This window comes from Micromonospora sp. NPDC093244 (genome assembly GCF_040683695.1).
Taxonomy (GTDB): Bacteria; Actinomycetota; Actinomycetes; order Mycobacteriales; family Micromonosporaceae; genus Micromonospora.
Genome location: NZ_JBFBEO010000006.1, coordinates 1 through 115343, shown reverse-complemented (window position 1 = coordinate 115343; position 115343 = coordinate 1). Strand labels below are relative to the sequence as shown.

Sequence of the window (115343 nt, the reverse complement as noted above, 5' to 3'; positions counted from 1 at the left end):
CGGGGATGAGCCATGTGGCGAGAGGGCCGGGATGGAGGGCGTCGGCGATGAGTGCGGCGACGTGGTCTTTGTCTGCCCAGCGAGCGGCGCGGATGCGCGGGACAGTGTCCATGGCATTTCCCTTGCGTTTGTTGTGGCGGGGTCAGGAGTTGTCGCCGCTCGTGGTGTGGGTGTGGACGAGGAACAGGTGGTAGTCGTCGACGAAGGCGCGGTTTCGGTCGCTGTCGGCTGGCGGTGTGAGTGCGGCTCTTTCGTAGGCGAGTAGTTCGCCGGTGGTGGGGTTGAGGATCAGTAGGAAGCGGATGTGGTCGGCGGTGGCGCTGATGCCGATGCCGGTTCGGCCTGCCCGGTCGGTCACCGATGGGTGGTAGGTGATGCCTGGGGTGTCGCGTAGGACGGTGAGGATCGCGGTGCGGGCGGCTTGGTTGGGGGTGCGCCAGCCGAGCAGGCTCGCGAGGCCGCGGATGACCGCGGTGGGTCCGAGGAATCGAGGTTGCGTGGTGTCGATCTGCGCGGTGAGTGCCGTCGGGTCGGCGGCGATCGGTCCGATGGGTCCGTCCAGCTGGCCGGGGTAGTAGGTGCTGTCGTCGGTGGGCTGGTTGCCGCCGGGGTAGCGGCTGCGGATGACGCGGCCGGAGGCGTCGTCGGCACGCCAGCGTTGCTCTTCGAACAGCACGATCCGCGTGGTCGCGCTGGTATCTCCGATCGTGGTGTCCGTGGCCCACTGGAGTAGATGGACGTAGGCGAACCGGCCCGGGATGGCATCACAGCCGGACGGCCCTGCCCCTACCGTCTTGAGGCCCTGCCGCGTCGGGGACGACGCTGACAGACGCGTCGGCACCTGGTCGAGTTTCTGTTGGGCGCGACTCTTGAGCTGGGCCGCAGTCAGGGCGGCGGGCGGTGGACACGGTGCCACCGTCGGCCGGGACGTGACGGTGCTTGGCGGCGAGGGTGGGGATTGCACGGGCCCGGCGGTGCCGGTCCAGGTCGGGATAGCGGTGGCGGCTGCGAGCAGACCGAGCACACAGGCGGCGGCCATAACCTTCATGGGTCCCCGGCCCACCGGGCGGGGTTTGCCTGTTGGAGGTCGCACGGGGGATTGGTTGGTCACGGTGGGCTTCCTCGAGGTGAGCGGACGGGGCTAGCGGTAGGCGGCGGTGGCCAAGTCGCCGACGGCGGCGTCAACGGCGGCGATGATGTCGCGCACCGGCTGATAGTGCTGCGCGGCGATGGCCTTCAGGCGAGCGGTTATGGCTGGGGTGTCGTCGTCGAGGTAGAGGTGGTGGGTGAGGCCGAGGTCGGCGACGAGGCCGGCGAGGGCGGCGGTGTGGTCGTTGGGTTGCTCGTGGCCGGCGGCGAGGTAGCGCAGGCGGGAGCGGGCGATGACCGCCCATTTGCTGTCGGAGGGCAGGTAGGTGTCGGCGCGCATGAGGCCGCCGAGGCGCCGTCGGGTGTACTGGCGCAGGATCCCGCCGGCGAACAGGCCGGCGCGGGTGCGGTCGTAGAGGTCGTCGGAGAACCCTCGCAGCCACCGTCGCAGCAGCGGGTGGGCGTCACGGATGGTGGCGGCCGCGGCATCGGCGATCAGGTCCCCGGTCGCGCGGTCGACGTGCGGGTGTATCCGTTGGTGCCCTGCCGCGCGGGTGTCGTCGTTCAGGTCGAGGGTCACCCGCCCGGCCAGGTACAGGTCGATCAGGACCGCGCCCGCGAGCCCGAGGGCGAGGGTCTGCCGGTGCACGTGGGGGTGTCCGGTGTCGTCGTCGTGGCCGAGGAGGAACAGTTCATCGCGCAGCGACGGGCGCGGGATCGGCGCGGTCATCGCCGGCTCCTACCGCAGCCCGGCGGTGAGTCGCCGCAGCCGCTCGTGTGCCCCGCCATACGCGGTACCCGCATCGGGGACCAGTGCCTTATCGACGGCGGCGAGGACGGTGTAGTTGGGGTCGCATACATTGCCGATCGGCGCCCGCCCCGCCTGCGACACGAGTTGGTAGGCGTCCAGGGTTTCCAGGCCTGTCAGGGCGCTGATCCAGCCGACGAGGTCGTGCTGGGCGATGCGGTAGGCGTCCTCCAACGGACGAGCACAGCCGATCGTCAGGACGTCCCGGTCGGTCTCCAACCGCGGCCAAGGCGTGCTGACGCCTTTGATGACGTCGATCGCGAGGGTGGTGGTCGTGGCGATCTCCACGCCGACGCCGCAGGCCTCGCCCTCGCCTTGGCGGGCGTGCCCGTCGCCGAGGGCCAGCATCGCCCCGTGAACATTCACCCCTAGGAAGAGGGTGGTGCCGGCGCGCAGCTGCGGGGTGTCCAGGTTTCCGCCGTGGGTGTCGGGCACGAGTGTGGAGCGGGCTTGGAACCCGTCGGGGGCGACACCGATCGTGCCGATCATCGGGTCCAGCGGCAGGTCCACGCTGTGATCGCTGCGGGTGGCCTCGAACCGGACGGTCCCGGCCTGCCGGTCGATGCCGTACACCCACACCCGCTCCTCCAACGGCGCTTGCAGGGTGGCCGTGTGGGAGGTGGAGGTCAGTGCCCCGAAGTGCGGGAACGTCGAGGACACACCCCAGTCCCGGGCCGGGGTGATGGCGGCGAGGTGCACGGCGAGGGTGTCGCCAGGCTCGGCGTCCTCGACGAAGAACGGCCCGCACACCGGGTTCAGGTACGGCATGCGGCACACCTGCGACGGCAGGTCCGCCGGCCCCCTCACGAGACCACCGAAGCAGTCCTCCGTCACGACGGTGAACACGTCACCCCCGCGCACGTGCGCCACCGGCATCCGACCGCCGAAGGTGTACGCCAGCTCGTCGCGGGCGGGCCGGTAGGTGAACGTGTCCATGCCGGTCACACCCGCTCCACGTGACGCGCCTGCGGCTGCGCGGGCGCCAACCCCGACAGTGCCGGCCGGCGGCCGGACAGGTACAAGCCGGCCAGGACGACCATCCCGAGGGCGAGCCAGGCCAGGCCGAGGCGCTGGGCGGCGATGTTGGCGTTGAGCACCACCCACACCAAGATGCCGAAGCCGACGGCGGGCATGACCAGGTGCGCCCACCAGTTACCGCTGCGCTCCCGGATGAGGTGATGCACCACGACTGAGACGTGAAGGACCAGGAACGCGACCATCGCCCCGAAGTTGATCAGCGACGACAGAAGGGTGATCCCATCCGAACGGGTCGCCATGTACAGGCCCAGCGCGAGGGACACGGCACCGGTGAGCAGCGTGGCGTTGATCGGCACGTTGCGCCGGATCGACACCTTTGCCAGAAATGCCGGCAATTGTCGGTCGCGGGCCATCGCGTACAGCAGCCGAGAGGTGGCGACCTGCGCGACCATCGAGTTCGGCAACCCCCACGCGATTGCCGTGGCCACAGCGCACGTCGTCGCCAGCCAACCCCCGCCGGCCACGGCGGCAGCGTCGTAGAAGGCAGTGCCGTTTGGATCGCCCTCCGCAAGAAGGCCGCCGGGGTCGGGGACGAGCATCGCGGCCAGCCACGTCTGCGCGATGAACAGCACCCCGGCCAGGATCAGGACGGCGGCCATGGCGCGGCCGATCTGCCGGGAGCCGCCCTTGGTCTCCTCCGCCAGCATGGATATCCCGTCGAAGCCGAGGAAGGACAGGACCGCGATGGACACCGCCCCCGCCACCAGTGACCAGGTGAAGGTGTCGGAGTTGTAGAAGGCGTCCCAGCTGAACCGGCCCCTACCCGAGGCGAGTGCCCATCCGGCGACGGCCAGGAAGACCGCCAGGACGATCAGCTCGCCGACGAGCATCACCCGGGTGACGGCCGCCGTCATGCGGATCCCCACCGAGTTGACGATCGTGTTGACCGCGACGAAACCGAGGAGCCACAGCCACACCGGCATCGCCGGGACCGTGGCGTGCATCGCCACCGACGCCACCAGGTACAACAGACCCGGAACGAGCACGTAGTCGAGAAGGATCACCCAGCCTGCGAGGAACCCGACCGGCGGGCTGATGCCGCGGCCCGCGTAGTTGTAGACGCTGCCCGACATCGGGAACGCCCGCACCATTTGCGCATACGAAAACGCCGTGAACACCAACGCCAGCACACCGATCGCGTACCCCAGGGCCACCAGCCCGCCCGAGCCGGCGTAGACACTGCCGAAGATCGCCATCGGCGCGATCGGCACCATGTACACCAGCCCATAAGCCAGGAGATCCCGGAACCGGAGCTGGCGCTCCAACTCCTGCCGGTAGCCGTAGCGACTTAGGTCGTCCATCCCTGATCCTTTCTCAAAGTTAAGCAACGATCCGTCGCTATGAAGTTCCCGCTGTTGCGGCTTAACCGCGACGTATCCAGGTCGGGGCCCCGCACTTGTTGGCGGCGGCGACGATGACTAAAAGCGAAATGACTCGATGTCGGTAAGGTTCGTTCGTCACGTCCGACAATCCGCCGACAAAGTCCTCTTCAGGCGACGACTCCAAATGTGCTGGAGTATGGCGGACACCGCCTTACTAGAATTCGCACTGCGGGTCGCGGCCACAGAGGGCTGCTCAATGGTGCGGGCCGGTGAAGGTGGGAGCTTGCCAGTACCGACGCAGCCAGTTATCGACACCCGGGCACTCAGCTGTCGGTATGTCTCAGTGTGAGCGCTGACGATACGAGAATGGCGTGGCATGGCGGGCGACTTGGCCCGCCGGCCGGTTACGCTTTCCTGCGCCCAGGTTCCCGTAGCAGGTGCGCTGCGACTCCACAAAGCATGCCCGGCTCCGAGACAACGCAGGGCGATGTTGGAACTTTGTCGGAGATTCTGGGAAGAGGCCGTTGGATAGCCAACAGCATCACAGACCTGCACTACAGTCCTCTCACGCCACAGCGTCTCGCATCGCGCGAGCGTTCACCGTCGGGAGGTGCTGATGTCAGGCGTTCCACCGCAAGACGTAGCCACAGCGTGGATCGGCCTTGGCCACATGCTTGCCCGCAGCCGAAAAGCTGCTGGTTACACACAAGAGACCTTTGCGCTTCGTGTCAACTATGGACGGAGCACGATCGCCAACGTGGAGACCGGCCGGCAACGAGTGCGGCGTGACTTCTGGACGCGAAGCGACGAGCTACTGGAGACTGGCGGCAGACTGACCCGAGAGTACGATCAGATCCAGCTTGCCCGCACCCGGCACGCGTCAAGCGGCATGACCGCTACTCAGCCTATGATCGCTGCGCGGCCGCCGTCCGTCCTAACGGTGGAGGCGCTAGCGTTCACACCTGAGACCGACTACCTGACGGGTGAGTGGAACAGCTTCTCCACCCTCACCAGCATGCTGGCCCAGCAGCGTCAGGCCGTATCACCCAGCGCGCTACTCGGGCTTATCGAGGCGCACCGCGATTGCTTGTCGACGCTCTACCGTAAGGCCGGCCGTGCACCCATCCGTGCGGATATCGGAGCCATGCTTGCAGAGGCCTCGATCGTCGCCAGCCGGCTCTGGAGTGCACAGGGCAAGCGCGCCCTCGCACTCGCTCACTGCGCCTCCGCCCGCCAGCTGGGCGACCGGCTCGGCAACCGCAGGATCAGCGCGACGGCACGGATCTTTGAGAGCAACCTCCACTCGGAAGCCGCCACACTGATCGAAGCAGACGGTGACATCATGATCGGCCTGCGACTACTCGACGAGGCCGCCCACGCTTCCGCACATCTCAACCCCGCAGCACGAGCTCGAATAGCCGCCGAACAAGCCCAAGCCTACGCCGCCCTGCGGCTTCCGCGCGAGGCTGCTGCGGCCCTGGAGCGCGCAGAAAATGCGGTCAACGATTTGTCGCCAGCTGACTGTGTCGGCCTCTATAGCGACTGGAGCAACGCCCGGCTCCATGTCTACGTGGGCACATGCCACCTACTTCTCGGCCAGCTCCACCAGGCTATAGAGGTGCTCGAAAACGCAGTACAAATGCTGGAACCCGACCAGAGCAACATTAACGTCGCCCTCGCCGCAGCAGTAGACTTGGCCAGCGCCTACGCCGAGGCCGGCGAACTTGAACAAGGCTGCGCCCTGCTCGGCAACACCTACAATCAGCTTAAAGCCGGTGGAAACCATCGAGGCATCGCTCGAGCTCAAAGAGCCCGAGAACGACTGGCCCGATGGCGTGCCGAGCCGGCTGTCCTCGAACTGGAGGAGCAGATGGCCGCCTAACAGGTGGCCGGCGAGCTGCCCGAGTTCAACAGGGAACTGACGGCGGCAACCACCATCGTTGGGTCGAGACTGTCGAGTACCAGGTCGGGTTCGTGCGAGGCCAACTCCTGACGTCCAATTCGGTGAGCGACGACGGCGACACGAAAGTTAGCGTGACGTGCGCAAGCGATGTCGTTGGGCGCATCCCCTATGACGACGACTCGAGCAGGGTCGAGCTGGTGACGGTAGATCCCGGAGTAGCGCTGGGCAACGATTGCCGGAAGCTGGAAACGGTCTCGAGCGTCCGACCCGAATCCGCCGATGCGAAGGTCGAGAAACTCATTCAAGCCCGCCACGTGCAGCTTCACCTCGGCGGCCGAACGTAGATTGCCAGTCAGCACGGTCTGGGTGAAACCACGGTCGTGTAACTCCGCGATGCTCGCCACCGCACCTGGATACGGCGCTTGGATCTCGGCCAACTCCCGCTGACCCTCTTGCATGACTGTGACGATGGCCCGACGGAAGGCAGGTATGCCCGCCTCCGCAGCTGACGGGTCGACGCCCGAGGCGATCGCCGTGTCGACGGCAATCGACTCGTCCGTATACCCGTGCACTCTCTTCTCAGGAAACACAACCTCGGACTCCGCGATGCCGTAGGCACGACCGATCGCTCGCGTCAGCCAGCGCAAGTCCGCAGGGATGAGCGTCCCGTCAACGTCCCAGATAACCAAGCCTGCGCCGCCGTGGTTCATAGCAGCATCGTCGCACGCGTACGGGCAGGTGACTCTGTCGAGCGTCGCGGGGGTTCGCGGCCGGGCTGGGATGGCCAGACAGCGGACGGGTCCCCTCTGACACGCCACCTCAGCCACGCTTCGGAAGAAGGAGTTCACGGCTGTCCCTGGTACAGACCATCGCAGGTCCGCGCTTGCTGATGGTGCGGGAATCGTCCACGCCGTGTCGGTGGATTGTCAAAGTTCGAGGACGTGTCTGTCCGACAACGTCCGACGGCGGGGATCGTAGTGGCGCCTGCCCCGAACTGCCGAGGAATTCCGTACCGATCCGATAGATCACACCCAAGGGCGCCCCCTTTTGTTGCCGACGTGGCGGCGGTCATCGCGCTGGCGATCGCTGTCGGCGGCGTGCTGTGCCGACGTCACCGGGCGGCGCCAGCAGACACCCCCGCCCCCGGCCGCCGGCTCATCCTGGACCCGATAGCACTGCTGGCCGCACCGTCGATGCTGGCTCGCCCGTTGCGAGCGAGGACAGTGTCCCGACCCGACCCGGTCCCACTTGAGGAAGAGGAAGTAGCGAGTGAGCCAGACAACGGGCATAGAACCCGCTTCCGATCGCGCCGTCGAGCTGCGTGCCGCTCTCGTCAGCGACTTGCGCGCCCAGCAGAAGATTACCTCGGAGGTAGTGGAGGCGGCGGTGCGTCGGGTGCCTCGCGAGCGGTTCATGCCCGCAGGCACCGACCTGGACGTCGCCTACGGCTTTGACAACTCGGTGGTGACCAAGCGCGACGAGCACGGTGTGCCGATCTCGTCGGTGTCTGCGGCCTATATCCAGGCGCGGATGTTGGAACAGGCCGAACTCGCGCCGGGCATGACGGTGTTGGAGATCGGTTCGGGTGGGCTGAACGCCGCGTACCTTGCGGAGATCGTCGGCCCGGAGGGTCGGGTTGTCAGCGTGGACATCGACCCGGAGGTTATCGACCGGGCCGCAACGCTGCTCGAAGAGAACGGCTACGGCAGCCGTGTCCGCGTTCTCGTCGCCGACGCAGAGCACGGCGTACCCGACGAAGGGCCATTCGACGCGATCATCGTCACCGTTGGCGCGTGGGATATCGCCCCCGCCCTGCTTGATCAATTGCGCGAGGGCGGGGTGATCGTCCTGCCGCTGATCATGAACGCGGTCACGAGGACGATCGGCTTCCGTCGCGACGGCGATCACCTGGTCAGCAGGTCGGTCGAGATCGCTGGGTTCGTACCGATGCAAGGCGACGGCGCGCACCCCGATCGGGTGTTTCTGCTGCCTGACGCGAATGGCCGGCACGTGCGGCTCCTGTTCGACTCCGGCGTGCCCGATCACCTAGACCGTCTCGACGGTGTCCTTACCACCAAGCGGACCGAGCTGTGGTCTGGCGTGACCATCGGCAGTGGGGTGTCGTTCGCCGACCTGCAGCTGTGGTTCGCGTGGTTCCTGCCCGGCTTCTGCCGCGTCGCAGCCGACGAGGGCACCGACCTGGCTGCCGAGCGCCTCTGGTTCCCCTTCGGTGTCATCGACGGCGCAGGCTTCGCCTACCTGGCATTGCGAACCGCGTCCGAGGGGGAGGGGTTCGAGTTCGGGGCCCGAGCCTTCGGCCCCGACGGGCAGCGGGCGGCCACCGCGATGGTCGAGCAGATCCGGGCCTGGGATCGCGACGGGCGCGACGTCGAGCCGCGCTTCGGCTACTGGCCCACCGACAGCGACCACACACACATCCCCGCTGACGCCGCTGTCATGGACAAGACCCACGGCATCATCTCGATCTCCTGGTCCTGACGACCAGGTGGCACCACCACATAACCCCTCCAGGTAAGGAGAGTGATGTCGATGGCTCCGCCGACCGCGGTCCTCGACGCCCCGCCGACCGACGCGGAGGTCGTCACCGACGACGACTTCGTGCTCGACATGCGGGTGGTCGAGGCGACCACGCCGCTGGTGACCATGGCGTGCAGCACGAGCGACGGCTGCGGAAGCAGCTGCGGCACCAGCGCCTGCGCCACCTCGTCCTACGACCCGGCCTGACCCTCAGGCTCCGCAAGGCAGTAGCAGCGCCGTCGGAGCCCGCGCTGTGCGGGCTCCGACGGGCCCCCACCCCTCCTACGCGGCAGGAGGCGTCAGATGCCGCCCCAGCGCAATTTTCAGCCCATCGGCCCGATGCTAGTCCGGGCCAACACCGACCCGGGCGACCTCGCCCCCGAGCCCGGAGCGAACCTGATCGGCCCCGCGGCCAGCGCCGAGGATGGCCTCGCATGGCTGGCCACGCAGTGGGGTCGGCCAGAAATCCGGGACGCCATCTCCCTGGCGAGCGCGGACCTGGCTCGTAGAGTCGACCAGCTCACCTCCTGCGACGCGACACACGTAACGGCCGGCGCTGTCCGCCGCGCCGTGCTCGCAACATGCGGCTACCTGCTGCGGTGGAAGCGGCGGACCACTCCCTTCGGGGTCTTCGCCGGCATCACTACCGCTGCTGTCGGTCCGGCCGCCGCAACAATCGGAGAGCGGCATCGCGCGATGGCCCGCGTAGACGGCGAATGGCTCACCCAGGTCACCGACCGCCTGGAGGCGCATCATGCTCTGCGGCGACGGCTGCTCGTCGTGGCCAACAGCGTGGCTGTCGTGCGTGACGGCCGCGTCATCGTCGCCGCCCAGTCTTTGGTGGGGCAGCGGGCGCCGGGATCGCTGAGGGAGACGTCTACCAGAAACACGGCAGCTGTCGGGCTGGTTCTACGGCTCGCGGCGTGGCCGATTCGTGTCGACCACCTCCTCGCACGGGTCGCGCACGACGTGCCTCAGGTGCCGGTCTCCACCGTCGAGGCGATGCTGCACGGCCTGATCGACGGTGGTTTCCTCATCACCAACCTTCACCCGCCGATGACCGCCGTGGACGGCCTGACCCACGTCATCGACGTCCTCAGCAGCGCCGGCGCGGCGGAAATGCCCGAGGTGGCGAGCAGCTTCGAGCAGCTCCGCGCTATCCGCCAACTCCTGACGCACCACAACGTGCAGGTAGATGGTCCGAAGGCGATCCTCGTCCGGTCCGAGGTGACGGACCGGATGACTGTTCTGGCGCCCGACGCAGAGCATCAACTCGCGGTCGACATGCGCCTTGACGCCCAGATCAGTATCCCGCCGCCGGTGCTGGACCAAGCGGCGCGCGCCGTCGACTTACTGATGCGCTTGAGCACGCAGCCGTTCGGGACGGTGGCGTGGCTGGACTACCACGCCCGCTTCCGCGACCGCTACGGACCCGGCGCACTGGTGCCCGTCCGGGAATTGCTCGCTGACTCCGGCCTCGGCTACCCGACCGGGTTCCTCGGCGCGCCCCGCGCCCGTCCCGCCTGGCGGGTCATCACCGAACGTGACACGCACCTGCAGGCCCTCATCCAGCAAGCGATCCTGAACGGCGCCGACGAGATCCACCTCACCGATGCTGACGTCAAGGCGCTCACCGTCGGCGATCACCGCACCACCGTCCCGCCACCCCGGGTCGAGGTCGCCTTCGCCGTTCACGCCACCACCGCCGACGCCATTGACCGAGGCGAGTTCACGCTCCAGATCACCGGTGCGCCCCGTACTCCGTCGAGCATGGCCGGCAGATTCGCCTACCTCCTCCACCCATCTGAGCAGAAGCAGTTGGCCGCGTCTTTCACCACCGAATCTGACAAGGCGTTAACGGTGCAGGTGTCGTTCCCGCCCCGCCTGCCGCGTAACCAGAACGTCACCCGCGTCGGCCGCATCCTGCCCTTCGTGCTCCCGCTGTCCGAGCAGCCAGGCTGGCCGGACATCGGCGTGGACGAGGTAGCCGTGACGGTTGACGGCGAACAGATGTACCTCGTCCACCGACCCACCGGCCGGCGGATCGTTCCGTACATCCCGCACGCCCTGGACACCATCGTGCAGAGCCCACCGCTAGCCAGGTTCCTCGCCGAGGTCGCCGACGCCCGCAGCACCGCCTTCGGCCCGTTCAATCACGGCGCAGCCGCCCGCAACCTGCCCTACATTCCCCGCATCCGCCACGGTCGCATCATCCTCGCCCCAGCGCGCTGGCTACTGACCTCTCTCGACCTGCCGCCCTCTACGGCAGGGGACACCGAGGACCCGTGGGATGTGGCCCTGGCCGAGTGGCGTCGGCGCTGGCGCGTACCCGCCCGCGTGGTGGCCTGCCGCAGCGAGCTCCGGCTCCCCCTCAACCTCGATCACGCGCTCGACCGCACCCTCCTACGAACCCGGCTGAACGGTGCCGAAGGACTCGAACTCCGCGAAGACGCCCCTGCCGAGGGCCACGGTTGGACCGACGGTCGACGAGTCGAATTCCTCACCGCAATGACACCAACCGCGCCGCCGACCCGTCGCCTCCCCGTCACCGCACCGCCAGGTGAGACGCTGCGGCCCGGTACCTCCACCGTCCTACACGCCCAGCTCATCGGGGCGCCGGCGCGATTCGACGACCTCATCACCACCCACCTACCACGACTTGCTGACCAGCTCGCCGGCCTCGGCCTCCAGCGTTGGTGGATCAGACGACACCGCGACACCATCCGCGTCGAAGCCGACCAGTACCTGTCCCTGTACCTCCGACTCGCCGAACCCACCGGACACGCCGCCGTCTACGCGGCCCTGGCCGAGTTCGCCGCCGACCTCGCCGCCCGCGCCCTGCCCGCCCAGCTCATCCTCGCCCCGTACCACCAGCACCCCGCCCGCTACGGTCACGGCCCCACCCTGGACGCCGCCGAGCAGGTCTTCGCTGCCGACACCACCGCCGCCATCGCCCAACTCCAAACCGCCGCCAAGGCCGGCATACCCGCTCAGGCGCTCGCCGCAGCATCCATGGCACGACTCGCCGCCGCGTTCGCCCCCGACCCCCACACTGGCTACCGCAACCTGCTGGCCAGTCTCCAGCAGGCCACAGCACCAGCCGAGCGCGCCATCACCGACCTGGCCCGCCGGCTAGCCGACCCCACCAGCAACTACCACGGCCTACGGGCCCTGCCCGGCGGGGACACCACCGCCGCCGCCTGGCAGGCGAACGACCGCGCCCTGTCCGCCTACCATGCGTGCCTGCTGCCGCAACGCGACCCCACCACCGTGCTGCGGACTCTCCTACATGAGCACCACATCCGCGCGGTCGGCGTGGACCCCGACTTCGAACGCGCCACCAACCACGCCGCGCGAGCCGCAGCGATGCGCTGCCTAGCGACGGCAGGCACCCGATGACCACCGCCATCGAGCAGCCCAATGCCGCGACGGACGAAGCCGACGGGCAGTCGCTCGCTACCGGCGGCGTCGGGCCTGCCCTCTTGGCGATCGAGCAGGCTCTTAACGGGGCCGGGACTTGGGCGACGGCACACCGCCTCGTCACGCAGGCCACGAGCAGCCCCGTCGATGCCGGACGTCACGCGGGCCTGTACTACGGCGCACCCGCCATCCTGTTCACGCTCAACGCCGCCGCCAGCGACGGCCACGAGCGGTACGCCGCCGCCCGGCGGCACCTCACCCTGCACGTCCGGCGGCTCATCCGGGAACGCCTCACCGACGCGGACATCCGCATGCGACACGGCCAGGCCGCCGCGTTCGCCGAGTACGACCTGTTCCACGGCCTCACCGGGCTCGGCGCGCTCTTGCTCCGGGACCTGCCCGACAGCGACGAACTCACCGACCTGCTGACCTACGTCACGCGGCTCACCGAACCCCAAACCGACGACGAGCACCGACTGCCCGGCTGGTGGGTCAACCACGACCCCGACCCCACGCTGCCTACTCCTGGCGGCCACGCCAACCTCGGAATGGCCCACGGCGCCGCTGGCCTTCTCGCTCTGCTCGCCCTCGCCCTACGCAAGGGCCGGCACGTCGACCGGCAGGCAGAGGCGACCGAGCGCCTGTGCTCCTGGTTCGAACGGTGGCAGCAGGACAGCAGGCACGGACCCTGGTGGCCACAGTGGCTCACCCGCGATGACCTCCGAACCGGCCGCCCGGCACAGGCAGGCCCCGGCAGGCCCTCGTGGTGCTACGGCACGCCCGGCATCGCGCGAGCCCTCCAACTTGCCGCCATCGCCACCAACCAACCCACCCGCCAGGCCGCAGCCGAGACGGCGCTCGCGGCCAGCCTGAGCTGCACTCAACTCGACCAGCTCACCGATCCCGGCATCTGCCACGGCCTCGCCGGGCTCCACGCGACCGCCTACCGGGCGGCCCAAGACGCCCTCACATCGGACATCGCCGCGCAACTTCCCGCGCTGGCTGAACGCCTCCAGCGCGTTCCCAGCCCCGACCACGCCGGATTCCTCACGGGCCACCCCGGCTGCTCACTCGCGTCGGAAACCGCGCGCAAAAACACACCTCCTCGCACCAGGTGGGACACATGTCTACTGATCACTTGACCATCAGCCCCTATCGGATGGCCGCTCTCGTGGAGGCGGTCCTCGCGGGCACTCCGATGGTCACCGCGGCTGCCGAGATCGGGATCGACGTAGACGTCGTCGACGCGGCCGTGCACACCTACCGCACCGCCGGACTCACCGCTCTGCACCACCGCCACCACAACACCTGGCTCCATGCCCACATCAAGCCGGTCGACTGGAACACCGCCGAGGCCGTGCTCCGGACGGAGGTTGCCCCGCGCCTCGACCAACTCGACGGGCAGACCGGCTGGTGGTTCCTACGCAAACACCCGTACTGGCGGATCCGCATCCGCGGCGCCCATCCCAAGGCCATACGCGCATCGCTCGCTGACCTCACCACCAGCGGAGTCCTCGCCGGCTGGAAGCCAGGGATCTACGAACCCGAGACGGGAGCGTTCGGCGGAGACACCGCGATGGCCATCGTGCACGAGCTGTTCTGCGCCGACAGCCGAGGCGTCCTCGACTACAGCGGGCAGCATGCGCCCCCGATCGGGCGCCGGGAGCTGTCACTGCTGCTCATCCGAACCCTGCAGCACCACGCGGGACTCGACTGGTTCGAGGCAGCGGACGTGTTCGACCAGGTAGCCCAGATGCGCCCGGCCCCCGCAGCCGCCGACACCAGCCGCGTCGCGTAGCTTGCTGCCCAGATGCGACCCCTCCTCGCGGTCTCCGCTGACGCGGTGTTCGCCCCCGGTGAACCCTGCAGCGAGGCCGACGCCTGGCACGCAGCCTTTGCCACCGCCGGCCGCCAGCTCGCCGACGCCCAGCTCGCCGGACGACTTCGCCGAGGCATCCGCGCCGTTCTCGCCCAGATCGTGATCTTCCACTGGAACCGGCTCGACCTACCGGCCCACGCACAAGGAATCCTCGCCCACGCCGCGACCAACGCCATCCTGCCCAGGAGCTGACCATGCACCACGCAAGCGTCGCCGCCGCCCTACGCTACTTCCCGCTCCTCGGCCGCCCCCGCCCCGACTGCCCAGCCTTACCACTGCGCCTCAAAGAGATCACCAACTCCGCCGAAACCGCGATCCAAAAGCGTGAGCACGGGATGCCCGACGCGGCACACACCCTGAACAAGGCTGCCCTCATCGCCAGTGACGCCGGCATGCCTGACCTGGCCCGGAAGCTGTGCTGGCAGCACATCAACGCCTACCGCCACAGGGGCCGGCCGCTATCGATCCTCGAAGCCCGCTACATGCTCGAACCCGTCCTCAACCTGGCCCGTCTCCAGATCCGCGCCGATCACGGCGCACCAGCACTGCCCCTCCTGGAGGCCATGCACGACGCCGTCACCCACCGCACCGACCTGATCATGGATGACCAGTCCCTGCCCACCGCTACCCTCGACGGCGAAGCCGGCGAACGCCGCAAGCTACGCGAGTGGGTTTGGCTGCAACTGCTCGGCGAAGGCATCCGCATTCTCGCCCTCAGTAACCGCTGGGCCGACGCCGCCGCCTTGGCCCAGAAACACAACGGCATCGGCAGCCATCTCATGGAAGGACGCCAAGCGGCCATCATCGCCGCCTGCATCCAGGACAAGCCCGCACAGGGACGCAAACTCCTCGCCGACAGCACGCTGACCGAGCCATGGGAGCAGCAGGTCGCCGCCTGTCTCAACGTCATTTGCACAGGACCGACGAGCCCGGCCGTCAGCCACCACCTCGCGACCGCCACCGAACAACTCGCAGGGCCGATTTCCGCGCCCAACTACGCGTCTTACCGGGCGCGACTCGGACTTACTACCGCGATCCTCGCCAGCCCCACTCGGCCCGAACGCGCGAAACGCCTCCTGCACCAAACTGCTCAACAGGCCATCGACACTACCGATGGCTACGCTGCTCGGGACATCCTCAACTTTCGCGAGCCCTTGAGCGGCATCACGGCAGACCAGTACGCCGATCTGCGCCGTGCCACCGCCGAAGCGGGCCTCACGCCGGCTGGGCTGCCGGGACCGGCCTTAGAGGCAATTTGTCAAGTGTCAGAGCTGGCGGAAAAAGCCTTAAGAGTCGCTCTCTCAATGAGTATCTACCCTAGCTAAAGGGTCATCTAAGGCTTGGCGCGGCGCCCTCTTCGGTCGACCGATCTTCCCCAGGAAATCTGCGTTCGCTAAACATGAACTTGTGCTTAGAAATCACGTTGTCGCGGTTAATTTGGTGCTGATCATCGGGCCTTTCGGTCAGCCAGTTTGACGTCTGCCGCTACTACGCACCCCCCACATGCGTGGCCGGACTTCAGCGAGCCAACCGGCGAGCAGCGTCATGACGGAGCACCCCACGTGCGTGGGGCAGGGCCGTACGGCGTCCCACGGGCCGGGAGCCGCCCAGCGGAGCACCCTCACGTGCGTGGGGAGGACGACAGCGGCGTGGACGCCGTCCGGCCCCGGTACGGAGCGCCCCCATGTACGTGGAGAGGACGTGCGGTAGAACCGCAGCCTCGGCGTCGACGGCGGAGCACCTCCACGTGCGTGGAGAGGACACCGCCGTCATCCGGCGTATCAAGGGCGGCGTCGTAGCACCCCCACTTGCGGCGGGGAGGACTGGTTCAAGATCCGGCCGAGCGCTCTACCGGGGTCGGACCTTCAGAGCATCAGCTGTCTGGGCTAGTGCGGCAGAGTTGACCTGCGCGATGACTGTAAGCGAGGCCGTCCAGTCACCTGCGGAGACCGCTCGGGCGGCAAGCCTGCGCGCCCGTTCCGAGTCGGCGTGGCTCAGCGCGGCCCTAGCCAGGTCAGCATATGCGCTAGACCGCCGCGCTGATCCGATGATGTGGTCAGCTGATGTCTCTGCCGTTGCCCATTCTGCGTACGCAGCGGCCGCTTGTGCAATCTCATGGTATGCCTCGTCTCGCAGCGATGGGTCTTGGAGTGCGTTGGCGACGCGTTCAGCCTCAAACCGAAGAGACTCGGCTTCGTCGCGGTCCCCAGCGCGATGTGCGGCCTGCATCAGCCCGCCCAACGCCGTGATTCGCAGCGTGGACTCTGCCAGGGACGTGGCAAGAAGACGAGCGTAAGCCCGCTCGCCGACGGCTGCGAAGGCTTGGACCGTGGCGATCAGAGCCCGCTCGAAGAGAACGGGATGTTTCATCAACTGGCGGGCTTCGCGCTCGGCCGCGCCGCACAGCGCTTTCGCACGCTCGGTGTCGCCGAGCTCGGCAGTGAGGCAGGCGATGGCGCTGCGGGCAAGCGATTGGCTATACGACTCGGAATGGGGGACGGCAGCGGCAAGGTTGCCGGTGCTTATTGCCCCGGCGATGTCGCCAGCAGCGATCTGTGCGGAGGCGAGTTCGACAAGAGAGGACACCCGGGTCTTCGTGTCAGGCACGGCCATTGCCAGTCGCTGCGCCTGCTCAGCGTCGCCTGCCGAAGCAAAGGTGGAGACAAGGTACGAGAGAGCCTGTGAGCGACCGTTCTTGTCTGAGATCTCTGCCACCAGTGCCTCGGCTTCCGCAAGTCGACTCGCGCGAGCTAGCGCTTCGACGATGGCGCCGAGGGCGGCGTCCTCCCGACCGCGCGTCGCGATCGTGCGCGCGCACCGTTCCGCCGCACGATAGTCGCCCGCCTCAGCGAAGCCTGTAGCGATGGACTCGAGAACCCAGTCGAGGTCGTCAGGGTCCTTCGTTGCCTCTGCTTGAACTAGTGCGAGCTGACACAGCGCACGAGCACGTTCTTTGTCCTGCCCATACCTGCCGATGGCGATAGCCACCTGAGCGAGGCTATGGGCGCGCCGCGGTAGGTATGCGCTGCTGCGGGCATAGCGTTCCGCGGTGTCCGCCAATTGAGCTGCATCGAGGCGATCGCCGCGGCGGGCCGCCGTTCGGGCCAGCGTTGTGCAGGTCCGAGCCTGCCAGAAGGGCTCCGTCAAGGTAGCCGCGAGATGTTTGGCCCTGTCCGGGTTCTCGATTGCCGAGGCATCGACGACAGCGGTGACGGCTTCGTCTCGACTGAAGGCCCGGATGACGTCCTGGATAAGAGCTTCAGCGCGGGAGATGTCGCCAAGGGACACCACCGCGGGGACTAGGGTGCCGAGGGCGGCAGCGCTCATGGCGGGGTGCAGGCTGCGGTCGGTTTGTTCGGCGACAGCGAGAAGTCTCGTAGCCTCATCCCGCTGACCGAGGCGGGATCGGGCAGCGGCGATGGCGGCAAGAGCACTCACCTTTCGAAATGTGTCGTCGGCGATCATGGCCGCGGATTCGGCCTCCAGCAGTAGCGCAGGGGCATGCGCGGGATGAGCCTCAGCTACCTCTATCAGCGCCGCTGCCCTCTTCTCAGGCTTGTGTTGTCCTCGCGCAGCTTGGGTTGCATCACTGACCATCCGCGCCGCGTCCTGTGGCTTGTCTGCCGTCTCCAACTGTCGCGCCACTGTCGCGAGTGCGCCCGGGTACCCGTCGAGGCCGGCGGCTGCGCGTGCAGCTTGCTCTGCCTCGTCGAGCAGCCCCGCCGCTCGGCTATGGTCGCCTGACTGCAACTCGTACGCAGCGAGGGCGGCAAGGGCCTTCGCTTTGGATGCCTCATTGGGGATGGCGCGTGCCAGGGAACGTGCACGGATGAAGGAACCGAGGCTCGCCCAAACCGCCGGGAGGTCCGAGGGGAGGTTGGCGTTCCGACTGTCCAGCTCGTCGCGGTGCATGGCGAGCCGAAGTAGCGATGCAAGATCCGGTCGTGATTGCTCTTGTCCTACGGCCTGTGCAACCCGAATCTCGGAGAGCGCAGCCGCATCGCCACCGGTCATATGGAGCATTCGCTCGTGCCGCTCAACGTCCAGAGCGCAGGCCGAGAGGCGCTCCCAATCGCCGCTCGCACGTAGCATGGCGAAGTAGTCGCGCAGCAAATAGACAGGGGTGATGGCGGGCCAGCCTGCTTGGCGATACTCCTCGGCCCAGGCGTGCAAGCGATGGCGGGCCTGCTCGATCATGCTGCCTGCAAGTTCCGACTCTGCCATCAGGCGCAGGGTTTCGTGAGCGAACAGCAGCACCCGATGGGGCTGCTGATCCACGCTCCAGTGGTGGCTGCGGCTGGTGACCGAGCGGCCGAACACCCCCCTAATGAGCTCGTTGAGCTGGTAGCGCGGGACGTTCGTAAGCTCTTCCAGATCTTGCACGGTGAGACCACCGCCGCTAGCAGTGATCATGGCCAGGACTGCCGCCTGATTCGGCTTGGACAGCAGCTGACGGAGCTCCAGCGTTGCGCGTCGCCGCAGGTCACGCGCGTACGGCGATGGCTCAAGCGCTCGTACCGAGCAATGGCGCAGGGGGTGGTCCTCAGCCACGTCGTCCGGCAGTTGCCCGAGCGGTCGACTGGCGACGATAACCCGCAGGCCGGCGGGCGGATGCCGGGGAAGCAGCGACGCCACGCTCGGGATGCCTGACGCTTCGGTCGCACCGGTATCCTCGTCCAGGCCGTCAACGACCAACACTAGAGGCCGCCCAAGCCGGACGGCTCTTTCAGCCGCCGCGGTGAGCAACCTCCGCAGAAGACCCCTACGAGCACTCGGCCGGCTGTCCTCGGACGGAACGCGCCCTAGGAGCGAGCTGAGCTGGTCGATCAGCGCCTCGGTGAAGGCGTCGCTGTCAGATGAAGCCGTGTACCGCGCGGTGGCGAAGAACGAGAGTACGTCGAAATGTGGCCGCGGGCGCAGGGCAAGGGTCGCCATGAGGGCTGTCTTGCCAGACCATGGCTCGGCCTGCCACCACATGTAGCCGGCTTCGTAACGCCGGCAGAATTCCAGCAGTTCAGCGAGCTCCGCATCCCGTTCGTGCAAGCTGTCCGGCACGAGGTCGCGGTACTCCTCGACAATCGCGGAGTCCCATGCCCCTGGGACCTCCGCATCTGCCAAGAAGCGGACGGTTCCGTTCGTCGTCGCCGCAAACAGCCCCAGCCGCTCGATCTCGTCGCGAACCTCGGCAACCTCAAGACGACGGCGCCCGTCTTCAACCCATTCTCCAACAGCGGTGATGCCGGACCGCAGCGCCTCGCCGTCACTGCGCAGCCCATTGGCTCTCATTACTTGAATTGCAAGTTCTTCTTCAACAGCGAATGTGCGCCCCGTGTGAAAGTACAGAGAATCGAGCATCATCAGGAACTCGTCGAGGTCACACTCGAGATGGCCGCACAGCTCCGTGAGTCGCTTCCCGGGCCCCGAACGTGGCGGGGCCGTCCGAGCGGCAGGATTGAGCAACGATGTGCGCGAATCGACCAGGCGCAACAGCGGGTCGTCGGCGTCGAGCACCCGACTTGTCACCAACTCCATGACGAACCCGGCACGAGATTCGCCCAGACTTCTCCAACTTCGCAGGAACTTCTCTAGCAGAGACGTACGGCTCTGCGGTGACGTGCCGGTCAAGAATTTGAAGTCGACCTTGGCGGCTGCTTTGGTTGCCCACTTCAGCTGCATGTATCGGTCCTGGCCGGACTTCCCCCGGAGAACCACGTCGTCCACGTGGGCGGAATCTCGGGCCTCCACCTCCATCGCGCTGAACTCGCTCTCGGGGTGAAGCAGCTCTACAGCTACCCTCCACGCTACAAGATCTTGATACTTGTCTCCTAGGCGGCGAGCGGCACTCGGAGCTGGCACTCCGGCCGCGGGTTTCCGCACCACCACTCGTTCTCCCCTCCGCCTCGGCGCACCCGAGTATTGCCTGGTCGCTTCAAAGCGGACGCATGTGATCGGCGCGAACATCATCAATGGTGGCGTTGCTGCCTGTCTCTAGCGGCGCCTGCTCACTATGCCACCGGCCCGATGTGGGGGCATACATACACTCCACAGCCGTCGTGTGGCCCTCGACCGCCTCATGCCCAAGGCGGTGCCGACCTCGCCGCGTGGTGCCTCCTCGATTCCCAGAACGCGGTTACACCAGCGGCTCTGTCTGGGAATCCCGGCTACCATCTACTATCGGGCAACGCCTCGGACGGCTCTCGCCATGGAGAAGACGGTCGCGGGGCCTGGCTCGGTCCGGACCGGTATGTCGTTGCGCATCAACCCATAGTTCTCGGCTCCGTCGTGGGCAGCACCGATTTGCCTGCTGTTAGGGACTTGCTCCTGACCTCGCTTGCACCTGCGTGGGTACGAGGTTGTACGTGCTCCTGGTTTCCTCGGACTGCAACTGGTCGATGGCTTCCTTGGTGTATCTCCCCACCAGCATTGCCAGTTGAGCGTCGTCGAGCGATTCGAGGCTGACCACGACCGCGAGTCTCCGGAGTCTGCGGGCGGTGACCCGCAGGATCCCGGTCCGTGCGGCGCCGGCCTCGGCGGCGGTGGTCAGGTGAGCGTGGGCGATGGCGCGGGCGACGCGTGGATGCGCACCGAGCGTGGGGCGTTCGAGGATCGCGACGGCTTCGTCTTCGTAGAGTTGGGCTCCGACGTCCTCGCCGAGGCTGTGGATGCGGGCCCACAGGCGTCGGAATACGTTACGGGGGCGGCCGATGATGCGTTCGTATCCTGGCCGGCGTAGCGGGTTGGGCCATCGCCAGAGCGCGACATCCGGCAGGAGGACCAAGCTGAGGAATGACCAGACCTCCTCGCTCGCCGCATCGGCGGGCACGATGGTCATCTGCCGGTACAGGGCCGGCGCCAGCAGCCGGTCGAAGGCCGTGGCGCTCGTCTTGCTCAACGGTTCCGGCCAGTTCGCCTCCGTGGCGATGGCGCGAACGGTCTGTTGCAGGGTTCGCAGGTCGTCTTCCGCTATGCGGTGCGGGGCGGTCGGGTACCAGGTGGTGCGTGGGTCGGCGGTGGCCGACAATCGCCGCAGTTCGACGAGGTCCCGGCCGGTGTGGTGGGTCAGCAGTTGCTCCGCGAGGTGTGCAGGCAGCCGCGGGTAGACGTGCAGTCGGCTCACGCGAGGACCCGGTCCAGGCCTTGGATGACCGCCTCCAGTTCACCCGGGTCGCTGCGGTGTTGACTGCGGAGGTCAGAGAGTGACCGGTCGGGGAAGTACCGGCGTGTCAGGTTGATAAACAGCTCTCCGAGTGTGCCTTCGCCGTGGTCGTGGTCGTCCTGGAGGTCCTCGCTCCGGAGAGCGGTCTGGATGAGCTGACGGACGACATCGTGCCGGAGCATATCGGCGAGGGTCCGGGAGGTCTCCGCATCCGGTTGGTGGAGCATGGTGGTGATTGCGGGGTGGTCGGTGTTGAGGTACAGCCGGATGCTGCCAGTGTCGGAGCCGTCGAGGTCCGCGGTGCAGGACAGGTACCACAGCGAGCGACGTCCCTCGGCCAGTCCGCTGTCGGTGAAGCTCGTGGCCACGACGGGGAATCGGCTGCCGCTGCCTTCGAGGGTGAAGCGCCGTCGGGCCTGCCATAGGATGGCGCCGGGCAGGGTGGCTGCGAGCGGAGAGATCGGCGCAGGATCAGGGGCGGCCAGGACCATCCGGGCGGTGACGGTGAGGTTCCCGCCGATCTCGGTTCCCGGGATCACGACGATCAGCTGGTTCCCGCCGTCAGTGAGTCTGGCCGGAGGGGAGTTGCCGCGGCGGTTGGTGCTGCTGCTGTGCCAGGTGACCAAACAGGTCACGGCGGCGTCGGATGACAGGCCGCAGTCGCGCAGCACGCCTGGCAGGTCGACATGCAGAGGCCAGGTCGCGGTGAGGTCGGTGAAGTAGTCCCAGTCGGGTACCGGCTGACCTTCCGCAACGGGTGTGCCCTGCGGAGGGGTGACCGTCACGGTCCCGGACTGGATCCGCTGCTCGGCCGGGGTCAGGTAACCCGCGCTGATGGGGGCGCTCACCGCGGTCCCACCTCCTCCTGGCTGACGCGGACGGTGACGGCGGCATCAGCCGGTTGTGTGAGCGTGACAGTCCAGTGGTCCGACGTCTCGGTGGTCAGGGTCAGACGTGGGCCTGGTGTGAGGGCTCCGCTGTTCCGGTCGCGCCAGTGCAGGACTTCGACGGGGGTGGTCTCGTCGGCCGGCTCGGGTGGACCGTCCGCCACCGCGACCAGGGGTTGGGCGGTGAGGGTGAGCGGTGTGTCGGGATTTCCGGTGAGGTCGATGTCGAACTCGACCGCGCGGCCGCCGTCGGCCAGCAGGGCCGGCCGGGCGCGGGGATGGAAACTCAGGGTCAGACCCCTCGTGGAGCGCGGTCTCTGGCCCTGCCCTGGGGGCCGCTGCCCGTTGCCTCCGGTACCGGGTGACGGCGTGCCGGCGGGTGCTGCCGGTGCTCCCGTTGCGCTCGACGGCGGGTGGGGCATTACGTTGGCCGGCCCGACCGGGATACGGGAGTCGGTGCCACCGGCCTGGGTGTCGAGCAGCGTGCCGAGGACGTTGGCCAGTCGTGACACCCCTGTCACGGCCTCGGTGGTCGGTGCGGCCGCGTTTCCCACCCGGCGTTCCTTGAAGATCCGGTCGATGCGCTGGAGGGCTTGGCTGACGGGGTTACGGGCGTAGCGCTGCCGTTGTGCCAGCCGCGGCTGCCACTTGTCGTGTGTCGGTGGTTCGGCGCGGGCGAAGTCCTCATCGAGTTCGGGGTCGGCGATGAACACGCCGCTGATGGCGTGCCCGAACGGGTCCGCCGTGACGGTGCGGTATTCGACGACAAGGCCCGGCCTGCGCAGGAGAGCGATCTCGGCAGGTGGTCGGGCGTGGTTACCTGAGGCGGCCGCCCGGTAGGTCCGCCATGCCAGGACGCCGAGGCGTTGCTCGGGACGGCTGCCGACGATCTCCTGGACCGTCCAGGGCCAGGGGTGGGTTTCTGCCGCGCCCTGGAACACGGCGCGGCAGTACCGGTGCGCCTCGACGAAGTACCGCAATCGTGCATCGGTTTCCGGATCCGGAAGATCGATGCGGGAGCTGTCGGAGGTGAACTGCAACCTGAGGCCGGGACCGTGGTGCCCCTGCGCGACGACGTTGGCCCACGCATACCTGGTCGCGGTGTCGGCCATCACGGCGATCACCTCGGCCAGGCGCTCGTGTTCGGTGCGGGGAGCGATGACCATGATGGAGGTGCCGGTGCCGTCCTCGGTTAAGCGTGTCAGTCCGAGTGCCTGGGCCATCCGCTCCGCCGTCGGGCCGGTGACGGGCTCCACGCCGACGGCGCTGTCGGGGACCCCCCACCAGTGGCGTCCGGTGTACTGACGTCGCTCTCCCCGGTAGGGGTCGGTGAGGGACATGCCGATCAGCCGGCACTGGACACCCCTGGTGGTTCTGACGCGGGTGAATATCACCACCGTGCCGATGGTGCTCGCTTCGAACAGGACGGCCTTGCCGTAGCCGTAGGTTCCTCCGGCGAATCCCTTGTCGGGGTGTCGTCCGACGTTGCGGATGAGGTCGACGAAATCCCGGGGGTCGTCCTCGCCCACCCGGTCGGCCCGGGTGGGTCCGCCGAGTCCGCGCGTCCCGGTGTCGGTGACCGTCAGGACCCTGACGTCCGGTGAGTCCAGGTCGGCTCCGGGAAGGAGAAGACGCAGGTTCTGCAGTTGCGCTGCGGTGAGGCGCCAACCGTCGACGCAGAAGTGAACGGGTTGGTCCCCGGTGGCGGCGTCCCAGCTGTTCTGCAGTGTCTCGCGCAGGAACAGCTCCCAGAAGTCCATGGAATAGGTGCCGAGGGTACGACGCACCGAGCGCGCGTCTATCCCTCCGGAGGCGGGGAGAGGCTCGGCGTACCTGACGAGGCGCGTCATGGCTGTTCCAGCAGCGCGGCGGCTGCCGCGCAGGGGTCGATGAGGTGATGATCGAGAGCTGACAGGTCGATGCTGTAGGTCAGTCGGACCAGGTGTTGCTGCAGTGGTGCATCGAGCTGTCCTGACGTCATCCGGGGGAATCCGGGGGTGTTGACGTGGTACGCGGCGACGCGTTTCACCTGGTGTCTGTCCCGGCGGTAGGTCTCGGCGTCGTCGCTGCGGTAACCGACCGCATCCAGGGCGTCCAGTAGGGCACGCCGGTCGATCCCGGTGTCGAGGAGCCTGTTGACGGCGTCGGGCACGCTGTCACCGGCATTGTCGCGTTCGAACTGTTCGACGTACAGGTAGAGGTCGGTGCCGGGGCGTTCCTCCAGCTGACTGGGCCCGTGCACGTCGACGACCATGCGGTCGCGGTGCGTGGTGGCCTTGACTTCGACGGCAGCGGTGGCGGAGGTGAAGTCCGTGCGCGCGCTCCGGGGGCCGGTCCACAGGTCCAGCGGCTGCCCGCCCCTGTGCCCGCCAATCAGTTCGAGGAAGTGCAGCTCGGCGAGCAGGCCGATCAGCGCCTCCGGTCCGAGTGTCGGACCCGGTGCCGGATAGAGCAGCTCACGCCACCGGTGCAGGACCTCCAGGCAGACCCGCCCCGGGTCGCCGGGGCGGCGCTGCAACTGTTGGCTCAGGTCGTCGGAGAATGCCGCGAAGATGTCGTTGAGCTCAGGCAGATCGCACATCACGTCGGCGTATCGTTGCGGGTGACGGGAGTCGTCCTCCAACCCCCGGGTGGTGACGGTGACGCCGCGGCTGGTGGTGTCTTGCACGGTGGGGTGACGGTCGGTCAGCGGGATGAGCAGATGCCGCCGTCCCGCGGCGTCGATACCGACGGCGACCGGCCCGGCGGCCACTTCGACGGGGCTGTCCAGCACGCGCATCTGGCGTGGCCGGTCGGTCGCTTCCAGACGGCGGAACATCTCCTCGGCACCGCCTGTCATGATGCGGCACCATCGGTCATGGCTTCGCCGGCGCGTTCGTCGGCGGCGTCGATCTCGTCGATATCGACGGTCTCGAGCTCCTCGTCGGCTGGGGCGAGGCCGGACAGGTCGACCGCGACGTAGTCACGGTCCTCCGGTCCACGCGCCTCGGGGAAGAACAGGCCGATCCCGAGGATGTCCTCCACCGCCGCGAGGTCGGTTCTCGGATAGCCGCGGGTGCCGCTGCTGCGCTCGACGGTGGAGTTCCTGCTGACCGGGTAGAGACACAGGAGTCCGGTGCCTCCCAGCTGCCCGTCGCGCAGCTCTCGTAGCCTGCGGTCGGTCGGATCACCGTCGATCATGTCGCTGATTCTGATGGAGGCGGGCAGGTCGGCGACGCGGTCCATGGTGGAGACCAGTGCCTTGATGTCGGCATAGTCCGCCGGCACCGTGAGCCGGCTTCGGTTGATCCGGTGGTACTTGCGGCCCGCCAGTTCCATCGTGCCGAGGCGGTCGCTGCCCTGTTCGATGACGACGACGTTCCAGGTGCGCAGGGCGTCGTAGTCGTTCTGCTTGGCGATGTACTCGCACAGGGCTTCCGGACGGAGGCTGGGGCTGCGCTCATGGAAGCGGTAGTCGCGCAGGAAGGCCATCACCCGTGCGGCCGGCACGCCGGTCAGTGCGGTGCGTCCGGCCCGCACGGACGTTTCCCGGACTCCAGGCAGGCTACGGGCGGCGGTCAGGAGGCGGTCGGCGGCGTCGATGTTGTGCCGTAGCCACTCCTGGTCGCGGTGGTGGAATTTGATGGTCTGCATGACCTGGGAGCCGTAGCTGTAGCGCACTGTGACGCCCCCGCGCATCTTGGCGGCTGAGGTCACTGCCATGGCCGGGTGTTTGCGGATCATCACTGCCAACTGCCGTGGCGTCTTGTGTTCGGTCTCGTAGCGGCGGATCTGCTGTCGGATCTCGGCTTCGACGGTCGCCAGGTCCACGAACCAGGCGGCGAGGTCGCCCGTCATCCAGATCCGGGGCAGGTCCTCGTAGCCATGGCGGTAGCCGAACCAGCGCCCCATCTGCAGCAGGGTGTCGTAGGCGGAGGCCGCTCGGACGAAGTAGCTGCACACGAGGCCGGCGAGGGTCAACCCGCGGGAGAGGGTGTTACCGCCGATGGCGATGGCGGTGACTGGCTCCTCACCGTAGCTGAGTCGCACGTCGGACTGGTAGTTGTCGACCACCACGCCCACGTCGGCCATGACGCCGGGAATCTGGTCGCAGACCTGCGGCCACGGCACGGGTGGGAGTCCGAGGTCGGTGGCCGGGACCCGGGTCGTCTCCTGCTCCCACTGTTGCCGGAATAGGTCCCGCACGGCAGAGGTCGACCAGCCGCTGCGCAGAGTCCCCAGGTACGCCTGCACGATTTCGGCGGTGCGCTGGTGCGCGGGAGCGCGCATGGATGTGTGAATCAGCATGGTCGAGTCGGCCGGTGCGCCGTCGCGGCAGCGGCGGGCGGCGGTGGCCAGGATGAACCAGCGGATGGCGTCGCCGAGGCTGTCGGTGACGGTGGGTCTCCAGTCGCCGAAGCCGGCGCGGGCACCGGGTGGGCGCACCTGGGGGACCTCGTTGTCAGGGACCGTCCGTACGACATCCAGGCCTCGGTCGACCGACCCGGTCTCGTACGTGAGCAGGTCGCGTCCGAAGATCCGTTCGGCGCCGAAGTAGTCGTCGGGACGGGGCAGGTCGACGATGAAGTCGGCGGGATAGAGATCGTCGGGCACGGTCGGATCGATGAGCAGGTTCGCGAACGGCGTCGCCGTGTAGGCGACGTAGGCGACCTTCGGTTTGCTCAGGATGCGACGGATCAGGGAGTTGATGGTCGACTGCCGCCCCCTGTTGCCGACGTCGATGCTCGCCTGGTCGGCCTCGTCGTCGATGACGAGGATGGGGCAGTCCTGCAGGATGGTGCCGGCGGCCTCGAGGAAACGCGCCAGCTTCCGCAGCCGGTACGGGTTCTTCTTGACCACGGCGAGGAGCCGCTGGTCGGGGTTGCTCAGCAGGTTCGCCGCATTGCGGGACTGTCTGTCGTCGAAGTCGGTCTCACCGTCGGTCAGCAGATGCCAACGGCCGCGCTCGTCGCCGACGAGGATCTGTTCGAGTCGCTGCTGTGTCTGGGACCGCAGGTTGTCGGTGATGCCGGAGAGCACCACGACGAGCCGGTAGCGGGCGTCACACAGCTTCGCCGCCACGGACATGAAGTTGGTCGTTTTGCCGCTCTGGACATGTCCGAGGACCAGTCCACGGCTGCTGAATCGCTCCGTCCCGGGCGGTGGGATCATGGAGACGATCTTGCTCGAGGCGTCGTTGATCCGTTTGATCGGCTCGTCGTCGAGACCCGTGCCCTTCAGACGGCGGCGTACCGACGGCCAGAAGACGTCGTCGGACCGGGGGATGTACCACGGCTCGAGTTGTGCCGAGGGGTCCGTCAGGGAACGGGGCTCGTGCAAATCTCGGGGGCGTCCGGCCCGGGCCTGGTACTCCGTGATGGCGGCGTCGAGGATGTCGGCCGGAACGAATTTGCCCAGCTGACGGCGAATCGCCGTGATCGTGCTGTTGCCGTACACGGCACTGGCGATCTGTTCGACCAGGTCGTTGAGGTCCTCGTCGCTGATCCGGTGCATCCGCGCCCTTCCGTCATGGGTGCCGATGGGTGGGTCTCCGTGAGACAGCCATCAGAGCGATGTTCGGTTACCACGTATACAGCATGGGTGGTGCAAGTCACCGTCCGTCAGGATCGTCCGGTTGTCCGGTCGGCCGGGTCGATGAGGCCGGAGCGATGGGACATCACGCCGGACGTGGGGCCCCGGGGCTTCGACCCGGTGGCGGACCGCGCAGCGACGGCGAGCGTCCCCGCGAGGGCATGCTGGGCTGCGGCCGCCGTCACCGGTAACGTTCGTGCACGTGACCGACCGCGCCGATGCCGAACCGACTGCACACGATCCCACCGCCCGTCGCGGTAAGTACCAGGTCAGGCTGGTGCGGGGACCGTTCGTACAGCTGGCGCCGCATCCCGACGCCGTCACCGACGGCGAGCAGCTGCTGCGGTACGCCGAACAGGCCCGCAAGGACGGGTTCCGGTTGGCTGCCGATCTGTTCAGCGGGGCGGGCGGTCTGAGTCTCGGTCTGCAGAACGCCGGCTACAGGGTCATCCTCGCGGTGGACCACTATCCGGAAGCGGTCGAGACCCACCGGCACCACCACGGTGGTCTGAGTGTGGACTGGGACCTGGGTGATCCGGCCCGCATCCGGGAGGTCGCCGACCTCGTGCGCCTGGCAGGCGTCGAGTTGCTGGCCGGCGGGCCCCCGTGTCAGCCGTTCTCCAAGGCCGGCCGGTCGATGATCCGTCACAAGGTGCGCCACGGTCTGCGTGATCCGTATGACGAACGGCGCGACCTCTGGCGCTCGTTCCTTGAGGTCATCCGGCTGGCCCGGCCGCCGGCGGTGCTGATGGAGAACGTGACGGACATGGCGCTGGACAAGGAGATGTTCATTCTCCGCACCATGGTGCACGAGCTGGAATCCCTCGGATACGCGGTGGAGGAGAAGGCGGTCGACACCTTCCGGTACGGCGTCCCACAGTTCCGTCAACGGCTTATCCTGGTCGGTCTACGGGACGGTCTCGCGTTCGACTGGCCGGAGGAACAGCCCGAGCGGGTCACCGTGTGGAACGCGATCGGGGACCTGCCGGAGGTCGAGGGTGGCTGGCGCCCCGAAGGGGGAGCGGAGGGGTGGGCTCCCTACGGCGCTCCCGTGACAGGTTTCCAGCAGCGTATGCGCGACGGGATGCCGGAACCGGATGCGCACCGGGTTTTCGACCACATCACCCGCCCTGTGCGCGAGGACGACCTGCGGGCGTTCGAGATGATGGGCCCGACGACCCGGTATTCGGACCTACCGGACGACGTCAAGCGGTACCGCGACGACATCTTCGACGACAAGTACAAACGTCTGGATGAGAACGACCTGTCGCGCACTATTACGGCGCACATCGCCAAGGACGGCTACTGGTACATCCACCCGCGGCAGAACCGCACGATCACCGTGCGGGAGGCAGCCCGGTTGCAGACCTTCCCCGACTGGTTCCGCTTCGCCGGGCCGCCGTCGGCCGCGTTCAAACAGATCGGCAACGCGGTACCCCCGTTGCTCGGTGAACACCTGTCCCGGGCTGCGCGACGGGCGCTCGACAATCCCCGTCCGGCACATGTGTCGACGCGGGAGGTCGCCTCGACGCTCGCGGGCTGGTTCGCCTCGGGTCAGGTCAGCGGCATTCCATGGCTGCGCGCTGAGACACGCTGGCAGGTCCTGCAGGCGGAGATCCTTCTCGATCGCGCCCACCCGGATGTGATGCGCCAGGTCTGGGTCCTGCTACGGACGTGGCGCCAGCCGCAGGACACGGTGGCGGCGGAGGAAAACCTGCGACGCATCGGCGGGTTCATCTCCCGGGCGAACCGGGCCGGAACGGTGGTGGAGCTCGCCCGGCAACTCGCAGATGATCCCCGGGTACTGCGCGACGACGACGCGTTGCGGCGGGTGCCCGGTCTCCACGAGTCGATTGCCGACCTGGCGGTGCTGGTCGTTCCCGCGGGCACCGAGGACGAGTCTGAAGAGCCCGTTCTCGTCACCAAGGGCGTGTTGCGGGTTGCCGCCCGCTTCAGCGGTCACCCCGTCGACCGGCGAAACCGCCTCACCGACGGCCGGCTGGAGGTCGCCCGGATGATCGGTATTGACAGCGACGCCCGCGCCGCCCACCTGGGCCTGATCGAACTCGCGAACACACTCTGCCGCCCGGCGGAGCCGTTGTGTCAGGAATGTCCGCTGGTCAAGAAGTGCGCCGGGGCGCGTATCGACCGGCCTCAGCTGTTCTGACCCCGTCGAACCGGGTCAGCGGTCAAGTCCGAGCAGCTGCGCCACCTCCGGCGACTGGGCGCGCAGAGTCTCCTCGATGCGTTCCCACGCCACCCACTGATCTGCCTGCATGGCGGCCATCCGCAGAGCGAGGCCGGCGGTGGCGGCTGCGTGGGTGGCGGCACGCACCTCAGGTGACGCGTTGACGTCCGCCGGTACGGGGCGTGCCGAACCCCGCGGGGTCCTGCGGTAGGCGTCATTGGCCAGGACACACAGTTCATTGACCGGCGCCTCCAGGATCTGGCGCAACTGGGCCGGCAGACTGACGCGCATCTTGGCGACGTTGATGTTGAATGCGGTGTCAAGGTCGTTGTCGAAATCCAGCGCTGCCCTGGCCAGCTTCGTGTGCTCGTCGATACCGCGGATCCCACCCCACCCGCCCCACTGCACCAGCCGGTTGGCCCGGTACACGTACAAACCCTGCTGCCGGTTCCAGTTCAGCGGGCCCGAGTGCCGCTCGAATTCCGCGGCTGAGGTGAAGCGGTCACGCGGCGGCAGGACGAACCGTCGGAGGTGAACCAGCCCCACGCCGCCGACCATCTCGATCTCGAACTGCTGCCGGGGCAGCTCAGAGGTGTGCGGCTCCTGCGGAGCGAACGGGTTCCACGGGCGCAGTTTCTGCCCGTTAACCGAGATCACCAGTGGTGTGAGTCCATCGGATCCTTCCAGGAAACGGTGGAAAACCATGCTGAGATGGTCCGATGTCCGCGCCGCCAGGGTCTCCAGACGCCGTCGGGCCCAGCCGCCCGACGGGCGCTTCTCAGGCAGTACGCGATCGAGCGCCTGCCAGACGACCACGGTGCCGGTCCCTTCGGCCAGCCCTTGCCGGGCGCTGCGGACCACGGGATCCTGCGGGGACGGGTCCACCACGACCCACTGGTCCCATTCCTCCACAAGGTCGAGGTCCAGCTGCCGGGCGCTCATTCGTGCCACCGATCGGCTGCTGCGGCTGATCACGGTGAGCGTCCGGCACTGGGACAATGAGGCGGTCTTGAGGCCGAGACCGTAGCGACCCAGTTCACCGCGCCGGTACGAACGCCTCGTGCCGAACCGCAGAGCCTCTGTCAGCTGGCCGGCCGACATGCCGTCACCGTCGTCGGCGATCACGACGCGGGAGTCCTCTCCGTCGAACTCGACGGTCACGTCGATGCGGGTGGCCCCTGCCGCGACGCTGTTGTCGACGATGTCCGCCACCGCGGTCGGGAACTCGTAACCGATATCCCGCAGCGATCCGGTCAGCCGCGCGGCTGAGGGCGCCACGTCGTACCACGCTCTACCCGTCATGGGCACCTCCGCTCACGTCGTCCGTGAGGACCAGGATGCCACAGTCACCCTGCCTCACGTGACCGGCCATGCTGTGGCCTCCGATCGGCACCGTGCCCGCCAGAGTTGTTCGACGATTTCCGCCACCGCCATCGGGTCCTCGTGTTCCCAGACGTGCAGCACCGTCCAGCCGAGTGCTGCCAATGCCTCGTCCTTTTCACGGTCACGCCGCACGTTACGGTGCAGTTTCTCCCGCCACCACGTGGCGTTGTTCTTCGGCAGCACCGCATGCTGCGGGCAAAGGTGCCAGAAACAACCGTCGACGAACACTGCCAATCGCGCCCGTGTGAAAGCGATGTCCGGTCGGCCGGGAAGCCCTGGATGGTTCACCCTGAACCGTAGCCCTCGTCGGTGCAGTTCCCGTCGCACCGACATCTCAGGTTTCGTCCGCGCCCGCGGCATCCGGCTCATCTGCGCCGACACGGCGGCGTTGAGAGCGGTGGGGCGTCGCGTCATCGCCCCACAACGTACCCCAACCCGTGCTGCCGAGCGGCGGTGGTTCCGAGCCGGAGGGGTCCCTTGGGGCCACGTCGCCGACCCTGCCGGTTCACCTTGGGCATATTTCCGATATTTCGTCGCCCTGATCCGGTTTTCCCCGCCGGGGAAGGGCGGTCGAGGTCGGCAGTGCGGGACCGTCGACCGTCGGGCTTCCCACAGATCGTCGGACGGGACGTATGTCGACGCTGTGCGGCCGCACGAGTCGGTGTAATGGACTGATGCCGCCCCGGCGTCCGGACGTCCGGACATCAGTGCACGAGATCGTCGCTCCTCGATGGTTCGCCGCCCAGGCGTGCCGTCAACCGCTCGCGTAGCTGCGGGAGTGCCTTCTTCTCCAACTGGCGGACGCGTTCGCGGGTGATCCCGAGCCGTTGTCCGATCTCCTCGAGAGTCATGGGTACGCCGTTGCCGAGGCCGGTCCGCAAGCTCAGGATCGCCGCCGAGCGTACGGGGAGATCAGCCAGTGAGGCGCGGAGGATTGTCAGCGTCTCCTGATGCTGCGTCACCACATCGGGTCTCAGGGTGTCCTGGTCCGCGGTCACGAAATCGGTCAGCGCCGCACTGCCGTCCCCGATGAGCAGATCCAACGACACCACCCCAGCATGCAGTCTCAGGCACTCGAGTACCGTCCCCGGGTCCAAGCCGAGCTCGTGACAGATTTCCGACACGGCCGCCGTGCCGGACCGGCTCAACAGCCGGTTCCGGCTCGCCACCACCCGACGAACCTGATCCCATTTGTGCGCGGGGAGACGGATCAACCGGCTCTCATTGGCGATCCCTCTCGTCACAGCCTGACGGATCCACCAGACCGCGTAGGTGGAGAACTTCAGACCACGCGTGGGGTCGAACCGCTCGACCGCCCGCATCAGGCCGACAACGCCGTGCTGGTGCAGATCCTCACTCTCCAGCCCCTGTCCCAGGTGGCTGCCGGCAACGGACATCACGAGCCGCCGGTTGTGCAGCACCATCGCGTCGAAGGCCCGCGCCCGCTCGTCCGACACGTCGAGACCTGCGCGAAAGCCGTGCGGGACCTCTTCGTGCGGCCGGTACTGATCCCCGCGCAGCAGGAGCGCAAGGCCGACCTCCTCGGACGCCGTCAGCACCCGGTCCCAGGGCCGCGACGAGACCCTGTCCCTGCGCAGCAGCCTCCGGGCGTCTGCGATCGAACGTTCCGCCCGGGCCGGGTCGATGACGCCGGCCGGCCCACGACCGTCACGCCCATCGCCTTCCGGCGCGGCGATGACGACCACACCCCGTCCTACCATCCCCTCGACGACCTGCTGCCGTACCACCGCTCGTGTGTCCCCGGCCAGCTCGAGAACACTGTCGATCTCCCAGTCCCCGACCGTTGCGTCCCGGACGTGCGCCATTAGCAGCTGCACACACAACTTGACAACCTCTGGGTCGGCTGAAGACGTCACGCCCACCATTGTGGACCGGGACAACCACGGAGAGGTAAGACGCGAAGCCCTGTCATCGTGCACAATCCAGCGGGTGCAGATGGTTCCTGACCCGATCTCCCCGTTGATGAAGAGCGCCGCCGAGGCCGAGATCTACCGACGTCTCAAACTCGTGGATGCCGGTTGGAGCTTCGCTCTGCACAGCCTCAATCTGCCTGCACACGTCTGGAAGCGCGTCAGCGAGATCGATTTCGTCCTGGCCGGACGGCGCGGGGTGTACGTGATCGAGGTCAAGGGCGGCTACGTCGGGTGCACCAACGGCGTCTGGACCTACCGCGACCGCACCGGCCAGGAACGCCGGCGCAAGGAGAGTCCCTTCGCGCAGGCGACCGACGCCATGTTCACCCTGCAGAACCGCCTCGAGGAGCGCCTCGGCCGCGAAACGATGCGCAACATTCCCATCGGCTTCGCCGTCGTCTTCCCGGACTGCCAGCTACCCGAGCAGACCTCGGTCGAGTGGGACGAGGAGACCCTGATCGACCGCCGACAACTCGACCGCACCGATGGACTGCAGCGCAGTCTGGGCCGCATGGCGGACTACTGGCGGGCCAAGCCCGGAGGGCGTCGGGCCATGCTCGACGAACCACTCCTGCGGGAGGTCCTGCAGGCCCTGCGGCCCGACTTCGACGCCGTCCCCACCCTGCGCCAGATCGTCACGGATGCGGAAGCCGACCTTGTCGCCCTCACCGCGGGCCAGTACCGCACGCTCGATCAGTGGGCAACTAACCCGCGGCTCCTCGTGGAGGGTGGGGCAGGCACGGGTAAGACGATGCTCGCGGCCGAACTGGCCCGCAGATCGGCCGCGAGCGGCAAGCGGACCCTGTTCACTTGCCGCAGCCAGGTGGTCGCCGGGTTCGTTCGGCACCAACCCGGAATGCAGGACGTGCATGTCGTTCCCTTCGCCAATCTCAAGGCCGGCAACGACACCGACTTCGACGTCGTCGTGGTCGACGAGGCGCAGGACATGGTCAATTTCGGCGACCTGTCAAACCTGGACAACCGGCTGGTAGGCGGCCTCAGTGACGGCAGCTGGTACCTGCTGCTCGACAGCAACAACCAGCGTGGGCTGGTCGGCTCCTGCGACGACGAGGCCCTGGACTATCTGAGGTCCCTCCGGCCGGCCAATCTGGTGTTGCAGGACAACTGCCGCAACACCCGGCAGATCGTCACGTCGACCCAGCAGATGACCGGGGCGGACACGGGTGTCTCATCGGCCGGCGAAGGGCCCGACGTGACGGTGGTCGACGAGCCGGACCGCTCCCGCCGGGCCGCGGCGGCCGCCGCCGAGCTCGACCGGCTCGCCGACAACGGAATTCCGAACACGGACATCATCCTGTTGTCCCCGTTGCCCCTGCAGGAGTCCCTGTTCGCGGATCTGCCGGCCCGCTGGCGGCACCGGATCGACGTACTGGATCTGCACACGCTACGACGACCCGCCAGAGGTCGGATCGCCTTCGCGAAGGTCGAGGACTTCAAGGGCCTCGAGAGCCGGTTCATCCTCCTGGGCGACGTCGGGCCCGCTGATCCCGGCCGGATCCGCAACCTCTACGTGGGAATGACACGCGCGAGGGTCGGACTCTGGATGGCCACCGGAGGACAGATGTACCAGCAGGAGAGCGACCGGTGACCACCACACCCGCACCCAGCGAATCCGACGACCGCGATCTCGTCCTGGACTACCTTCGACGGCAGCTCGTCGGCCCCTGGACCGGGGAGGACGAGGTCCTCACCGAGCGGCCCGACCGCCGGTACCTTGCCGGCATCCTGTTCCCCGGCGAGGCGTCCCTCGACGCGAACGACGACGACATCGTCGACGACGCTCCGGCCGCCGGATCCACCGATGAGACCGACAGCGACGAGGACCCAGTGGCCCTGGCCGGACAGCTTCTGCCGAGCTCGGTCGGACTGAGCTTCGTCACCAGCACACGGTCTACCCTGCGGATCGAGGTGACAGCCGCACGCTACCTCCGCGAGGACCGGCAGAAGTGGCGGCGTCAGCCACTGGCCGCCACCGGCAGCGGCGCCCTGTTCGCCGAGCCCCCGGCAGCTGGCCGTCAGACCACGCACGACCTGTTCGACGGCGACGCCTCTGTGGCCATCGTCTGGCGGGAGTTCGGCGACGGCGTACTGGTCACCGTCTCCCTCGTCAACCAACGGAAACTGTCGGAACAAGGGAAACTGAATCCGTCCGACTGCCTGTTGCAGGTGACACTGCGGTGCAGCCCGGTCGAGGGCGGCATCGCCCCGTACCCGTCGACGCTGCGACTCCATTCCGACCCCGAGGAAGAGGAACTCGCGCTCCTCTACCGGAAGATCCCCGTCTTCGCCCTCGGCCACGGAGCCGCCGCGAGCTGGCAGGCGCATGGTGACAGCGCCACGTCGGTGCAGACGACCTTCCTACCCAGCCACGTCGTCCCCGACGTCGCCTTCGAACTGCCGGGCGACCAGGAGGCACTGAGCCTGAACTACCTCACCGGGCTCGAACAGGATCCCGCAGGAGTCATCAGGAGACTGCACGCCTTCGTCGACAGCTACGACCAGTGGGCGCAGCAGACCCGCACCCGCCGCGACGACGTGGCCGAACCCCTCGTGGCGGCGGCCGACCGGCTCCTGCACCGCGTCGACCGCGCCCGGGCCCGGATGCGTGAAGGTGTGCAGCTGCTCGAAGAGGACCCCACCGCCCGACGCGCCTTCGTCCTGGCCAACAGGGCCATGCTGATGCAGATGATCCGAAGCGGGCCCCGGTTCGCCGGCACCGGTCGTGCCTGGACCGACCGCCTCCCCGCCAGGCCCGACTACGACGACCCGCACCGCAGCTGGCGACCCTTCCAACTGGCGTTCGTCCTCCTGTCCCTGCCCTCCCTCGTCGACGCGGAACACGACGACCGTGATCTCGTCGACCTGATCTGGTTCCCCACCGGCGGCGGGAAGACCGAGGCCTACCTCGGTCTGGTTGCCTTCACCGTCTTCCACCGCCGCCTGACCCTCGGCGACGCCGGCGCCGGGACGACCGTCATCACCCGCTACACCCTGCGTCTACTGACCGCCCAACAGTTCCAGCGGGCGGCCACCTTGATCTGCGCCTGCGAACTCATCCGACAGCAGCGCCCGGAGGAACTGGGAACGCGGGCGGTGTCCATCGGCATCTGGGTCGGCGGCAACAACAGCCCCAACAACTTCGCCGACGCCGTCGACCTGCTCCAGACGATCCGCAACCATGAACCGACGACCAAGAGCTTCCAGGTCGAACGCTGTCCGTGGTGCGGCACCCACATCCTCCCGAAGGGCAACGCACCGGACGACGCCTGGGGAGTGCACGCGGACAACAACAGCTTCCGGATCAACTGCCCCAACGTCGACTGCGACTTCCGCACCTCCCTGCCGGTCTCGTCCGTCGACGACGCGCTCTACACCGATCCCCCGACGCTGCTGGTCGCCACCGTGGACAAGTTCGCCCGGTTCACCCGCGAACCGCGCGCGGGGGTGTTCATCGGCGCCGGCGCCGACCCGGGTCCCACGCTGATCATTCAGGACGAGTTCCACCTCATCTCCGGGCCGCTCGGCACCATCGTCGGGCTCTACGAGGCCGCGTTCGACGTGGCGATGGCGCACCACGGCACCCGCCCGAAGATCGTCGCCTCCACTGCCACCATCCGTCGCGCCGATGCCCAGTCCCGCGGCGTCTTCGGACGTCCCATCGCCCTCTTCCCGCCGTCCGGCCTCGACGCCGAGGACTCCTATTTCGTCCGAACGGACCCCGGCCGTCCCGGTCGGCTCTACGGCGGAGTGATGCCGCAGGGACACACACCTCTCACCGCGATGGTCCACCTCTCCGCGGCAATGCTCAACGCCCCCGTCGAGCTGCCGCTCGGACCGCAGGCCGCCGACGCCTACTGGACCCTGATCGCCTACCACAACAGTCTGCGCGAACTCGGCAAGACCGTCACCCTGGCGCACGACGACATCCCCGCCCGTCTGGGCGTCATCGCGGCCGCTGAGGACGACCGGCGCGACCTTGACGACGCCGAAATCATGGAACTGACCAGCAACATCCCGCCGGCGGACATCCCCCGGCATCTCCAGCGGCTGTTCTACGAGCGTGGGCAGCCCGGTGCGGTGTCGTTCGTGCCCAGCACAAACATGATCTCCGTCGGTGTCGACGTCCCCCGACTGGGCCTCATGCTGGTCGTCGGCCAGCCGAAAACCACCGCCGAGTACATCCAGGCCACAAGCCGGGTCGGACGTCGCCAACCCGGGTTGGTGGTGACCCTCTACTCGCCGTCCAAACCCCGCGACCGCTCGCACTACGAGTCGTTCATCCCGTACCACACCTCCCTCTACCGGGTTGTCGAACCCACCTCCGTGACACCGTTCTCGGTGCCGGCACGCACCCGCGCGCTGCACGCGGGACTGGTCATCCTCGCCCGTCACGTGCACACCTGGCGCGATGACCGCGCCGCCGCCGCGTTCGACGCGAAAGATCCCGCCTGGCGGAGCCTGGTGGAGGAGTTCATCGCCCGCGCCCGCGCTGCGGATCCGGACGAGGCCGCCGACGTCGCCCGGCACGTGGAACAACTCGAGGAACACTGGGCCGGGCTCGTCGACCGCGCCCATCCGCTCGGAGGGCTCACCTATACCGGGGGAGGGCGCGAACGCATCCAGCTGCTGAGGAAGTTCGACATGCCGGGACCGGGATGGCCGACATTGGACTCCATGCGCAACGTCGACACCGATGCCCGGGTGCTGGTGCGGGGTGAGGGACAGTGACGGACCGTCGGCTACGACGCATGCAGGCCCTCTCGCCGTTCGGCGTCGGCGCTATTGTGGACATGCTCGGTGAGTCCTTCGTCGCGGAGGACGTCACGCGGTGGAAGGGGCGGCGGATGACCCTGGCCGCCCCGCGCATCGCGGCCCACTTCGGTGCGGAGGAACTACGCCTACCGCCGGCGCCTCGCGACGGCAGGCTGCCCTACTACCGGTTCCCTCAATGGTTGTTCTGCGGCACCTGCCGCACGATGACCCGCTGGAGCGTCGGCCAGGAACAGCCAGGCAAATTCCCCCGCTGCCAGCACTGCAGCCGCAGCCCTCAGCTCGTGCCGATGAGGTTCGTTGCGGTCTGCGGCAACGGCCACCTCGACGACGTGCCCTGGGTGCAGTGGGCCCACTCCGGGGGCGGGCAGGGACGTGAGCAGCGCCAGTGCGGACGCGCCGAGCTGCAGTTCGAGCACCTGACGACCGTGGGTGGCGGACTGGAATCACTCCGGGTCCGGTGCCGGACCTGCCGGGCCGGCAGGAATCTCGCTGACCTCACGTCGCCCCACGCACTCGGCCGTATCAACATCCGCTGCCGGGGGCGGCAGCCCTGGCAGCGTGACACCGAGGCGGTGACCTGCGATCAGGCGCCCGTGGTCCTGCAACGGGGTGCATCGAGCGTCTACTTCCCCGACACCGGGTCCGCGATCGACCTTCCCCCCGACTCCGACTGGGTCACCTGGGGTGGTACGGCTGCCCGGGTCGAGCAGAACGCGTACTTCGCCCTGCTCCACAAGGATCCCGAGGGCCCGATGCGTGAGCAGCTGATTAGGTTCATCGCCGAGCGAGAAAATGTCAACGAGAGACAGGTCGTCGCCATCCTGAACGATCGCCTCGGTACCACGGGCGCCGACGCCGGTTCGGAAGGCTCCGAGGACCTGGCCGAGCGCGAATGGCAGGCACTGACCAACCCGCGCACAGGACACCATCCGGACGACCGGTTCATCACCCGGTACACGCCCTTCCCGGCTTCCGCGGGCCACGGTCGGTTGGATCCGGTCGTCGACCGGATGAGAACGGCGATTTCCGACATTGTCCTGGTCGACCGTCTCCGCGAGGTCCGGGTCCTGCGTGGCTTCCGTCGCCACACCATGGACACCCGCATCTTGGCCGACCTGGGAACCCGCAGCACCTCCCTACCGGCGGTGGAGGTATACGGCGAGGGCATCTTCCTTGTCTTCGACGAGGAGAACCTCCGACGGTGGGAACTGCAGGCTCCCGTGGTGCGACGTGCGACCACGCTCCACAAACGTTTTGCCGGCAGCATGCACGCCAGATGGATCGAGAGCAGCCCCACGCCGCGTCTGGTCCTGCTGCACACCGTCGCCCACCTCCTGATGCGCCAGCTGGCCTTCGACGCCGGCTACCCCTCCTCGTCGCTGCGCGAACGCATCTACGCGAGCACACCGGACTCCGACACACCGATGGCCGGGGTACTGATCTACACCGCTGCCGGCGATGCCGAGGGCACCCTCGGTGGCCTCGCCCGCTCCGGCGAGGCGGGCCGGCTCGTCACGACCATCGCCGCCACTCTCGCCGCTGCCCGATGGTGCTCACTCGACCCGGTGTGCCGAGAGTCGAAATCCCAGGGCCCTTCCGGCCTGTCCATGGCTGCCTGCCACGCTTGCACGTTGGCCCCCGAGACGAGCTGCACGATGGGCAATGTCCTGCTGGACCGGACTCTCGTGATCGACGACGAGTACGGCTTCATGCGTGACCCCCTTGCCGAACTTATCGCCGTGCAGGCGGGCGCGACGTGACACTGCTGCTGCCACCGCTGCTCGACCTCAGCCCCGCCCAACGGGATGTCCTGGCCCTACCGTTCGAGGAGTCGCACCTCGTCACCGGTAGCCCCGGGGCAGGTAAGACGATCACGGCGATCTACCGGGCAGCGGCCCTGCACCGTTCGGGCAGACCGACCGTGATGCTCATGTACAGCAAGGTGCTGTCCGCCTACACGCGCGCCGCAGTGGCGCAGATCGGCGCGGCTGATGTCGCTACGACCTACCACAAATGGCTGCACGCCTTCTGGCAGAAGCACTACCGGCGCAACCCACCGACGCTTGAACGGTACGACTTCGACTGGATGGCCTGCCTGACAACAATCATCAATGACCCGCCGGCCATCGAGTCGCGGCCGTACTTCGTCGTCGACGAGGGCCAGGACATGCCGGCCGACTTCTACCTCGCGGTCGGCGCCCTGTCCTCGTCCGTGACCGTGTTCGCCGACGAGAATCAACGCATCGGACGGCGCCAGAGCACCGTACGGGAGATCGCCGCCGCGGCACGGACCAACCGGCACGTGGCTCTCCCCGGCACCGTGCGCAACAGCCGACCGATCCGCAACCTCGCCGACCACCTCCGCCCCGGCGGCAGCACCACGGACGCACTGCCGGACGGTCCGGCACCCCGCCTGATCAGGGTGCCGCACAAGGCCGACGTGGCCGAGCACCTGCTTCTACACGAGAAGCAGCACCCGAATGAAACGATCGGAGTGATCCTTCACCGCAGCAGGGACCTGTTCTACTACCACCACCAGCTCGGCCACCGCACCGTCAACCCGTTGCAGGGCTATGTCAGTACACAGCGTGCCGGCGCCCTCTCAGATCCTGCCTTCAGCGGACCTGGCCTCAAGCTGATCACCTGGCAAAGCGTGAAAGGCCTCGAATTCGACTCGGTGTTCGTTCCCGAGCTCCAGGCCGTGTCCGGCGATACCACCGGCGACAACATGCGGATGAGCCTCTACGTACTCGTCACACGGGCGCGACGATGCCTAACCTTCATGTACTCGGGAACGGGCGAGCCCCCACTAGTGGGGGCGCTGCCGAAGGATCTGCTCGACCTGTCGCAATACACGCCTTGACGATTGGTGGGCGCCGGCCGTCCGCGTCCCGAGCAGTCCCAAGGGAGAGGACCCCGCACTAATAGGTCTCCCCGGTCACGCGGTGTTGGCGGCGGTCACTCAGGGAGAATCAGGGCGGTGTTGCCTCCAGTGCTTCTCTATCCACCAACGTGTCCACGACCCAGCTTTGTGGCGAGCGGCTGCCCCTGCAAAGGCGCGTACCCCGGGTACCTAACCAGTTCGTCTCGCAGACTGATCGTCAGGGTGCGCGGGTCAACCGCGATGTCCCTCTGATCAGAGAGCCGGTGAACACCCCGTCTCAGGAGCAGCCCTCCATCATCATGGTGCTGGCCAACCGCTGCGTAGCTGTACAGGTGCGCCGCCTCCAACACTGCGGCAGGACTAGGCCCGCTGAAGGCGCACACCGGCCTCAGGGCCGCGAACAGGCGTTCCCTGAACCCACGCTGACCCACACGGACGCGCACCCTCGCGTGCCGGTGCCCGCTCGGGCGTGACTGGACCCAACTGCTCGCTTCTTCAAGGAACATCGCACCCCGCCCTCTGCCGGCACTCCACAATGCCTCGGCAAAGGCGTCCCAGCGGGGAGTGTGCCGATTTCCGTGTTTGGGCCTGTGGTGTGATCGAGGTTGTTAGATGGCGATCCGGTCGCCGTAGGCGAGGATCAGGGCGTTGGGGCCTTGGCCCAACCGTAGACCCGGCCGGTGATGCTCCCGCCGCCCTTACGTCTCTGCTGGACGACGAGGTAGAGGACCTTCATCGCGGCCTGCTCGGTCGGGAAGTGCCCGCGCCGCCGGGCGGCCTGCCGGAACCGTGCGTTGAGGCTCTCGATGATATTGGTGGTGTAGAGGACCTTGCGGACCTCGTGGTCGTAGTCGAGGAACGGCACGAACTGCGGCCAGGAGGTGCGCCAGAGCCGGATCACGGCGGGGTATTGGTCGCCGAACTCGGTGGCGAACGCCTCGAACCGAGCCTCGGCAGCCGCGACGGTGGGGGCGGTATAGATCTCCCGCAACGCCTGGGGTGATCTTCTGCCAGTCCTTACGATTCGTGTAACGCAGGTTGGCCCGCACGAGGTGCACGACGCACTGCTGGTGCACCGCCTGCGGCCATACCTGCTCGATGGCGTCAGTCATGCCTTTCAGGCCATCGGAGCAGACCATGAACACGTCCTCGACACCGCGGTTGCGCAGTTCGGTGAGGTAGCCGGCCCACTGCTTGGCGCCCTCCCCGCCGGTCCCGGCCCACATACCGAGGACGTCGCGTTCCCCGTCTAGGCTTATGCCGACCACGACGTAGACGGGCCGGTTCGCGACTTGCCCCTGGCGGATCTTCATCACCAGGGCGTCGATGAACACCACCGGATAGATCCTGTCGAGGGGCCGTTGCCGCCAGGCTTCCATCTCGTCGACGACGCTGTCGGTGACCCGGCTGATCAACTCGCGGGACACGTCGGCGTCATACACGTCCGCTAGATGCGCGCAGATCTCCCCGGTCGTCAGGCCTTTGGCATACAGCGACAGGATCGCCTCGTTGAACCCGTCCAACCGGCGGACGTGCTTCGGCACGATCCGCGGCGCGAACGAACCCGCCCGATCCCGAGGAACCTGAATCCAACCTCGGTCTGCACCGTCTTCGCCCCGTGCCGTTGCGAATATTGGTCCGCCGGCCGGTCGCCTCGTCGACGCCGACCTCGTCGAGGTGCGCATCCAGCTCCGCATCAAGCGCTGATTCCAGGACCGTGCGGGTGATCCCCGCGAGGAGCCCTCCCGGCCCAACCAACGAAACGCCGTCGGCTTTGGCCCGCGCGACCAACTGCTGCGCGAACTCCACCTCAGCCGCCGTCGGCTCCGGAAGCTGAACAGCGTTCTTCTTGTCTGCCATGACGTGGTCCTTCCCGGACAGGATCCACGTCCTGTCCAACGGACCACACCCAGGTCAAACACGGAGATCTACGCAGTCCCGGTCGTGGTGGACTTGCCGGTGATAGCGGTGCCATACGGCGGCCAGGTCCTGGAGGCGGCGTACCGCGCCGCGACGGCCGGTGGTCTGTTGGGTGTGCACCGGTTGATCACGGCCGCGATGAAAGATGACGACCTGCCGATCCGGTCCCTGTACGTTCGAGGTGCCGTTCGGGCCGCGACGGACCCGGCTCAGTTGCGGGGGTTGCTGGTCAGCCGTACTGCGCTGGTTCGGGCTGAGGCGCTGCAGGCGTGATCTGGGCGCTGCTGAGGCGGCGTTGCCTGACCGGCATCCGCTGGTGCGGGCGATCGCTCAGGCCGCGCTCCGCTGCGGCGGCGCGGATCCGGCCGAGTTCTATCGCCTGCGTGCTCGTCGGGAGGCGCCAGCACCGGGGGTGATCGCCGGGCTGGACGAGACCGGTGATGCCGAGGATGCCGGCCTGGTTCGACGGTGGCTGGCGCATCCACGTTCGCGTGGTCGAGTCGAAGCGGTCCGAGCGTTGCGTCGCCTCAGCGTGACCCGATCGGTCGAACTGGTGCCACTGCTACGCGACGAGTCCGGCGCGGTATCGATCGCCCACGGAGTTGAACTCCCACGCCCCCAGTACCACAGGTGCCCGAGGACTGTCCGCGTCACCGGCGGCGAAGGTGCAACTAGTGACCCTCATGGACGACGGCCTGGAGCTCCTCCCGCTCTGGCGGAGCGAGGGTGACTGGCTACGCGCATCACCGCAGTCGTCTTCGGATTGCACGGGGTGGGGGCGATCACCCGGTCCTGCCACCGAAAGGCTGGTCAGTGCGATCACGGCGGGTCGCGACTCCACCAAGCACAAGCACGAGGGTTGCACCACCGCACCCGACTCATCCGGCTAGCCACTGCAATCACAGGGGCAGATGCCCGGGTGTGAGCCTGATGGTCGATACTCTGGGTGCTCTCCGGAGGTCGACCGCTCGCCGCATCGGCCCTCGGGGTCTGCTCGGGCCGCATTGCCCTGCGTAGGCGCGGATCGTCCGACCGCATTATGGGCTGTTCGCGGTCGAAGGGTGACGAGGGTATCGGGAGGCAGCGCGAGTGGTGCGGAGTAACGCTTCTCGCGGTTTCAGATTTGGTTTGGCTGCGGGAGCGCTCATCGGCTATGTCGTCAGTCGCCGTGGGTACGGCGTGGTGCAGAGCGCTTTGCCGAACGCCGCCCCGGCGGGTGCGAGCGAGTACGCCAGCGAGGGTACGAGCGGGAATGCCTCTGGCCCTGGAGTACCCGGGTCGTCCGGGCAGCCGGTTGGTCGACTGCCCGGCCCGGCCGCGGTCCGCAAGCTGCGCAACGTTGACGACCAGGACCGGGCCGTCGCGAAGCGGCAGATGGTGGCCTTGGTGGTCTTGCTTGTGCTGGCGGGTTCTGCGAGCGCGTTCGGATACGGCCGGATCAGCTACCAGGCCCCGCCGCTTCGGGACAACGCCGACAGCCCTGCTTACGAGCTGACCGTGGGGGCCAGGATCCATTCAATGAGGTTCGAGATCAACAATTTGGTCACGACCATTCAATTTGCAATCTCCGGATGGGGCTCTGAATCCAGGGTGGCCCTCAGCTGGAACGATGGAGACAAAGCGGAGATTCTGGAGGCGAAAGCGCAGGCCGTCAACGGGGAATCGATCGAGGCGAGCGGCTGGCGCACAGTCACCAGCGGGGACGCTTCCCTCGAACTCGTCCCGCAGATGAACTCGCCGCCGTCGTCGATCACCCTGACCCTCAGGAACGGCAGCCTGACCCGTTCGGGTCAATACCAGTTCCTACGGACCAAACGGATCGACATCAGTGGTGCGGACGGCTCGACCGAAACGGCTGATGGCCTCGTGCTAGTCAACTCCGGCTCCTACACGGTCGAACGCCTCGCGACTGGAGGCGTGAGCCGTCCAGGCGAAACGGAGGGCGCCACCACCCGGTACGCGGTGAACGTCGCCCAGATCCGCGGAAGCTGGGACAGCGTTCTCCCCGTACCGGCGGTCTCCATCGACATGGTCGACGTCGAACGACAGCGCGGCCGGGATCCTCTCCTGCTCGCCCTCGGCGCGGGGCTCGGGTTCGCCGGCGGCCTGCTGATCGAGATTGTGCTCACCGCCGCTCACCTCATCACGTCGAGGAGGCGGACCAACCCACCGGCGGGGTCGGAGATCGAACATGACTACCCATGCCGCGGCGAGTAGCAGGCTCACCTCACCGCGCAGATGTCCCCGGCCCCGATCCGTTTGATCGTGTCGGCATCGGTCAGCCCTGTCGAAAAGCCCATTAGCGCAGGCCAGTCATCCTGTTCCTCCGCAATGTAAAACTCCGGCCCGAGACTGTTCTCTTCCAACACGAACCGCGCCCCGTAGACCTGCCGTGCCTTCCTAACACTGTCGCCCAACCGCAGACCCTCGACCGTCGCCGCCGCCTGCACATCTTTCCCCACCGGAGTGATCGAGTCGGCTGGCCTCGGCCCGATCAAATAGCCCACCAATCCGTCCGCGCTGAAGACCAGAAACACACCGTCCCAGTTTAGGAACTTCGACATCACATGGCTGTCGCACCCCGCCTCTCTCGACTCGGAAGGGCCCCACCTGGCATGGACCCGGTCGGAAACCGACTCGATCGAGTCACCAAACTTCGCCAAACCGATGCCGTCCTTACTCAACACCAACGACGTAGTGCCGGGCGCCTCCCCATCGCCCGACGACGAGGAACCGGAACACGCCGCAGCCGCCAACACCGTGACCGCGAACACCGCGATGACCGTCCTTCGGGCGGACCCACGAACACCACTGCGCACCTGGCCTCCCGCACATGTCTGTTGTTGCCGGCGTGCACCTCAGCACCCGGGCGCACCGTAGCCCAACCGGCTCCAGACCCTCAGGGCCGGCGGACAGGTAACGAGACGCCGCAACTCTTCACCGTCATCCGCCCCACGGGGGAGTTAACGCGATTGTCGACCGAATCCGCAAAACTCCCGCTGCATGAACGCAAAAGGTTGCCGACCGCTCCACCGCCATCAATCAGTAGCCGTGCAGTCACACCGCGACCTTGCCCGAAAACAGAACCCGCCGCAACCGGCACCCAGCTTCCGGCGGGCGCTGCCACTGGCTCGTTGAGCCGCTTGCCCATGGTGCAGCAGGGCAAACCCAGGCGGAGCTGGCCGAACCCGCCGACCACGACCGAGACTCAGGTCCGCTGTTCGTGCGCATCGACCGTCACGGCGGGCTCAGCCGCACCCCCACCGGCAGCGGCAGCAGTGACGGCCGGTTCACCGGCCTGGCCGTCGCCCTGATCGTGGCCCGCACCGCCGCCGCCAGGCTCACTCCGGCCGCCGGCCGCCTGGTCCGGCCACTCCTGCGGCGCGGCCTCTTCGCCACCGACACCCACCGCACCGGCGCCGACCCGCTACGCATTGCCCGCGTCGGCGGCTGGAAAGACGGCTCCGCCATCCTGCTCGGAAACATCGACGACGTTGACCGCTGACAGGCCATCTACTGGCGGGTGCCGCCTCTGATCCTCTTGCTGAAATCCGAGCCCAAATCGCTTGATGGCAGGGTTAGCGCAGCTAGACGGCTTGCTGGGGAATGGGAAGCTGTTCTGGTGGCTCAGAGTTCAGCGCGGGAATACTCGTATCAGGAGTTCAGCTCGTTCGTGCGGCGCTTCCATCAAGAGGCGCTGCTGACGGCCGTCGCGCAACGTTCCTTGCGGGTGCCGTTGCGGCTGTCCGCCGAGGACCTTGCCGCGCCTGTCTTCCTGCAAACGCCGCCGTGGGCGCTGGCTGCGGTCGCGAAGGCCTCCATCGTGCACGGCAATGCGCACCGGACGGCCCTGCCGCGCGAGCGGGACATCGTGATGGCGTGCCAGATGCACGAGCGCCTCGCCTCGGACGAGTCCGACCATGCCGATCTCAGCTCAGCTTTCTCGATTTTCGCGCGAACCCTCTACGAACAGTTCCCATACCAGGAGCACGGGCTGGCCGAACTCGCCCGCCCGGTGGCCTTCTTCGACGACTACACCGGCCGCAAGCGGTTGGAGGTGATCTCACCGGATGCGATGACCCAGCTTCTGGGCGCCCCGACGGTCACGGCGACGGAGATCGTGATCATGCTGGCCACCTCGGCGGAACACAACAGCGGATTCTTCGACCCGGCCTGGCTCGATCAGCCGCAGTTCGCCGAACTGCTCACAGTGCTGCCGCGGGACGAGATCCTGGCCGTCATACACTCTGTTTTCGCGCAGACCATGGACGAGTTCCGGCAGGAGAACATCGCCGCGGCCCAGCGAACACCGCTGCCGCACCTGGACCGCTACGCGTTCAACCCGCTGACGTCTCGACCGATGGTGCGGCTGTCCGGCGGCAGGCTCATCGCGCCGGTTCGCCATCTCATTCCCCGCCGCCTGACACCCCTGGAGCTCTACTACGTCGGACTTGGCCGGTGGCGCACGGCGTTTACGCGCGACCTGGGAGAGCTGCACGAGGACTACGTCGGGCGGCAGTTCGCCACTCTTCCGGCCGTGTCGGTCCACCCGGAGGTCGTCTACCGGGAGGGCAGGCAGGAGGCCAAGAGCACCGACTGGTTCGTGGTCTTCGACGACCTGGTCCTGCTGGTCGAGACCAAAGCGACCCGGTCCCCGCTGGCTGCCCGGGCGGCCGATGCCACCGTGCAAGACGCTTACATCCGGACGCTCGGCGACGCATTCGGCCAGCTCGGACGGACCCTCGATAAGATCCGGGCCGGTGCGCCCGAGTTCGCTCACATCCCGACTGACCGGCCGTTCATTGGCATGGTAGCTACCCTCGACCCGTGGTACGTCGCCAACAGTCTCGGCCGAGCGTTCCTGCCTACCCCAGCGTTGCCCACCCTGGTGGCACCGCTACGTGACATCGAGCAGTTGGTCGCTATCGGGCAGCAGCGGGCTGTATCCGGCGTCCTCTATGGGATCGTCCAAACCGGCGACGAACGTCAGACCTGGGAGCTCGGCACTGCATTGCAGCAATATCACGACACTCATACCCGCAACCCGATGCTGCAGGAGGCCTTCGAGCGACTCCCGATTCGTAGCGGCGCTGTACCCACGCGCTGACCATGCCGACGGAGAAGCTGGGCTGGTTCCCGACCCTGCTGACTGCGCTCACGTGTCGTCGGCGTCCGGGACGACAGGAGCTTCGGGCGGGCATCGGCGTGAAGGGCGGGGCAGCAAGCTTGCTCACCACCGTCGATCCGGCGCGCTCGTACTGATCGCGGTGCTGGCCATCGGGGCTCTGGCATACGTCGTCAAGCTCAGCGGCGGTGACGTGGCCCGGTTTGCCCCCGTGGCGATACCAGCAATCGCCACCGTCGCGGGCGCGGCGATTAGTGGGATGGTTGTGTTGCGGAGGCGGCCGACCAGGTGCCGCAGGTAGCGGGTTGCCGGGGCCGGAGTTCAGCTCCGGCCCGGCATGCCCACGTAGTCATCAAGCCAGGATGACTACTGCTGGAGATCCGTGCTCTGGCTCGGGTGGCCTTCTCGCCGGGCCTACCCACATCCGGCCGGCGTGGTCTGAGGCGCTCTGCGGTTGGGGAGACGAGAATCCATCGCATGACTGACGACACGTACCCGGACGGGACTCCTCTGCCCAGGTGCATTCGCTGCGGACAGCCCATCGAGGCTGATGAGCCCATCTGTCACCGGGGCTTCATCTGGTCGGACCACACGGTGAAGACCACGCAGTGGATGCTGGAGAATCCGGCGCAGTGCGCGCACCCGCGTTGTGTCTTCGATTTCAACGAGATGTTGGGGCTCAACGAGAGCCCGAACTCTCAGGAATGGTGACCTCGATCCACTCAGCGGCCAGGGGCGACAAGGCGAGATGGCCTGTGACCCCGAGGATTCGGTTGCCCCGTGGGGCACCAGGCCCCGGACGCAGCGAAGCCCAGGAAGCGGGCCGAGGGGTCCTCAGTGGAACCGACGGCAGGGAGCCAGGGGGCTCAGCGACGATCCGCCGTCCGCTGCGCCAGCTTCATTTTGATGGTGTCCAGGATGCGGTCCCGGAATCTGCGGGCCTCTTCCAGAGCCTCCTCCGGCGTCTCCCCGAACACGTAGAAGTCCCCGTCGGGGACCATGCCAGTCTTCACGATGGGCCTGGCGTAGGAATCCCCGTCCCCCATCCAGAGTCCGTGAACCACCTCCGCCTCTACGTCCTCTGCGGCGGCCTGGGTGAGCGACAGCACGTCCAAGAGTTGGTCCTGAGTTAGTTGGGAGACCTCCTCACTGTGTGGGTCCCTCAACTTCCGATCCACCGCCCAGGCCGCCCAGAGCGGCTTTGACACGGAGATCACGATGGGCTGGGTCATGTCGTCTGCCTCCCTCTGGAGCGCCTTGCTCAGGCTCCCAGAGTATGGCTGGCACATGCCAAGCGGCCAGAAGAGCCATGCCGTTACTGGTAGCACGCTCACCCTGAGCTACCCCGCTCCTAGCCAAGGGGTTCAAGGGCTGACGCTGACGCCGTTAGACGCCAAAAACTCGTTGGCGGCATGCGGAGTTCCCACCAAGTCTGTCCACTCGTGCCCGCATCGCAAAGAAGCGCACCGAAGTTTTGTGGCTGCTTCGTTACCCCTTCACAAACACATCCTTCGATGGTCATGATCGTGAGAGACGGTTGCTGTCGACCCAGTGCCGAGGAGGCCCTCATGCGGGGAACCCCAGTCTCTGCCCGTTTCCCACGCATCACACGCCATTCCGCCGCAGTCTTCCTCGCCGCTGTCGCCGGCCTGGTCGGCGTCAGCGCGCAGCCTGCGTCGGCCGCACCTCCCGGGATCCCGTCGAAGGCGACGGCGCAGTCGCAGCTAAACGCCCTGACCGTGGCGACACAGGGCTCGACGAGCGGCTACTCGCGTGACCTGTTCCCGCACTGGATCACGATCAGCGGTAGCTGCAACACCCGCGAGCAGGTCCTCAAGCGTGACGGCACCTCCGTCGTCGTCGACAGTTCCTGCGCTGCCACCTCCGGCCGCTGGTACAGCCCCTACGACGGCGCCACGTGGACGGCGGCCTCCGACGTCGACATCGACCACGTCGTACCCTTGGCCGAGGCTTGGCGCTCCGGCGCCAACTCCTGGACGACCAGCCGCCGGCAGGGCTTCGCCAACGACCTCACCCGCCCGCAGCTGATCGCGGTGACGGACAACGTCAACCAGTCCAAGGGCGACCAGGACCCCTCCACCTGGCAGCCGCCCCTGTCGTCGTACCGGTGCACCTACAGCAAGATGTGGATCACCGTGAAGTACAGCTGGGGCCTGACCCTGCAGTCGTCGGAGAAGTCCGCCCTGCAAAGCATGCTCAACACCTGTAGCTCCTGACCACGATCCGGCTGCCGGTCCGCGCCCCCGAGGTGCAGACCGTCAGCCGGGTACTAGGTCTGCTGTGGCGGCTGGCTATCGCCAGACTGCCTGCGCCACTGGCCGCCCGCGTCGGCGGCGAGCAGACGCTTGACCATGGCGAGCGCCTCGCCTTCGGTGTCGAACTCCCACCGCAGCACCCGGCCAGTCTCGCTGTCGCCGGCGCGGGCGGTGACCTTCCACCGCACCTCGCGGACGAGCCACACATCTCGGCGGCCCAGGCGGCCCCAGATCCCGTTCCACCAGCGCGCCGCCACATCCTCCACCAGCGAATCGTACAAGCGTTCGATCAGCGGATGATGTTGGGTAGCGATGGAGCCGGGCTGGGGCGGTGTCGTCCTCTGGCCGGCACACGGTCCGCTCCGGCTTTTGGTCGGTTGACAGCCCATGCTGACGTCACTGGTCCCGGGGGACAGGGCCGTCGTACCGGAAGGTTGGCGGGTCGACCTCGCTGGCGCAGCGGAGGTAGCGGTGCTGCACCGGCTGGCTGGGGTGCTCGCGCGCGCCGAGGTAGGCGCCGCTCTGCGGCAGGACGATGGCCTGCGGAAGGGACCCGTCGTCGTCGACCTCGATGTGGGTGATGCGGCCGTCGGCAGGTCCGCCGAGCAGCCATGCCTCGACGGCGGGCATCAGCGACTCACCGTCAGCGTGGCGGCGGCTGTCAGCAGGCCGGCGACGGCGGCGATGAGAGCGGCCGTCGCGCCGATGAGGCCAGTGACACCGGCGAGGTGCTCCAATGGTGTCGACCTGTCCGCGCGCCGCGATCGGCTGTGTCCACCCCGGTCATGGCTGCGCTCCTTCGTCGGTGGATGGGACGTAACGTCGTCCCCGCGCAGGTACTTCAGCAGGGTTGCTCCGGCCGATCAATGCCTGATCGCATTAGCTGTGGACAACGCAGGCTCCTGTGGATAACCAGATGGTCACTGCGGGCTTCTGAGATCATGCTCCGGTCTTGCCGACCCCGAGCGAGGTGGGCCGATGAGGACGCCGTCTTGGGCCCAGACTTGGTGACCGTCGGGCCATTGGATAGCTGGCCCGTCGTCGGCATGGAGACGGTCCTGCTCGTCGAGTGTGAGCAGGGTGGGTCGCTCGCTCATGACCACGGTTTCGGGGAAGGCCCACCAGGGTCCGCTGGTGAGGGCGATGTCGCGGCAGCCCTGCCAGGCGCTGCCGGGGTCGGTATCGAAAACTCGGCGGTAGGTGTCGATGGCCGCCAGGACCATGAGGTCGGGGTAGAAGCACCAGGCCGGGTCGAAGAATCGGTCGTTGAGCCCGGGTGTGCTGTAGCGGACGACGGCACGGGCCTCATCGTGCTGGTCGACGAGCCCGTGCTCGTCGGACCAGTACCAGGCCGGTTGGAGCGTGTAATCGGCGCTGATCGCTCGGTCGATCGCCGACCACGCTGGGCTCAGGACGTGCCGGTAGGTCTGGTGCACGGCGTGAAGCACGGGCCGCAGCGCCGACCGCTCGGACGGCAGGACCGGCGGGCACCGGTAGGGGCGCTCCATCAGGTCGTACCGCTCGTCCATGCCGTCGTAGCGTTGCTCGCCGTAGAACCCTTTGCGTTCGAAGTAGGAGTGGAACTCGCCGAAGGCGGCGAACCCGTCAGTGTCGCTGGCCCGATCGATGAGTGGGGCGCGGGTTGCGGACAACGCGTGGTTCAACACCGCGCGACGCACGGAATTGACGAGTGAGGCCTGCCCCTCTTCGAGAAACCGCCCGATGAGCCCGAGTGCGGCCCAGGGAGACGGGCACCAGATGAACTCTGTGGGCTCGGGCCTGCCTGCGGTGCGGTAGGCGGCGCGGGCAGCGGCTTCGGCGGTGTCGTGGTCGGCGGGTTCGGTTGTCAGGACTGCGCGGGTCCATGTGCGGGCGATGCCGTCGGTGGGGTAGGCGGGTGTGTTCGATGGCTTCACGGTTCCATCCAATGCGTGTTGGTGTCGTTGGCAAGAGGCACGCAGGCGGGAGACGGCCTATCCACGAGGGTTCCTCGAGGAGATTCGTTGGCGGTTTGTGACGCTGGTGCGGTTTCGGCCGGTGTCTGCTGGCCGTGAGTGATTGACAGGTGACGTGAATGTGATCCTCATGTTTGACTATGGACATGGGGTCGGGGGAAGCGCGGTTGTCGATCGACTGCGGCAGCGCCGGCACCCAAGCCGTCCTGGCGTGGGCCGACGGCAGCGCGCACGTGCTGTCATTCGCCGGAAACCCATCCCTACATAGCGCGTCGTATATGCCCGTGAAGGGGCAGGCGGCGGGGCATCCCGCGGCTTTCATTCCGGGCCCGCGCCGTCCGGTGGAGGACGCGACGGCAGGTGACGCTGGCGGCGACGCGCTGGAGGTGGCGGCGTCGCCGCTGCGCAGGGTCGCCGCCGAAGCCGAGCGGGTCGTCGGTCAGCCGGTGAGGGATGTGCGGGTGGTAGTCCCGGCGGGGTGGGGGCCCCGGCGGCGGACCTGGATGCGGCAGGTCGCGCACCGAGCGGGGTTGCCGCAACCACGTCTGGTGGAGGCCCCGGTGGCGGTCGCCGAGTATCTGCTCACCACTGGTGTGCAGGTGCCGGTCGGCGCGTTTCTTGTCGTCTGTGACGTTGGCGCCGGCGCGGAGGTGACGGTGCTGCGCCGCGGGCCGGCCGGGTTCGAGGTCCTCGCGACCCTCGCCGACGCCACGGTTGGCGGCACGGCAGTCGACCACGCGCTCGCCGACGCCCTCATCGGCCCGTCGACGGGAGACGGTCAGGGCGCGTCGCGCGCGTCGGTGGGGGACAGCGTTCGGGTGGCCAAGGAAGCGTTGGTGATCCATCCGGCCGTCACGGTTCCGCTCCCGGACCGGCCGCCGGTGATAGCGAACAGCGCGATGCTCGACGAGGCCGTCCGACCGGTGGCGTGGCGCATAGCGCAGTTGACGCAGGAGACAATCGCCGCCGCCGAGCTCACGGTCGGCGACCTCGCCGGCATCTACTGTGTGGGCGGCAGCGCCCAGCTACCGCACCTAGCGGCGGCGATCGCCGAGCACACAGGCACCGCACCCGTCGTCGTGCCCGAGCCGTGGTTGGTCGCGGCTCGCGGCGCCGCAGACGTCGGCGCCGTCGATACCGGAACGGTCGAGCGGGTGCAGGTGCCGGTGCCACCCGTGCGGCGGGCGGCGGCGATCGCGGTACCCGGCTTCGCGTCGCTGGCCCTGATCTGGCAGTGCCTCCTGACCGCCGAGGAGCATGGCGTGCTCGGCGTGTACTACTCGGTGATTGTGAACTGGGGCGAGTTCACCATGGCCGCGGTGATGGCCCTGCTGGCGTGCCTGGCCGCGGGCACGGTCCTCGGCTCGCTGATCGCCGCCCGCAGTCCCACCCCCGGCACCCGAACCGAAGGGGGAAGGGTCAGCGTCGGAATCCTCGCCGCGGTGTCCCTCGGCGCGGCGATCGCCGGCCTGTACGCGGTGGTCACCAGCCAATACTTCGGCATGCCCGTCGGCCCGTACTTGAAGTGGGCGCTGTGGCCGATCGCGCCGGTGTCGGTGATGGCCGTGGCGATGGCGGTCGTCGCCGCCCGGCAGTGGCGTTCCCCGCACGGCGGCTGGTCGGCGTTGCTGGCCGCGCCGACGGGCTCCATCGTCGCCGCCACGCTCGGCATGGGGTTGATCCAGTACTCCCTGACCGCCGACCGGTGGCCAGCTCGGATTTTGTGGATCGACATCGCCGGCCGCGTCGGCGGTTTCCTCCTCGGCGTCGCCGTCGTCATGGCGGTGGTGACACCGTTGATGTTCCGCCTGATCCTCGCCGCCCCGGTGTCGGTAATTTGCGCGGCGATCGTCAGTAGACGGGCCGCCGGGATGCTCGGCGTCATCTACGCCATCGCCGTCGCGACCTGGTGGGCTACTCGGCTCTGGAGCCGTGTCCTGCGCCCCGCCCCGCCCACTCCCACCGCACCGCCCACGGGCCGGCTTCGGGCGGACATGTCACCGGGTGGAGGCGGGTGACATGCGGTGGCCGCGGCAGCTGATGTCGCTGCTGTTCGTCCTGACCCTTCTGGCCGGCCCTCCGATCGTGCTGCTGTCACTGATTGGAGCACCCCTACAAGGGTGGCCGAGCGCCGCGCAGGCACGCGAATGGGTGCAGAACCCGCTGACTGAACAGACTCTCACCGCCGCGCTCACCATCGCGGCCTGGCTGGTGTGGCTCCTGCTCGCCTACACGGTGATCATCCGGGTGCTGGCCCGACTCCGCGCGACCGTGTCGTGGCTGCGGCGCATGCCGCTACCGACACCCCTGCAAGCCACCGCCAGCGGCATCGCCGGCGCGGCCGTATTCGGTGTCAGCTCCCACGCGATCACCGCACCGCCACCGCCGGACACGCAGCCGGTAGCGGCCGGAACCCTCAACGACGCCGCCAACCCGACGCCCTCAGACGCGGGCGTCGTGGCCGACACCGGGATCGGCGTCGCTGGTGGCTGGCTGCCACGCGACGTGGCCGAGCAGGTCAGCGCGGCGGCGGCCCTGGTGTGGCTGCGCCGCCGCCGCGCCTACCAGCCCCGCCCGCCCGGCCCGCACGGCCACGACGACCCGGACCTGGCACCACTGCCCCCGACGGTAGCCGCCGTACAAGCCGCCCTCGCCGACTCGCCATCACCTGCCGAACCCGGCGCGGCCTCGGCCGGCCCGTCACTGCTCGACCCGCCAACCGCTGGTCGGGCTTTGCCCCGAACTGGGGTCGGTCTTACGGGGCCAGGGGCGCAGGACGCCGCCCGTGGCCTGCTCGTCACCAGCCTCTTAGCTGGGCGCCACCACCCGACAGTGTCCGTGGTCGTCACTCGACCCGTCCTGGCACCGTTGCTCCGCTCTATCGCCGCAACGCTGGCCCGGCGACTGCCAGGCCTGGCCGTCATCGACCATCTCGGGCAGGCGGCGCAGTTCTTCTCCGGCAGCCCTTCCGGTCGGGGCCTGGGCGCAGGGGACCAGTCGCAACGAGACGCGCAGGAGGACACCGGCCCATCCGGTCCCACCCTTATCGTCGATGCGCCGTCCGCAAGGGACAGCGCGGACACCCTGGCGAGTTTGGCCACCGCCTCCGCCGCGGTGGCCGTGCTCGGACGCTGGCCTGCCGGTCAAACGTGGCAGGTCGACCCGTCGGGGCATACCCGCCCCCTAGACGGCAACAGGTCAGCCGGGCCACGGATGTGCGTCCTTAGCCAAGTCACGGCCACCGACCTGCTCACCGTGATCGCCCACCCCGACCCGACACCACCACACCCGGGGACCTCCGGTCCGTCGCGCAATCACACCGAGGCGGGTCGACCCGTGCGGTGGGAGGCCAGCGCCCAGGATCACCCCGTCCGCTCCGGCAACGACAAGCGACGCCTTCAGCTGCGCGTGCTGGGTGAGCCGACGCTGCTGCTGGATGATCATCCTGTGGCGATCCGGCGCACCGCCGCGCTCCAGGTCCTCGTGTTCCTCGCCGCCCACCCTGACGGAGCCGACACCCGAGAGCTGACCGACGCGATCTGGCCGGGCCTGCCCCGCCACTCCCTGACCGGCCGCCTCTACACCACCGTCAGCGACCTGCGCGCCACCATCCGCTCCGCAGCCGGGGTGAGCATCATTGAGCACAGCGACGACCGGTACCGCCTCGATCCCACCGGCGTCACCGTCGACCTGTGGCACTTCCACCACACGGTCCGCGACGCCACGACCGCCGTCACCACCGACGCGACGACCTGGAAGGCCGTCATCGACGCCTACTCCGGTGACCTCGCCGCCCGCCGGACTTGGCCCTGGCTCGACCCGATCCGCGAAGCCACCCGCCGGCACGTCCTCGACGCGCATGCGACTCTCGCCGCCGCCAGCCCTGACCCCCGGCAGGCCCTCGAATGGCTGCAGGCCGCCATCCGCATCGACCCGTACAACGCCGACTTGCACACCCGGGCGGTCACCGCACTCATCGCCCTCGGCGACCACGACGCGGCCGACCACCTGCGGCAGGGCTACACCCGTCGCCTCGCCGCAGCGGGCATCCTCCCCACCGACATGGCCGACACGACAGCCAGCCTGACGGGCCAACCCGCCATCCCCACCTGGTGACCCTCCCTACCTTTTCATGGCCCTAGCAGGGGAATCCGGTCGCAGGCAGGCTGGCGCAGCCTGGTCAGGGCCTCCGTCGCCAACTGTCGGGGGCCACGGAGGTCGCCAGGCACATCACCGCCACCCGGTGGCGCGCAGCCAATCCAGCACGATCACGCCTGGTACGACCTACCGCCCTGACGTACGCATGGGCCCCCGGGCGCGCATAAAACTTGGACCAGCAGGGCGTCATCGCCGGCGTCACCCGGCCACCCAACGGCTCCTGCCCGGCGGGTGGCTGACCGCCCGGTGGCCCCACCTGGCACTAACCGCTCCGAGTCGCAAGCCCTCTCCGACTTCGCAGCCTCGGCCTACCTCGCGGGCAGACCGTCCGCTACGGCCCACTGTGTCGACCTGCGGGTGTGAGGTCGTGTGAGGTGCGGTGAGGTGCTGTCAGCCACCAGCGACTCCCACCGGCACACCGGTGGTCATAGCGTCGCCGTCAACCGCCTCACCCGCCCGGCAGGACACGCGCCCCCGGCGGGGGAGCCGCCCGGGACAGCATCCGCCGCAGGAAGGAGGGACGTGTGTCAAACCGATCGACGCGCACCGCCGCGATCACCACATCCATCCTGGGCACGGCGACCGTGCCCGTCGTCCTTGCTCGCACCGGCGTATGGACGCCGACGCTGCCGTCACCGGCCTCCGTCCAGCAGTGGGTCACCAAACCGATGACCAGCGGCTTCCTCATGGCCCTCACCGTCGCCGCGGCGGCGGCCCTGTGGCTGCCGCTAAGCACCACCATCCTCCTGCGCGCCTACAGCGCGGTGGCCCACCGCCTCAGCGGCATGTCGGCGCTGCGCGTCCCCGGTCCCGTGCAGGGCATCACCGCCGCCCTGCTCGGCGCCACCGCCGTCACCACCGCCGCGGGCACCGCGCACGCCGCACCACCCAGCACCACCGTCGGCGACGTCAACGACGATCATCCGGCGCGCTCGAGCGGCACACCCGTCCCGCACCGAACCGCCCGCGACACCGCGTCGCCGGGCGGCACCTACACCGTGCAACGGGGCGACACTCTGTCCGCCATCGCCCACCGGTGCCTCGGCGACGCCAACCGCTGGCCGGAGATCTTCACCCTCAACCGCGGCACCCACTTCCCGCACGTCGGCGGCACCTTGCGCGACCCGGACCTCATCCATCCCGGCTGGACCCTGCGCCTACCCGCCGACAACACCCCCAGCATGCCCGCACCGCCGACGTCACCCACCGACCCGCCGGCCAGGGGCACCGCGCCACCACCATCCGCCCCTACCACGGCACCGTCGACGCCGGCCCCACCACCGCCTGCCCAGCCGACGACACCGGCGCCTCACCACCGAGACGACGGCATCGAACCAGACGCGACCAAGGCCACGGACACCACCGCGCCCGGCGACCCGGCACCCACCTCACGCGCCCCGACCACACCCACCCACCCCGCCGCGACCAACGACCCGCACACGCCAACGCCGCGACCACAGGCTGAGCCCGGGACCACACTCGACACCGGCAGCTGGCTCGACGCAGGGCTCGTCGCCGCCATCCTCGCCGCCGTCGCCCTGACCTGGGCACACCGCCGCCACCGCTACACCCGACGTCCCCTCTCGGCCGACCCGCGCCTCGACGACCCCGACATGGCGCCCATGCCTGCCGTGATCCACCAGATCCGCCGCCGCACCATCCCCGCCCGCCGCCGCGTTGAGCGGCCCGCCGCCATCGAACTGCCCGAAGAGAGCGTGAAGCCCTCCCAACAGCACGCCCACGACAGCCCCGACCCCGTCGAACCCGACGACGAGGACACCTCCGGCACACCACCACCTGCCGCCAGCCGTGGGCCCTGCCCGCTGGTGCCATCGTTGGCGCACCCGCTCACCCCGATCTGGCCGACCGCCGGCCTCGGACTCACCGGTCCCGGCGCGGAGCCCGCCGCCCGCGGATTCATGGTCGCCGCCCTAGCCGCCGGGGGCCTCGACGCACCGGACGAGCGCACCTGGCTGGTCATACCCTCAGCGACCGCGGCGACGCTGCTGGGCGCTGATGCCCTCAGGCTGCCCCACACGCCGCGGCTGACCGTCACCGGTGACCTCGACGAGGCCCTCGACCTGATCGAGGCGCAGGTCCTGCACCGCAGCCGCATCGTCTACGCACACGAGGTCGACACCGTCGCCGCCGCCCGCGCGGCGGACCCCACCGAGGAGCCGCTGCCGCCGGTCCTGCTGCTGGCCGACGCCGCCACCCGCCACCAGCGCCCCCGCACCGCCGCGCTCCTCGCCCAAGGCCAACGCCTGGACATCCACGGCGTGCTGCTCGGCGCCTGGCCCGACGGCGACACCGTCGTCGTCGCCGCGGACGGCACCACCAGCCACGCCGACGGCCAGAGCCCTCGCCACGGCGATCACCCTGCCGTCATCGGCCGGCTGGCCGTCCTCACCCCATCCGAGACCAGCGACCTGCTCGTCACCCTCGCCGAGTCCCACACAGGCCAGCCGCAGGCACCCGCCCCAGCTCAACCAGCCGCCCTCGCCCAGCTCAGAACAGCGGCACCTGACACGCAACCTTTGCCCGATACCGAATCACCGCCACCTGACGACTCTTCCTGCGACGACGGCGCTTTGCCGGCCTCCGACCCGCAACCGGTGCCCACTGCCTCGGCAACACCGGACAGCGCCGACAGCGAGACCGCCGCAGCCGCCCCAACAGGGGCGGACCTGCCCGCCAACGCCCACGCCCCGAGCGCCGACACCTCCCGCGATGGTGCGACCACGCCATCCTCCGAGGAACCGGACCCCGATCGCGCGGCCGAGGACGGCCAGGAGACCAACCACGGTCGGGTAAAGGTGGCCGTGCTCGGCCCCGCCGCCATCGCCGATATCCCACCCGGGCCGACGCTGCGCAAGAAGTCCCTCGAAGTGCTCGTCTACTTGGCCGTCCACGACGGCGCCGCCACCGTCGAGGCGATCCTCGATGACCTGCTCCCCGAGGCCCCCGCCACCAAAGCACCCGGCCGGCTCTACACCTACGTGTCGGACCTGCGCACGATCATGCGCCGCACCGCGGGACCCGGCACCTACCTCACCCACCCGCACCAGCGGTACGTCCTGAACCGCGACGCCGTCGACGTGGACCTGTGGCGCATGCGCGCCGCGATCCGCGACGCCAACCAGGCCACCGACCCGGCCAAGCGCCTCGACGCGCTGCGCCGCGCGGTCGACACCTACCGTGGGCACCTGGCCGACGGCGCCGACTACGAATGGATCGAGCCCTACCGCGAAGCCGTCCGGCAACAGGCACTCGACGCCCACCTCGCCCTTGCCGACGCCCTCGCCGACAACCCCGCCGAGCAACTCACCGTCCTGAACGCCGCGATCGGCCACAACCCGTACGCCGAAGAGCTGTACCAGCAGGCGATGCGCGCCCGCGCCGCGCTCGGGCACCTCGACGCGATCCGCAGCCTGCGCCGTGCCCTGACCCGCGCGCTCGGCGAGATCGACGCCGAACCCAGCGATGAGACCATTGCCCTGGCCGACCAGTTGGTCGCCCAGGTGCAGCGCCCCGCCCGCCGACCGGACCCGCTGCCGGCGCGCCGGCCCAGTGACGGACCCGCCGCATGACCGCCACAGCGCCACCCCAGCAGAGCACCGCCCGCACCTCGCAAGCAGCGCAGGTCGACATTCAGCTCCTGACCCGCCTGCGGTGGGGCGTGCGAGCCGTTCTCACCCTCGGCGTCGCCGCGTCGATCGCGGCGAACGTCCTGCACGCCCAGCCGAACCTCATCAGCCAGGTCATCGCCGCGTGGCCGCCGCTGGCGCTGCTGCTGACCGTCGAACTCATCTCCCGAGTACCCGCGGACCGCCGTGGCCTGGCCGCCGCGCGGTTGATTGCCGCCGCGGTCATTGCCGGCATCGCCGCCTGGGTGAGTTATTGGCACATGGTCGGCGTCGCCGCCCGCTACGGCGAAACCGACGCAGCTGCCTCCTACCTGCTGCCCATCTCCGTCGACGGACTGGTCGTCGTGGCCAGCATCAGCCTGGTCGAGATCGCTGGCCGCATCCGCACCCCCTCCGTCAGACCGGCGCCTGCGTCGACCGATGCGGGCGACGCCGAGCAAGTCGCACCTACGCGCCCGAGGAACGATGCACACGACCGGCGCACGGATCCCTCTCACCACGACACAGACCGGCCAGGGAGAAACCGTTCCCGCATCACCGGCTCCTCAGTCGCGCCAGTCGAGAACTCCGACGAGCAGGACAAAGTCAAGACTCCGGGCGTTACCCAACAGATTGAGCCGAACCCCTTCGGGGGTCAAAGACATGAGCCCCAGCCGGACGACCGCGAAAGCAGCGCAGAGGCGCCGTCGGACACCGCTGGAGCCGTGGCCTACTGGTACCGCCAGGACCCGTCCCTGCACCCTGCCGACATCGCCACCAGAATCGGCCGATCCGAGCGCACCGTCCGCCGGTATTGGCCACCCGTGCCGCGAACCTCGAACGGACACGACACCAGCCGTGCCGCCGAGCAGGTTCGCCTCTCGTGACCGCCCCGTTGTGCCCTGAACGGTTAAGGCAACCGGTGGGCCTGCTGGCGCAAGCACCCGCCAGGGTGTGGCTCGAGGTGCGGGGTGGTGCCAAGTCTCCAGGGCTCTTCCGGGTTTCAGTCCTCGCCGTCAGTCAGGCGAAGCGCATGCTTGATCTTGTCGTTGCGCAGGGGCAGGTATTCACCTTCGACGAAACGGCCGCCTTCGAAGATCTTCATGAGCGCGGTTGTGGTCGCGTCGCTGAGCAGGGAGGAATTGGTCTCCAGCATCCGGTTGAGGGTGTCCGTGAGGTCTAGGGAGGAGAGTCTCTCCAGCGCACTCTTCAGTTCCTGCGGAGCGCCGGCGTCTTCGACGCGAGCACGGGATAGGACCCGAATCTGATCGGCGATGAACGCCGCAGCGATCATGATCATTGCGAGCCGCCGTTGCGCGTCTTCGCTGCTCATCTCGGTGGGCAGGTCGTCCAGCGCTGCCTCTACCTGCTGCGAGAAAGTCGTCGCGGCGGCGCCGTCCAGGGCAGGTTGACTCTCGCCCTCGCTCATCTCGGCGTTCCCACTCGACTTCGACGTCAGATCGTTGAACCAGCCCTTGATATACGGCGCGGACTTGACTGCGGCGATGACCCCACCGGTAGCGACTGCGATGATCCCGCCAGTGGCGACAACCCCGATAATCACACCTTTCAACCTGCTTTGCGCAAGCAGCTTTGCTATCTCATCGTCCGCCGAAAGCAAGTCGACACGTCCGAGGTTGCGAGCAGCGTTGAAAGTATTCGAGCTTAAAGCGCCGAGGTTCCTGGTCGACGCCGCAATTTCGTGACCGACATCGACGATAATTTTGTAGTATTCGGACATTTCTCACATTCGCTTAAGCTGCTGTTGCGATCTGGTCTTCCAGCTCGGCGCCACGCGCTGAACCGTGCTGGCGGCGACTAAAGGCTCGGCGGCTCGATGCCCGCTTGCTGAAGCCGCCAGCGTGCGGCTGCTCGGTGCTGCTCGCTGAATAAGGAATCCCACCTTGGGTTGAGGATCTCCCACTCAATAGTCAGCTCAGGACGACCAGCTTGAACAAGCCGACCGAAGCCTGTTTGGATGTCCCCGCTAACGACCAGGCGTCGCGCGGCCTCCGCTGCACCCAGAGTGGAAATCATCCCTCTCCATGCCGTTGGCCGATAGGGCGGAGAGAGGTGAAGGCACGTCTCGATCGCGATCTCACATACCGACCGAAATTCGGATTCAAGAGTCGCAAACGCCTGGAGATCGTCGTCGTGGTGATTGGGCACGATAGGGCTCCGAGGATGCCAGGGTCTCGCCGCGCTCTGCGGTCCAACCGCAGTATCGCTGTAGGCGGAGAGTAGAGCAAGGGAGCTTTAAGTAGCGATGAACAGACACGCAGCGGATCGAGCGTGCCGGCGTTCAGAGCCCCATAGCTATGGGTAGTCGGTTCTTGCCGCCTCATGAGGATCTGGGCGGCTGAAGGGTGACTACGGGCAGCGAGCTGGCCGAAACGAGGCGGATTATCCGAAACGCATGGCACCGCCGGACGACGAAAGGCCCCGTCTTCTCACTCCATGCTCGACGAACCACCGGAAAGGACGGGCACGCGCCAACGCTCAGTGACTCGCTAACGATGTTGACCCCAGTGAGGGCGTAGACCTTGGTGGCGACACAGCCCGAGCCGAGGGTAGGCGAGCGCATCCGGTGGTGGCCGGGATCCGAGCGCCGATAGGGGCGCCCGGATCCCGGCGGACCGTCGTTGGCGTGCTCCGTCACAGCTGCGCGATCAGCGGCTGTACCTGCGGGTCGAAGCTGTACCCGTTGTCCCAGGGGAACCGGCCCTGCGGGTCGGGCCACACCATCTGTTGGAGGCGGATCTGGTCGCGGCCGTAGCGGTTGATCGCCATCCCGGGCAGCAGTTCGTCGGTGGGCGACCCATCGATGATGATCGCGTCGTAGTCGGCAATGAGGTCGCTAATGCGCTGGCCGTGAGTGAACCGTCCGGCCTTGTCGTAGACCCGGCGGGCCAGGTTGTTAAGCAGGCTGTGGGCGACCTCGGGTGGCAGCCCGGCGGTGATCAGTTCGGGGTAGTCGTGGGCGGTGAGTCCGACGGTGTAGGCGAACGGGGCGGTGGTGTGGGGGCCGTCGTCGGTGGGCAGGACATGTGTGACGGCCCAGCCGGTGGTGTCGATGATCTGGTTCTGGCGTCGGAGAAGGTCCTTGATGTCACGCATGGTGGGTGTCTCCTGGGCATTCGGGGGTGCGGGCGGGGTATGGCTCGGGTGGCTCGACGTCGACGAAGCCCCAGAGCCGTTCCATGACCTGGAGTTGCCGGGTGTGGTAGCGGTCGGCGAAGCCACGGCAGACCGCGGGCGGGACCGGGCTGCCGGCGTAGGGCAGCGTCGAGTGGCAAATGATGTAGCCGGCGGCGCCGCGCGCCTCGGCGACCATCTGCTTGAGTCGGCCGGGGTCGAGGTGCATCGGGTTGCCGGGCTTGAAGACGCAGGTGTCGCACTCGCGGGCGAGCCGTCGGGTCTTGCGTCGTTCCAGGTCTCCGACGCTGAGTCGAGGTGACCGGTCGGTACACGGGTCGTCGGCGGGTTCGAACGGGTTGTCCACAGTCAACTCCTTGTCAATGCGGTGCGGGGCATACGTCTGGGACTGGGGCCCCGCGGATCCGGGTGAACGGAATGCCTTCGCGCCGGGTAGCGCCGTTGTGGGCTGGTCAGAGCTGACTCAGCCAGGTCAGCATCGTGTCGACGTCGCACGGCGCGGTGCGGCCCGTACGGGTCGACCCGGTGGAGCACGGGGGGTACGCCGTCGGTGGTGCGCTGGTCGGCGATGGTGGGGCCTTCGCCGCCGAACTCGTTGTCGAGGACAGCGAGTAACCGCCGGGCGGCCCAGGCGTACAGAGGCGGAGGTTGCTCCGGTGGCCGAAGCGGACCCCGCCGACGCGGACGGGGACGTGTGGCCAGGTGGTCGGTAAACCGAGCCGTGGCGCGATCCAAGCGGCGGCCAACTGGTTCCAGCTGGTGCACCACACCGGTTGGGCGCGCTCGGCCAGTTCCCGCAGCCACGGCCCGTGGTCGGGGTTCAGCCAGACGGTGCCGGTGACGTGCTGACCGTCGGGGGCGGGCCCGTTGTAGCGGTGTGGCCGGTAGCCGCGTGTCTCGGCGTGGGCGGGGTTGACGGAGTGGAGGACGCCGTCGACGTCGATGGCCACGGTGGGGGAGGACGGGCGTGTCCCTGTGGCCGGGCGCTGGTCATGGCTGGGCCTGCTCGATGGTGATCGGGTGCAGGGGCACGGTGAGCCGGTCGGCGGTGCGCCCGGGTCCGTCGGCGGGTTGCCACGTGTCGGCGGCGGCGTGGGTGGGGAACGGGCCGATGGCGGCGAGCCAGCCTTCGGTGCGGTCGAGCAGCACGAGAACGGCGGTGCGGGTGTCGTCGAGGGCGGGGCGCATGATCGGGGCGAGGTCGGGTGGTAGGTCGACACAACTGGTGGTGGGTAGATCCGTGACGGCGGGGTCGTGTAGCGGTACGGGCTTGGTCACGGCGAGGGTGGTGCTGTCGAGCGCGAGCGTGGCGGCGTGGGAGTGGGCTGCTTCGGCGCCGCTGGTGGGGCCGTGGGCGCCGAGTTCGCCGGTGGTGTGGACCGCGAGCAGCGCGTGGGGGTCGCGGATCTCCAGGGAGTCGAGGACGGCGAGGGTGACTGTGTCTCCGGTGGGAATGTCGCGCAGGGTGAGCAGGACCGGCCGTCCGTCCGGGTCCCGGTTCCAGGTGATGGCGTCGAAGTGTTCGCTGGTGACGTCGCGCAGGCGCCGCCAGGCGCGGTTGTCGGTGTCGAAGGGGTGTTCGTCGTCGGTGCCGTAACGCATGAGGAACTCCTTGGTGGGCAGCGTCGTACCGCGTCCGGAGCCGGGGTCGGTCAGGACGCGATGCATGCACGCTTCGATGGCGCGGGATGGTCAAGTCGCGGGGGCGGCAGCGAGGCCATTCGGCATCGGCCCTCCGCGAGATGCGAGCGGGGCTGCCTGGGGCAGCCCGCATTCCAGGCCCTGGTATGTCCTGGGTCCTGGCGTGCGGCGCTGCGCGGGCCGCAGCCGGCGCAGCGCCGCGGCGCGGAGTGGGACTGGTTGGCTGCCGGCTCGGGGCCCGCTCGGCCGGGATTCAGGCCTGGGCGAGTGCGGTGACGGCGGCGTCGGCGATTGCCGCGATGGCCTCGGTCGGGTCGGTGACGGTCAGGGTGGTGGCGTCGGTGAAGGTGTGCCCCCAGATCTGGTTCGGGTCGGTCGGCTCGCCGTCGGTGGGTGGGTCGGCGGGGTGGAGCCACAGCACGGCGCAGCCGGCGCGGTGCAGGGTGGTGACGAGGTGTTGGCCGGCGGGGATGTCGTCGAGGTAGCCGTCGGAGACGACGGCGAGCATCCGCAGGGTGCGGCCGTGGCGCAGGTCGAGGAGTTGGTCGGCGACCTTGACCGCTTCCGGGAAGGTGGCGGTGGCGAGGCCGGCGCGCATGTGCATCACCTGCCGGGGGTAGGTGCGTGGGGGCACCAGGACGGTGGTGCGGTCGCCGAACCCGATGGTGGTGGTCGTCGCGTCGGCGCGGCGTGCCGCGTTGGCGAAGATCCACGCGGCGGAGGACATCGCCTCGGTGTAGCGGGCCATCGATCCGGACAGGTCGACCAGGATCGCCAGGTGCAGGCGGGGTTTCTCGGGCGGCAGTGGGGCGCGTTGCTGCCACGGGGCGGCGGTCGACATTTGCCCGGCGGCGGTTTGCGCTTCGGCGGTGATGGCGTGGCGGGTCCGCAGCCGACCGGGTGGGATCGTCGAGGGGCGCCGGCCGGGGTCGGGGTGGCGGGTGCGGGCTTGCCGCAGCCGGTTGGCGAGGTCGCGGGCCGCGCGGTGTTCCTGCTCGGTCGGGTCGGTGCGCTTCCACTGGGCTGGTGGGCTGTGCCGGTGGGCCAGCAGCGCGGCGGCGTACTCGGCCGGGGTGACGCCAGCGGCGACGGCGAGGTAGTCGACGAGGGCGGCGGCGAGGCGGCCGGCGAATTGCCCGGGGTCCGGTACGGGTGTGTCGTACTGCTGGTCGGGGTCGATGCCGAGGATCTGACACCACCGGCGGGCCAGGGCGATCATGGTGTCGGCGTCGGTGTCGTCGCAGGTGTGGGCCTCGCGCCAGATGTCCCGCAGTTGCCGTAGGCGTTTGCGTCCGAGGACACCGGTGACCGCGGCCCGGACCGGGCGGACGTCTTTGCTGGTGACGATGCGGGCGTCGACGCGGGCCAGCAGTAGGGCGGCGAGTTGTCCGGCGTGCCATGGGTCGTCAACGGCCGCCTGGTCGGGGTCGAGGAGGGTGGTGACGACGTGGCGCAGCCAGCGGCGGTCGCCGCGCCGGCGGGTGCGTTGGCGTCCTTCCGCCCGGGATTCCTCGAGCATGTTGGCGACGTCGGCGAGGATCGGCGGGGTGCCGGGCGGGGTGGCCCAGCGGCTGTGCGCGGCGTGCGCGGCGCCGTGCACGAGCAGCCCGTAGCCGGTGGGCACGATCCGCTTGTGCCGGGCCTTCGTCGGGTCGGTGACGTCGGGGCTGTCGGCGATGTAGGTGGCGTCGACCTCGATCCGGTTCAGGTCGGGGTAGAAGCACTCGGGTGCGTCCCCGGCGGTGCCGGGGGCGACGAGGACGGTGAGGTCGCTCCGGCCGGTCAGCAGCGGGACGTGCTGGGTCCACGCCGAGGACCAGTCATGCCAGTCGCTGGCGCCGGCCGGCGTGGGCGGTGCGCCCTGCTGTAGGTCGGTGCGGGGGTGTGACACGGGGTTGGCTCCTTCCAGGAATCTGGGGTGGATGGCGGTTAGCGCTTGCCGAGGGCGAGCGCGGTGATGGGCGTGCCGGTGTGTCGGGACAGGGCGGCGGTGACGTCGTCGCGGGCGTCTTCGGGGGCGATGCCGGCCAGGTTGGCCAGGGCGGCGGTCATGCCCAGGTGGTCGCGGACTTTCACGAAGCCGAGCAGTTCGCGCAGCTGCGGCGCCCACACGGTCTTGCCGGCGGCGAGGTCGGCGTTGAGGTCGATCGCCGCGTTGACGACGGTCTTGGGGACGCCGAGTTGGCGGGCGAGGTCCCAGTCGGTGGTGACGTGCAGGTGGACGGTGAACCGGGAGGCCAGGGCCTCGGTGAGGACCGCGCCGTGCACGCCCGGGTTGTGGCCGGCGACGATGTAGAACCCGTCAACGGCTTCCACGGTCTCGTTGCCGTTTGCGGGGATGGTGATGACACCGCGGCCGTCCAAAGCCGGGTACAGGACTGCCAGGACGCGGGGTGGGATGAGGGTGGCGTCGTCGACCAGCAGCACCTGCCCCTCCCGCATGGCGGTGACCAGGGGTCCGTGGACGAACTCGTAGCCGCCGCCGGGGATCGGGTTGTAGGAGCCGAGGAAGTCGTCGACGACGGTGTCGCCGGTGCCGGCGACGGTGAGCAGGTCGGGGAACGCCGCCTCGACCATGGCGGTCTTGCCGGTGCCGGGCGGCCCGTACAGCAGCACGGGCACCTGCTGGGTGCGTAGCCGGCGGAGTTCCTCGACGTCCCAGCCCTTGCCGAGCCGACGCGGGTGGTACAGCGTGCCGTTCGGTCGCGGTACGGGTGCGGGCCGTCCCTGCCGGCCACCACCGCTGCTGCCGCTGGGGCGGGTGCGGGGCGCGGCGGGTAGGAGGGTGCCGGCGGCGTCGATACCGGCCTGGGTGATCTGGAAGCGGTGGTGCGGGTCGCGGTGGTGGGTGGCGTGCCCGGCGGTGGCCATCTTCTTGAGCGCCTCGAACACCGCCCCGGACGACGGTGCGCCGATGGCCCGGGTGATCTCGCCGACCTTGAGGATCTGGTCGGGGTGGTCGGCCAGGTGCAGGGCCACCTTCCGGTACAGGTAGCCGGACCGGCCGGAGGCGGGCTCCGCGGTGGGCGTGTCGGTCGCGGCCGGGTTGTTCTGCGGTGCGCCGGCCTGGGGGACCGGTGGGGTTGGTGTGGTCATGGTGATGCCTCGATTCCACGGTCGGGCCCGCGCACCCGTCTCCGGGTGCGCGCGCGGGTGGGTACCGCACAGCGGAGACGGGTGGGGCCAACCCCGTGCCGGCCTGGTCGGGCCGGGCGGGTGGGCGACCACACCCCGGTGGTGCTGAAGGGTTACGGCGGCACGTCGGGTCGCCGCCGGTGCGTGCTGGTCGGTGTCGACGTCGCGCGGGCGGTGTCGGCGTCGGCGATGGAACGTTCCACAGTCCAATCGATCAAGTCGAATTGGTGCGGGGTGCGGGATCGCTGACGTGCCGGCTGTCTACGCGGGCACGTCGAGGGTCGGGAGCTGGGCCGGTGGCCAGGGCGTGGTCAGTCGGCGCAGCCCCGTTGGCAGCCCTGCGGGTCGCATTGCTGACCGTCAGCCATCCGGGCCAGGGCCAGCCCGTCGTCGCCGTTGAGGAACGGCCAGCCGAACCCGTCGGCGAACGCCTTGACCTTGGGCGCCCCGTACATCGGGTAGCCGGCGTGGTCCATCCCGGCCACGATGTCGTCGCGGCCGAGGAGCCAGGCGAGTTCGCTGAGCTTGTCCACCGACCGGCTCGCCGAGTTGCCCCGGTGGTCGAGGATCTTCCCGATGGCGAACTCGAGGTAGTCCCGGGCGTAGGTCTCGTGGTCGACCCGCTGGGTCCACTCAACCGGGTGGCGGGGGGTGATGACCTGACGGGCGTGGTCGAGGTCGAGTGCCTCCACGAGCACGTCCTCCCGGAAGCCGAGGATGTCCTGTCGGTTGGCCCGGAGAACCCAGACCCGGGTGACGATCTCCTCTTGGGTACGGATGGTCACGTGTTTTCCTTCCTGTTGGTCCTACCTGTCGTGGTGGTGTGTCGGGTGCCGCCGCCGGCGACGGCTCGGCTTCGGGTGACGCGGGGCGCGGCCTGGTCAGGGGCCACCTATGCCTGGTCGGGGTCAGGCAGGTCGCCGACGATCCGGTCGCAGGCGTACGGGTCGACGGCCTCCCAGCACCAGCTGCGGCCCATCACCACGTACCGGCCGTCACCGTCCGGGGCGACGCGTTCGATGGCTTCCGGATCGTCTGATAGGGCGCGCTGGTCAACCACGAGAACGTCTCCGTCGAAGGACAGGTCGGCCAGATCCGCGTCGACCCGGCGATCCAGGTCGTCCTCCGGTACGCCCTGCTCGCGCAGGCTGTGGCGGTGCTGGTCGCGGAGCCGATGCTGGTCGGCGACGATCGCCTCGGCCACCGGGCGGGTGCAGGAGAACACCGCCCACCCGTTCCAGTGGTCGATCAGTGTGCCGACGAAGCCGATCTCGAAGCGGTCATCGCCGTCCGGGCCGGCGGTCATCGCCCACTCGCCGGAGAACACGCCGACGTCGCCGAGGTGTACCCGGTCGGGGTGCAGGTGGGACACGTCGCGGCCGGTGGGGCTGGCCGCGAGGTGACACAGTGCGGCGACATGCTCGTCGGCGGCGGTGTCGAAGGCGTTGCGGTAGACGTTTATCGCCTCGTCGCGCTGCTGGATGCGCAGCCCGAACCAGCCGGTGACATCGCCGGTGGCGTCGGCGAACAGCTCCCACCCGGCGGTATCGACCGACTCTCCGCCCGAGGAGAAGTGGGGCAACGTGTCGAGGACGGCGGGATCGGCGTCGTGGATGCCGGCCAGGATCCGGCGCGCGGTCAGGCGGGTGTCGCCGCTGACCCGGGTGCCGATGGTGTCCTGCGCCCACCACTCGGCTGCGGTTTGGCCGGCCTCGGTGCCGGCGGCCCGCATGCGCCGCAGCGTGGCGGCCCATTCGGTGGCCTCGCCGACAGGATCGCCGGTGGGCGGCGGGGTGGTGGCTGGTGCGAGGCGGTCGCCGGCATCGAGGTGCATCGACAGCGTCGAGCCGCTGTCCCAGGCGACCTCGACGATGTTCTGCCGCTGGTCGTGGCGACGGACAGTGCCGGTATCGCCGGCACGCAGCCGGGTATGTGGGTCGCTGGTGTGGACCAGCGCGACGCGCTGGCCAGGCTGGTAGCTCATGGTGGTCTCCGATCGGTGAGTGGACGGGCCATCGCTGCCGCTGTTGGGCGGCGACGGCGTGGGGTTGACGGCGAGGGACCACCAGTTGCGGGCCAGCAGTGCCGTGGCCATGGCGTCGGTGTCGCGGCTGAACGTGTCGGTCCAGATCCGGCGCAGCAGCGGCACCAGAAACTGCGGGTCCTCGCCGAACTGGATCCAGCGGGCGGTATACCTGCCGCGCAGCGCGGCGACACCGATGAGCGTGGGTGTGCTCACGGGCTTTTCCTCCTCAGGGTTGTGTGGATGGGGGTTGCGGTGGTCGTCCCGGGGCGGGACGAGCTCCGAGCTGGGGGTGGATCACGCAGCCGCCGTCGGCGTTCGCGGTGGCGCCTACTGGTTGAGGGGCGCGCCGACGGAGGCCATGAAGGCGACCGGATCGACGGCTGTGGCGGAGGTGTGGTCACCGAGGTGCACCTCGAAGTGCAGGTGCGGTCCGGACGAGTGGCCGGAGCTGCCGGAGACGCCGATGACGTCACCCGCTGCGACCTGTTGGCCCTCGGCGACGGAGGGGTGGGCGAGCATGTGGCAGTAGCGGGTGATCACCCCACCGGGGTGGGTGATGTCGACGTACCAGCCGCAGCCGCGGGTGCGAGTCGGGTCGCCGTCGCGGTCGCAGCCCCAGTCGGCGCCGGTGCGCACGTCGACGGCGTTGCAGCGCACGACGGTGACGGTGCCGGTGGACGCGGCGTGGATCGCGGTGCCCTTGCCCACGATCAGGTCGACGCCGTCGTGCCCGGGCCGGCCCGGGGTGCGGAACCCGGAGCCGACGTCCCCGTGCACAGGCTGTGTCCAGCCCTGCGCGCTGACGGTCACGCCGCAGGCGGCCAGGCCGACGGTGACCCCGGTCAGGGCGGCGACGATGCGGGTGGCGTCGGGTTCCCACTTGGCGTAGGCGTCCGGGTAGGCCGATCGCTGCACCGCCTGGGCGGCCTCGGTTAGGGGCATCGCCTGCCAGCCGTCGACGGCCTGCAGCCTCTGGTAGAACGTCGTCGCCGCGTACTGCGGGTCGTGAAGTTGCTCGGGGGTGCCCCAGCCCTGGGATGGCCGCTGTTGGAACAGGCCGACCGAGTCGCGGTCCCCACCCGGGGTGTTGATCAGGGAGGATTCCTGCATCGCGGTGGCCACGGCGATGACCCAGCCGCGGGGCGGGACGCCCAGGCGCATGCCGACGGCGGTGATGGTGGCGGCGCTGCCGACCTGCTCGGCGTTCCAGTCACCGATCGGACCGATCCCGCCCGGGGCGGGGCTGCGCGTCGCAGACGAGGCGGTGAGTGTGACGCTGGTTGCCGGACCGCAGGCACCGGCGCCGCCGCCGAAGATCAGGGTGGTGGCCAGTCCGGAGCACAGCAGCAGGACGCCGACGACCGCTATGGCGATCCCGGACAGCACGCGGGTGGTCATGACTGGTCACTCCTTCAGAGCGGCGGCCGGGTGGTGGGCGGGGACGGCGAAGGCCGCGCGGGCCAGTGGGAGGCGTCGCGCGGCCTTCGGGCTGGGTGCGGGAATCAGCGGGCGAGGACGGCGACTTTCTCGCCGTGCAGCAGGGGCGCCCCGTCGGGGCCTTTGATGTGGGCGTTGATCCAGATGCGGTACGGGAGGCCGTCGCGGTCGATCAGGCGTCGCCAGTGGCCGCGGACGACGAACCGCACCCGGTAGTGCCACTTGGCTTCCCCGTCGGCCGGTTCGGCCAAAGGGCTGGTGCGGCGCAGCATCACCACGCGGGTGTCGTGGCGGATGCTGGCCCGTACCGCGCGGCGGCGCGCCGCCCGGTCGAGTGGGGCGGCGGCGACGGTGGCGAGGGGTTGGGCCTGGATCCGCCAGAAGGCGTAGGCGACGGCAGCGCAGGCGCGCATCGCGGTGGTGGTCTCGTCGATGCAGAACCTGCCGTCGGGTGCCGGTTCCCAGTCGTGGTCGTCCCCGTCGAGGACGGGCAGGTCGGGGCGGGGGTCGACGGGCTGGCCGATGGGGATCTCGGTGAAGTCGGTCAGCACGTAGGGGTCGAACTGGCGGGCGAGGTCGGGCCGGTCAGCGATTTGCGCCCGGCGGCGGACGGCCGCCGGGTCGTGCGGGTCGTGGTGGTCGGCCCAGCCGGCGATGGTCCAGAAGGACCGGCCGCTCTGGGTGTTGGTGGTGCGGGCCCAGGTGATCGCCCCGATCGAGGACACCTCACCGCTAAGGCTGCGATGGTAGATCGGTTCGGGGAGGAACAGCACCCCGCCGTCGTCGGGGGCGACGTCAGCGGGGAGCACTTCGCCGGTCAGGTCGAGGGCCGCCGCGGCAGCGGCGATGATCGCGGTCATCGCGGGGGCGATGACGTACGGCTCGCCGAATCGCCACGGGTTGGCGGTGATGGCGCGCACCGCGGTGAGGACCTTCGCCATGCCCGCTGGGCGGGGGCTGGGGTGGTCGGTGAGGCGGCTGCCGAAGAACGCCTGCAGGTACTGCGCCGCGAGCGGGCTGCGGTGGTAGTCGACCATGCGGGTGCGCAGGTCGACGGCGGTGCGGGCGTAGCCGGCGAGTGTGTCGTTCGGTAGGAAGTTCACTGGTTGCCTCCAGGTGCATGCTCAGGCGGCCAGCGCCGCCACGGGTGGACGCCGGTAGACGCGGGATTCCGGCGGCACCGCGTCCGGTACGGGCGCGGGCCGCGTCAGGGGTGCCGGCGGGCGTGCGGGGGTGAAGCGGCGCGGTGGGGCGGGCACGGGGGCGCGTCCCCGTACGACCCCGACCGGGCGCGGCGACGGCGGTGGGGGCGCCGGGGCGAGGGTGGCAGGGGCGCGGCGGGCGTGTTGTTCGGCGCGGTGCGCGGTGCGCAGCGCCCAGCAGGGGGCCTGCTGCCCGCGGCACTGCAGGTTCGTGCAGGTGCCGTCGGATCCGGGTTGGTGGGCGGCGGCGACGTCGACCGCGAGCGCCCACAGAAGCCGGTCAGTGACGTCGTTCGGTACCGCCGTGCGGTCGCTGGGACGCCGGTTGCGGCCCTTGGGCTGTGCGGGGTGTGCCATGGCGGGTGGCCCTTCGGTCGGCGGATCGCGGGCATGCGCGGTCGCCGCCCGACTCGCGTCGGAGCCCTTGGAGATGCTGATATCCGCACGACGGCCGACGACCAGCGCTGATCGACGCTCATCTCTCGACGAAGGTCAAGTCGTGTCGGGCGGGCAGAACCTTGCCCGCCCGGCCTGGCAGCCGTGGGGTCGCTGCTTGGTGGTCTGCTCGGGTCGAGGCGTACGCGGGTGGGGTCGACGGTGGTGAGCCGGCGGCGGGAGACGCCACGCCAGTAGCGGCCGTTGTTGCCGCCGAGCGGGACGAGGGAGACGCGGCCGTTGCCGGTATCGCGGGGCACCACCTACAGCTCGCGTCGGCGCTCGGGTTCCAGCGCAGAGTCTGCACGCCGGACGAGTAGTGGCCAGGATGCGAACCTTCGGGACGCTGTGGCGGCGGATGGCCTAAAGACCAAGGGTCGCTACTCCCATGAGTAATCGGGCACGCGGGCTGGCGACCGGAGAACGGCAGATGCGCACTCGTGGGAAGTAATCGTCTGGCGGTGCTGCGGGGACCCCGTCGGAGCCGACGCTTCGTGCGTCGATCAAGGCCACCGCTATGCGTATACAGCAGAAGGTGACCTAGTGCTTCAGGCGCAAGCTGTCGAGGAGCGAGACAGGGTTCTTGCTTCCTGCGCGATCATGTGATCCGCCGCTTGGCGGGTCGGTCGGCCCGGCTGGTGGATGTGGATGGACGCTGGGGCATGCGGTAGCAGATGATGCTGTGATGATGACGAGACGATGGGTGACCATCGGTTCGGCTGCACTCATCACGACGGCGTTCGTGATGGCTGCCGTCATCCTCGATGAGCACTGGCTTGAGGTGGCAAGTTGGGCTGCGGGCGTCGGCAGCCTGGGAGCGACGATCATCACGCTCATGATGTCCCGGTCCGCCCCGTTGAATCCCGACGCCCCGGCGGCAACGCGTTCAGCTCCACCCTCTTCGGTCACCGGAAGTATGGGGATCCGCGGAAGCCTTTCGGACGATGACGGGTACAGCATCGGGCAGGCAACGTCGTCAGATGCCGAAGCGGCCCGTGACTCACTACCAACGGCGTGGACGCGATATGTGCAAGTGGAGTCGGATGAGCTGATACACGTCGATCAGCTTCTAGGCGGCCTTGTGGCGATGCTGGAAGATACCTCGGCAGCGGCGAGGTCTGCCATCGCAGTTTGGGGCCCGGGCGGCATCGGCAAGACCGCCATCACCTTCGCGGCGGTGCACCAGGTGGCGGCTCGCAACATCTATACCGACATTGCGTGGGCCTCCGCAAGGAACACGCGATTCTCCACATTGGATTCCGGCGATCCGACGGTCGACTCGATCTACTGGCTCGATCTGTTGTCTATGATCGCCCGGCAGTTGGAGTGCCCGCTGTCACCAAGCCAGGCGCTCTGGGAACGCGACCTGCGCGCTCATCTCGGCAGCTTGCCGACCGCCCGACGGATTTTGGTGGTGATCGACAACCTGGAGTACGTCGAAGCGGCCGACGACGTCATTGAACGACTGCGTGCTCTGGGATTCGATCGCCCGCACCGCATCCTAACGACTACCCGGTGGATGTCGCGACGCGAGGACTTCGACGTACGGAATGTCCAGATCGACCCGCTCGGCGAGAAGGAAACCTACGACCTGGTACGGCTGACTGCCAGGGACTTCAATTCCGACCTGGCCAAGGCGAGTAACAAGCAGCTGGAACCGGTATACCCCATTACCGAAGGGAATCCATTCCTCATCAAGCTGATCACGCGTCGGTACGCGATGAGCGGCAGGGCGTTGCCTGCCATCCTGGAGGAGATCCGCCCGATGTCGTTGAATCCCCTCGCGGGCAAGGTTCGGACATGGCTGTTCGAACGGTCCCTGGACGAGTTCAGCGACCGTACCTCCAAGCGCGAAGCCGTCTCGCTCCTGTTCTCGTTCTGCGCCACGGGCCGCGGTGAAGCCATGACGTACGACGAGCTGCGTGCGGCGAGCATCGACATCACCGAGCAGCGGTTTTCGGAGGTGCTGGAGGTGGCTCGGCGCCTCGGGCTTGTGCGACCGTCGGACTTCAACCGGCGGTACTCGATCCACAGCCTGCTGTACGAACACACCTGTCCGTTGACGCGGCTCCGGTCGACCCGGTGACTCCGGGGGCTGCCGACGTCCGCACGACGTGGCAACGGCGATTCGACGCGGAAGGTGAGCGGCAGTTTCCGCGACTGGCGCAGGCGGCCCTAGCAGACCCCGGAAAGTACGCTTCCGCCCAAGGCGTGCGAAAGCTGGTGACCCTCACCGGTGGCGTTCTTTTCGCGGCAGATCGGATGGAAAGCAGCACGATAGGCCCGTTTGTCACTTTGTCGATCGATACGCTACTGACCGTTGGTGCCGGGACCGACTTCCGAGACTACGAGGAGTTCCTTGCCAATGCGTTGGACCTGATCCACGTACTTGCGAGGCGAGGTGCGCCCGTCTCGAGTCATTATCTCTCTGCGGCACGGTTCCAGGCCAGCATCGCCAATGGTGCCGCACTACGCCGATACTTCATCGAACAGGCGGTCGCTACGAGTCGCACCGTCGACGAGGAAGCGGCGGCACTCCTTACTCTCGCCAAGTACCTCGTCGACGTGAGCGACTACGACGCCGCCCGATCGGCCTTGCAGCGTTGTAGCGTGGCGATGAGTAGGGTCGACGAGGCCCACCTACGGGTCGACCATGCGATGACCCTGGGAATGACCTACTACTTCTCCGAGCCGGAAACCTCGCGTGCCCACTTCGAGTCTGCTATCACGATCGGCAGGAACCACTCGACTGATCGGCGCGTCCGCCAGCCGCTCGCCATGGCATTGCACTACCTTGGTCGACTTTCGGCCGATGGTGGGGAACCCGCTGTCGCGATTCGGCTCTTTTGCGAGGCGGAGGCATTCTCCGACGACTACCTAACGGGTCACGGGTACTTCCACCAGCGCATCGCCGAGGTGCTTGTTGACCACGGGTCCCTCCAAGAGGCCGAATACCATCTAGAAGCAGCCAAACGCACGTTCACGATCGTAGGAGAGGCGAGCAGCGGTTCACATGTACTGCACGGCACGTGGGCACGCTGGTTTGTCCGGGCGGGTGACCTTCGATCAGCGGTCGATACTCTGCAGGCGGCCCTGCAGCAGAGCCGGCGACACGGCGTTCCGCGCGTCGAGCTCATCCTGCTGGCCGAGATGCTTCGGGTACAGCTCAAACGACGTCGGATCGACGCGGCGACATTGATCCTTGCTCGTGCGGGAATCGTCTATCTGCGCTCGGAGTCGGTACGCGGCCCGGCACAATTCGTCCGGCAGGCGCTGACGGTATTCCGGCGTGCTGTCAGGATGCTGCGGACGCCCCAGACTGTCGGCACCGTTGGCCCGGAGGCCCGTCCCCTGCCTGTCCGATGCCCCTGCGGCGCCGACCACGATCTATCGAGCTTGTCTGACTGAGTCAACGCAGCGATCAGCTGCCGATGGCACCTACCGCTGTCGCCAAGCTTTCAAGGCAGCGGCCTCGGCAACTGGTTCGAATAGTCCGACTGTCTGAACCAGTGGAAGGTCACCCCGTGTAATCAATGATCCTGTTGCTGGCGGCGGCTCCGTGGTCAGCTCATCGCCGAGCTGGTGTCGAGGGCCCTGTGTAATCGGTGGCGTACGCGGCTCTGCACTGCAACCGCACGCCGACAGCTCGCCGGGAGGGGGGCTTCCGACCCGCGCTGGCGACGGTGACGAGGGTGCCCCGGTGCAGGGGCGTCTCGCGGACCATGGGCAGCTCGCTGCCGGTGGTGGTGTCCGCCGAGGGGCGGGCCGCAGGCAGGTGAGGTTGACCTTCGCCGGTCAGCCGCCATGGACGGGTTCGACGACGACGTTGACCAGCAGCAGCCGGGTGCGCTAGGTGACGCCTTCAGTGCTGGCGCGGGCCAATGCCGGGTCGATGGTCACCCGGTCGCCGACGGTGTAGGTGTGGAGGCTGCTCATGGCGGATGTCGGGTCTGGGCGACCGTCGCCGAGGACGGGGAAAGCAGGGGTGGGCGGAGGGAAGCGGGGCACGGCGGGGACCTCGCGCACATCGACGGGCGCGAGGTCCTCTTGGTGTGTCCGTGAGCGGTCAGCGGCGGTGCAGGTCCCGCAGGCGGGTGCCCGGCAACGGCCCGGTGTGGCCGGTGGCGGCGGTGGCTCCGTGGACTCCGGCGCTGGTTTGTTTGGCCTGGTACATGGCGGTGTCGGCCTGGTGTAGCAGGGTGCGCGGGTTGACGCCGAGGGCGGCGCTGGTGTGCCCGACGCTGGCGCGCACGGCCACGGCGTGCTCGCCGAGGTCGACGGGGTGGCGGCCGACCGCCCGCCAGGCGGCGCGGGCGGCGGCGGCGACGTCGTCGGGGCCGCCGTCGACCAGGAGGGCGAACTCGTCGCCCGACAACCGCGCGGCGAGCCGCACCGGCTGCGGCAAGGCGGCCAGCCGTCGGCCGACCTCGGTGAGGACGTCGTTGCCAGCCTCGTGGCCGAAGGTGTCGTTGACGGTTTTGAAGCCGTCGAGGTCGAGCAGGACGAGCCCGAACGGGGCATCGGTGCGTGTGGCGCGGGTGAGGGCGGCGAGTAGGGCTCGCCGGTTGGGCAGGCCGGTGGTGTCGTCGTGGTCAGCGGCGTAGCGGGCGCGGGTCAGTGCCTGCTGCTGGCGCCATAGCAGCGCGGCGGCGAGGGCGAGACCGGCGAGGATTCCACCGGCGGCGGTGACGATCGAGGTCAGGATGGGAGACACTTCGGGAGCTCCTTGTCCGTGAAGGAGCACCGGGGGCGGGCGTGGTTCCGGGAAGTTCGACGCCCGCCTCCGGGCTACCGGCAGGGCGGGGTCGTTCAGGCGGTGGAGTCGGCGAGGGCGAACGTGGCGGGTTTCTCGGCGGTCAGGACCGCCCGCCCGGTCCCGACGAGTTTCACGGCGGCGTTGTGGACCGCGCCCGCGCTGGCCTTCTTCGCGCCGGTTGCCTCGTTGGCCCGGTCGACCAGCTTGCACAGCTCGCTGACCTTGTACTGCCGGTCGGGGTTGGCCTCAAGGATGTCGAGGATCGCGCCGCGCAGGCTGCCCGACGCCCGCCGGGCAGAGGCGTGTGCCGCCTCGCCCGCCGCCTCCGTGGCCGGCGGTGCGGCGGGTGCTTGCGTAGCGGGATCGCCTGTGGTGCTGGCGGTGGCCGTGCCGGCAGGGGGACTGTCGGGTGTGGGCGGTCCTGCGTCCGCTTCGTCTGCTGCGGGTGTCGGTTCGGTGGCCGGGTCGGTGTCGTCGGCCGTGACCGGCGCCTCGGCCTCGGCAGTCGAGCGGGCGTTGCCGTCGCCGTGGTCGGTTTCGGTGTCCTCGGCTTCAGCGGCCGCGTCGGGTGCAGCGTCGGCATCGCCAGGAGCCGGCGATGCGAACTCCTGGGCGGGCTCCGGCTGCCCGTGGGCGGGAACCTCGGTGGCTGGCGGCTGCTCGTGGTCTTGCCCGGCAGCCTCTCCGATCTCCTGCGTGTCGTCGCCGCGCGGCCCGTGTTCCGCGGCGGTGCCGTGTGTGTCGGCGTCGCGGGTGGCGGGCTGCGCGGCGGGCTGGCCGTGATCGCCCTGTTCGGCGTGCACGCGGCCGGTGTCGGTCAGCTGCCACAGGCTGGGTCCGGTGTCGCTTCGGGTGGGCTCGGCCAGTCCCGCGTTGTGCAGGGTGCGCAGTTTCGGGGTGGTGGTGGAGTAGCCGAGGCCGGCTTCGGTGGCGATGGCGGCGGCGGTGGCCTCGCCGAGGCGGTGCAGCGCGGCGAGGACCTTCGCGACGCCGGGCGCCAGGGGCGCTGGTGTGGCCGTATCGGTGCTCGTGTTGGCGGGGGTGCTGGTCATGGGCGCGTGGCCCCCTTTCTCCTGCCGTCAGCAGGGGTTGCTGAGTGAGGGGTGTGCACTGATGCACGCTTCGGTTCGGGTTTTGATCAAGTCGTCTGCCCGGAGTGCGGGACTGCGGCGCCGCGCACAGGTGTGCCGCCCGGTGATCGCTCGCCGGCGGCACGCTGGGGACCGGGGTCAGTGCGCGGCGTGGTAGGCGTCGCGCACCGCGGCGGGGATGACGCCCCCGGTTCGTGGTCGGGGCAGGTTCAGCTCCTGCCAGTTCGCGGTCCACCACCAGGTGCGGATCTCCTGGATCTGGGTGCGGCCGGTCGCGGTGCCGTGCTGCCGCCGTGGTGCCCGGGGCTGTTTCGGCAGGCGCCGTCCGGCCGTGATGAACGGGCCGAATGCCGCGGCCATCCGGTCGAAGTTGCCGGCGGACAGGTCGATCTCGTAGGTGACGCCGTTGAAGGCGAACTGGTAGGTGCCGACGTCGTCGGTGGAGCCGTCGAGGTCGTCGACGACGATCGCGGTGGTCTTGGTGGCCATGAGGGGGCCACCTCCTTTCTCTCGGGGTGGCTACTGGGCGGGTTGGTGGGTGCCGAGGCCGAGCTGGTGGCCGATGACGGGCCCGCGGTGCACGGCGGCGACGGCGGCGGGCAGGTGGCGGCGTTGCCAGCCGTGTAGGGCGGCGGTGAGATCGGCGGCGTACTTGCGGTGCTGGGTGAGGGCTGCGGCGAGGCCGGCGGCTTGTTCAATGCCGTTGTTGGCGCCGCGGGCGGTGTGGGGGCGCACGGGGGCGAGGGCGTCGCCGAGCAGGACGGCGTGACCTCTGCCGACGGGCCAGACCATGCGGTCCGGTGCGGTGATGTCGAGGACTGGCACCGCCATGCGGGTGGTGGTGGTGTGGACGACGGCGGCATGGTCGGCCGGCAGGAGCAGGTCGGCGTGGGTGTCGACGTGGGCGCGGGCGGCGGGGCTGACGTGCCGGGGCAGGGCGAAGACCCGGCGGGTGGGGTCGGCGCCGAACCGCTGCACGTACTCGGTGCTGGTGCAGTTGAGGTAGAAGGTCCAGTCGCAGCCGCCTGGTACCGGCGCGAGGTTGAACTGCGCACCGGGGCAGGGCTGTAGCCGCAGGAAGTCCCGCAGGCCGGGGCGAGGAGTGATGTCGGCGATGCCGCGGTGGGCGACGTAGCCGGCGTAGCGCAGGGTCCGATCAGCGTCGAGGAGGCGGCGGCCGGTGGAGGACCGGCCGTCGGCGAACACGACCAGGTCGGCGGCTTCGGTGTGGCCGTCGCGGAACCGCAGCACCGGCTGGCCGGCCTGCTCGGCCAGGGCGGTGACCTTCATGTCGAAGTGCAGGACACCGGTGGGCAGCCGGCGGGTCAGTGCGTGGTTCAGCAGGGGCCAGGTGGTGTTGCGGCCCGGGTAGGTACGCCGGATCGTCTCGGCGGGGTGGCGGTCGCGGATGGTCATCTGGACGATGGCCTCGGAGTCGTGGGCGACGAACTCGTGCTGGCCGATGTCGAGGCGGTCGAGCACGTCGAGGGCGGGGTGTTCCAGACCGATGAGGCCGCCGCCCAGGGGCGCGGACGCCGGCGCGGCCTCAAAGACGGTGACGTCGTCGAATCCGGCGTGCAGCAACAGCAGCGCGGTGACGGGGCCGGTGAGGCTGCCGCCGACGACGGCGATGCGGGGCCTGCTGGTGGATGTCATGGGGGGTTCCCTTCTGCGGGGTGGGAACCCGGGCACGGCCGTGCCCGGGTGTGCGCGAATGCGCGGGTGGCCGGGCATCGGCCAGGTGGTGCCAGTGAGAGCGCTCAGCGGCGGTGGGCCGCGGACGCGTTGATCAGCCGCCGTGGTGCGGCGGGCGGTTGGAGGTTCGGAAGACGCTGAGCCGGGGCTGGGTCCGCTAGTGCGTGAGGCGCGACCGGGCGGGCAGGGCGGCGCGGGAGGGCGTGGCCTTGGGCGGGTTACCGGCCGGGCGTGGTGAACGGGGCCGGCACGGGAAGGATCCGTCGCGCCCGCTGAAGTACCCCGTCGGCGACCGGGATCAGCGGCGTCGCGTCGGGTGAGGTGGTCGGGGTGGTGCGGTGCCAGCCGCTACCGGGGCTGCTGGCGACGATCGTCCAGGTGAACAGAGGGGTGAGGACCTCGGCGACCGCCGTGCTCTGCTTGGCGTAGCTGTCGCGGCACACCCGGACCCGCAGGACGTACCCGTCGGTGTGATGCACCCGGGCCAACTCGTAGCTGCCGGGGCCGCCCTGGTGGAACACCTCGTCGACGATCACTGCGACCGGTCCTTCGGGTCGACGGCGCGGGAGGTCGCCTCGGAGGCGACGAGGGTCCATGGCCACCGGTAGGCGCCGATGGCGTAGCAGCGGTTAGCGTCCGGGACGACCCGGTCGTCCTCGACCCAGCGACTGCCCAGGCCGTCGTCGTCCTCCCACTCGACGGCGACCTCGTCGCCGTCGAACCGCAGCCGGGGGTGCTCGCCCGGCATATCACCGGGATAGAGGGCGTCGAGGTCGGCGGCCATGCGCTGCACCGAGAACAGGGGGAAGCGGCACAGCAGCCCGGTGCGGGAGAGGGTGGTGTAGCCGGTGTCGACTATGGCGCGGTAGGCGCCGCCGCCGACCACGTCGCAGGTGACGGCCGACGGCGTCCAGGTGGACAGCGGTGGGCTGATGTCGCCGCGGTGGCGGGAGATGCGGTAGCGGTCGTTGGTGTCGTCGCGGGTCGGGTCCGGGTGCAGCCCGAACCAGTGCACCCCATGGTGGCGGGCGTGGCGGAGCAGGTCGAGCAGGTCCCGCCGGCCGTCGACGTGGTCGGTGTGCAGGGGCAGGAATCCGTGCCCGTCGTCGGCGGGGGCCGGGTTGCCGGTGGCGCCGGTGGCGGTGTGGGTCCAGGTTTCGGCGAGGGCCCGGTGGTCGGTGCCGTCGACGTCGTACCAGCGGGGGACGCCGTTGGAGGACAACCAGTCACCGTCGGTGTCGTGGGACCAGATGAGGGCGGCCTGGTCCGGGACACCGGCCCGGTACTGCTGTCGGGTCTTCAGGTGCGCGCGGGTGGCGGCGGCGTGTTCGGCGAGGGGTAGGACGTCGTCGACGCGGAACCACAGTCGGTCGGACATGGCGAAAGGAACCTCCTGATGGGGGAAGAGGGAAAGGTCGGCCGTTCGCTGGCCGGGTTTGCGGGGCGCCCCAGCCCGGGGCGCCGGGCCGTGCGCGGGCGGCAGCGTGCTCACCCGCCGCGGCGACCCGACGTACGGCGTCGGACCCGGAAATCCGGATCGAGCGCGAGTGCCAGGTAAAGCTGAGGTTCGGGTGGCGGTGTCGGCGAGTACCCCGACAGGCGGTGACCTGCTTTGGCGGTTTCGCCGCGCTGGTCGGGTTAGGGGTGTGCGTCGCAGGCCGGCGGGGCTCATGGGTGCGGTTGGTAGAGCTCGCTGTCTGCTGCCAGGGCCGGCGCGGTGCGGTTGGGAAGGGGTGGAGCCGGTCGGGCCGCCGCCGATCCAGGGAAGAGGGGGTTGGGTGGCGGTAACCGACCGCTTCCGGATCCGGTGGTGCTTTACAGGGTGACGGCGAGCAGTTGCTGGTCGGTCTCGACGGTGTCGAGGTACCGCATCGCCTGCTCGAGGTAGGTCACCCGGTGGGTGAGGGCGTCGCTCGCGGGTGCGAGCTTGTGCCCGTCCGGAGTGAGCAGGGCGTCGCCGCACACTGCCGCGGTGGCGCTGTAGTGCTGGTAGGCCATCGGGCCTGCCTGGAACATCTCCAGCTCCCCCACGGCGAGGTGGGCGGCGCCGTAGCTGGCCGCGTTGTGCATCCGCATCGCGTTGACACGGGCCTGGCTGTGGAAGTCCGCCTCGGCCCGCTCGCGCGGGTAGTGGGCGGGCTCCGCCAGGTGGCGGGCCAGCAGGGTCGGCCACGGGGTCGCCGGCCGGGTGCCGTGCACGACCCGCTGCCACAGCTGGTGGCGGATGCCGGCGCCGACGCCAGCGGCGTGGCGCATGGCGGCGAGGTCGAGCAGCTTGACCGGTCCGCCGGCGCAGTACACCGGACGTCCCTTGCGGGGCGCGACCAGGTCTCGCCGCTGCCACAGCCACATGTCCGGGATGGCCCAGAAACGAGGCTGCAGGGTGCCGGACACACCGAAGTGCCGGTCGAGCTGGGTGGCGGTCAGGGCCTGCGACGGCAGTCCGTCGGGCAGGCAGACGATCATGGTGTTGATCGTCGCGGTTGGCGTGACCACCGGGCTGGTGGGCGCCGTGGTGCTGGTGGTGGTGGCCGCGGGGGCGGGCTTGCGGCCCGGGCGGGGCGTCACCGTTGGCACGCGGGTGCCGTAGCGGCTCAGGGGAGTCGCGGCACCGTTGGTTGCGGTCATCTGGGGTTCCTCCTTCGGTTGGGACGCGCTGTGGGCGCGCGGAAGCGGCCGGCCCACCGGGTACATGGGTCGACTCACGGGACGAACAGGGGATGGGTGCAGCAGAGTGGCTGCTGGTGGTGCGGGGTGGTGCGGGTGGTGCCGTGCGACCTGGGGTCGCCGCGCGGCGCGGGCGCCGACCGGCCGAGAAGGCGGGTGGGCGGAGCGCACCGTGGGGTGCGGCGGTGGTGCCCGAGGTGGGACCGGACCGGGTGGAGCGATATGTGGGTGAAGGTGGTGCCGATGAAGGTAGCGGCCGGATCTGTCAGCGCCGGCCGCCGCCATGATCGTCAGTAGTGCCGTTGACCTGCACTGTCAGACGACCGCTCGATTCCGCGAGCGAGGGACGGCGGGACTGTGAGATCCGGGCGGTCTCACAGCCGCCCACGACGGTGGACGGCTCCCCTCCGCGTGCGTTGAAGGTGGATGTCAGGGCTCCGGGTCGGCGGGGCGGCTGGGGTCGGTGTCGGGAAAGCGGTGCGGGTTGGTGGCCGGGTTGTCCGGGCCGTGGTCGGAGGGCAGTTCGTGCAGCCAGCGGCGCGACCCGGGGTCGGTGGTCAGCGTCCAAGCAGGCCCGGCGGGGTGCTCACCGTGGAGGCCGGTGGCCACCGGCATGGCGGTGTGCACCCCGGCGAGGGCGTCGAGGAGGTGGTGTTCGCGGCGGCGGCCGGAGACGCGCAGCAGCACCGGGTAGCGGGGCCCGTAGGTGGCGAGCTGCTCGTAGCCGCGGAGTTTTCGCAGCACGGTGGCGAGGGGTTCGGTGCCGTTGTCGTGTTCGAGGAAGAACCCGACGGTGCGCCCGGCGGCGTGCCAGATGCCGTGCCCGTCGGGCTGGACACCGGTTCCGCTGCCTGCGGCGTAGGAGGCGGCGGCGAAGGCGGCGGTGGTGTGCTGTTCGGACCACCACCGCGCCAGCCGGGCGTGTTCGTCGGCGCTGGCGTGGCTGATGAGGTCGATGAACAGCTGGTTGGTGCCGAGCAGGTGGGCCAGGCGGCGGCTGCCGATGATGCGTTCGGTCCGGTCGATGCTGGTGCGTGGGGCGCGGGCGTCGGCGTGGTTCGGGTCGTTGAACTGGGTGGGGTGGACCACGGCGCCGAGCGGCCCGAGGGTGTAGAGGTACTGGCCGCTGCCGGCGGTGACGTCAACGAACCGGCTGACCGCCTCCATCTGGTGCAACTGGGCCAGGCGGAGCCGGGCCGAGCGACGCGACGGGAACAGCGCCGCCGTGACCTGGTCGGTGGACAGCACGTAGTGCTCGGCGAGCCACCGCAACAGCTGATGATCTCGAGCGGTAAGCCGACGAAGCCGCTCCAGACGAGCGAGACGAGACGACGAACGGGAACCCGACGAAGAGGCGGAGAAAGAGGCAGAAGCCGAGCGGGAGACGGAGTTGTTGGTGGACACGGTGGATGCTCCAAGCGGAAGAGGAGTTCCCTCCGAGGGAGGGTGTCTGAGTTCGGTGAGGTGGTCACCGGAGGCTGGACACGGCCGGTGAGCGGCACTGACAGACCAGGACGGCCGGATCTGTCAGGGCCGTGTGGTGATCGGTGGTGAAGGGCTGGTGAAGCCCTCACGGAAGGGGCGACCGGGACGCCGACGACCCCGATCGACCGATCTGTCGATCTCGCTTCAACCGCCCTGCGGCGTTCAGGCATTTGCCGTCGGACCGCTCTTGCCCCGGGACCGGCGGTTGTCGTCAGGTCGGGCCGAAAACCGCTCGACGAGGTCGTCGATCGCGCTGGTGTCCTGCGCCGGCACCGCCTGCGCCGCGGCCTGGCGGATTGCCGTCGCCTCGCCCACGACCGGCTTCGGCGGCCGGGTCTTGAGGGTGAACGCCGGCGTCTGTCGCTCGCCGGCGACGAGGCGTCCGACGGCGGTGTAGGCGTCCAGGTGCGTCAGGTCGTGCTCATCGAGCTCGGGCAGCGTGTGCCGGGCCAGCACGCGGGCGTCTTCAGGAGCGACGGAGAAGTACAGCTTGTTGCGGGCGTTCGCCGACGCCGCTGCCAGGAGATCCTTCGGGAACTGCGCCAGGTCCTGGTGCGCGAGGACCATCGACAGCCGGTACTTCCGCGCCTCCGCCAACATCGAGTCGAGGGAGTTGGCGAGGGTGAGGAAGTTCTGACACTCGTCGATGATCAGGGTGGCGTCGCGGCGTTTGTCCGCCGGCACGACGGCGCGGGCGGTCGCGGTCTGCCACACCTGCGCCAGGACTAGGGAGCCGAGGAGCTTGCTGGTGTCCTCACCCAGCTGGCCCTTCGGGATGCGCACCAGCAGCGCCCCACCGTCCAGGATTTTGCCCATGTCGAAGCTCGATTGGGGGTAGCGCATGGTGCGCTTGACGAAGTCTCGCAGCAGGAACGCTCGCAGGCGGGCCAGGACGGGGCCGATGACCTGGGAGCGCAGGGCTGGGTTGAGCTGGTCGTACCACTGCCAGAACCCGGACAGGCCGGCCGGGTCATCCAGGCCGACGGTCATCGCCGACCGGAACTGCGCCGAGTTGAGCAGGGGCGGAATGTGCTGGAGGGTGACGTTGGCGTGCCGCAGCAGGGTCAGGCAGGCCACCCGCATGACGTCGTCCATCCGCGGCCCCCACGCCTTGGCGAAGATGTTCCCGAAGATCGACACGAGGTTGTCGACGACGAGGTCGGGGTCGTTTCCGGACAGCGGGTTGAGGGTGGGTGGGTTGGGTTGGTCGGGGTCGAACAGCACCACCCGCCCGGCGACGCTCGCGGGGAGCCGGTCGAGGATGTCCAGGACCATGTCGCCGTGCGGGTCGATGACTACGGTGCCGCGGCCGGCTGTGATGTCCTCGACGGCCATGTTGACCAGCAGGGTGGTCTTCCCGGAGCCCGTCGATCCGACCACATGCAGGTGATACCTCGCGTCGGCGACGGACAGGGCCACCGGATGGCCACCGACTTCGGCGTCGCCGAGGACCTTCATTCCTCGGCCGCCGGTCGGCACCGCCACCGGGGCGGGCATCGACTTCGCCCGCGCCCGATCCAGCCCCGGTACGGCCAGATCCCGCGGCAGCGCCGCGAGGACGGCCAGCTCAGGGGTGGAGGCCAGGAACCCGGCTCCGAGCCGCCGGGTGTCCAGCACGGCCACCGGCTGCGCCATCCGCGCCCGGTGGGCGAGCCGGTTGCGGCCGGCGTACACGGCGAACGACGAGCCGACCGCGTCCGCGATGCCCCGCAACCTCGCCTCTGGCCGGGAGCCGCCGCGGTGGATGTTCTTGGCGATGGCGTAGCGGATGCCGATCGTCCACAGGGGGTGGGCGGTCTTGTCGAGGATCGCCCGCACGTCCCGCTCCACACCGGGATCTCTCCGGGGCGCCGCCCCCGCGGACCCGGTCCTGCTCCGCGCGGTGGATCCCGTCTGGAAGACCTCGATCAGCCACAGCAGCGGCGCGGCGGGATTGATGGCCGGTACGGCGGTCTTGCCGTCGCGCAACCTGCCCGCCGCGCGGCGGGCTCGTGCGGCGCGGCGCGCGGTGGCGGGGCGGGCGAGGACCTGTACGCAGGCGTACTCGTCCGCCTTGAGCTGCGACCCGGCGGACATCAGCGCCCGCAGCGGGTCGTTGTCGTGGTCGGTGTTGATCGGCAGCCACTCGGCGGCCGTCGGCAGCAGGTGCCCGCCGACGGCCGCCGGAACGTCGAGCGGGATCGGCGGCGATGCCTGGTCGTCGGTGGTGCAGGCGGCGCCGGGCCACGCGGCCCGCACGGCGGCCTCGACCGCCCCCTGCGGCACGCTGCCGGGTACCCAGATCGAGATCAGTAGCTGCCGGCCGGTCCACGTGTACTGCCACACCACGTGCGGGCTGCCGTACAGCAGCCGGCGTCGGCGCGACGGGGTGAGCGTGCCGTGCAGGTTCGCCCACAGCGCGGCGGCGCTGTGCGGGTCGACCTCCGGCGGTGGGGCGACCGTGACGAGGCGGGCCCGGTCGGCGTGGCGGCGGTGCCGCCACCCATCGAGCAGGTCGCGCCCGGCGACGTACGCGAGGAGCAGGGCGGCGGCGACGCCGAGCAGCCACGGCCGGTCTACCGCCCAATCGGCGGCCTGCAGAACCCAGCGGGTGGGCGCGCTCGGTGGGGCAATGACACCGGCGCCCGGCCCGGAGGGGGCAGGCGTCGGCGACGCGACAAGGGGTGGTGTCACAGCTCCTCCTCCCCGTCGTCGAGGTCGAGGTGGGCGAGGTCGGACGGCTTCGTGGTCGCGAGAAGATGTTCGGCCTGCGAGGAGATCGACTCGAACGCGGTCCGGTTCGTGCCGGATATCAGCAGGCCGTGCCCGACCCGGGCCGACAGCAGCATCCGCCGTTCCCCGGCGGTCAGACCGAACGCGTCGGCGACCTGGTCGATGGCTTGCGGGGCCTGCTTGAGCAGCACCTGCGTGGCCGCATTCGCCACAACGGCCTGGCCGAGGTCGGTGCCGAGCACGTCGGCGACGTCCTGGGTGATGACCGACAGGCCAGCGTTGCGCTTGCGGCCGGCCTTGGACATCTTGAACAGGAACCGGGCGCCTTCACCGTCGCGCATCAACAGCCACGCCTCATCCACCACGACGAGGCGGCGGGTGGCCAATCGGGCCCGACCGGGTGCGTCTACTGACCGCCAGATCGAGTCGAGTGCGAGCAGCGTGCCGACGGTGCGCAGTTCGTCCGGCACGTGCCGCAGGCTCCAGACGACTAGATGCCCGTGCGGGCGGGTCGTGGTCGGTGAGTCGAACAGGTCCGAGAACGAGCCAGCCACCCACGGCGCCAGTCGGGCGGCCAACTCGTGGGCGGCGGCGTTGTCGTCGGCCCGCAGTGTCGCGGCCAAATCCTTCAGCAGCGGCGCGGGCCGGTGGTGGGTGGCCGGGTCAGCGGTGATGCCCGCCTGCCGGTACACCTGCAGGATCGCCCGGTCCAGGGCGGCGCGTTCGGCGGGCGGCGGCAGTTGCCCCAGCAGCACTGCGATGAGGGTGTGCAGGAACAGGCCGCGGCGGGTGAGCACGTCCGGGCGGGTGTCCCCGATCGGCAGATCCAGGGGGTTGATCTTCACGCCGGGTGCGCCGAGCCGCACGATGGTGCCGCCGACCGCGTCGGCCAACCGGAGGTATTCGTCCTCGGGGTCGACGACGGCGACCTGGACCCCCTGATACAGGTTGCGCAGCACGTCGAGTTTGACGAAGTAGGACTTGCCGGCGCCGGAGCGGGCCAGGATCACGCTGTTGTGGTTCTCCTGCGCCCACCGGTCCCACCAGACGATGCCCTGGGAGTCGGGGTTGACCCCGTACAGCACCCCGCCGGTGGTGGCCGGGTCGCCGGGCAGTGGTGCGGGCAGGTCCGCCGACGCGAGGGGGAACGCGGCGGCCAAGGCTTGCGTGTCCATGGTGCGGCGCATTTGCAGGCTGTCGGTGGCCAAGGGCAGGGTGGTGGTCCAGCCGGGCAGGTGCCGCCAGGTCGCGGGCTGCACCTCTATCAGGGTGGACGCGGCGGCGGCTTTCACCTGCGCGCACGCGTCGAGGAGGTCGGGCTCGGTGCGGGCGTGCACGGTCAGGTAGAGGCCGACGCGGAACAGCTTCGCCGCACCCCGGGCGAGGCGTTCGGCGAGGTCGGCGGCGTCGTCGGCGGCGGCCTCCACGTACGGGTCGGCCAGCTTGCCCTTCTGCTCGTCCGCCCGCCGGGACGACTCGAACCGGGCCCGCTGAGTTCGCAGCCGCGACGCCGCCACCGGCGCGGGGATCGGGTCAATGTGCAACGCCAGATCGAGGCGGCCCGGCCAGGACAGCAGCGGCTCCAGCCACGCCGGCCCCACCTCGGCCGGATAGCCGGTCACCACCAGGGTGGCGGCGTAGCCGTCTCCGACCCGCAGGAACCGGGGCGTCACCTCCACCGAGGCCGGCGCCACCGCCGCCGCCACGCCTCCGGCGGGAGGCAGCGCCGCGGTATCTGGGTCGGTGAGGGCCGTCGGGCGACGCAAGCGGATCCTCATGACGATGTCCTCCTGGGTGTCGACCTCCTGACCGGAGGGCCGGTGATGGTGGTGTCGGGGGCAGCGAGTCCGCCGGGGCGGGGCGGCCGGTAGGGGTCGGCGGCGGCAGCCAAGGCAGCGGTCGTGGCGGGGCCGTCCAAGGCACGGGTGGTGACACCCAGCCCGGACAGCGACCGGACCGTCTGGTCGGCGCGGCGCCGGGCGGCGTGCTCGCCCCGCTCTCCCGAGCTGGCCCGGGTGACGATGAGGACCTGCCGGCGCAGCGGATCCCGCCGCTGCGCGAGGTCATCGAGGAAACGGGCGTGGTCGGCTGCCGCGTCCGCGAGAGCCGGGTGCGGCATGGCGTCCGCCGCTTGGGCGAGGGTGCGGGCGGCGGAGTGAAGGTCGACCGGCTGCGCCGACACCACGATCTGCGTCGGCGTGGACAGGCTGTTGAGCCAGCGGCCGAAGGTGTCGACCAGGGCGGCCTGCTCGTCGGCGGTGCGTAGCGCCAGGTTGACGCTGGTCGCCGCGACCATCGCCGCCCTCACCCCACCGAGGCTGATCTCCCCGTGATCGTCGATGGCATCGGCGGGCAAACTCAACGGTGCCGGCAGCATCACCTTCGACGTGGGGACCCGCACCCAGTCGGGTGTCTTCGCGGTGGTGTCGGTGGTGGACAGAGCGCGCGGCCCCCGGGAGTGGCGGACCGCCGACAGGAGCCACAGGTCCATGGGCAGGCCGTCGCGGCGGCCGACCGCGAGGCCGAACACCAGGCCGCCGAGCACGACGGCCACGCCGAGCAGTACCGGTGCGGGCACGACGGTGTACAGGGCCTTCCAGCCGCCGTAGAACACGACGGCGGCCACCGCCACGATCGCCAGTTGCCGGAACGTCAGCCCGTAGAGCACCTTGTCCGGCGCGTCCACATCAGCGGGCATCCGGGCGGTGAGAGCCTGTTCGTCGCGGCGGTCGCGGCTCATCGTCGCACCGCCCCAACGCCGGGGACGCGCAGCCCGCGGGTGAGTTGCCGCACCACGACGACCCGCACGACCGCGCCGAGTGCCTCGCCGCCACGCCCGCCTGCGCCGCTAGTGGCGTAGCGGCGCATCAACCCCGGTACCTTGACCGTGGTCCACAGCAGGACCATCACGACGAACAGGTTGAGCACCCCACCCGGTTCGACCGGCAGGCCGAGTAGCGGCAGCACGCTTCTGGTGTCCAGCAGCATCCACTGCCCGGCGAACAGCACGAACGCCTGCACCACCGGGACCGCCAGCATGGCGACGTACGACCGCCACCACAGGCGTGCCACACCCTCGGTGTGCGGTAGGGCGTGGCACGCCAAAGCGATCGGCGCGACCGCGGTGAGCACCAACGCGACCGCGAAGCGGACGATCACACTGCAGGCCGTTGCGGCGAGCAGGAACACGATGATCGCCAGACAGACGACAAACAGCAGACCGGCGGTCTGGTCACGCGCGGCGATCAGGTGGGTCTTGACGGCGTCGAGTGCCGCGTCGCCGTTGAAGTCCTGCGCGGTCAAGGCGGTGGTGAACGCGTTGGCGAACTCGATGAGCGTGCCGGCGATCAGTTGGGAGAAGTGGGCGGTGACGAACCCGACGACGCACCGTGGCAGGAGGTCCTTGACGGTGTAGCGGGCGCGTTCGTCGCCGCCGGCGACCATGGTCAGGACGCCAGCGGCGACGAACGCCAGGACGAAGACGGTGTCGACGACCCAGATCGACCGTCCGGTCAGGGCCTGCACCTGCGGCAGGCTGGTGACGTCCGGGGTGATCAGCAGCGCGTGGGTGATCGCGGTGATGAGCCCGTTCAGGCAAACCAGCAGCAGGCCGGCGAACCAGTCGAGGATCTGGTTGAGCGCCCAGGTCATCGTCAGCCTCCGACGATTCCCCGGACGACCTGCAGCAGGATGGGCGCGAGGACGGCCACGCCATAGCCGACCAGGGCGTTCTTCAACGCGCCCTTGGCCTTGTCGACCTGGGCCGGGTCGCCGCCGGCGGTGGCCCAGTACACCCCGGCCAGGACCAGGAACAGGGTGGCGACGGCGCCCAGGATGCCCATCACCCAGGTCTGCAGGTTGGCGATGACGGTGGGCAGGGCGTTGGCGGCCAGGATCACCGGGTCGCCGGTGTCGCCGTAGGCGGCGGCGGGCACGGCCAGCATCGCGATGGCAGCCGTCGCGGGCGCGGCGACCCGGACGACTCGGCGGAGCGCGGACAGCATGGTGGTCAGGGCACGGGAACGTGCCCACAGCGTGGGGGACATGGGTGGCTGCACCTCCCGCCCCGGCTCGCGCCGGGGCGATCGTCGAAACGGTGGTCAGGGAGCCGCCCGCCGGGCTCGGGAGACACATGTCGGACGGGGACCGCGGGGAGCCTCGGGAGGAGCTCGTCCTCCCGTTCGGGTTGGCGGTGATCGATGAGGTGTCAGCGCATCAAGTGGCGCGGCACCCGAGGCGCCCGGTCCCGTGTCGTCCATGTGTCCCCGGCCCGGCGGCGGGCGGAACCAGCCCTCCTCGTGGCGCCGGAGGAGTTCCGCACCCTCAAACCGGCGTTTGTGAGCTGTGGCGAACACCTGCCGGTCCCACAGGGTTCCGACACGATTCGCCGACGTCTGACAGCCCTGGTCAGCGGCCCGATCTGACGATCATCCCGTTCGGAATGGACCCGCTGTGGGCGTCGGCGCGGGAGTCTCACCCCCGCCGAACGTCGTCCCGTGAGCATCGCTGTCAGCTCCGTGAGGCCCCGACGTGCCACCCACAGCGAATACGGCGCCCTTTCCCGCACCAGGGTGGGAGCCCGGCCGCAGCAGCGGAAAGCGCCGGGGCCGGCGCACGTGGACGCGGGTCCGACCAGATGGTCGAGCCCGCGTCCGGATGCTCGGCGGTCAGGCCGCTGCCAGCGTCACGTGCGCCGCAGCCGGCCGTGCACCGCGGGCGGCCCGGATGTGCTGGCGTCGCTCGGCCGCCGCGGCAAGATGGTCCCGCACCCGCGGTGATGTCACCTCGGTGAGGAACCCGGCGGCGAGCGCCTCGGCAATGCGAACGTCGATGCGCTCGACGCGCCGCCGCAGCGTGTCGACCTCCACGCCGAGGCGGGCGGCGATGGGTTCGATGGCCCGGTGGCCCAGCCGCAGGTCGATGTAGGGCTGCTCATCGCTCTCGTCGACGATGCCCAACTCGACGGCCCGGCGTACGAGGAGGTCTGGATGCCCGTAGGGGCGCTTCGGGGTGCGGGGGCCAGTGACGTGTTCCAGGTCGTCGACCGGCACGGCCTCGGCGCCGTCACGCTGGCGCAGTTCGTGGCCGGCCCGCCATGCCGCCATGCACAGCGCCGCGTACGGCGCCGGTTTGGCCAGGTCGACCCGGTCACGCAGGGCGCTCAGGAAGCCGGTGAGGATCTCGGCGTCCAGGTCGTGGGCGTCGCCGGCCCAGCCGGTGTGCAGCCGGCCGGCGTAGCGACGCAGCGCGGGCATCGCCAGGGCGACCGCGGCGATGACCCAGGCGGGCCCGCCGAGGCGGGCGCGGCGGATCAGCTCCCGCCACACCACGTCACGCGCCGTGTAGGCGCGAGGATGCTCCAGCAGCCACTGCCGCAACGCCGGCAGCGCGATGACACCGCCGGGCAGACCGGTGTCATCGCCGAGCTGGCCGACAAGCCGATCGAGGTCCAGTGACAACGGGTCGGGGTCGCATGTCAGGTCGGCGAACGCGGTGTCCACGGCGTCCAGAGGCGAGTCGGGCCAGTCCTTGTCGGAGGCGGTCATGTCACGAACTCCCATGTCAGAGGCGAATGTCGATGACGGGGCCGAAGCTGTGCGGCCGGCGGCGCCTAACCGCCATTGCGCCACCCCGGTCTCACGGACCCCTGACAGCGCAGGCTGCGTAGGCACCGTCACGGGTCGACGACGTCAGCCGCCCGCGGCCACCGCTGACTGACCATCGAGTCGACGGACGTCGTCGTTCTGACAAAGCCACATTGACCTGCGCGCTGACAGGACCGGAGACGGCGGACACGGTCCGCGGCGGCCGGGCGGTGAGAACGCGGCACTGCCGCGCGGGCCTGACGACGCGTCCCGGCCGCTCTCACAGCGCCTCACCGCGCAACGGTGTCAGACCTCAACCGGCGGGACGTCACCGCCGACCGTCGGCGTTTACCCGGCGCCGCCGCGTCGGCGGACAGCATCCGTGCGGCAGCCTCGACGGTCTGACGAACCGCCGTCCGAATGACAGGCCCGAAGCGGGTGTTGTCAGTGACATCGCTGCCGTCTGCGGCCGCCCGGACAGCGGTCCGACAATGCCGGCCAGCGCCCGCGTGTCATCGGCGTGCGTCGCTGTCATGGCCGAGGTGGTCCTGACCCTGGTGGCTGACAAAGCTGGGTTGATCGTGGGCTCTGACAGTCTCCTTACGCTGATCCGGCCTCCGTGAGGCTGGCGTCCGCGACGGCGTCTCGGGCGCCAGGACAGCCAAGGGGGACGGGAAGTCGCTGTCAGACATTCGTGAGATCACCGTGAGATCGGCAGGTGTTCGCCACAGCTCACAAACACCGGTTTGAGGGTGTCAGCGCACCACGGCGCGGCGCGGAGCCGACACCACATGAGCGAGCACACGCCGCAGCACCACAACCCGCATCCCGAACCCACCGCTCACAACGGCCCGCCGGCCGAGGTCCACCCGACACCCACCGACCTGGTCGCCGGCGACCCACCGGTACCGCTCACCGTCTGGCGCACCGCCCGCACCCCAGGCGACACCGGACGCAGCATCGGCACCCGACTGGCCAGCCGCCTCATCAGCGCCTACAGCCGCCCCGGCGACGCGGTCGTCGACCTCACCACCGACCACGCCCTCATCCAGGCCTGCGCGGCCGGGGCGCGCCGTCACCACCCGGCGTGGTTCACCGACGCGTCCAGCCTGATCATCGACCCGACCACTGCGGTCCCGCCCGCCGGCACCACCGGCGGCGCGGAACCGGGCGAGGGGGACGACCTGCCCGAGATGGGCGCCTGGTTCGGTGACGATCTCACCGACCCGCAGCTGCACCCACCGGCCGACACGGTGGCCGCCCCACCACCCGGCGGCTCCCTGACGGCAGCGACCAGCCTCGTGGTCGCCTGCTGGCCCCTGCACGCCAGCGCCGCCGCCAACCAGGATCGGCTGGCGTGGCTGCTGACCGCCTGCGCCGCGTTGCTGCAACCGGGCGGCTGCCTGATCCTCGTCGTCACCGTCCCAGCCGGCACCACCGCCGGCCCTCAAGACTTCTCCGGCGTGGTCCAGGCCGCCGCCGGTATCGGGCTTGGCTACCTGCAGCACCTCGTCGCCGTCACCGCCGACACCGACGGGGACGCGTTCGTCTACCACGTCACCGACGAGGAACTGCTCACCCTCACCACCGTCGTCAACCAGCGGTGGCAGGTGGCCCACCTGCGGGTCCACGCGGACCTGATGGCGTTCAGCCAGACCCAGCGCCCGGCCCCGCGCCGGGCCGGTGGGCGTGAGGGCGGTGGCCGCCGTGGCTAAGCACCGCCCACACACCACCGCCAACGAGTCCGACGAGCCGAACACGACGACTGCCGCCACGAGCACCCCCTCGGTCGGACGGCATCGGGCTGCTCCCGGCCCGGAGGGCCTGTCGGTGTGGGCGACAGCGCAGTCCACCGGCCCGGTCCAGCGCCGAGGCCGGTACGTCCGCGAGTCCGTGCAACACCCGGCGCGGATGCTCCCGGCGATCGCCGCGCATGCCGTCACCGCCTACACCACACCCGGGGACCTCGTGCTCGACCCGATGTGCGGGATCGGCACCACCCTGGTCGAGGCGATCCACGCCGGCCGGGACGCGATCGGGGTGGAATACGAGTCCCGCTGGTCCGACATCGCCGACGCCAACATCAAACACGCTCACACCCAGGGCGCGACCGGCCGCGCCGGCGTCATCCGCGGCGACGCCACCAGCATCCTGTCACTGGTGCCGGCGGCCCTGACCGGCCAGGTCGCCCTTGTGGTGACCTCGCCGCCGTACGGGCCGACCGTGCACGGCCTGGTCCGGCCCGGCACCGACGGCGTGGCCAAGTTCGCCAACGCCTACAACGACGGCACCGACCGCGGAAACCTCGCCTACCGCGACCTCACCGGACTCGCCGACGGGTTCGCCCAGATCCTCGCCGGCTGCCACACCCTCCTGCGCCCCGGCGGCGTCGTCGTCGTGACCGCCCGACCCTGGCGCAAGCACGGCGAACTGGTCGACCTCCCGTCGGCCGTCATCGGCGCCGGCATCCGGGCCGGCCTCACCCCCGTCGACCGCTGCGTGGCGCTGCTCGCCGCCGTCCGCGACGGCAGGCTCGTCGCGCGGCCGTCGTTCTTCCAACTCCAGGCCGTCCGCAAGGCCCGGGCCGCCGGCACCCCCATGCACCTGATCGCACACGAGGACGTCCTCGTGTTCATCAAGAGCCAGGCCTCGGGTGCGGAATACCTGGGGGACACCCTCGGGGGAGGGGTGGTCGCGTGAGTGCGCCTGCCCACCGCTACCCCAGCCTCAGGGCTGCAGTACAGAGCTGCTGCCTCCTGCTTTTGGCCGGGCACCGTGAGACTCCGACGCTCGACGCGGCGGAGGTGCGTGATTGACCACCGACCCGCACCGCGCATCGGATCGCTGTGCACCGGCTACGGCGGCCTCGACATGGCCGTCCAGCTGGTGCTCGGCGGCCACCTCACCTGGTACGCCGAAACCGACCGGCACGCCCGCGCCCTTTGCGCCCACCACTGGCCCGGCGTGCCCAACCTCGGCGACATCCGCACCGTCGACTGGACCCGCGTCGAGCCCGTCGACGTCCTCACCGCCGGGTTCCCGTGCCAGGACATCTCCAACGCCGGCAAACGCGCCGGCATCACCGGAAAGCACTCCAGTCTGTGGAGTGCCATCGCCGACGCCGTTCGCGTCCTTCGACCGCCGCTCGTGTTCGTGGAGAACGTCGCCGCCCTCCTACGACGAGGCTTCGACGTCGTCGCAGCCGACCTGGCCACGATCGGGTACGACACGAGCTGGCTATGCCTACGCGCGTCCGACATCGGCGCCGCCCACCGCCGCGACCGGCTGTTCCTGCTGGCCACACCCACCCCACGCCCGAGAGGGAGTGCGGACGCTGCCGACACCCTGCGCCCGTGACGGCAAAGGCCCCGGCCACCAGCACGGTTTACCCGACCTCATCGAACCGTCGGGCTCCACCCACGGACTCCTACCCACCACGGCCGGGCAAACCGCTCACACCGGTCACCACGCGCCCACGCGCACCGACGCCACACGGCTACTGCCCACCCCCAGGGCGAGCGACACCGGCACGCCCGGACGACGCGCGGGCGCCGGGTTCCGGCCCCCACTGTCTCAAGTGCTACTGCCCACCCCGCGGGCCACCGACGGCGAGAAGGGCTGCCCAGGGCAACGAGGCTCGCACGGCGACCTCACCCTCCCCTCCGCAGCGGTGCGGGTCCCGGCCCGGACCCTGCCCACCCCGCCCCCGTCCGACGGGCGCGACCCCGGACGGCACGGCGACGGCGGCGCGAACCTGCCCACCACCATCGCCGCACTCGGGCAGCCCGACGAACAGCGGTGGGGCGGCTACGCCGCAGCGGTCGCCCGCTGGGAGCTGCTGCTCGGCCGCCCCGCACCCGAACCCACGCAAACCGGCCGGCACGGCAAACCCGTCCTCGCGCCGCCGTTCGTGGAATGGCTCATGGGCCTGCCCGAGCACTGGGTCACCGACCCCACCCTCGGGCTACCCCGCACCACCGCGCTGCGGGTCCTCGGCAACGGCGTCGTCCCCGCCCAAGCGGCGACCGCCCTGCGACGTCTGCTCTGCCAACACACCTAGCCGCTGCCAGCGCACGGTGGCCCGTCGCGGCGCATCCACACACCGTTCGCGACGAGCCACCACCCCGGCCGCCAGAACCCACAACGCTTGGGAGCCCATCGATGCCCGCCAACCTGCCCCGTGTCCGACGCCGACCCCCGCCGGCCGTACCCGCTGCCGACCAGAGCACAGCCAGCCACGACGAGCAGGACCCGCAGCTCTACACCCCAACAGAGGCCGCCGCCCGACTACGCGTGCCCGAGTCATGGCTGCGCCGACGCGCCGGCCGCCGCCAGATCCCCTGCACCTTCCTCGGCAAGCACCTGCGCTTCTCACCCGCCGACCTCGCCGCCATCATCGCCGCCGCCGCCCAACCCCCTACCGGCCGGCGCGGTACCCGGCGACGCCGGCACTCCACCGGCGACTTGCCCCACCCCGACAGTCACGCGTCAATCACCCCCGCACCCGACACCATTCGGACGGAGACCACACCATGGCCTGGGTAGAAAAGCGCGGCAACCGATTCCGCGTACGGCTGCGCATGCCCGACGGCACCGTCACCACCGACTCATCGCACGACCTGCGCGCCAACGCCGTCATCCGCGCCAAGGAAATCGACGTCGAGGCGGCACGAGACACCTACATCGACCCTCGCGGGGGACGCATCCCTCTCGCCGACTGGGTTCCGATCTGGGAGACAACCCACCAAGCGGGCCCCGCCACCTGGGCGGCCTACCGTAGCCACCTCCGGCTGCACATCCTGCCCGCCCTCGGCCCCCTGCCGCTGGTCGACATCCGCCGCCAACACGTCAAAACCCTCGCCGTCGCCCTGGGAAGACGCCTGTCACCACGATCGGTCGCCGACGTGAGCATGGTCCTGTCGATGGTCCTGCAAGAGGCCGTCGAAGACCGACGCATCCCGTTCAACCCCTGCCGAGGAGTCCGCATCCCCAAAGGCATCCGCGCTGAGCGACCGCATGCCACCGCCGAGCAGGTCGCCGCAATCGTCGCCCGCCAAGCCCGCCCCAGCGACGGACTGCTCATCCTCACCGCCGCCTACACCGGCATGCGATGGGGAGAACTCACCGGCCTCACCCGCGACAACGTCGACCTCACCACCGGCAGCATCCACGTGCACCCCGACGTCGGCGCGCTGCACGAGGTCGAAGGCAAGCTGTTCCTCGGCCCGCCCAAGACCAACGACTCCGTCCGCCACGTCCGGCTGCCTCGCTTCCTGACCACCCTCCTCGCCGTCCACCTCGCCGAACAACCCCACGACATCGTGTTCCCCGGCGCCCGCGGTCACCACCAGCGGCGCTCCAACTTCAACCGGCGCGCCTGGACCCCCGCCGTCGCGGGCAACCCTCGACGGGGCAACCCACCGGTCCTGCCCGGCATGCACTTTCACGACCTGCGCCACACCCACAAAACCTGGCTCATCGAGGACGGCATCCCCGAGATCGCCCAAGCCCGCCGCCTCGGCCACCGCCTCACCGGTGTGCGGGGCATCTACAGCCACGTCACCGAATCGATGATCAGAGCCATTGTCGATGAACTTCAACGGCGTTGGGAGACTACCCAGCCCGACCGTACCGGCGACACCTCCCGACGACTGCGCGCCGTGGCCTAGCAGAAGGGGAGGATGAGTCATGCTCCAGGCCTTCGTAGCGGAACCACCGTGCGCGGTGTGTGGACGACCGGCAGCACACGTCGAACTCGTCGCACCTGGTGCCCGACCTGCCGACTGGCAGCGCTGGTCACCGCAGCAGCGCGACGCCTACAACGCCGCCCGACAACGTCACGACGACCAGCAGTGGTGGCTGCTGTTCTCCGGGATCGTGGCAGGCAACGGATCCGGCCGACCGGTGGACCTGGCAGAGGCACAACGAATCGCCAACGCCTTCGCCCAGCCGTACCGGTACGCCGCTGTAACCTCCGCGGGCTTCTACGACGATGCCGGATTCTGCGGCGAGTGCGACGCCCCGTACTGCTACCACCACTGGGCCGTCTCCCGCACCGGCTACGGGCGATGCCCTCGAAGCCACGGCAAGAGCCTCGACCCCCACTGGTGGCCCGATGATCTATGAAGCCGAGGACGCGCGCTCCGGCTGCCGCAGCGCCGGCCCAAGAAGACCGTCGTATAGGTCGTGGACCCTCACTGGTTGCCGGGCTCTCCGTGACGGCCAATAGTCGGTGTGCGCTGTCCTTGCCCTGCTGGCTCACCTGCGTCGCATGATCGCGTGCAGCGTCCTGCCACCCCCAACCTGCATCACGGTGTCGAGTTCCCATCCCGTGGCTGAGGTGGTCGGCGGCGGCTAGGGCCTGGTGGATGCTGTCTCTGCCAGCGGCGTAGACGACCACGGCACGATGCCGGTGGGGGTAGGCACATAAATCGACCAGTTGCTGCGGGTTTACCCTGCGGTGATGGCGCGGGAATGAGCGACAGATCCGATCGTCTCGTGGGGCAGGCCTCGACGATATGGGCAACCAGCACGGGCGATCGCCTGGCGCAGCTGACGGTATGGTCAGCCATCGCCGGCCCGGCGAGTACCTGCCAGCGGAGGGGACGATGACCGGTCCTATCGCCCACCACGAGTTGCTGTTCAGACCGGACTACCGATTCTTCACCGTTCGCGACGAAGAGTGCGACGCCGCCGCGGGCGGCGCGGAAGCCCTCGCGCGGGCCTACGGGAGCGGTGCCGCCACCACAGGCTATGAGGTGTACGTGACGGCAGCTCAGGACCTGATCAAGGTGCGGGCCCGCCTAGAGGTCTGGAAACAGCCTGCCGGTCCGGCAGACGGATTTGACGACCTCGTGACCGTGACGCTGACCTGCCCCAGTGGCGTACTTCAAATGGGAGACGGCAGCGGAACCGCTGTCGGCGGGATCGACCTCCCGGACGGCCCTGGCGTGTACACCGTGCAGGTGCAGTATCGCGGTCGTGTCGAGGCCCGAGTCGCGCTGCAACGCCTCGACGAAAGAATGGCGGGTACGCATTCGTCACATTGGCCGGCCCTGTTCGCGCCGTTTGACGGGGTCGAGGAGTACCTGATCCGCATCTGGTTCAGCGATGACCTGGCCGAAGACGACGATAAAATCGACCTCGGCGATGAGCCACTGAGCTGACCCCGCCGTTGGACATCGCCGTCGTTCGCGACGCAGTCCTGCGGGCACCGCCTGATTGCTGTAGTCACTGCCTCCAAGCCAGATGGTGACTGAGGCTGCGACCGTCCGAAACGGGTGGTGAGGCGGAGCCGGTTGCGGTTGTTCAACCGGTGCAGCCGACGATCGACGGCCCAGCAACCCATCACCGTGTCGCTTACCGCTGTCGGTAGGGATCGAGCGGTATCGCTGACCTCCCAGAGGATACCGAAGGCGTCAGCACTGGCGGTCCCGATTGTCACACCGGCGACGTCCGCCCATGCCGAGATCCGTGCTCTACGGCGACGAGTACGGGCCTGGGTCGCAGTCTGGCCGGACCACCATGAGCACTCCTTCGTCCAAGAGCCGAACCTCACGGAAGGGGAGTGCTTGAGAAGGGGTGGCCCGTGCATGCCGGTGATTGGGTAGCGTCCCGGGCGTGATCGAGCTTGTCGAGCGGCATACGGTTCTCGCCGTTGTGGTTAGGTCGCGGGCGTACGGGCTGCATGACCCGGGCTCCGACTATGACCGGCTTGGTGTGTATGTGGCGCCCTCACGGGCGTCCTGGCACCTCGACAAGCCGCCCACTCACCTCGACGGTCCGGAGGGCGCCACCAACGCGCCGGCCAGCAGGGCCATGCTCGCCCGACGGGTGACGTCCTTGAGCTCGCCGGGCTGGTCGTTGTAGCTGACGCTCCACTGCTCCAGTTCGATGCCCACCCACCACACGGCCGTCGTCAGTCCGCAGACCCAGACGAGGACCACAGTCCCACGATCGAGCAAGCGCCGACCTGTGCCGACCGCTTCAGACCTCATGCGGTCCAGCGTGGATGGCTTAACCCGGCCGGGCATGAATCGGCGTGCTCAGCTTTGTTGGCGAGGACGCGTGGGAGTTCCCCCCGTCACCCTCCGGGCCTCCTGATCTGCCCGTTCTAGGGCAGCTCGTTAACAATTCTCATAGTCGCCGTGCGAATGGCATCGGGTGACGTGGCCTGAATAGTTGTGATATGAGCGTTCGTGGCGCCGTCGCTGATGGCCACATAACGCAGATCGGAGAATCGGGAACTTCCCTCGCGCATGGCGGCGATAGGGGCCTCGCCGGCCGCGATGATGAGAGCACACTTCTGAAGTGCGAGGCTATTGAAGTAGGCGGCGGCATTTGCCGGCGTCTGCGGGCCAGGTACGGAAAGGTACTGCACCTTGGTGAGCGTGGCGACTGACGCCTCTTGCATGCCTGCCCACGCGGCCCGCGCCTGCTCGCTGGCGAGTCCTTTGTCGTCTGTGAGTAGGCAGGCGGTCGTAGCGCGGTACTGACGTTCTCGCAGGGGTGGCGAGGACTGCGGCCAGAGTGCCCATGTAGCGCAAGCAACAAAGAGCGCTGCCAAGGTTAGCGCGGCTGCTCTCCACTTCGGATGAGGCCAGGCTCGCATCGGTGTATCCCCCGTTCTCTGATCTCCTGCGGGATCGTACTGTAGGCGCTGCGGCGGCGATCGTCGCCGCCCAATGGACATCGAGCCCATACCTAGAAGATCCGGTGGAGGGCTACGCCACCCTCTAGCGATCGTCCATCAACCATCCTGTGCTGCGCCAGCCGTGGGAATCGGCGGGTCGGCGTGGCGAGTCAGCCGACTGCTGCACGGGCGGTGACGCGGCGGATCGTTCGGAGGTCGGCCGTAGCAGCGGACGTGCGGCGTTGCAGCCGCGCCGACTATCCCGAGGGTGGCGGCGTGCTCTCGGGTCCAGCGGGCCTCGAGGGTTCAGACCCCGGCCGGCAGCGTAACCATGGCAAATCGGGTTTGTTGGGGTGCTGCGCCGGCCTGCGAGGTTAGTGCGGCGTTATTCGGTAGGGAATTCGTCCAGTTCAGCTAAGTATGAGCCGTCTCGCTGAGGCCCACCTGACCGTTTAGGGCTGTTAACAGATTAAAACGCACGTCCCAAATCTGTGTCCATCAGATGGGATCACCCGTGGTGATCATCGCTGGTGGAATGGGATGCCGTGCTGCGGGAGCGCTGTTGTTCTTGTGTTCTCAGCTTACGTACAGCAAGCTTCCGCGCAGTCTGTTCCGACGGGGGAGAACTGTCATGCGTGGTTGGCCGGCATCGGCTGGTGCGGTGAGCGAGTGTGTTCGGCCGAGACGCAGGGTGGGCGGGTTCACTCGGAGATTGGCCGTCCTCGTGACGTTGGCGCTCGTGCTATCCGTGGCGGTGCCTGCAGGTGCGGTTCCTCCAGGTCGTTCCGGGGGCTCCCTGTCGTGGCTGTGGGACTTGTTGTCGACTCGCCCGTCGTGGGCCTTCGCTGATCCGCCCACCCCTGAACAGAAGCGCGGAGTGTCCCCTGAGCGCGGACATTATCTGCCCGCCAAGTATGTGAACGACGTCGGTGTTGAAGAGGACCGGGCGAAGGGTGAGCTGAAGCGCTATCAGCCGCACCGGCCGGATGCGAAGAAGGTCACGACACCTGCGGCGGGGGATGGCTTCAGTGTATCGGCCAGTAAGGCGGTTTCCTCGGGGGCGTCGCAGAACGGGGATCTCTTCCGGAACGCCGACGGCTCGTACACGCGCTGGGTCCATGAGCACCCGGTCAACTTCAAGGCCACGGATGGGTCCTGGCGGGCAATCGACAGCTCTCTGAAGCTGGGTCCGCAGGGGCGTCCCCAGGTGACCGCGAACTCGTTCGGACTGAGTTTTGCCGACGGGCTGACGCGATCCGACGTCGGCTCGACAAGCCGATCCGGCGGGTCGGTCGCGGAGTCGGCGGAGTCGGCCGCCGCGGATGACCTTGTTCGGCTTACATTTGACGCTGGCCGCGAGTTGGCCTATTCGCTATCCGGTGCCTCGATCGGTCTGCCCGCGGTTGATCGGGAGATCGCCCGGTATGCCGGCGTCTACCAGAATGTGGACCTGGAACTGGCCGCCATGGCCGACGGGGTCAAGGAAACCCTGGTCTTCCGGTCGGCGGACGTGCCGACGTCGTACGAGTTCCCGCTGCGCCTCAAGGGGTTGACGGCTCGTGTGGGCGAGGCAGGGGCGGTCGAGTTCGTCGATGACGACAGCGCCGTCGTCGCGACAATGCCCGTGGGTTACATGGAGGACGCGGCGGTTGGCGTCTCGGGTGCGGGTGCGATGTCGCACGACATCCGCTATTCGATCGACACCGGCGGCGAAGTGCCTATTCTCAAGATGTCAGTCGACGCCACCTGGTTGCAGGACCCGGTGCGGAAATTCCCAGTGGTCTTGGATCCGACGATCGCGACGACAAGCGGCGACACATACGTCCAGTCGGGAGTGTCTGAGTCGGACCGCAAAACAGAGAATAACGTCGCGGTCGGAACGTTCGGATTGGACAACGGTGTTCCCGGCAAGGCCAAGGCCCTGCTGCCGTTCCCCACTTTCGGCACATCGTACGCCGGGAAAAGGCTCAGCGCGGCCACCCTTAACGTGTTCATGTCCTACCAGGGCGTGGGCGGCCCTTGCGTGGCTCGACAATTCGATGTCCGCAGAGTCACCGCCAACTGGTCATCCTCAGTAAAATATGACACTTTCCCCGCCTATTCTGATCCGCTCGGTAGCGCTTCCCCGAGCAGCACGGCTGCCTGCAACAACACCACCTATCCGCCGCCCCGCAATGTGGGTACGTGGGTCGCGGTGCCCCTCGATACCGCAGGCGTCAACGAATGGGTGACCGGCAGTGGCAACTTCGGCCTGGCGCTGACCGCGTCGGAGACGGACACGGCCGCATGGAAACGGTTCACTTCCGTGGACGCGAATGTAACGTGTGCGCATCCCACGCGAGGCAGTATCCGGTGCGACCCCTTCATTGACGTCACCTACAGCGACAACGTGCCGCCGCAGGTCGATTCGCAGTACCCCTCGAACAACTACGTGGTCGGCACGTTGACTCCGGAGCTGGCGGCCGGCGGTCACGACCCGGACAATTGGCCCAACAAGGGTTTGCGCTTCAACTTCCTCGTCTACAACGACCAGGGTACGCAGGTCACCTCATCCGGGTGGGTGCCCGGCGTTTGGAAGGTGCCCGCAGGCGCGCTCGCTTGGGGGAAGACCTACACGTACGCGGTCGAGGTCGATGACTTCTCGTCAAAGAATCCTACACCGACGACAAAGTCGGCCTTTACCACTCAGGTTCCGCAACCGATGGTGACGTCAACGTTGGCGCAAAACGGTGGAAAGGGTTACGAGGCGAACGTCGGTAACTACACCTCGTCAGATACGGACGCTCAGGTAGCCGCCGCCGGCCCGGCCCTGTCCATCACACGTGACTACAACAGCCTCGACACCAGGGTCGATGGTGCCTTCGCTAGCGGCTGGTCCTCTGTGCTGGACATGCGGGCCCGAGACATCGTCGACGGCGCGGGTGTCCTGCAAACCGTGAATGTGCGGTACCCGAACGGGCAGGAGGTCGCCTTCGGCCGCAACAACGACGGCACCTTCATGGCACCGTCGGGCCGCTTCTCGGTCTTCAAATCCATCACGGGTGGGTATTCACTCACCGACAAGGATGCCACTGCCTACGAGTTCACACGGTCCACCGGCAGTGGCGTCTACGCCATCACCAAGGTCACCGACTCGTCCGGAAGAGCGGTGACGTTCCGCTACGACGCGAACGGCCGCGTCGATCAGATGAAATCGACGTCGAACCGGACGCTGTCCATCGCCTGGTCCACACCGCCGAACTCGGTACACCCACACGTCTCCTCCGTCACCACCGATCCCGCCGTGGCGGGTGCCGCGAACACGGCACTGACCTGGAATTACACGTACGACAACGACCTGTTGACGAAGGTCTGCCCGCCGGGAACGACCACCAGCTGCGCCACCTATGAATACAACCGGGTCTCCCAGCACGCCACCACAGTGCTGAACACGGGTCCGTACTCGTTCTGGCGGTTGAACGAGGCGGCCGGTACGGCGGCAGCGGCTAGCTCCGTGCTGTCCAACGACGGCACTGACAACGCGACGTACAGCAATGTCACCCTGGGAGGCCCCGGGCCGCTGGCCAACTCGACGTCGACGTCTGCGGCGTTCAACGGCACGAACTCGCTTGTCGCACTCCCTTCGAAGCCCGTCGCCGAAACTTCGTACCAGTCGATCAGCATGTGGTTCCGGACCAGCACGCCAACCGGCGTCCTGTTCAGCTATCAACGAGACACGGTCGCCCCCGGCGCGACCACAACGGGCAAGTTCAACCCGACCCTGTACGTCGGATCTGACGGCAAGCTGCACGGCGCGTTCCCGACGGGAACCGACGGTGCGGCCATGTCGACGCCGAACACCGTGACCGATGGCCAATGGCATCACGTCGCGCTGGCCGGCAACGGCGGCAACCAGCAGCTCTACCTGGACGGTGCGCAGGTCGCCACGCTGACCGGCACCATCAAGCTCAGCGAACTCGATGCGACAAAGAGCTACGTGGGCGCCGGATTCCTCGGTGGGGCCTGGCCCAACCAGCCGAACACGACCGCAACAGCCACCTACTTCAACGGCTCGGTTGCCGACGTCGCCTTCTTCAACAAGAGCCTGACCTTGCCGATGGTCGCCGCGATGCATTCATCGGGCAGGACCGGCACCGCGCAGCTGACCAAGGTGACGAGCGAGGCCGGCCGCGTGCAGGCTGAGGTTTCCTACGACACGGTCAGCGGCCGGACCAGCACGGTGACGGACGAGAACGGCAGCGTGTGGAAGATCGGCGCACCGACGGCGTACGGGTCCAGCCAGGTCTACGTCTCCTCAGTGTTGGGATCTCAGCCGACCGACTACTGGCGTCTGGGTGACGACCAAGCGCCGGTCGACGCCGTCAACGTCGTTCACAGCAACGAGGCCCGATACAACAACGTCACGTTCGACACCACCCAACCAAACACCACCAGCCCGTTCCCGGATACCTACGGCGCCGTCTTCAACGGCACCTCCTCCTTCGTGAAGCCCTACAACCCCAACAATCAGGCATACCCGGGCACCGACTATCCGCTGACCGAGGCGACCACGGTCGAGATGTGGTTCAAGGTTCCGGCGAACCACGCCGCCAGCGGAGTGCTCTACTCCTACCAGTTCGCACAGTTGGGCGCGTCGATCGCCGCTAGCTGGACCCCGGCGTTGTACGTCGGCGCCGACGGCTACCTCCGCGGGGGTTTTTGGACGGGCAGCGCGGCACCGGTCACCTCGGCGAAGAAGGTCAACGACGGGCAGTGGCACCACGTCGTCCTGTCCGCGTCGAACACCCTGCAGTTGCTTTACCTCGACAACACGATCGTGGGCGGCACCGCGGCGATGGTCGCCACCAACGCCGCACACTCCTACATCGGCGCCGGCGCCACCCGGGGGTGGCCCGGCTCGTCGGGCGATGTGAGCTACTTCAAGGGCAACATCGCCGAGGTCGCGTACTACAACCGCGCTCTGTCGCCGTTCGAGGTTGACGCACACTTCAGGGCGTCGAAGAGCAGCCTGGCTGTCGGGACGACGCCGACGCTGACGCCCGTGTCAAGTGTCACGATCACCGACCCCACCCAAAAGACATCGAAGCAGGTCTTCGACCTGCTCAACGGTGGCCGGATGATCGCCTCGACCGACGTCTTGGGCCAGACCACGTCCTTCGGCTACGACATCGGCGGGTACGAGTCGGTGGTCTACGACCCACTCGGCATGAAGTCGGTGACCGGCCGTGACGTACGAGGCAACACCATTCGATCCACGGTGTGCCGCGATCAGGAATACTGCGACACCACCTACTACAAGTACTGGCCCGACGCGACAACGGTGAACCTAACCCCGGACCCGCGCAACGATCAGCTGATCGAGATTCGCGACGCCAGGTCACAGTCCGAGTCGGACAACAAATACCTGACGAAGTTCGCCTACGACACCTCCGGCAACCGACTGAGCATGACCACGCCGCCCATCGCCGGGTATCCGAATGGGCGCACCACGACCATGACGTACACGACCGCGACGACGGCGGCAGTGGGCGGTGGCACGACTCCGGCCGGGCTGCCGCTGACCACGAAATCTCCGGGCAACGCCCAGCAGAGCACCGAGTACAACGCAGCGGGTGACGTGGTGCGAGTGACCGACGCCGCCGGCCTGGCCACCGAGTTCAGCTATGACGGGCTTGGACGCACAGTGACCAAGACCGTCAAAGCCGGTGCTCCGACAGGCGACCTGACCACCACCTTCGTCTACGACTCCGACGGCCAGGTCGTCGAGCAAATCGACCCACCGGTGCTCAACCAGGTCACCGGTGCCACGCACACCGCGAAGACGACCACCTCATATGACGCCGACGGCAACGTGACCTACCGCAAGGTCGAAGACACCACCGGCGGAGACGCGTACCGCGACGCCAGCAGCTTCTACAACAGCTACGGCCAGGTGGTGAAAACCGTCGACGCGGCCGGCACGGTCACCTTGTTCGAGTACGACCCGTACGGCAACAACACCAAGACAGTCACCTGCGACAGCAACCCGAGCCCATCGGCCCCGTGTCCCACCGGCGATCGGCTGCGGACCGTGGAGGAGATCTACGACGCGGCAGGCCAACAGCTCACCACGACGGTCACAGGCCAGGACGGCACCGCCACCCGCGTGTCGTCGAAGGCGTACTACGCCAACGGCAACCTCGCCTCGGACACCGACGCGATGAACTGGGTCACCAGTTACGAGTACGACCTGAACGACAACGTCACCAAGGTCACCCGGACCGACGGCGTGAAATCCTTCGTTCAGGAGGAGAACAAATACGACGCGGTCGGGAATCCCACCTCGCGCCGGTCGGACAACGGGGCGAACTGGTCGACGTTCGAGTACGACGAGGCGAACCGGCTGCGCAAATCGGTCCTCCAGCCCTTCGATCTACACCGCGTCACCAGCTACCAGTACGACGCGGACGATCATCCGACCAGCACCCGCAACTCCGTCGGTCAGCTAGAGACACCCCTTCAGACCATCGACAACACGTACGACCCGATGGGGAATGTGACCTCGGAGAGTGTCAGCGTCAACCACAGTTCCGGACCATCGGGCTGGTGGAAGATGGAGGAGCCCGGACCGGCGTGGGAAGCGTTCGACTCGTCGCCATCCCAACAAACCCTGGCTTCCCACAATGGCGCCATCGCGCGTTCGGGGGGCGCCGCCGTCTTCAACGGGACGACGCTGTACCAAACGCAGCAACCCGTCCTCAACACCACGCAGTCGTACTCGGTCTCCGCCTGGGTGAAGCTGAACAACTTCACTACCTACCAGACATTCGTGGGCGAAGGTGGATCAAACCACGGAGCCTTCTTCCTTCAGTACAGCAAGGGCCTGAACAAGTGGGCGTTCATCTCGCCCAGCAGCGACTCGGCGTCACCGTCGGCCTACTACTCAGCCAGCTCCGCAGCTTCGCTGACTACCAACACCTGGGTGCACCTGGTCGGCGTCTTCGACTCGGGTACCAAGGCCATGACGTTGTACGTCAACGGCGCCCAGGGAGGCACGGGCACCAACCCCACGCCGTTCAACGCGATTACGCCACTGGGTGTCGGTGGAGTCATGATCGGCGCCCGTGAGGGCGACTACGTCAACGGGGCCATGGACAACGTGCAGGTCTTCCAACGCGCGTTGTCGGCGTCGGAGGCCTCGACGTTGTATGGCGCAGGCAACGGCCGTAGCGCCGATACGACGGTCACCGGTCAGAGGCTGACCACCAAGTACACGGTTGACAAGCGCGGCCTAACCACCGCGATGACCGACCCGATGGGCAACCTGACGAGCTATGAGTACGACAGCGCCGGGCAGCTGGCGAAGGTTGTCGCGCCGTCGGTGTCGACGGAGACGTCCGGAGGGGCCGGACCGGTACCGGCGGTGCCGGTGTCAAGGACCGGCTACAACACCTTCGGTGAGGCAACGGAAACCCAAGACCCGTTGACCAACACCGTCACCACCCGTTACGACGCCGCAGGCCGCCCAGTCGAAACGCGCCTGCCCGACTACACCCCACCCGGCGGCAGCACAATCACCGACGCGAAAACCATCACCGTCTATGACAAGCTCAGCCAGGTCGCGTCAACCACCGACCCGCTCGGCAAGACCACGACCTACGGATATGACTCACTCGGCAACACAGTGAGGGTGACCGATCCGCGTGGGAAGGTGTCGACCGCGGCCTACAACAAGGTCGGCGACCCGATCGAGTCCGTCGACCCAACTGGCGCCAAGACGACGGCGACGTACGACTTCCTGGGCCGCAAGCTCACGTCGAGCCAGGTGGTCCGACAGCCCACCCCGACCACGAACACCACCACCTACGACTACGGCTCAGGCGCGTACGGAACGACGCCCGCCGCAGGCCCCTGGCTGCAGAAGGTGACTTCCCCCGATGGAGTCGTCACGTCGTCGACGTACAACTGGGTCGGTGAACCGCTGACCGTTAAAGACGGCGCCGGCAACGTCACCACCACCGAATACGACGGCCTCGGGCGTGCCGTCAAGACGATCCTGGCGGACAACACCAAGCAGACGCTCTCGTACGACGGCGCCGGCCGGGTGGTGCAGACCCAGAACCTCGACGCTTCCAATGCCGTGCTCACCACCCAGTCGATGGGCTACGACGACAACGGCAACGTCACCTCGGTCAAGGACGCCCGAAACACCACCACCACATTCAGCTACGACGCCCTCGGCCGCGTCACCGGCGAAGTCCAGCCGGTCACCGCCACCAAGTCCATCGGCACCTCGTTCGGATACGACCTGGCGGGCAACCGCACGCGCTTCACCGACGGTCGCGGCAACCCGTTCTGGACGACCTACAACTCGTGGGGACTGCCGGAATCGCAGATCGAACCGTCCACTACGGCCTACCCCAACCTCGCTGACCGCACCTTCACCACCAGCTACGACGCTGCGGGCCGGCCCAAGAAGCAGACGATGCCGGGCGGGGTCACCGTCTCCAACACCTATGACGAGATGGGCCGGATCAAGCAAATCTCCGGCGCGGGCGCCGAGGTGGCCACGGCCGATCGGATGTTCGACTACGACGACGCGGGGCGGCTCACCTCCCTGTCTGTGCCGTCCGGAACGAACACACTCTCCTATGATGACCGCGGTCTCCCGCTCACCATCAGCGGGCCGAACGACAACGCCTCGTTTTCCTACACCAGAGACGGCCGCATGGCATCGCGCAGCGATGCCGCCGGCACGACCAGTTACACCTACGACACGGCCGGCCGATTCAAGACCGCGACCAACCCCACCACCGGGATCAACCTGACCGTCGGTTACAACAACCTGTCGCTGCCAGCCGCCATCACCTACGGCACGAACAACAACGTCCGCACACTCACCTACGACGCCCTGCACCGTCTGAAGACCGACACCGTCAAGACGTCAAACGGCGCGCAGACCCTTGGGTCGATCACCTACGGATACGACAACAACGGCAACGAAACGTCGAAGGTCACCACCGGGTTCGCCGGAGCCGGATCGAACACCTACACCTACGACCTGGCCGACCGGTTGACGTCCTGGACCAACGGCTCCACCACCAGCTACACCTACGACGACTCCGGTAACCGGACCCAGGCCGGCGCGAAGGTGTTCACCTACGACGCCCGCAACCAGTTGACGGCCCAAACCGGAGTGGGCTCGTACACATACACCGCTCGGGGCACCCTGCGTCAGACGACCGTGGGCACGGTCACCTACGCCACGACGTCGAGCGCGTTCGGCGAGGTGCTGTCCCAGCAGGGCACGGGTGGCGCCACCAGCACCTACCAGTACGACGCGCTGGGTCGGGTGGTACGACCCGGGTTCAAGTACTCGGGCCTGGGCAACACCCTGGCCCAGGACAACACCGCCACCTACACGCGGGGCCCCGAGGACGCCCTCATCGGCGTCGGGTCCGGCGCCGGAGCGAGCTCCCTGTACGCCTGGACCGACCAGCACACCGACCTGGTCGGACTGCTCACCGCGAGCGGCGCGACTCTGTCAGCATCCACCACCTACAACCCTCTCGGCACAGTCACCGCGACATCCGGAATGGCAGGCAGCCTCGGCTACCAATCCGAGTGGACCGACTCGACCACCGGGCGGGTGAACATGCTCGCCCGCTGGTACAACCCAGACACCGCGCAGTTCGACTCCCGCGACACGGTCGCCAACAGTCCCCTGCCGGATTCGGTCACCGCCAACCGCTTCCAGTACGGCGACGCCAACCCCCTCACCACCACCGACCCGACCGGGCACTGGGGCATCAAGAGCTTCTTCAAGACTGCGGTGAAGGTCGTGAGTAACCCAGTCGCGACGTACAAGGCGGCGGTCAAGACCGCGACCAAGGCCTACGACTACGTCAAGACGGCGACGAAAAAGGTCGTCACAGTGGCGAAGAAGGCCGTCAGCAAGGCGAAGAAGGCGTACAACGTCGTCAAGGAATCCACCGTCCGCTGGGCGAAGAAAAAAGTCAACACCATCAAGGACGCCTACCACTCGGCCAACAAATGCCTCTCCGGCGGAGTCGGGAAATGTGTGAAGGCAACCGCGAAGAAAGCGGTCAAGTCAGCCGTGGCGAGTGTGCAATCCACGGTCGACGCCATCAAACAAGATCCGTGGAAGTTCTTCGCCTCGGCAGCAGTCGGCCTGGCCGCGGCGGTCGCGGTCGGGGCACTCTGCGCCACCGGTGTGGGTTGCCTGATCCTGGCCGGCGCGGTCGCGGGCGCGATGTCGGCCGGCGCGGGCTACATGACTGATGTTGCCCAGGGAGATGAAGACTTCTCCTGGAGCGGCCTGGCCAGCAACATGATCGAAGGCGGACTCGATGGCGCCTGGTCGGCCGGGGCAAGCCGACTGACCGGCGGCCTTGGCACCAAGCTTCGCGGCGGGTCTGGGGGCCGGATGCCCGGGGTCTCCAGCCGCGCCGCAGGTACGGGTGGGTCGCCGTCGTCCGCGCCGGAGCGGTCTCGCTCCCAGGAGAGCTCATCGTCAGGGCCAGGGTGTTTGCGACACAGCTTCGACCCTGCAACGCGGGTGTTGATGGCGAACGGGAACACCAAACCGATCGAGGACGTCGAACTCGGCGACGAGGTGGCCACGACGGATCCCGCCACCGGCGAAAGCACGCCCCAGAAGGTCACCTACCGGCACGTCAACGTCGATGACGACCTGACCGATGTCACCGTCCGCGACGGCGAGACCGGCACGACGTCGGTGGTGAAGACGACCGCGCATCACCCATTCTGGGACGCCACAGACGGGCGATGGGTAGACGCCGCGCAGTTGACGCCGGGACACCGACTGCTCGTCCACGACGACAAGCGGCTCGAGGGCGACAGCACCGGCGCGGGTATGGGCGGCGGCGGACCAGGACACACCGTCACCGTCGTCCAGGTCACCAACGTCGACGGCAGCAAGACCATGCGCGACCTCACCGTCGACAACACCCACACGTACTATGTGATCGCCGGAAATAAGCCGGTCCTGGTTCACAATAATGACCCCGGCTTAATCAAACTCGGCGTCTCCGGTGGCGAGTCGTGCCCGGTCGGCCGTGGCGCGAATTCATGGACGCCGGACTCTGCTAGCGGGTATCCCAGCTATGACAAAGCTGGTGGCTGGTTGCAGGTGCACGGGCCGGCCAGAGATTATGCGACGCCAGGCGGGCCCAAATTGAACTGGGAGCACGTCGTTGAGCAGAGTCAGGGGAAGCAGGGGCCAGGAAGATCCAACTTCCCGCAGGAGTGGATCAATAACCCTGATAATATTTTCCTTCAGGATCAAAGCATAAACTTCGCCAAGAATGGGTACTACGCGAAAACCTTTAACTGGACCGGCGGAAAGCCGATCCGCGATATGCTTGCGGATATGCCTTTTAATCAGCAATGGGACTTTGGATTGTACGTAAATAACACACTCAGGACGTATGGAAAATCGGGTCTAGTGGGGGATGTGTAGGAGCCATGAGAGCGATGGACAGCGTATACAACCTGGCGGTCGACTATGGAGTCGAAGGCGTGGTGCCGGCCGACGCGCCGCTCGGGGTGGCTAAGCTTGCCCATGTCCATCGTGTCTTCAATGCAATTATGGGCGGTGGCTTCGGCTTTGCTGTGGAAGTCATCGAACCGGATGAGTTCGAACGCGCGATTGACGGTTTCCGGTACCTCGACCTCGTCGAGGTCGCGGACCTGCTTGCCGAATTAGTTAGGAGTTATGGTGCATCCAGCTACGACGAACGCAAGGAAGAGGCCTTTGATGCGCTGATCAACGAGAGCGCCTTGGTTCTGGATGCCTATCGACGAAAGGCGGCCGAAGAACCTGCCGACTTCGGGCTTTGATGTCTCAACCCCGTGTTTGGCTGGTAGTGCTGATCACTTCTACAATTCCGGCGGCTTCTTGGGAAAGGTTCGAAGAAGTCGCGACGAGTGATCCGCGCGGCAGGACCGATGTTCGGCAATGAGATGAGGTGGTCGCCGAAGGCCGCGCAATGGTGTTCGTCCGCGGGATGAGGTTCTCGACCGCGACCCGGCCGCGACGACCGCCGCAGTCCTGCCGCTTCGCCCTCGGCAGCTCCGGCGGCACGCGGGCCTCGCCGCTTGTGGGTCGGAATTGCCGTCAACGACGCGACCCCGGTCCCACCGAAGGCTGCCGCAATCGTGGCGCGTGTCGTCCTCGACGGAAGGAGGCCGACCGCCTTGCTGGTCTGACCCCAGGCTGCGGAGGACGACCTCGAGCTGCGGACCTACGAGCAGGTGCTGGACGCGGTCGAGCAGGTTGGCGGAAGAGGTCAACGTTCGCTGCTCCCCGCCCGGCTCGTGCCGGCTGTCGTCGTGGAGCCCCTCAAGGGCGATCGAAAGGAGTTCCCCGCATCGGCGTGCCGCTCGGGCCGTCCGTGGTGCTGTCGGTATGGATCCCGGGAGTTGAGAGTCAAATCCCACCGGCAACCTTCTGACCAGGGCTCCTGGCTGGGAGACCTCTTCGGCGGGCCCGAAAGCGTCACCACTTGTGGCTGGGCCACAGGTGGTCGCCGCAGAACTGGGCGGGGGCCTCGCGTAGTTCAGCGATCAAGTCGTCGTCGCGGGCGACGTACTCCACGATCGGCTCGTTGCAGCCGTCGACCACGGCCACGACGTACCAGCCAAGCGCCCCGGTCACGCCCATGCGCCACTGCGCCTGGGCCGGCGGTTAGTCCAGTACGGCGCCGCCCAGCCCGCTACCCGGGTGCCGGAGACCCGCACCGGATGCGCCTCAATGTACCGAGCGATCCCGTCCGGGTGCTTCACCCCTACAGCGGCAGTTCACCGTCACACCCGGCGTGCTTTCGGGTCGCAAGGCTCCCGCGGCTGCTGGTGCGGTCCGGCACCGTAGTGGTGCTGGTCGTATTCCGGCGACCGGACTACGCACCGAAGGTTGTCGGGCTGCTCCTGGCCGGGGGCCTCCCGGTGCTCCGGCCGAACCAACACGTCCCTCCTGGACACCCACGTCTTCGTCGGCGGGGCGTTGCGCCGGGCCGCGTTGGCCAGGTCGCCTGTGAGGCGCTGCACCCGGGGCGCGATCATGCGGGCGATCGCCGCCTCCGGGCCAGGGGGTGACCGGTACTTCGTCACGTCACGCTCCTCACCGGGTGGCCCCGGTCAACGTCCGGCGGGTTCTGCATCGCGGTCACGGCCAGTTTTCGCGTCGTAGCGCCACGGGTGGCGCCAGAGAAAAGGTTGAGCCGAACGCAATCATCGACCTCGGCAACGGAGACTCCCTCCAGCTGGAGCCGGCCCGGCGCGTCCTTCGTCTCTATCCCGGTGCCGGTGGCACCCAGGTCGAGGTGACGCTGAGGATCAGCAAGGCGCAGGACCTGGCGCCGGGTGTCGCGTACCGGGTGAGCGCCCAGATGTACGTCGAGGACATCATGCGCCGGCAGCGGATGCTGTGCGTCCTCAACGCGGCGAGCCTGGTCACGCCGCTCGTCCAGGCAGGCCAGGTGCAGATGTCGGGCTTCGTCACCGACGAGCAGTTGCGAGCCGTCGAGCAGCTGCGCGCAGGCGGGGACCTGTGGGTGAACCTGAAGCTGTCGGTCGCGTCCGTGGAGCGCCAGGCCGACTCGGTCCACCCAGACAAGCAGGGCCCGCAGATTTCCTTGGAGGATTTGGCGGCGCTGCGCGATGGCAAGCCGACCGAACTGACGTGGGCTCAGAAAGGCGCTGGGGGGGGGGGGGGGGGGGGGGGGCCCGGGGGTGGTAAATCCAAGGTTGCCGTTTGGGGCCCGTTTGATTTTACGGGAACGGGGGGATTTGGGTTGCAAAAAAACGCCGGGGT

At 68.6% G+C, this 115343-nt stretch carries 87 protein-coding genes and 3 pseudogenes (1 of these 90 running past the window's edge); 37 read left to right on the top strand and 53 right to left on the bottom strand.

The window, feature by feature from the left end:
* From AB0N27_RS25265 to AB0N27_RS25245, 5 genes are all read right to left on the bottom strand, one after another.
* On the bottom strand, positions 1-112 hold the 5' end (the start) of the coding sequence (locus AB0N27_RS25265; RefSeq protein ID WP_364374591.1) for a GNAT family N-acetyltransferase. It extends 545 nt beyond the left edge of the window; only the first 112 of its 657 coding nucleotides appear in the window; it begins with the start codon at positions 110-112; its stop codon lies beyond the left edge, outside the window.
* 30 nt (positions 113-142) lie between these two features.
* Entirely contained in the window at positions 143-676 is a 534-nt protein-coding gene (locus AB0N27_RS25260) for a hypothetical protein (RefSeq protein WP_364374588.1), read from the bottom strand.
* Positions 677-1141: 465 nt separating this feature from the next.
* Positions 1142-1819, bottom strand: coding sequence for a GPP34 family phosphoprotein (locus tag AB0N27_RS25255; protein WP_364374585.1), 678 nt, complete (start codon positions 1817-1819; stop codon positions 1142-1144).
* A gap of 9 nt (positions 1820-1828) precedes the next feature.
* On the bottom strand, positions 1829-2842 hold the full coding sequence (locus AB0N27_RS25250) for an acetamidase/formamidase family protein (RefSeq protein ID WP_364374582.1): 1014 nt from the start codon (positions 2840-2842) through the stop codon (positions 1829-1831).
* Positions 2839-4236, bottom strand: a complete 1398-nt coding sequence (locus AB0N27_RS25245) for an APC family permease (protein WP_364374579.1) — start codon at positions 4234-4236, stop codon at positions 2839-2841. Before AB0N27_RS25245 ends, AB0N27_RS25250 begins: the two co-directional genes overlap by 4 nt.
* Positions 4237-4873: 637 nt before the next feature.
* Between AB0N27_RS25245 and AB0N27_RS25240 the strand changes: the two genes are divergently transcribed.
* Positions 4874-6139 carry a helix-turn-helix transcriptional regulator gene (locus tag AB0N27_RS25240; RefSeq protein WP_364375001.1) on the top strand — a complete coding sequence of 422 codons (1266 nt, stop codon included), beginning with the start codon at positions 4874-4876 and terminating at the stop codon, positions 6137-6139.
* Here the strand turns inward: AB0N27_RS25240 and AB0N27_RS25235 are convergent.
* Entirely contained in the window at positions 6136-6870 is a 735-nt protein-coding gene (locus AB0N27_RS25235) for a haloacid dehalogenase-like hydrolase (RefSeq protein WP_364374576.1), read from the bottom strand. The genes AB0N27_RS25240 and AB0N27_RS25235 overlap by 4 nt on opposite strands.
* A 559-nt stretch (positions 6871-7429) precedes the next feature.
* Here AB0N27_RS25235 and fxlM point away from each other — a divergent pair.
* From fxlM to AB0N27_RS25200, 7 genes are all read left to right on the top strand, one after another.
* Positions 7430-8659, top strand: coding sequence for a methyltransferase, FxLD system (fxlM, locus tag AB0N27_RS25230; RefSeq protein WP_364374573.1), 1230 nt, complete (start codon positions 7430-7432; stop codon positions 8657-8659).
* Positions 8660-8710: 51 nt separating this feature from the next.
* Positions 8711-8905 (top strand): FxLD family lanthipeptide, encoded by a 195-nt coding sequence (locus AB0N27_RS25225; protein ID WP_364374570.1) that lies wholly within the window; start codon positions 8711-8713, stop codon positions 8903-8905.
* 96 nt (positions 8906-9001) lie between these two features.
* Complete coding sequence (locus AB0N27_RS25220) at positions 9002-12097, top strand: lantibiotic dehydratase (RefSeq protein ID WP_364374568.1); 3096 nt, start codon at positions 9002-9004, stop codon at positions 12095-12097.
* Entirely contained in the window at positions 12094-13260 is a 1167-nt protein-coding gene (locus AB0N27_RS25215; protein WP_364374565.1) for a lanthionine synthetase C family protein, read from the top strand. The genes AB0N27_RS25220 and AB0N27_RS25215 overlap by 4 nt, the downstream gene beginning before the upstream one ends.
* The gene (locus tag AB0N27_RS25210; protein ID WP_364374562.1) at positions 13242-13916 is read left to right on the top strand and encodes a thiopeptide-type bacteriocin biosynthesis protein; all 675 of its coding nucleotides are present in this window, start codon (positions 13242-13244) and stop codon (positions 13914-13916) included. The genes AB0N27_RS25215 and AB0N27_RS25210 overlap by 19 nt, the downstream gene beginning before the upstream one ends.
* A 12-nt stretch (positions 13917-13928) precedes the next feature.
* Entirely contained in the window at positions 13929-14189 is a 261-nt protein-coding gene (locus tag AB0N27_RS25205; RefSeq protein WP_364374559.1) for a hypothetical protein, read from the top strand.
* A 2-nt stretch (positions 14190-14191) separates the two neighbouring features.
* The gene (locus AB0N27_RS25200) at positions 14192-15322 is read left to right on the top strand and encodes a hypothetical protein (RefSeq protein WP_364374557.1); all 1131 of its coding nucleotides are present in this window, start codon (positions 14192-14194) and stop codon (positions 15320-15322) included.
* Positions 15323-15845: 523 nt separating this feature from the next.
* Here the strand turns inward: AB0N27_RS25200 and AB0N27_RS25195 are convergent.
* The 6 genes from AB0N27_RS25195 to AB0N27_RS25170 all read right to left on the bottom strand — a co-directional run bounded on the left by AB0N27_RS25195 (position 15846) and on the right by AB0N27_RS25170 (position 27533).
* On the bottom strand, positions 15846-19673 hold the full coding sequence (locus AB0N27_RS25195) for a hypothetical protein (RefSeq protein WP_364374554.1): 3828 nt from the start codon (positions 19671-19673) through the stop codon (positions 15846-15848).
* Between the two features lie 631 nt (positions 19674-20304).
* On the bottom strand, positions 20305-21114 hold the full coding sequence (locus AB0N27_RS25190) for a hypothetical protein (protein ID WP_364374551.1): 810 nt from the start codon (positions 21112-21114) through the stop codon (positions 20305-20307).
* Positions 21111-22001 carry a hypothetical protein gene (locus AB0N27_RS25185; RefSeq protein WP_364374548.1) on the bottom strand — a complete coding sequence of 297 codons (891 nt, stop codon included), beginning with the start codon at positions 21999-22001 and terminating at the stop codon, positions 21111-21113. The genes AB0N27_RS25190 and AB0N27_RS25185 overlap by 4 nt, the downstream gene beginning before the upstream one ends.
* Complete coding sequence (locus AB0N27_RS25180) at positions 21998-23800, bottom strand: hypothetical protein (protein ID WP_364374545.1); 1803 nt, start codon at positions 23798-23800, stop codon at positions 21998-22000. The genes AB0N27_RS25185 and AB0N27_RS25180 overlap by 4 nt, the downstream gene beginning before the upstream one ends.
* A gap of 86 nt (positions 23801-23886) precedes the next feature.
* A complete protein-coding gene (locus tag AB0N27_RS25175) occupies positions 23887-24879 on the bottom strand; it encodes a PD-(D/E)XK motif protein (protein WP_364374542.1) in 993 nt (330 codons plus the stop codon).
* Positions 24876-27533 (bottom strand): Z1 domain-containing protein, encoded by a 2658-nt coding sequence (locus AB0N27_RS25170; protein ID WP_364374539.1) that lies wholly within the window; start codon positions 27531-27533, stop codon positions 24876-24878. Before AB0N27_RS25170 ends, AB0N27_RS25175 begins: the two co-directional genes overlap by 4 nt.
* 280 nt (positions 27534-27813) lie before the next feature.
* On the opposite strand from AB0N27_RS25170, the gene dcm reads away from it, so the two are divergent.
* On the top strand, positions 27814-29778 hold the full coding sequence (gene dcm, locus AB0N27_RS25165; RefSeq protein ID WP_364374536.1) for a DNA (cytosine-5-)-methyltransferase: 1965 nt from the start codon (positions 27814-27816) through the stop codon (positions 29776-29778).
* Between the two features lie 15 nt (positions 29779-29793).
* On the opposite strand, the gene AB0N27_RS25160 is transcribed toward dcm, so the two are convergent.
* The 3 genes from AB0N27_RS25160 to AB0N27_RS25150 form a co-directional block, all read right to left on the bottom strand.
* Positions 29794-31101, bottom strand: a complete 1308-nt coding sequence (locus AB0N27_RS25160) for an ATP-binding protein (RefSeq protein WP_364374533.1) — start codon at positions 31099-31101, stop codon at positions 29794-29796.
* Positions 31102-31155: 54 nt separating this feature from the next.
* A complete protein-coding gene (locus AB0N27_RS25155; RefSeq protein WP_364374530.1) occupies positions 31156-31596 on the bottom strand; it encodes a very short patch repair endonuclease in 441 nt (146 codons plus the stop codon).
* 290 nt (positions 31597-31886) lie between these two features.
* Positions 31887-33059: a sigma-70 family RNA polymerase sigma factor gene (locus tag AB0N27_RS25150; protein WP_364374527.1), complete on the bottom strand. Its 1173-nt coding sequence runs from the start codon at positions 33057-33059 to the stop codon at positions 31887-31889.
* A gap of 79 nt (positions 33060-33138) precedes the next feature.
* Between AB0N27_RS25150 and AB0N27_RS25145 the strand changes: the two genes are divergently transcribed.
* Genes AB0N27_RS25145 through AB0N27_RS25130 form a run of 4 tightly spaced genes read left to right on the top strand, consistent with a single transcriptional unit; the run spans position 33139 to position 40773 of the window.
* Positions 33139-34725 (top strand): NERD domain-containing protein, encoded by a 1587-nt coding sequence (locus AB0N27_RS25145; RefSeq protein WP_364374998.1) that lies wholly within the window; start codon positions 33139-33141, stop codon positions 34723-34725.
* Positions 34722-37865: a helicase-related protein gene (locus AB0N27_RS25140; RefSeq protein WP_364374524.1), complete on the top strand. Its 3144-nt coding sequence runs from the start codon at positions 34722-34724 to the stop codon at positions 37863-37865. The genes AB0N27_RS25145 and AB0N27_RS25140 overlap by 4 nt, the downstream gene beginning before the upstream one ends.
* 20 nt (positions 37866-37885) lie before the next feature.
* Positions 37886-39670, top strand: coding sequence for a DUF1998 domain-containing protein (locus AB0N27_RS25135; RefSeq protein ID WP_364374521.1), 1785 nt, complete (start codon positions 37886-37888; stop codon positions 39668-39670).
* Entirely contained in the window at positions 39667-40773 is a 1107-nt protein-coding gene (locus AB0N27_RS25130; protein ID WP_364374518.1) for an AAA family ATPase, read from the top strand. The genes AB0N27_RS25135 and AB0N27_RS25130 overlap by 4 nt, the downstream gene beginning before the upstream one ends.
* A 137-nt stretch (positions 40774-40910) precedes the next feature.
* On the opposite strand, the gene AB0N27_RS25125 is transcribed toward AB0N27_RS25130, so the two are convergent.
* The 4 genes and pseudogenes from AB0N27_RS25125 to AB0N27_RS25110 form a co-directional block, all read right to left on the bottom strand.
* A complete protein-coding gene (locus AB0N27_RS25125; protein ID WP_364374515.1) occupies positions 40911-41300 on the bottom strand; it encodes an HNH endonuclease signature motif containing protein in 390 nt (129 codons plus the stop codon).
* A 134-nt stretch (positions 41301-41434) separates the two neighbouring features.
* The gene (locus AB0N27_RS25120; protein WP_364374512.1) at positions 41435-41785 is read right to left on the bottom strand and encodes a transposase; all 351 of its coding nucleotides are present in this window, start codon (positions 41783-41785) and stop codon (positions 41435-41437) included.
* A gap of 67 nt (positions 41786-41852) precedes the next feature.
* A pseudogene (locus tag AB0N27_RS25115) lies at positions 41853-42338 on the bottom strand (transposase); the annotation flags it as partial.
* Positions 42229-42654, bottom strand: a complete 426-nt coding sequence (locus tag AB0N27_RS25110) for a hypothetical protein (protein ID WP_364374509.1) — start codon at positions 42652-42654, stop codon at positions 42229-42231. The pseudogene AB0N27_RS25115 and the gene AB0N27_RS25110, both read right to left, overlap by 110 nt.
* A gap of 84 nt (positions 42655-42738) precedes the next feature.
* Here AB0N27_RS25110 and AB0N27_RS25105 point away from each other — a divergent pair, with 84 nt between their 5' ends.
* Both AB0N27_RS25105 and AB0N27_RS25100 read left to right on the top strand, forming a co-directional pair.
* A complete protein-coding gene (locus AB0N27_RS25105; protein ID WP_364374506.1) occupies positions 42739-42987 on the top strand; it encodes a hypothetical protein in 249 nt (82 codons plus the stop codon).
* A gap of 906 nt (positions 42988-43893) precedes the next feature.
* On the top strand, positions 43894-44931 hold the full coding sequence (locus AB0N27_RS25100) for a hypothetical protein (protein ID WP_364374503.1): 1038 nt from the start codon (positions 43894-43896) through the stop codon (positions 44929-44931).
* A gap of 5 nt (positions 44932-44936) precedes the next feature.
* On the opposite strand, the gene AB0N27_RS25095 is transcribed toward AB0N27_RS25100, so the two are convergent.
* Positions 44937-45488 carry a hypothetical protein gene (locus AB0N27_RS25095; RefSeq protein WP_364374500.1) on the bottom strand — a complete coding sequence of 184 codons (552 nt, stop codon included), beginning with the start codon at positions 45486-45488 and terminating at the stop codon, positions 44937-44939.
* A gap of 449 nt (positions 45489-45937) precedes the next feature.
* Between AB0N27_RS25095 and AB0N27_RS25090 the strand changes: the two genes are divergently transcribed.
* From AB0N27_RS25090 to AB0N27_RS25080, 3 genes are all read left to right on the top strand, one after another.
* Positions 45938-46219, top strand: coding sequence for a hypothetical protein (locus AB0N27_RS25090; protein WP_364374497.1), 282 nt, complete (start codon positions 45938-45940; stop codon positions 46217-46219).
* A 117-nt stretch (positions 46220-46336) separates the two neighbouring features.
* Positions 46337-47821, top strand: a complete 1485-nt coding sequence (locus AB0N27_RS25085) for a hypothetical protein (RefSeq protein WP_364374494.1) — start codon at positions 46337-46339, stop codon at positions 47819-47821.
* A 495-nt stretch (positions 47822-48316) separates the two neighbouring features.
* Complete coding sequence (locus AB0N27_RS25080) at positions 48317-48550, top strand: hypothetical protein (RefSeq protein ID WP_364374491.1); 234 nt, start codon at positions 48317-48319, stop codon at positions 48548-48550.
* Positions 48551-48705: 155 nt separating this feature from the next.
* Here AB0N27_RS25080 and AB0N27_RS25075 read toward each other — a convergent pair whose 3' ends face one another.
* Complete coding sequence (locus tag AB0N27_RS25075; RefSeq protein WP_364374488.1) at positions 48706-49071, bottom strand: hypothetical protein; 366 nt, start codon at positions 49069-49071, stop codon at positions 48706-48708.
* Positions 49072-49407: 336 nt separating this feature from the next.
* Between AB0N27_RS25075 and AB0N27_RS25070 the strand changes: the two genes are divergently transcribed.
* Entirely contained in the window at positions 49408-50076 is a 669-nt protein-coding gene (locus AB0N27_RS25070) for an HNH endonuclease family protein (protein ID WP_364374485.1), read from the top strand.
* Positions 50077-50129: 53 nt separating this feature from the next.
* Here the strand turns inward: AB0N27_RS25070 and AB0N27_RS25065 are convergent, their stop codons facing one another.
* From AB0N27_RS25065 to AB0N27_RS25055, 3 genes are all read right to left on the bottom strand, one after another.
* Complete coding sequence (locus tag AB0N27_RS25065; protein ID WP_364374482.1) at positions 50130-50381, bottom strand: hypothetical protein; 252 nt, start codon at positions 50379-50381, stop codon at positions 50130-50132.
* A gap of 130 nt (positions 50382-50511) precedes the next feature.
* Positions 50512-50745 carry a hypothetical protein gene (locus AB0N27_RS25060; RefSeq protein ID WP_364374479.1) on the bottom strand — a complete coding sequence of 78 codons (234 nt, stop codon included), beginning with the start codon at positions 50743-50745 and terminating at the stop codon, positions 50512-50514.
* Positions 50746-51035: 290 nt separating this feature from the next.
* Positions 51036-52031, bottom strand: a complete 996-nt coding sequence (locus tag AB0N27_RS25055) for a DUF6745 domain-containing protein (protein WP_364374476.1) — start codon at positions 52029-52031, stop codon at positions 51036-51038.
* A gap of 317 nt (positions 52032-52348) precedes the next feature.
* On the opposite strand from AB0N27_RS25055, the gene AB0N27_RS25050 reads away from it, so the two are divergent.
* The 4 genes from AB0N27_RS25050 (at position 52349) to AB0N27_RS25035 (ending at position 60741) form a co-directional block, all read left to right on the top strand.
* On the top strand, positions 52349-54088 hold the full coding sequence (locus tag AB0N27_RS25050; protein ID WP_364374473.1) for an Hsp70 family protein: 1740 nt from the start codon (positions 52349-52351) through the stop codon (positions 54086-54088).
* A 1-nt stretch (position 54089) separates the two neighbouring features.
* Positions 54090-56186, top strand: coding sequence for a hypothetical protein (locus AB0N27_RS25045; RefSeq protein WP_364374470.1), 2097 nt, complete (start codon positions 54090-54092; stop codon positions 56184-56186).
* Positions 56187-56752: 566 nt separating this feature from the next.
* The gene (locus AB0N27_RS25040) at positions 56753-59818 is read left to right on the top strand and encodes a BTAD domain-containing putative transcriptional regulator (RefSeq protein WP_364374467.1); all 3066 of its coding nucleotides are present in this window, start codon (positions 56753-56755) and stop codon (positions 59816-59818) included.
* Positions 59815-60741 (top strand): DUF2637 domain-containing protein, encoded by a 927-nt coding sequence (locus AB0N27_RS25035; RefSeq protein ID WP_364374464.1) that lies wholly within the window; start codon positions 59815-59817, stop codon positions 60739-60741. The genes AB0N27_RS25040 and AB0N27_RS25035 overlap by 4 nt, the downstream gene beginning before the upstream one ends.
* Positions 60742-60857: 116 nt before the next feature.
* Here the strand turns inward: AB0N27_RS25035 and AB0N27_RS25030 are convergent, their stop codons facing one another.
* From AB0N27_RS25030 to AB0N27_RS24975, 12 genes are all read right to left on the bottom strand, one after another.
* A complete protein-coding gene (locus tag AB0N27_RS25030) occupies positions 60858-61595 on the bottom strand; it encodes a hypothetical protein (RefSeq protein WP_364374461.1) in 738 nt (245 codons plus the stop codon).
* A 914-nt stretch (positions 61596-62509) separates the two neighbouring features.
* The gene (locus tag AB0N27_RS25025; protein ID WP_364374458.1) at positions 62510-62971 is read right to left on the bottom strand and encodes a DUF4262 domain-containing protein; all 462 of its coding nucleotides are present in this window, start codon (positions 62969-62971) and stop codon (positions 62510-62512) included.
* Positions 62964-63356 carry a hypothetical protein gene (locus AB0N27_RS25020; protein WP_364374455.1) on the bottom strand — a complete coding sequence of 131 codons (393 nt, stop codon included), beginning with the start codon at positions 63354-63356 and terminating at the stop codon, positions 62964-62966. Before AB0N27_RS25020 ends, AB0N27_RS25025 begins: the two co-directional genes overlap by 8 nt.
* Positions 63357-63462: 106 nt before the next feature.
* Complete coding sequence (locus AB0N27_RS25015; RefSeq protein WP_364374452.1) at positions 63463-63960, bottom strand: hypothetical protein; 498 nt, start codon at positions 63958-63960, stop codon at positions 63463-63465.
* Between the two features lie 40 nt (positions 63961-64000).
* On the bottom strand, positions 64001-64678 hold the full coding sequence (locus tag AB0N27_RS25010; RefSeq protein WP_364374449.1) for a hypothetical protein: 678 nt from the start codon (positions 64676-64678) through the stop codon (positions 64001-64003).
* Positions 64679-64904: 226 nt separating this feature from the next.
* The gene (locus tag AB0N27_RS25005) at positions 64905-66542 is read right to left on the bottom strand and encodes a VWA domain-containing protein (RefSeq protein ID WP_364374446.1); all 1638 of its coding nucleotides are present in this window, start codon (positions 66540-66542) and stop codon (positions 64905-64907) included.
* 38 nt (positions 66543-66580) lie between these two features.
* On the bottom strand, positions 66581-67747 hold the full coding sequence (locus tag AB0N27_RS25000) for an AAA family ATPase (RefSeq protein WP_364374443.1): 1167 nt from the start codon (positions 67745-67747) through the stop codon (positions 66581-66583).
* A 350-nt stretch (positions 67748-68097) separates the two neighbouring features.
* Positions 68098-68571, bottom strand: coding sequence for a hypothetical protein (locus tag AB0N27_RS24995; protein WP_364374440.1), 474 nt, complete (start codon positions 68569-68571; stop codon positions 68098-68100).
* 107 nt (positions 68572-68678) lie between these two features.
* Positions 68679-70025, bottom strand: a complete 1347-nt coding sequence (locus tag AB0N27_RS24990) for a DUF4314 domain-containing protein (RefSeq protein ID WP_364374437.1) — start codon at positions 70023-70025, stop codon at positions 68679-68681.
* Positions 70026-70139: 114 nt separating this feature from the next.
* Positions 70140-71210: a peptidoglycan DD-metalloendopeptidase family protein gene (locus AB0N27_RS24985; protein ID WP_364374434.1), complete on the bottom strand. Its 1071-nt coding sequence runs from the start codon at positions 71208-71210 to the stop codon at positions 70140-70142.
* A 104-nt stretch (positions 71211-71314) separates the two neighbouring features.
* Complete coding sequence (locus AB0N27_RS24980) at positions 71315-72352, bottom strand: hypothetical protein (protein ID WP_364374431.1); 1038 nt, start codon at positions 72350-72352, stop codon at positions 71315-71317.
* A gap of 21 nt (positions 72353-72373) precedes the next feature.
* Complete coding sequence (locus tag AB0N27_RS24975; protein ID WP_364374428.1) at positions 72374-72808, bottom strand: hypothetical protein; 435 nt, start codon at positions 72806-72808, stop codon at positions 72374-72376.
* Between the two features lie 781 nt (positions 72809-73589).
* Here AB0N27_RS24975 and AB0N27_RS24970 point away from each other — a divergent pair.
* A complete protein-coding gene (locus AB0N27_RS24970; RefSeq protein ID WP_364374425.1) occupies positions 73590-74972 on the top strand; it encodes an ATP-binding protein in 1383 nt (460 codons plus the stop codon).
* A 125-nt stretch (positions 74973-75097) separates the two neighbouring features.
* Entirely contained in the window at positions 75098-76294 is a 1197-nt protein-coding gene (locus AB0N27_RS24965) for a hypothetical protein (protein ID WP_364374422.1), read from the top strand.
* 658 nt (positions 76295-76952) lie between these two features.
* Here AB0N27_RS24965 and AB0N27_RS24960 read toward each other — a convergent pair.
* The 14 genes from AB0N27_RS24960 to AB0N27_RS24895 all read right to left on the bottom strand — a co-directional run bounded on the left by AB0N27_RS24960 (position 76953) and on the right by AB0N27_RS24895 (position 92838).
* Entirely contained in the window at positions 76953-77600 is a 648-nt protein-coding gene (locus tag AB0N27_RS24960; RefSeq protein ID WP_364374419.1) for a GGDEF domain-containing protein, read from the bottom strand.
* A 95-nt stretch (positions 77601-77695) separates the two neighbouring features.
* Positions 77696-78694, bottom strand: coding sequence for a MarR family transcriptional regulator (locus tag AB0N27_RS24955; protein ID WP_364374416.1), 999 nt, complete (start codon positions 78692-78694; stop codon positions 77696-77698).
* 177 nt (positions 78695-78871) lie between these two features.
* On the bottom strand, positions 78872-79222 hold the full coding sequence (locus AB0N27_RS24950) for an Lsr2 family protein (protein WP_364374413.1): 351 nt from the start codon (positions 79220-79222) through the stop codon (positions 78872-78874).
* Between the two features lie 30 nt (positions 79223-79252).
* Entirely contained in the window at positions 79253-80389 is a 1137-nt protein-coding gene (locus AB0N27_RS24945) for an FAD-dependent monooxygenase (RefSeq protein WP_364374410.1), read from the bottom strand.
* A 257-nt stretch (positions 80390-80646) separates the two neighbouring features.
* Complete coding sequence (locus AB0N27_RS24940) at positions 80647-80964, bottom strand: hypothetical protein (RefSeq protein ID WP_364374407.1); 318 nt, start codon at positions 80962-80964, stop codon at positions 80647-80649.
* Positions 80961-81806, bottom strand: coding sequence for a hypothetical protein (locus tag AB0N27_RS24935; protein WP_364374404.1), 846 nt, complete (start codon positions 81804-81806; stop codon positions 80961-80963). The genes AB0N27_RS24940 and AB0N27_RS24935 overlap by 4 nt, the downstream gene beginning before the upstream one ends.
* Positions 81807-82243: 437 nt before the next feature.
* Positions 82244-83056, bottom strand: a complete 813-nt coding sequence (locus AB0N27_RS24930; RefSeq protein WP_364374401.1) for a hypothetical protein — start codon at positions 83054-83056, stop codon at positions 82244-82246.
* A gap of 468 nt (positions 83057-83524) precedes the next feature.
* On the bottom strand, positions 83525-84367 hold the full coding sequence (locus tag AB0N27_RS24925; protein ID WP_364374398.1) for a replication-relaxation family protein: 843 nt from the start codon (positions 84365-84367) through the stop codon (positions 83525-83527).
* Between the two features lie 375 nt (positions 84368-84742).
* Positions 84743-87253 carry a DUF87 domain-containing protein gene (locus tag AB0N27_RS24920; RefSeq protein WP_364374395.1) on the bottom strand — a complete coding sequence of 837 codons (2511 nt, stop codon included), beginning with the start codon at positions 87251-87253 and terminating at the stop codon, positions 84743-84745.
* Positions 87250-89070 (bottom strand): ATP-binding protein, encoded by a 1821-nt coding sequence (locus AB0N27_RS24915; protein ID WP_364374392.1) that lies wholly within the window; start codon positions 89068-89070, stop codon positions 87250-87252. The genes AB0N27_RS24920 and AB0N27_RS24915 overlap by 4 nt, the downstream gene beginning before the upstream one ends.
* Complete coding sequence (locus AB0N27_RS24910) at positions 89067-90032, bottom strand: PrgI family protein (protein ID WP_364374389.1); 966 nt, start codon at positions 90030-90032, stop codon at positions 89067-89069. The genes AB0N27_RS24915 and AB0N27_RS24910 overlap by 4 nt, the downstream gene beginning before the upstream one ends.
* Positions 90029-90943, bottom strand: coding sequence for a conjugal transfer protein TrbL family protein (locus tag AB0N27_RS24905; RefSeq protein ID WP_364374386.1), 915 nt, complete (start codon positions 90941-90943; stop codon positions 90029-90031). Before AB0N27_RS24905 ends, AB0N27_RS24910 begins: the two co-directional genes overlap by 4 nt.
* A gap of 2 nt (positions 90944-90945) precedes the next feature.
* A complete protein-coding gene (locus AB0N27_RS24900) occupies positions 90946-91338 on the bottom strand; it encodes a pilin (protein WP_364374383.1) in 393 nt (130 codons plus the stop codon).
* 621 nt (positions 91339-91959) lie between these two features.
* A complete protein-coding gene (locus AB0N27_RS24895; protein WP_364374380.1) occupies positions 91960-92838 on the bottom strand; it encodes a hypothetical protein in 879 nt (292 codons plus the stop codon).
* Between the two features lie 830 nt (positions 92839-93668).
* Between AB0N27_RS24895 and AB0N27_RS24890 the strand changes: the two genes are divergently transcribed.
* From AB0N27_RS24890 to AB0N27_RS24850, 9 genes and pseudogenes are all read left to right on the top strand, one after another.
* Positions 93669-94592 (top strand): hypothetical protein, encoded by a 924-nt coding sequence (locus tag AB0N27_RS24890; RefSeq protein WP_364374377.1) that lies wholly within the window; start codon positions 93669-93671, stop codon positions 94590-94592.
* Entirely contained in the window at positions 94576-95577 is a 1002-nt protein-coding gene (locus AB0N27_RS24885) for a DNA methyltransferase (protein ID WP_364374374.1), read from the top strand. Before AB0N27_RS24890 ends, AB0N27_RS24885 begins: the two co-directional genes overlap by 17 nt.
* Positions 95578-95685: 108 nt before the next feature.
* The gene (locus tag AB0N27_RS24880; protein ID WP_364374371.1) at positions 95686-96234 is read left to right on the top strand and encodes a DNA cytosine methyltransferase; all 549 of its coding nucleotides are present in this window, start codon (positions 95686-95688) and stop codon (positions 96232-96234) included.
* 220 nt (positions 96235-96454) lie between these two features.
* Positions 96455-96937, top strand: coding sequence for a hypothetical protein (locus tag AB0N27_RS24875; protein WP_364374368.1), 483 nt, complete (start codon positions 96455-96457; stop codon positions 96935-96937).
* Between the two features lie 101 nt (positions 96938-97038).
* On the top strand, positions 97039-97422 hold the full coding sequence (locus tag AB0N27_RS24870; protein WP_364374365.1) for a helix-turn-helix domain-containing protein: 384 nt from the start codon (positions 97039-97041) through the stop codon (positions 97420-97422).
* The gene (locus AB0N27_RS24865; RefSeq protein WP_364374362.1) at positions 97410-98546 is read left to right on the top strand and encodes a tyrosine-type recombinase/integrase; all 1137 of its coding nucleotides are present in this window, start codon (positions 97410-97412) and stop codon (positions 98544-98546) included. Before AB0N27_RS24870 ends, AB0N27_RS24865 begins: the two co-directional genes overlap by 13 nt.
* A gap of 19 nt (positions 98547-98565) precedes the next feature.
* Entirely contained in the window at positions 98566-99003 is a 438-nt protein-coding gene (locus tag AB0N27_RS24860; protein ID WP_364374359.1) for a hypothetical protein, read from the top strand.
* A 482-nt stretch (positions 99004-99485) separates the two neighbouring features.
* Entirely contained in the window at positions 99486-100043 is a 558-nt protein-coding gene (locus AB0N27_RS24855) for a hypothetical protein (protein WP_364374356.1), read from the top strand.
* A gap of 454 nt (positions 100044-100497) precedes the next feature.
* Positions 100498-100662, top strand: a pseudogene (locus AB0N27_RS24850) (nucleotidyltransferase domain-containing protein); the annotation flags it as partial.
* On the opposite strand, the gene AB0N27_RS24845 reads toward AB0N27_RS24850, so the two are convergent.
* Positions 100647-100874, bottom strand: a complete 228-nt coding sequence (locus AB0N27_RS24845; RefSeq protein WP_364375047.1) for a hypothetical protein — start codon at positions 100872-100874, stop codon at positions 100647-100649. The pseudogene AB0N27_RS24850 and the gene AB0N27_RS24845 sit on opposite strands and share 16 nt — an antisense overlap.
* 116 nt (positions 100875-100990) lie before the next feature.
* Positions 100991-101257: a hypothetical protein gene (locus AB0N27_RS24840; RefSeq protein WP_364374353.1), complete on the bottom strand. Its 267-nt coding sequence runs from the start codon at positions 101255-101257 to the stop codon at positions 100991-100993.
* 1129 nt (positions 101258-102386) lie between these two features.
* On the opposite strand from AB0N27_RS24840, the gene AB0N27_RS24835 reads away from it, so the two are divergent.
* Entirely contained in the window at positions 102387-112991 is a 10605-nt protein-coding gene (locus tag AB0N27_RS24835; RefSeq protein WP_364374350.1) for a LamG-like jellyroll fold domain-containing protein, read from the top strand.
* A 14-nt stretch (positions 112992-113005) separates the two neighbouring features.
* Complete coding sequence (locus AB0N27_RS24830) at positions 113006-113371, top strand: hypothetical protein (protein WP_364374346.1); 366 nt, start codon at positions 113006-113008, stop codon at positions 113369-113371.
* Between the two features lie 658 nt (positions 113372-114029).
* On the opposite strand, the gene AB0N27_RS24825 is transcribed toward AB0N27_RS24830, so the two are convergent.
* Entirely contained in the window at positions 114030-114194 is a 165-nt protein-coding gene (locus tag AB0N27_RS24825) for a hypothetical protein (protein ID WP_364374343.1), read from the bottom strand.
* 463 nt (positions 114195-114657) lie between these two features.
* Here AB0N27_RS24825 and AB0N27_RS24820 point away from each other — a divergent pair.
* Positions 114658-115343, top strand: a pseudogene (locus AB0N27_RS24820) (hypothetical protein); the annotation flags it as partial.

What these genes read in the sequence shown, in the direction of transcription:
- AB0N27_RS25255 (WP_364374585.1), bottom strand. Translation starts at nt 1,819, where the DNA reads ATGACCGCGCCGATCCCGCGCCCGTCGCTGCGCGATGAACTGTTCCTC.
- AB0N27_RS25245 (WP_364374579.1), bottom strand. Translation starts at nt 4,236, where the DNA reads ATGGACGACCTAAGTCGCTACGGCTACCGGCAGGAGTTGGAGCGCCAG.
- AB0N27_RS25240 (WP_364375001.1), top strand. Translation starts at nt 4,874, where the DNA reads ATGTCAGGCGTTCCACCGCAAGACGTAGCCACAGCGTGGATCGGCCTT.
- AB0N27_RS25235 (WP_364374576.1), bottom strand. Translation starts at nt 6,870, where the DNA reads ATGAACCACGGCGGCGCAGGCTTGGTTATCTGGGACGTTGACGGGACG.
- AB0N27_RS25225 (WP_364374570.1), top strand. Translation starts at nt 8,711, where the DNA reads ATGGCTCCGCCGACCGCGGTCCTCGACGCCCCGCCGACCGACGCGGAG.
- AB0N27_RS25220 (WP_364374568.1), top strand. Translation starts at nt 9,002, where the DNA reads ATGCCGCCCCAGCGCAATTTTCAGCCCATCGGCCCGATGCTAGTCCGG.
- AB0N27_RS25215 (WP_364374565.1), top strand. Translation starts at nt 12,094, where the DNA reads ATGACCACCGCCATCGAGCAGCCCAATGCCGCGACGGACGAAGCCGAC.
- AB0N27_RS25210 (WP_364374562.1), top strand. Translation starts at nt 13,242, where the DNA reads ATGTCTACTGATCACTTGACCATCAGCCCCTATCGGATGGCCGCTCTC.
- AB0N27_RS25205 (WP_364374559.1), top strand. Translation starts at nt 13,929, where the DNA reads ATGCGACCCCTCCTCGCGGTCTCCGCTGACGCGGTGTTCGCCCCCGGT.
- AB0N27_RS25200 (WP_364374557.1), top strand. Translation starts at nt 14,192, where the DNA reads ATGCACCACGCAAGCGTCGCCGCCGCCCTACGCTACTTCCCGCTCCTC.
- AB0N27_RS25195 (WP_364374554.1), bottom strand. Translation starts at nt 19,673, where the DNA reads ATGCAGCTGAAGTGGGCAACCAAAGCAGCCGCCAAGGTCGACTTCAAA.
- AB0N27_RS25180 (WP_364374545.1), bottom strand. Translation starts at nt 23,800, where the DNA reads ATGGACTTCTGGGAGCTGTTCCTGCGCGAGACACTGCAGAACAGCTGG.
- AB0N27_RS25175 (WP_364374542.1), bottom strand. Translation starts at nt 24,879, where the DNA reads ATGACAGGCGGTGCCGAGGAGATGTTCCGCCGTCTGGAAGCGACCGAC.
- AB0N27_RS25170 (WP_364374539.1), bottom strand. Translation starts at nt 27,533, where the DNA reads ATGCACCGGATCAGCGACGAGGACCTCAACGACCTGGTCGAACAGATC.
- AB0N27_RS25160 (WP_364374533.1), bottom strand. Translation starts at nt 31,101, where the DNA reads ATGACGGGTAGAGCGTGGTACGACGTGGCGCCCTCAGCCGCGCGGCTG.
- AB0N27_RS25155 (WP_364374530.1), bottom strand. Translation starts at nt 31,596, where the DNA reads ATGACGCGACGCCCCACCGCTCTCAACGCCGCCGTGTCGGCGCAGATG.
- AB0N27_RS25145 (WP_364374998.1), top strand. Translation starts at nt 33,139, where the DNA reads ATGGTTCCTGACCCGATCTCCCCGTTGATGAAGAGCGCCGCCGAGGCC.
- AB0N27_RS25135 (WP_364374521.1), top strand. Translation starts at nt 37,886, where the DNA reads ATGCAGGCCCTCTCGCCGTTCGGCGTCGGCGCTATTGTGGACATGCTC.
- AB0N27_RS25125 (WP_364374515.1), bottom strand. Translation starts at nt 41,300, where the DNA reads ATGTTCCTTGAAGAAGCGAGCAGTTGGGTCCAGTCACGCCCGAGCGGG.
- AB0N27_RS25110 (WP_364374509.1), bottom strand. Translation starts at nt 42,654, where the DNA reads ATGGCAGACAAGAAGAACGCTGTTCAGCTTCCGGAGCCGACGGCGGCT.
- AB0N27_RS25080 (WP_364374491.1), top strand. Translation starts at nt 48,317, where the DNA reads ATGACTGACGACACGTACCCGGACGGGACTCCTCTGCCCAGGTGCATT.
- AB0N27_RS25075 (WP_364374488.1), bottom strand. Translation starts at nt 49,071, where the DNA reads ATGACCCAGCCCATCGTGATCTCCGTGTCAAAGCCGCTCTGGGCGGCC.
- AB0N27_RS25070 (WP_364374485.1), top strand. Translation starts at nt 49,408, where the DNA reads ATGCGGGGAACCCCAGTCTCTGCCCGTTTCCCACGCATCACACGCCAT.
- AB0N27_RS25060 (WP_364374479.1), bottom strand. Translation starts at nt 50,745, where the DNA reads ATGCCCGCCGTCGAGGCATGGCTGCTCGGCGGACCTGCCGACGGCCGC.
- AB0N27_RS25050 (WP_364374473.1), top strand. Translation starts at nt 52,349, where the DNA reads ATGCCCGTGAAGGGGCAGGCGGCGGGGCATCCCGCGGCTTTCATTCCG.
- AB0N27_RS25045 (WP_364374470.1), top strand. Translation starts at nt 54,090, where the DNA reads ATGCGGTGGCCGCGGCAGCTGATGTCGCTGCTGTTCGTCCTGACCCTT.
- AB0N27_RS25035 (WP_364374464.1), top strand. Translation starts at nt 59,815, where the DNA reads ATGACCGCCACAGCGCCACCCCAGCAGAGCACCGCCCGCACCTCGCAA.
- AB0N27_RS25030 (WP_364374461.1), bottom strand. Translation starts at nt 61,595, where the DNA reads ATGTCCGAATACTACAAAATTATCGTCGATGTCGGTCACGAAATTGCG.
- AB0N27_RS25025 (WP_364374458.1), bottom strand. Translation starts at nt 62,971, where the DNA reads ATGCGTGACATCAAGGACCTTCTCCGACGCCAGAACCAGATCATCGAC.
- AB0N27_RS25010 (WP_364374449.1), bottom strand. Translation starts at nt 64,678, where the DNA reads ATGCATCGCGTCCTGACCGACCCCGGCTCCGGACGCGGTACGACGCTG.
- AB0N27_RS25000 (WP_364374443.1), bottom strand. Translation starts at nt 67,747, where the DNA reads ATGACCACACCAACCCCACCGGTCCCCCAGGCCGGCGCACCGCAGAAC.
- AB0N27_RS24985 (WP_364374434.1), bottom strand. Translation starts at nt 71,210, where the DNA reads ATGACCACCCGCGTGCTGTCCGGGATCGCCATAGCGGTCGTCGGCGTC.
- AB0N27_RS24975 (WP_364374428.1), bottom strand. Translation starts at nt 72,808, where the DNA reads ATGGCACACCCCGCACAGCCCAAGGGCCGCAACCGGCGTCCCAGCGAC.
- AB0N27_RS24955 (WP_364374416.1), bottom strand. Translation starts at nt 78,694, where the DNA reads ATGACCAGCACCCCCGCCAACACGAGCACCGATACGGCCACACCAGCG.
- AB0N27_RS24950 (WP_364374413.1), bottom strand. Translation starts at nt 79,222, where the DNA reads ATGGCCACCAAGACCACCGCGATCGTCGTCGACGACCTCGACGGCTCC.
- AB0N27_RS24945 (WP_364374410.1), bottom strand. Translation starts at nt 80,389, where the DNA reads ATGACATCCACCAGCAGGCCCCGCATCGCCGTCGTCGGCGGCAGCCTC.
- AB0N27_RS24935 (WP_364374404.1), bottom strand. Translation starts at nt 81,806, where the DNA reads ATGTCCGACCGACTGTGGTTCCGCGTCGACGACGTCCTACCCCTCGCC.
- AB0N27_RS24930 (WP_364374401.1), bottom strand. Translation starts at nt 83,056, where the DNA reads ATGACCGCAACCAACGGTGCCGCGACTCCCCTGAGCCGCTACGGCACC.
- AB0N27_RS24915 (WP_364374392.1), bottom strand. Translation starts at nt 89,070, where the DNA reads ATGAGGATCCGCTTGCGTCGCCCGACGGCCCTCACCGACCCAGATACC.
- AB0N27_RS24910 (WP_364374389.1), bottom strand. Translation starts at nt 90,032, where the DNA reads ATGAGCCGCGACCGCCGCGACGAACAGGCTCTCACCGCCCGGATGCCC.
- AB0N27_RS24905 (WP_364374386.1), bottom strand. Translation starts at nt 90,943, where the DNA reads ATGACCTGGGCGCTCAACCAGATCCTCGACTGGTTCGCCGGCCTGCTG.
- AB0N27_RS24900 (WP_364374383.1), bottom strand. Translation starts at nt 91,338, where the DNA reads ATGTCCCCCACGCTGTGGGCACGTTCCCGTGCCCTGACCACCATGCTG.
- AB0N27_RS24895 (WP_364374380.1), bottom strand. Translation starts at nt 92,838, where the DNA reads ATGACCGCCTCCGACAAGGACTGGCCCGACTCGCCTCTGGACGCCGTG.
- AB0N27_RS24890 (WP_364374377.1), top strand. Translation starts at nt 93,669, where the DNA reads ATGAGCGAGCACACGCCGCAGCACCACAACCCGCATCCCGAACCCACC.
- AB0N27_RS24870 (WP_364374365.1), top strand. Translation starts at nt 97,039, where the DNA reads ATGCCCGCCAACCTGCCCCGTGTCCGACGCCGACCCCCGCCGGCCGTA.
- AB0N27_RS24865 (WP_364374362.1), top strand. Translation starts at nt 97,410, where the DNA reads ATGGCCTGGGTAGAAAAGCGCGGCAACCGATTCCGCGTACGGCTGCGC.
- AB0N27_RS24860 (WP_364374359.1), top strand. Translation starts at nt 98,566, where the DNA reads ATGCTCCAGGCCTTCGTAGCGGAACCACCGTGCGCGGTGTGTGGACGA.
- AB0N27_RS24855 (WP_364374356.1), top strand. Translation starts at nt 99,486, where the DNA reads ATGACCGGTCCTATCGCCCACCACGAGTTGCTGTTCAGACCGGACTAC.
- AB0N27_RS24845 (WP_364375047.1), bottom strand. Translation starts at nt 100,874, where the DNA reads ATGAGGTCTGAAGCGGTCGGCACAGGTCGGCGCTTGCTCGATCGTGGG.
- AB0N27_RS24830 (WP_364374346.1), top strand. Translation starts at nt 113,006, where the DNA reads ATGGACAGCGTATACAACCTGGCGGTCGACTATGGAGTCGAAGGCGTG.
- AB0N27_RS24825 (WP_364374343.1), bottom strand. Translation starts at nt 114,194, where the DNA reads ATGGGCGTGACCGGGGCGCTTGGCTGGTACGTCGTGGCCGTGGTCGAC.